113 protein-coding genes, 1 tRNA gene and 2 pseudogenes (1 of these 116 only partly in view) are annotated in these 107754 nt (G+C 67.6%); 48 read left to right on the plus strand and 68 right to left on the minus strand.

The features are described 5' to 3' along the window. Positions 1-44 precede the first annotated feature (44 nt). On the minus strand, positions 45-980 hold the full coding sequence (locus AC1Q87_RS16590; RefSeq protein ID WP_492610024.1) for a ribose-phosphate pyrophosphokinase: 936 nt from the start codon (positions 978-980) through the stop codon (positions 45-47). Positions 981-1139: 159 nt separating this feature from the next. Here AC1Q87_RS16590 and AC1Q87_RS16595 point away from each other — a divergent pair, with 159 nt between their 5' ends. Continuing rightward, entirely contained in the window at positions 1140-2216 is a 1077-nt protein-coding gene (locus AC1Q87_RS16595) for a calcium:cation antiporter (RefSeq protein ID WP_492610025.1), read from the plus strand. Between the two features lie 74 nt (positions 2217-2290). Beyond that, the gene (locus AC1Q87_RS16600) at positions 2291-3364 is read left to right on the plus strand and encodes a mechanosensitive ion channel family protein (RefSeq protein ID WP_492610026.1); all 1074 of its coding nucleotides are present in this window, start codon (positions 2291-2293) and stop codon (positions 3362-3364) included. Here the strand turns inward: AC1Q87_RS16600 and pgeF are convergent. Genes pgeF through lgt form a run of 3 tightly spaced genes read right to left on the minus strand, consistent with a single transcriptional unit; the run spans position 3361 to position 6037 of the window. Next, positions 3361-4134, minus strand: a complete 774-nt coding sequence (pgeF, locus tag AC1Q87_RS16605; RefSeq protein WP_492610027.1) for a peptidoglycan editing factor PgeF — start codon at positions 4132-4134, stop codon at positions 3361-3363. The genes AC1Q87_RS16600 and pgeF overlap by 4 nt on opposite strands. Next, positions 4131-5186, minus strand: a complete 1056-nt coding sequence (locus AC1Q87_RS16610) for a class I SAM-dependent methyltransferase (protein WP_492610028.1) — start codon at positions 5184-5186, stop codon at positions 4131-4133. Before AC1Q87_RS16610 ends, pgeF begins: the two co-directional genes overlap by 4 nt. Then, positions 5183-6037, minus strand: coding sequence for a prolipoprotein diacylglyceryl transferase (gene lgt, locus AC1Q87_RS16615; protein ID WP_492610029.1), 855 nt, complete (start codon positions 6035-6037; stop codon positions 5183-5185). Before lgt ends, AC1Q87_RS16610 begins: the two co-directional genes overlap by 4 nt. 83 nt (positions 6038-6120) lie before the next feature. Here lgt and AC1Q87_RS16620 point away from each other — a divergent pair, with 83 nt between their 5' ends. The 3 genes from AC1Q87_RS16620 to proC all read left to right on the plus strand — a co-directional run bounded on the left by AC1Q87_RS16620 (position 6121) and on the right by proC (position 7880). Continuing rightward, positions 6121-6366 (plus strand): accessory factor UbiK family protein, encoded by a 246-nt coding sequence (locus AC1Q87_RS16620; protein WP_267230659.1) that lies wholly within the window; start codon positions 6121-6123, stop codon positions 6364-6366. 142 nt (positions 6367-6508) lie between these two features. Then, on the plus strand, positions 6509-7012 hold the full coding sequence (locus AC1Q87_RS16625) for a type III secretion system chaperone family protein (RefSeq protein ID WP_492610030.1): 504 nt from the start codon (positions 6509-6511) through the stop codon (positions 7010-7012). A gap of 73 nt (positions 7013-7085) precedes the next feature. Then, a complete protein-coding gene (gene proC, locus AC1Q87_RS16630) occupies positions 7086-7880 on the plus strand; it encodes a pyrroline-5-carboxylate reductase (RefSeq protein ID WP_492610031.1) in 795 nt (264 codons plus the stop codon). Here the strand turns inward: proC and AC1Q87_RS16635 are convergent. The 4 genes from AC1Q87_RS16635 to AC1Q87_RS16650 all read right to left on the minus strand — a co-directional run bounded on the left by AC1Q87_RS16635 (position 7877) and on the right by AC1Q87_RS16650 (position 11044). After that, positions 7877-8299 carry a DUF2147 domain-containing protein gene (locus tag AC1Q87_RS16635; protein WP_492610032.1) on the minus strand — a complete coding sequence of 141 codons (423 nt, stop codon included), beginning with the start codon at positions 8297-8299 and terminating at the stop codon, positions 7877-7879. The genes proC and AC1Q87_RS16635 overlap by 4 nt on opposite strands. 54 nt (positions 8300-8353) lie before the next feature. Further along, positions 8354-9706, minus strand: coding sequence for an ATP-binding protein (locus AC1Q87_RS16640; protein ID WP_492610033.1), 1353 nt, complete (start codon positions 9704-9706; stop codon positions 8354-8356). A 154-nt stretch (positions 9707-9860) separates the two neighbouring features. Further along, a complete protein-coding gene (locus AC1Q87_RS16645) occupies positions 9861-10568 on the minus strand; it encodes a response regulator (protein WP_492610034.1) in 708 nt (235 codons plus the stop codon). After that, on the minus strand, positions 10568-11044 hold the full coding sequence (locus tag AC1Q87_RS16650; protein WP_492610035.1) for a MarR family winged helix-turn-helix transcriptional regulator: 477 nt from the start codon (positions 11042-11044) through the stop codon (positions 10568-10570). The genes AC1Q87_RS16645 and AC1Q87_RS16650 overlap by 1 nt, the downstream gene beginning before the upstream one ends. 81 nt (positions 11045-11125) lie before the next feature. On the opposite strand from AC1Q87_RS16650, the gene AC1Q87_RS16655 reads away from it, so the two are divergent. Then, positions 11126-12013: a branched-chain amino acid aminotransferase gene (locus tag AC1Q87_RS16655; protein WP_492610036.1), complete on the plus strand. Its 888-nt coding sequence runs from the start codon at positions 11126-11128 to the stop codon at positions 12011-12013. Between the two features lie 307 nt (positions 12014-12320). Here the strand turns inward: AC1Q87_RS16655 and AC1Q87_RS16660 are convergent, their stop codons facing one another. The 5 genes from AC1Q87_RS16660 to AC1Q87_RS16680 all read right to left on the minus strand — a co-directional run bounded on the left by AC1Q87_RS16660 (position 12321) and on the right by AC1Q87_RS16680 (position 14689). After that, on the minus strand, positions 12321-12719 hold the full coding sequence (locus tag AC1Q87_RS16660; RefSeq protein ID WP_492610037.1) for a DUF4870 family protein: 399 nt from the start codon (positions 12717-12719) through the stop codon (positions 12321-12323). A gap of 95 nt (positions 12720-12814) precedes the next feature. Then, entirely contained in the window at positions 12815-13291 is a 477-nt protein-coding gene (locus tag AC1Q87_RS16665) for a hypothetical protein (protein ID WP_492610038.1), read from the minus strand. Further along, positions 13291-13638: a dihydroneopterin aldolase gene (gene folB, locus AC1Q87_RS16670; protein WP_183772488.1), complete on the minus strand. Its 348-nt coding sequence runs from the start codon at positions 13636-13638 to the stop codon at positions 13291-13293. The genes AC1Q87_RS16665 and folB overlap by 1 nt, the downstream gene beginning before the upstream one ends. Positions 13639-13732: 94 nt before the next feature. Continuing rightward, positions 13733-14467 (minus strand): SDR family oxidoreductase, encoded by a 735-nt coding sequence (locus AC1Q87_RS16675; protein ID WP_492610039.1) that lies wholly within the window; start codon positions 14465-14467, stop codon positions 13733-13735. Between the two features lie 9 nt (positions 14468-14476). Further along, positions 14477-14689 (minus strand): hypothetical protein, encoded by a 213-nt coding sequence (locus AC1Q87_RS16680; protein ID WP_492610040.1) that lies wholly within the window; start codon positions 14687-14689, stop codon positions 14477-14479. A gap of 4 nt (positions 14690-14693) precedes the next feature. Here AC1Q87_RS16680 and AC1Q87_RS16685 point away from each other — a divergent pair, with 4 nt between their 5' ends. Further along, a complete protein-coding gene (locus AC1Q87_RS16685) occupies positions 14694-15002 on the plus strand; it encodes a hypothetical protein (protein WP_492610041.1) in 309 nt (102 codons plus the stop codon). A gap of 6 nt (positions 15003-15008) precedes the next feature. Here the strand turns inward: AC1Q87_RS16685 and AC1Q87_RS16690 are convergent, their stop codons facing one another. Further along, a complete protein-coding gene (locus AC1Q87_RS16690; RefSeq protein ID WP_492610042.1) occupies positions 15009-15560 on the minus strand; it encodes a hypothetical protein in 552 nt (183 codons plus the stop codon). A gap of 54 nt (positions 15561-15614) precedes the next feature. Next, entirely contained in the window at positions 15615-16148 is a 534-nt protein-coding gene (locus tag AC1Q87_RS16695) for an outer membrane beta-barrel protein (RefSeq protein WP_492610043.1), read from the minus strand. Positions 16149-16279: 131 nt separating this feature from the next. Between AC1Q87_RS16695 and AC1Q87_RS16700 the strand changes: the two genes are divergently transcribed. The 4 genes from AC1Q87_RS16700 (at position 16280) to AC1Q87_RS16715 (ending at position 21412) form a co-directional block, all read left to right on the plus strand. Continuing rightward, positions 16280-17230, plus strand: coding sequence for an SMP-30/gluconolactonase/LRE family protein (locus AC1Q87_RS16700; protein WP_492610044.1), 951 nt, complete (start codon positions 16280-16282; stop codon positions 17228-17230). Positions 17231-17353: 123 nt separating this feature from the next. Further along, a complete protein-coding gene (locus AC1Q87_RS16705; protein WP_492610045.1) occupies positions 17354-18793 on the plus strand; it encodes an aldehyde dehydrogenase family protein in 1440 nt (479 codons plus the stop codon). Positions 18794-18898: 105 nt separating this feature from the next. Further along, a complete protein-coding gene (locus AC1Q87_RS16710) occupies positions 18899-20458 on the plus strand; it encodes a long-chain-fatty-acid--CoA ligase (RefSeq protein WP_492610046.1) in 1560 nt (519 codons plus the stop codon). A gap of 21 nt (positions 20459-20479) precedes the next feature. After that, complete coding sequence (locus tag AC1Q87_RS16715; RefSeq protein ID WP_492610047.1) at positions 20480-21412, plus strand: alpha/beta hydrolase; 933 nt, start codon at positions 20480-20482, stop codon at positions 21410-21412. A gap of 51 nt (positions 21413-21463) precedes the next feature. Here AC1Q87_RS16715 and AC1Q87_RS16720 read toward each other — a convergent pair whose 3' ends face one another. Beyond that, positions 21464-22732 (minus strand): adenosylmethionine--8-amino-7-oxononanoate transaminase, encoded by a 1269-nt coding sequence (locus AC1Q87_RS16720; protein WP_492610048.1) that lies wholly within the window; start codon positions 22730-22732, stop codon positions 21464-21466. Between the two features lie 49 nt (positions 22733-22781). Between AC1Q87_RS16720 and bioF the strand changes: the two genes are divergently transcribed. Next, positions 22782-23930: an 8-amino-7-oxononanoate synthase gene (gene bioF, locus AC1Q87_RS16725; RefSeq protein ID WP_492610049.1), complete on the plus strand. Its 1149-nt coding sequence runs from the start codon at positions 22782-22784 to the stop codon at positions 23928-23930. Further along, positions 23930-24589: a dethiobiotin synthase gene (gene bioD / locus AC1Q87_RS16730; protein WP_492610050.1), complete on the plus strand. Its 660-nt coding sequence runs from the start codon at positions 23930-23932 to the stop codon at positions 24587-24589. The genes bioF and bioD overlap by 1 nt, the downstream gene beginning before the upstream one ends. Positions 24590-24681: 92 nt before the next feature. On the opposite strand, the gene nhaA is transcribed toward bioD, so the two are convergent. Further along, positions 24682-25869, minus strand: a complete 1188-nt coding sequence (gene nhaA, locus AC1Q87_RS16735) for a Na+/H+ antiporter NhaA (RefSeq protein WP_492610051.1) — start codon at positions 25867-25869, stop codon at positions 24682-24684. An 82-nt stretch (positions 25870-25951) separates the two neighbouring features. Between nhaA and AC1Q87_RS16740 the strand changes: the two genes are divergently transcribed. Both AC1Q87_RS16740 and AC1Q87_RS16745 read left to right on the plus strand, forming a co-directional pair. Next, on the plus strand, positions 25952-27367 hold the full coding sequence (locus AC1Q87_RS16740) for a protein adenylyltransferase SelO (protein WP_492610613.1): 1416 nt from the start codon (positions 25952-25954) through the stop codon (positions 27365-27367). 61 nt (positions 27368-27428) lie between these two features. Further along, on the plus strand, positions 27429-27749 hold the full coding sequence (locus AC1Q87_RS16745; protein ID WP_183772224.1) for a plasmid stabilization protein: 321 nt from the start codon (positions 27429-27431) through the stop codon (positions 27747-27749). Here the strand turns inward: AC1Q87_RS16745 and AC1Q87_RS16750 are convergent. From AC1Q87_RS16750 to AC1Q87_RS16760, 3 genes are read right to left on the minus strand one after another with little or no spacing between them, the layout of a single operon-like run. Continuing rightward, positions 27746-28636, minus strand: coding sequence for a DMT family transporter (locus tag AC1Q87_RS16750; protein ID WP_492610052.1), 891 nt, complete (start codon positions 28634-28636; stop codon positions 27746-27748). The two genes, AC1Q87_RS16745 and AC1Q87_RS16750, sit on opposite strands and share 4 nt — an antisense overlap. Then, complete coding sequence (gluQRS, locus tag AC1Q87_RS16755; protein WP_492610053.1) at positions 28629-29474, minus strand: tRNA glutamyl-Q(34) synthetase GluQRS; 846 nt, start codon at positions 29472-29474, stop codon at positions 28629-28631. Before gluQRS ends, AC1Q87_RS16750 begins: the two co-directional genes overlap by 8 nt. Positions 29475-29485: 11 nt before the next feature. Further along, positions 29486-30115, minus strand: coding sequence for a TetR/AcrR family transcriptional regulator (locus AC1Q87_RS16760; RefSeq protein ID WP_492610054.1), 630 nt, complete (start codon positions 30113-30115; stop codon positions 29486-29488). A gap of 352 nt (positions 30116-30467) precedes the next feature. Between AC1Q87_RS16760 and AC1Q87_RS16765 the strand changes: the two genes are divergently transcribed. Beyond that, on the plus strand, positions 30468-31487 hold the full coding sequence (locus AC1Q87_RS16765; protein WP_492610055.1) for a phosphotransferase: 1020 nt from the start codon (positions 30468-30470) through the stop codon (positions 31485-31487). Between the two features lie 477 nt (positions 31488-31964). Further along, on the plus strand, positions 31965-32525 hold the full coding sequence (locus AC1Q87_RS16770) for an HNH endonuclease (protein ID WP_492610056.1): 561 nt from the start codon (positions 31965-31967) through the stop codon (positions 32523-32525). A gap of 7 nt (positions 32526-32532) precedes the next feature. Here the strand turns inward: AC1Q87_RS16770 and AC1Q87_RS16775 are convergent, their stop codons facing one another. Genes AC1Q87_RS16775 through AC1Q87_RS16785 form a run of 3 tightly spaced genes read right to left on the minus strand, consistent with a single transcriptional unit; the run spans position 32533 to position 35130 of the window. Beyond that, positions 32533-33786, minus strand: a complete 1254-nt coding sequence (locus AC1Q87_RS16775; protein WP_492610057.1) for an acyl-CoA dehydrogenase family protein — start codon at positions 33784-33786, stop codon at positions 32533-32535. Position 33787: 1 nt separating this feature from the next. After that, positions 33788-34474: a VOC family protein gene (locus AC1Q87_RS16780; RefSeq protein WP_492610058.1), complete on the minus strand. Its 687-nt coding sequence runs from the start codon at positions 34472-34474 to the stop codon at positions 33788-33790. After that, on the minus strand, positions 34471-35130 hold the full coding sequence (locus AC1Q87_RS16785) for a TetR/AcrR family transcriptional regulator (protein ID WP_492610059.1): 660 nt from the start codon (positions 35128-35130) through the stop codon (positions 34471-34473). The genes AC1Q87_RS16780 and AC1Q87_RS16785 overlap by 4 nt, the downstream gene beginning before the upstream one ends. A gap of 83 nt (positions 35131-35213) precedes the next feature. Here AC1Q87_RS16785 and AC1Q87_RS16790 point away from each other — a divergent pair, with 83 nt between their 5' ends. The 3 genes from AC1Q87_RS16790 to AC1Q87_RS16800 all read left to right on the plus strand — a co-directional run bounded on the left by AC1Q87_RS16790 (position 35214) and on the right by AC1Q87_RS16800 (position 39015). Then, on the plus strand, positions 35214-36365 hold the full coding sequence (locus AC1Q87_RS16790; RefSeq protein ID WP_492610060.1) for an alpha/beta hydrolase family protein: 1152 nt from the start codon (positions 35214-35216) through the stop codon (positions 36363-36365). A 160-nt stretch (positions 36366-36525) separates the two neighbouring features. After that, positions 36526-38760, plus strand: a complete 2235-nt coding sequence (locus AC1Q87_RS16795) for a patatin-like phospholipase family protein (RefSeq protein ID WP_492610061.1) — start codon at positions 36526-36528, stop codon at positions 38758-38760. Between the two features lie 54 nt (positions 38761-38814). Further along, positions 38815-39015, plus strand: a complete 201-nt coding sequence (locus AC1Q87_RS16800; RefSeq protein ID WP_492610062.1) for a hypothetical protein — start codon at positions 38815-38817, stop codon at positions 39013-39015. Positions 39016-39018: 3 nt separating this feature from the next. On the opposite strand, the gene AC1Q87_RS16805 is transcribed toward AC1Q87_RS16800, so the two are convergent. From AC1Q87_RS16805 to AC1Q87_RS16835, 7 genes and pseudogenes are all read right to left on the minus strand, one after another. Continuing rightward, positions 39019-39840, minus strand: coding sequence for a hypothetical protein (locus AC1Q87_RS16805; RefSeq protein ID WP_492610063.1), 822 nt, complete (start codon positions 39838-39840; stop codon positions 39019-39021). Positions 39841-39851: 11 nt separating this feature from the next. Then, positions 39852-42407: pseudogene (locus AC1Q87_RS16810) on the minus strand (TonB-dependent receptor); the annotation flags it as partial. Between the two features lie 115 nt (positions 42408-42522). Next, entirely contained in the window at positions 42523-42801 is a 279-nt protein-coding gene (locus AC1Q87_RS16815) for a DUF1294 domain-containing protein (RefSeq protein ID WP_492610064.1), read from the minus strand. Further along, positions 42798-43442: a GNAT family N-acetyltransferase gene (locus AC1Q87_RS16820; RefSeq protein ID WP_492610065.1), complete on the minus strand. Its 645-nt coding sequence runs from the start codon at positions 43440-43442 to the stop codon at positions 42798-42800. Before AC1Q87_RS16820 ends, AC1Q87_RS16815 begins: the two co-directional genes overlap by 4 nt. Then, positions 43439-44002, minus strand: coding sequence for a demethoxyubiquinone hydroxylase family protein (locus AC1Q87_RS16825; RefSeq protein ID WP_492610066.1), 564 nt, complete (start codon positions 44000-44002; stop codon positions 43439-43441). The genes AC1Q87_RS16820 and AC1Q87_RS16825 overlap by 4 nt, the downstream gene beginning before the upstream one ends. Next, positions 43999-44517 (minus strand): disulfide bond formation protein B, encoded by a 519-nt coding sequence (locus AC1Q87_RS16830; protein WP_492610067.1) that lies wholly within the window; start codon positions 44515-44517, stop codon positions 43999-44001. The genes AC1Q87_RS16825 and AC1Q87_RS16830 overlap by 4 nt, the downstream gene beginning before the upstream one ends. 40 nt (positions 44518-44557) lie before the next feature. Continuing rightward, positions 44558-45136 (minus strand): YqaA family protein, encoded by a 579-nt coding sequence (locus tag AC1Q87_RS16835; RefSeq protein WP_492610068.1) that lies wholly within the window; start codon positions 45134-45136, stop codon positions 44558-44560. A gap of 135 nt (positions 45137-45271) precedes the next feature. On the opposite strand from AC1Q87_RS16835, the gene AC1Q87_RS16840 reads away from it, so the two are divergent. The 4 genes from AC1Q87_RS16840 to AC1Q87_RS16855 are packed head-to-tail and all read left to right on the plus strand — an operon-like array spanning position 45272 to position 48126. After that, positions 45272-46318, plus strand: a complete 1047-nt coding sequence (locus AC1Q87_RS16840) for an isoaspartyl peptidase/L-asparaginase family protein (RefSeq protein ID WP_492610069.1) — start codon at positions 45272-45274, stop codon at positions 46316-46318. A 9-nt stretch (positions 46319-46327) separates the two neighbouring features. Next, positions 46328-46603 carry a hypothetical protein gene (locus AC1Q87_RS16845; protein WP_183772256.1) on the plus strand — a complete coding sequence of 92 codons (276 nt, stop codon included), beginning with the start codon at positions 46328-46330 and terminating at the stop codon, positions 46601-46603. After that, on the plus strand, positions 46604-47611 hold the full coding sequence (locus AC1Q87_RS16850; protein ID WP_492610070.1) for a fumarylacetoacetate hydrolase family protein: 1008 nt from the start codon (positions 46604-46606) through the stop codon (positions 47609-47611). Next, positions 47608-48126, plus strand: a complete 519-nt coding sequence (locus tag AC1Q87_RS16855) for a MarR family winged helix-turn-helix transcriptional regulator (protein WP_492610071.1) — start codon at positions 47608-47610, stop codon at positions 48124-48126. The genes AC1Q87_RS16850 and AC1Q87_RS16855 overlap by 4 nt, the downstream gene beginning before the upstream one ends. Before the next feature lies 1 nt (position 48127). On the opposite strand, the gene AC1Q87_RS16860 is transcribed toward AC1Q87_RS16855, so the two are convergent. The 3 genes from AC1Q87_RS16860 to AC1Q87_RS16870 form a co-directional block, all read right to left on the minus strand. Then, positions 48128-48436 (minus strand): hypothetical protein, encoded by a 309-nt coding sequence (locus tag AC1Q87_RS16860; RefSeq protein WP_183772262.1) that lies wholly within the window; start codon positions 48434-48436, stop codon positions 48128-48130. Positions 48437-48528: 92 nt separating this feature from the next. Continuing rightward, a complete protein-coding gene (gene feoB / locus AC1Q87_RS16865; RefSeq protein ID WP_492610072.1) occupies positions 48529-50400 on the minus strand; it encodes a ferrous iron transporter B in 1872 nt (623 codons plus the stop codon). Then, a complete protein-coding gene (locus tag AC1Q87_RS16870; protein WP_492610073.1) occupies positions 50397-50723 on the minus strand; it encodes a FeoA family protein in 327 nt (108 codons plus the stop codon). The genes feoB and AC1Q87_RS16870 overlap by 4 nt, the downstream gene beginning before the upstream one ends. A gap of 531 nt (positions 50724-51254) precedes the next feature. Between AC1Q87_RS16870 and AC1Q87_RS16875 the strand changes: the two genes are divergently transcribed. After that, positions 51255-52586, plus strand: coding sequence for a tyrosine-type recombinase/integrase (locus AC1Q87_RS16875; RefSeq protein ID WP_221220936.1), 1332 nt, complete (start codon positions 51255-51257; stop codon positions 52584-52586). 90 nt (positions 52587-52676) lie between these two features. Here the strand turns inward: AC1Q87_RS16875 and AC1Q87_RS16880 are convergent, their stop codons facing one another. From AC1Q87_RS16880 to AC1Q87_RS16905, 6 genes are all read right to left on the minus strand, one after another. After that, entirely contained in the window at positions 52677-53750 is a 1074-nt protein-coding gene (locus AC1Q87_RS16880; RefSeq protein ID WP_492610074.1) for a topoisomerase II, read from the minus strand. Positions 53751-53948: 198 nt separating this feature from the next. Further along, on the minus strand, positions 53949-54434 hold the full coding sequence (locus AC1Q87_RS16885) for a hypothetical protein (protein ID WP_183772268.1): 486 nt from the start codon (positions 54432-54434) through the stop codon (positions 53949-53951). Further along, on the minus strand, positions 54434-55039 hold the full coding sequence (locus tag AC1Q87_RS16890; RefSeq protein WP_246370604.1) for a GIY-YIG nuclease family protein: 606 nt from the start codon (positions 55037-55039) through the stop codon (positions 54434-54436). Before AC1Q87_RS16890 ends, AC1Q87_RS16885 begins: the two co-directional genes overlap by 1 nt. Positions 55040-55163: 124 nt before the next feature. After that, a complete protein-coding gene (locus tag AC1Q87_RS16895) occupies positions 55164-56024 on the minus strand; it encodes a hypothetical protein (RefSeq protein ID WP_183772272.1) in 861 nt (286 codons plus the stop codon). Further along, complete coding sequence (locus AC1Q87_RS16900) at positions 56021-57166, minus strand: DNA cytosine methyltransferase (RefSeq protein WP_183772274.1); 1146 nt, start codon at positions 57164-57166, stop codon at positions 56021-56023. Before AC1Q87_RS16900 ends, AC1Q87_RS16895 begins: the two co-directional genes overlap by 4 nt. Beyond that, positions 57159-57419 (minus strand): hypothetical protein, encoded by a 261-nt coding sequence (locus tag AC1Q87_RS16905; RefSeq protein WP_246370606.1) that lies wholly within the window; start codon positions 57417-57419, stop codon positions 57159-57161. Before AC1Q87_RS16905 ends, AC1Q87_RS16900 begins: the two co-directional genes overlap by 8 nt. Positions 57420-57455: 36 nt before the next feature. Here AC1Q87_RS16905 and AC1Q87_RS16910 point away from each other — a divergent pair, with 36 nt between their 5' ends. Beyond that, a complete protein-coding gene (locus AC1Q87_RS16910; RefSeq protein WP_312165947.1) occupies positions 57456-58034 on the plus strand; it encodes a hypothetical protein in 579 nt (192 codons plus the stop codon). A 104-nt stretch (positions 58035-58138) separates the two neighbouring features. On the opposite strand, the gene AC1Q87_RS16915 is transcribed toward AC1Q87_RS16910, so the two are convergent. Further along, positions 58139-58417 carry an EF-Tu C-terminal domain-related protein gene (locus AC1Q87_RS16915; protein ID WP_183772504.1) on the minus strand — a complete coding sequence of 93 codons (279 nt, stop codon included), beginning with the start codon at positions 58415-58417 and terminating at the stop codon, positions 58139-58141. A 558-nt stretch (positions 58418-58975) separates the two neighbouring features. On the opposite strand from AC1Q87_RS16915, the gene AC1Q87_RS16920 reads away from it, so the two are divergent. Beyond that, positions 58976-59060 (plus strand) — tRNA-Leu (locus tag AC1Q87_RS16920). Between the two features lie 261 nt (positions 59061-59321). On the opposite strand, the gene AC1Q87_RS16925 is transcribed toward AC1Q87_RS16920, so the two are convergent. Continuing rightward, positions 59322-59765: a MerR family transcriptional regulator gene (locus AC1Q87_RS16925; RefSeq protein WP_183772278.1), complete on the minus strand. Its 444-nt coding sequence runs from the start codon at positions 59763-59765 to the stop codon at positions 59322-59324. An 82-nt stretch (positions 59766-59847) separates the two neighbouring features. On the opposite strand from AC1Q87_RS16925, the gene AC1Q87_RS16930 reads away from it, so the two are divergent. After that, positions 59848-60258: an MFS transporter permease gene (locus AC1Q87_RS16930; protein WP_183772280.1), complete on the plus strand. Its 411-nt coding sequence runs from the start codon at positions 59848-59850 to the stop codon at positions 60256-60258. Further along, entirely contained in the window at positions 60258-60482 is a 225-nt protein-coding gene (locus AC1Q87_RS16935; RefSeq protein WP_183772282.1) for a GDCCVxC domain-containing (seleno)protein, read from the plus strand. Before AC1Q87_RS16930 ends, AC1Q87_RS16935 begins: the two co-directional genes overlap by 1 nt. Positions 60483-60747: 265 nt before the next feature. Here AC1Q87_RS16935 and AC1Q87_RS16940 read toward each other — a convergent pair whose 3' ends face one another. Further along, positions 60748-61908: an IS110 family RNA-guided transposase gene (locus AC1Q87_RS16940; protein WP_267231309.1), complete on the minus strand. Its 1161-nt coding sequence runs from the start codon at positions 61906-61908 to the stop codon at positions 60748-60750. Positions 61909-62230: 322 nt separating this feature from the next. Here AC1Q87_RS16940 and AC1Q87_RS16945 point away from each other — a divergent pair, with 322 nt between their 5' ends. From AC1Q87_RS16945 to AC1Q87_RS16955, 3 genes are all read left to right on the plus strand, one after another. Further along, the gene (locus AC1Q87_RS16945) at positions 62231-64177 is read left to right on the plus strand and encodes a ParB/RepB/Spo0J family partition protein (protein ID WP_183772284.1); all 1947 of its coding nucleotides are present in this window, start codon (positions 62231-62233) and stop codon (positions 64175-64177) included. 493 nt (positions 64178-64670) lie between these two features. Further along, a complete protein-coding gene (locus tag AC1Q87_RS16950; protein WP_183772286.1) occupies positions 64671-64982 on the plus strand; it encodes a DUF736 domain-containing protein in 312 nt (103 codons plus the stop codon). Between the two features lie 64 nt (positions 64983-65046). Further along, positions 65047-65949: an ArdC family protein gene (locus tag AC1Q87_RS16955; protein WP_183772288.1), complete on the plus strand. Its 903-nt coding sequence runs from the start codon at positions 65047-65049 to the stop codon at positions 65947-65949. Between the two features lie 43 nt (positions 65950-65992). Here AC1Q87_RS16955 and AC1Q87_RS16960 read toward each other — a convergent pair whose 3' ends face one another. Continuing rightward, complete coding sequence (locus AC1Q87_RS16960) at positions 65993-66634, minus strand: hypothetical protein (protein ID WP_183772290.1); 642 nt, start codon at positions 66632-66634, stop codon at positions 65993-65995. A gap of 253 nt (positions 66635-66887) precedes the next feature. On the opposite strand from AC1Q87_RS16960, the gene AC1Q87_RS16965 reads away from it, so the two are divergent. Continuing rightward, entirely contained in the window at positions 66888-67406 is a 519-nt protein-coding gene (locus AC1Q87_RS16965; protein ID WP_183772292.1) for a plasmid mobilization protein, read from the plus strand. Then, positions 67403-68413, plus strand: a complete 1011-nt coding sequence (locus AC1Q87_RS16970) for a relaxase/mobilization nuclease domain-containing protein (RefSeq protein ID WP_312165950.1) — start codon at positions 67403-67405, stop codon at positions 68411-68413. Before AC1Q87_RS16965 ends, AC1Q87_RS16970 begins: the two co-directional genes overlap by 4 nt. Positions 68414-68691: 278 nt before the next feature. On the opposite strand, the gene AC1Q87_RS16975 is transcribed toward AC1Q87_RS16970, so the two are convergent. The 14 genes from AC1Q87_RS16975 to AC1Q87_RS17040 all read right to left on the minus strand — a co-directional run bounded on the left by AC1Q87_RS16975 (position 68692) and on the right by AC1Q87_RS17040 (position 81303). Further along, entirely contained in the window at positions 68692-69357 is a 666-nt protein-coding gene (locus AC1Q87_RS16975) for an LPD7 domain-containing protein (protein ID WP_183772294.1), read from the minus strand. Beyond that, positions 69350-71014 carry a type IV secretory system conjugative DNA transfer family protein gene (locus tag AC1Q87_RS16980; protein WP_312165952.1) on the minus strand — a complete coding sequence of 555 codons (1665 nt, stop codon included), beginning with the start codon at positions 71012-71014 and terminating at the stop codon, positions 69350-69352. The genes AC1Q87_RS16975 and AC1Q87_RS16980 overlap by 8 nt, the downstream gene beginning before the upstream one ends. 170 nt (positions 71015-71184) lie before the next feature. Beyond that, positions 71185-72183 carry a P-type DNA transfer ATPase VirB11 gene (gene virB11, locus AC1Q87_RS16985; RefSeq protein WP_492610075.1) on the minus strand — a complete coding sequence of 333 codons (999 nt, stop codon included), beginning with the start codon at positions 72181-72183 and terminating at the stop codon, positions 71185-71187. 2 nt (positions 72184-72185) lie between these two features. After that, positions 72186-73268: a TrbI/VirB10 family protein gene (locus tag AC1Q87_RS16990; RefSeq protein WP_312165954.1), complete on the minus strand. Its 1083-nt coding sequence runs from the start codon at positions 73266-73268 to the stop codon at positions 72186-72188. Beyond that, positions 73265-74095, minus strand: a complete 831-nt coding sequence (locus tag AC1Q87_RS16995) for a TrbG/VirB9 family P-type conjugative transfer protein (protein ID WP_312165955.1) — start codon at positions 74093-74095, stop codon at positions 73265-73267. Before AC1Q87_RS16995 ends, AC1Q87_RS16990 begins: the two co-directional genes overlap by 4 nt. Continuing rightward, positions 74092-74772: a VirB8 family type IV secretion system protein gene (locus tag AC1Q87_RS17000; RefSeq protein WP_312165956.1), complete on the minus strand. Its 681-nt coding sequence runs from the start codon at positions 74770-74772 to the stop codon at positions 74092-74094. The genes AC1Q87_RS16995 and AC1Q87_RS17000 overlap by 4 nt, the downstream gene beginning before the upstream one ends. A 169-nt stretch (positions 74773-74941) precedes the next feature. Further along, complete coding sequence (locus tag AC1Q87_RS17005; RefSeq protein WP_312165957.1) at positions 74942-75919, minus strand: TrbL/VirB6 family protein; 978 nt, start codon at positions 75917-75919, stop codon at positions 74942-74944. Positions 75920-76057: 138 nt separating this feature from the next. Next, positions 76058-76732, minus strand: coding sequence for a TrbJ/VirB5 family protein (locus AC1Q87_RS17010; protein ID WP_492610076.1), 675 nt, complete (start codon positions 76730-76732; stop codon positions 76058-76060). 29 nt (positions 76733-76761) lie between these two features. Continuing rightward, on the minus strand, positions 76762-79137 hold the full coding sequence (locus AC1Q87_RS17015) for a VirB4 family type IV secretion/conjugal transfer ATPase (protein ID WP_312165959.1): 2376 nt from the start codon (positions 79135-79137) through the stop codon (positions 76762-76764). Then, on the minus strand, positions 79130-79468 hold the full coding sequence (locus tag AC1Q87_RS17020; RefSeq protein WP_312165961.1) for a VirB3 family type IV secretion system protein: 339 nt from the start codon (positions 79466-79468) through the stop codon (positions 79130-79132). The genes AC1Q87_RS17015 and AC1Q87_RS17020 overlap by 8 nt, the downstream gene beginning before the upstream one ends. A gap of 1 nt (position 79469) precedes the next feature. Next, a complete protein-coding gene (locus AC1Q87_RS17025; RefSeq protein WP_312165962.1) occupies positions 79470-79766 on the minus strand; it encodes a TrbC/VirB2 family protein in 297 nt (98 codons plus the stop codon). Continuing rightward, the gene (locus AC1Q87_RS17030) at positions 79763-80359 is read right to left on the minus strand and encodes a lytic transglycosylase domain-containing protein (protein ID WP_312165964.1); all 597 of its coding nucleotides are present in this window, start codon (positions 80357-80359) and stop codon (positions 79763-79765) included. The genes AC1Q87_RS17025 and AC1Q87_RS17030 overlap by 4 nt, the downstream gene beginning before the upstream one ends. A gap of 123 nt (positions 80360-80482) precedes the next feature. Beyond that, positions 80483-80797, minus strand: coding sequence for a LuxR C-terminal-related transcriptional regulator (locus AC1Q87_RS17035; RefSeq protein WP_312165965.1), 315 nt, complete (start codon positions 80795-80797; stop codon positions 80483-80485). Between the two features lie 17 nt (positions 80798-80814). Further along, entirely contained in the window at positions 80815-81303 is a 489-nt protein-coding gene (locus AC1Q87_RS17040; protein WP_312165966.1) for a helix-turn-helix domain-containing protein, read from the minus strand. A gap of 346 nt (positions 81304-81649) precedes the next feature. On the opposite strand from AC1Q87_RS17040, the gene AC1Q87_RS17045 reads away from it, so the two are divergent. The 4 genes from AC1Q87_RS17045 to AC1Q87_RS17060 all read left to right on the plus strand — a co-directional run bounded on the left by AC1Q87_RS17045 (position 81650) and on the right by AC1Q87_RS17060 (position 84877). Next, entirely contained in the window at positions 81650-82249 is a 600-nt protein-coding gene (locus AC1Q87_RS17045) for a GntR family transcriptional regulator (protein WP_312165967.1), read from the plus strand. An 81-nt stretch (positions 82250-82330) separates the two neighbouring features. After that, positions 82331-82456, plus strand: a complete 126-nt coding sequence (locus AC1Q87_RS17050) for a hypothetical protein (protein ID WP_312165968.1) — start codon at positions 82331-82333, stop codon at positions 82454-82456. A 77-nt stretch (positions 82457-82533) separates the two neighbouring features. Further along, positions 82534-83184, plus strand: a complete 651-nt coding sequence (locus AC1Q87_RS17055) for a lasso peptide biosynthesis B2 protein (protein ID WP_492610077.1) — start codon at positions 82534-82536, stop codon at positions 83182-83184. Positions 83185-83188: 4 nt separating this feature from the next. After that, a complete protein-coding gene (locus AC1Q87_RS17060) occupies positions 83189-84877 on the plus strand; it encodes an asparagine synthase-related protein (RefSeq protein ID WP_492610078.1) in 1689 nt (562 codons plus the stop codon). On the opposite strand, the gene AC1Q87_RS17065 is transcribed toward AC1Q87_RS17060, so the two are convergent. The 6 genes from AC1Q87_RS17065 to AC1Q87_RS17090 all read right to left on the minus strand — a co-directional run bounded on the left by AC1Q87_RS17065 (position 84783) and on the right by AC1Q87_RS17090 (position 92832). Then, positions 84783-87293 (minus strand): alpha/beta hydrolase family protein, encoded by a 2511-nt coding sequence (locus AC1Q87_RS17065; RefSeq protein ID WP_312165971.1) that lies wholly within the window; start codon positions 87291-87293, stop codon positions 84783-84785. The genes AC1Q87_RS17060 and AC1Q87_RS17065 overlap by 95 nt on opposite strands. Before the next feature lie 44 nt (positions 87294-87337). After that, positions 87338-90379 carry a TonB-dependent receptor domain-containing protein gene (locus tag AC1Q87_RS17070; protein WP_312165972.1) on the minus strand — a complete coding sequence of 1014 codons (3042 nt, stop codon included), beginning with the start codon at positions 90377-90379 and terminating at the stop codon, positions 87338-87340. A 126-nt stretch (positions 90380-90505) separates the two neighbouring features. Beyond that, a complete protein-coding gene (locus tag AC1Q87_RS17075) occupies positions 90506-91465 on the minus strand; it encodes a FecR family protein (RefSeq protein WP_183772298.1) in 960 nt (319 codons plus the stop codon). Positions 91466-91470: 5 nt separating this feature from the next. Then, positions 91471-92001: an RNA polymerase sigma factor gene (locus AC1Q87_RS17080; protein ID WP_183772300.1), complete on the minus strand. Its 531-nt coding sequence runs from the start codon at positions 91999-92001 to the stop codon at positions 91471-91473. A 313-nt stretch (positions 92002-92314) separates the two neighbouring features. Further along, positions 92315-92620 carry a hypothetical protein gene (locus AC1Q87_RS17085; RefSeq protein ID WP_492610079.1) on the minus strand — a complete coding sequence of 102 codons (306 nt, stop codon included), beginning with the start codon at positions 92618-92620 and terminating at the stop codon, positions 92315-92317. Then, positions 92620-92832 carry a hypothetical protein gene (locus AC1Q87_RS17090; RefSeq protein ID WP_183772304.1) on the minus strand — a complete coding sequence of 71 codons (213 nt, stop codon included), beginning with the start codon at positions 92830-92832 and terminating at the stop codon, positions 92620-92622. Before AC1Q87_RS17090 ends, AC1Q87_RS17085 begins: the two co-directional genes overlap by 1 nt. Before the next feature lie 474 nt (positions 92833-93306). Here AC1Q87_RS17090 and AC1Q87_RS17095 point away from each other — a divergent pair. From AC1Q87_RS17095 to AC1Q87_RS17110, 4 genes and pseudogenes are all read left to right on the plus strand, one after another. After that, a pseudogene (locus AC1Q87_RS17095) lies at positions 93307-93492 on the plus strand (cold-shock protein); the annotation flags it as partial. 96 nt (positions 93493-93588) lie between these two features. Beyond that, positions 93589-93819: a cold-shock protein gene (locus AC1Q87_RS17100; RefSeq protein ID WP_409418342.1), complete on the plus strand. Its 231-nt coding sequence runs from the start codon at positions 93589-93591 to the stop codon at positions 93817-93819. Positions 93820-94071: 252 nt separating this feature from the next. Then, complete coding sequence (locus AC1Q87_RS17105) at positions 94072-95013, plus strand: hypothetical protein (protein WP_183772308.1); 942 nt, start codon at positions 94072-94074, stop codon at positions 95011-95013. Between the two features lie 149 nt (positions 95014-95162). Further along, on the plus strand, positions 95163-95720 hold the full coding sequence (locus tag AC1Q87_RS17110) for a hypothetical protein (protein ID WP_312165976.1): 558 nt from the start codon (positions 95163-95165) through the stop codon (positions 95718-95720). 75 nt (positions 95721-95795) lie between these two features. Here the strand turns inward: AC1Q87_RS17110 and AC1Q87_RS17115 are convergent, their stop codons facing one another. From AC1Q87_RS17115 to AC1Q87_RS17125, 3 genes are read right to left on the minus strand one after another with little or no spacing between them, the layout of a single operon-like run. Then, positions 95796-96788 carry a DUF2971 domain-containing protein gene (locus tag AC1Q87_RS17115; protein WP_183772314.1) on the minus strand — a complete coding sequence of 331 codons (993 nt, stop codon included), beginning with the start codon at positions 96786-96788 and terminating at the stop codon, positions 95796-95798. Positions 96789-96795: 7 nt separating this feature from the next. Beyond that, positions 96796-97209: a hypothetical protein gene (locus tag AC1Q87_RS17120; protein ID WP_183772316.1), complete on the minus strand. Its 414-nt coding sequence runs from the start codon at positions 97207-97209 to the stop codon at positions 96796-96798. 3 nt (positions 97210-97212) lie between these two features. Next, positions 97213-98076, minus strand: a complete 864-nt coding sequence (locus AC1Q87_RS17125) for a HEPN domain-containing protein (RefSeq protein ID WP_312165979.1) — start codon at positions 98074-98076, stop codon at positions 97213-97215. A 474-nt stretch (positions 98077-98550) separates the two neighbouring features. On the opposite strand from AC1Q87_RS17125, the gene AC1Q87_RS17130 reads away from it, so the two are divergent. The 3 genes from AC1Q87_RS17130 to AC1Q87_RS17140 all read left to right on the plus strand — a co-directional run bounded on the left by AC1Q87_RS17130 (position 98551) and on the right by AC1Q87_RS17140 (position 101326). Beyond that, entirely contained in the window at positions 98551-98892 is a 342-nt protein-coding gene (locus tag AC1Q87_RS17130; protein WP_183772320.1) for a DUF3703 domain-containing protein, read from the plus strand. A gap of 84 nt (positions 98893-98976) precedes the next feature. Further along, a complete protein-coding gene (locus AC1Q87_RS17135; protein ID WP_183772322.1) occupies positions 98977-99198 on the plus strand; it encodes a heavy-metal-associated domain-containing protein in 222 nt (73 codons plus the stop codon). Positions 99199-99208: 10 nt separating this feature from the next. Continuing rightward, positions 99209-101326, plus strand: a complete 2118-nt coding sequence (locus AC1Q87_RS17140; RefSeq protein WP_183772324.1) for a heavy metal translocating P-type ATPase — start codon at positions 99209-99211, stop codon at positions 101324-101326. A 10-nt stretch (positions 101327-101336) separates the two neighbouring features. Here AC1Q87_RS17140 and AC1Q87_RS17145 read toward each other — a convergent pair whose 3' ends face one another. After that, positions 101337-101804, minus strand: a complete 468-nt coding sequence (locus tag AC1Q87_RS17145; protein WP_183772325.1) for a transcriptional repressor — start codon at positions 101802-101804, stop codon at positions 101337-101339. Continuing rightward, positions 101801-102247 (minus strand): MerR family transcriptional regulator, encoded by a 447-nt coding sequence (locus AC1Q87_RS17150; protein ID WP_183772327.1) that lies wholly within the window; start codon positions 102245-102247, stop codon positions 101801-101803. Before AC1Q87_RS17150 ends, AC1Q87_RS17145 begins: the two co-directional genes overlap by 4 nt. Before the next feature lie 2386 nt (positions 102248-104633). Here AC1Q87_RS17150 and AC1Q87_RS17155 point away from each other — a divergent pair. The 3 genes in view from AC1Q87_RS17155 to AC1Q87_RS17165 are tightly spaced (at most 30 nt apart) and all read left to right on the plus strand, a layout consistent with a single transcriptional unit that may run on beyond the window. Beyond that, positions 104634-105890, plus strand: coding sequence for a TolC family protein (locus tag AC1Q87_RS17155; protein WP_183772329.1), 1257 nt, complete (start codon positions 104634-104636; stop codon positions 105888-105890). Beyond that, complete coding sequence (locus AC1Q87_RS17160; protein ID WP_183772331.1) at positions 105890-107062, plus strand: efflux RND transporter periplasmic adaptor subunit; 1173 nt, start codon at positions 105890-105892, stop codon at positions 107060-107062. The genes AC1Q87_RS17155 and AC1Q87_RS17160 overlap by 1 nt, the downstream gene beginning before the upstream one ends. A gap of 30 nt (positions 107063-107092) precedes the next feature. Beyond that, positions 107093-107754: the 5' portion of an efflux RND transporter permease subunit gene (locus AC1Q87_RS17165; RefSeq protein WP_183772333.1), read on the plus strand. 2581 nt of this gene lie beyond the right edge of the window; the window shows 662 of its 3243 coding nt (coding positions 1-662); its start codon is at positions 107093-107095; its stop codon lies beyond the right edge, outside the window.

The raw sequence follows: 107754 nt of genomic DNA on the forward strand, positions 1-107754 counted from the left end.
CGAAGTGGAAGCGGTAGAACATCTCGCCGCCGCAGGTCGGCGGGTCAATCGAAGAGCTTGGAGACCGACTCTTCGTTGGCGATGCGGCGGATGGCTTCGCCGAGCAGCTTGTCGCAGCTGACGTAGCGGATCTTGCCGGCGTCGGTGGCGCGTTCGGGGGCCGGGATGGAGTCGGTCATCACCAGCTCCTTGAGCACCGAGCCGTTGACGCGCTCGACCGCCGCGCCGGACATCACGCCGTGGGTGACGTAGGCCGAGACCTCGGTCGCGCCGGCGTCGATCAGCGCCTGGGCGGCGTTGCAGAGCGTGCCGCCGCCGTCGATCATGTCGTCGAACAGGATGCAGCGGCGGCCCGAGACGTCGCCGATGACGTTGGCGACTTCACTCTTGCCGGGGCCCGAGCGGCGCTTGTCGACGATGGCCAGCTCGGCGTTGAGGCGCGAGGCCACCGCCAGGGCGCGGACCACGCCGCCGACGTCGGGCGAGACGATCATGATCTCGGCCGGCTTCTCGTAGTTTTCCTTGATGTCGGTCGCCAGCAGCGGCGCGGAGATCAGGTTGTCGGTCGGAATGTCGAAGAAGCCTTGGATCTGGCCGGAGTGCAGATCCATTGTCAGCACGCGGTCGGCGCCGGCGCGCTCGATCAGGTTGGCGACCAGCTTGGCCGAGATCGGCGTGCGGCCGCCGGTCTTACGGTCCTGACGGGCGTAGCCGAAGTAGGGCATAACCGCGGTGATCCGCTTGGCCGAGGCGCGTTTCAGCGCATCGATGCAGACCAGCAGCTCCATCAGGTTGTCGTTGGCGGGATAGTTCGTCGACTGAAGGATGAAGACGTCCTCGCCGCGGACGTTCTCGTCGATGGTCACCCAGACCTCGTTGTCGGCGAAGCGCTTGACCTGCGCGCGGGTGAGGGGGAGGTCGAGGCGCGAGGCGACAGCCTCCGCCAGCGCACGGTTGGAGTTGCCAGCCAGCAGCTTCATCGGTCCCCCAGGGGCAGGTATCGGTAATTGCCGGGCTTTTAGCAGGCGAGGGCCGCGGAGCAAGGCCTCAGAACACCGCAGCACGACATCGCATAACAATATCGCGGGCGGGGCGGGTTCGGGTCGCGGCATGGCGGCGCTTGGTTTACGGTGTTCGCCATGCCCAAAATCGGACTCCCGGCCTGGACCTGGCTCTCACCCATCATCGGCTCGCTGCTGCTTTTCGGAGCGAAGCTCGGCGGGCCTTACGACATAGTTCTGGCGATCGGGCTGGTCGCCTGCGTCCTGGCCGCCGTGCACCACGCCGAAGTGGTGGCCCACAAGATCGGCGAACCCTATGGCACCTTGGTCCTGGCCGTCGCGGTGACGGTGATCGAGGTCTCGCTGATCGTCTCCCTGATGCTGTCCAGCGGCCCGTCAGGCGCGGGACTGGCGCGCGACACGGTGTTCGCGGCCATCATGATCATCCTCAACGGCCTCGTCGGCCTTTGCCTGCTGCTCGGCGGCGCGCGCCACCTGGAGCAGCGCTACGGCCAGGCCGGCGTCAGCGCGGCGCTGGCCACCCTGGCGGCGCTGGCGGTGCTGACCCTGGTGTTGCCCAACTACACGACCTCGGCCGCCGGCCCGGTCTATTCGAACAGCCAGCTGGCCTTCGTCGGCCTGGTCTCGCTGGTGCTCTACGGCACCTTCGTGCTGGTGCAGACCATGCGCCACCGCGACTACTTCCTGCCCAGCGGCTCGGCCGCGCACGACGAGGACGCGCACGCCGCGCCGCCGACGGCGCTGGCCGCCTGGCTCAGCCTCGGGCTGCTGGTCGTGGCGCTGGTCGTCGTGGTGCTGCTGGCCAAGTCGCTGGCGCCGACGATCGAAGCGGCGGTGGCCGGGGCCGGCGCGCCCAAGGCCGTGGTCGGGGTGATCATCGCCGGCCTGGTGCTGTTGCCGGAAAGCCTGGCGGCGGTGCGGGCGGCGCGGGCAGACCGCCTGCAGACCAGCCTGAACCTGGCGCTGGGCTCGGCGCTGGCTTCGATCGGCCTGACCATCCCCGTCGTGGCGGTGGTCTCGCTGGTGATGGGCTGGCCGTTGTCGCTCGGCCTCGACGCAAAGGCCATGGTGCTGCTGATGCTCACCCTGCTGGTCACCACCCTGTCGCTGGCGACCGGGCGGACCACGGTGCTGCAGGGCGTCGTGCACCTGGTGCTGTTCGCGGTCTACCTGTTCACGACAATCGTGCCTTGATCCATTCCTGAGCTGTCGCGTTTGTTGACGGACCCAGGCCGGCGCGGCCGGCGCAAGTTCGAGACAATCGCGACATGATGGAGTGGATGGAGGGCGTTGCGCCCTCGTGGCTGCCTGCGTGGCTGCTGAGTTTGGTGGTCCTGGCCGCCGGCGCCCTGTTGGCGTTGGCGGCCCACCAGGTGCTGGTGACGGTGGTTCGGCGACTGATCGCCTCGCGCGACGAGTTCTGGCGCGAACTGGTCAAACGCACCCGCCGGCCCAGCCGGCTGGCGGCGCTGATCCTGGGCCTGGGGGCCGCCGCGCCGCTGGCCCGTCTGCAGACCATCCAGCTGGACGTGCTGGCGCGCGTGCTGCTGATCGGCTTCATCGTGCTGTGCGGATGGGCGGCGCTGACCGCGCTCGACATCGTCACGCTGATCTATACGCGGCGTTTCCGGATCGATGTCGAAGACAACCTGCTCGCCCGCAAGCATGTGACGCAGACCCGGATCTTGCGGCGCACGGCGGCGGCGCTGATCGTGGTGCTGACGATCGCGTTCGCGCTGATGACCTTCAACGGCGTGCGACAGTACGGGGTCAGCCTGCTGGCCTCGGCCGGGGCGGCGGGGATCATCGCCGGCCTGGCGCTGCAGCCGTTCCTGACCAACCTGATCGCCGGCATCCAGATCGCCACCACCCAGCCGATCCGGCTGGACGACGCGGTGATCGTCGAGGGCGAGTGGGGCCGCATCGAGGAGATCGGCTCGACCTATGTGGTCGTGAAGCTGTGGGACTGGCGCCGGATGGTGCTGCCGCTGACCTACTTCATCCAGAAGCCGTTCCAGAACTGGACCCGTGAGAGCGCCTCGCTGATCGGGACGGCGATGGTCTATGTCGACTATTCCGCCCCGATCGAGGTGCTGCGCCGCAAGCTCGAGGAGATCGCCGCCGCCTCTCCGCTCTGGGACCGCAACGTGGTCAATCTGGCGGTGACCGAGCTCAGCGAGCGAACCATGCAGGTCCGCTGCCTAACCAGCGCGCGCAATGCGGGCGAGGCCTTCGACCTTCGCTGCGAGGTGCGCGAGAAGATGGTCGCCTTCCTGCAAGACGAGCTGCCGCACGCGCTGCCGCGCGAGCGCTTCGACCTGCGGGGGGCCGAACCGGCCTAGTCCAGCGCGATCGCCGACAGCAGGCGGCCGAAGTCCGGTTCGCCGCGCTTGAAGGCCCGGCGGTTGGAGAAGAACAGCGCCTCCTCGGCGCAGGTGTCGCGGCCGAGCCATTCGCAGGCCCCGACGCCGGCCCGACGCAGACGGTGCAGGACGTAGCCCGGCAGGTCGAACATCGCCTTGTCGGGCGCCTCGCCGGGAACGAAGAACTCGACGTTCTCGGCGGCCTGGGCGGTGAAGGCGTCGAGGAACTCCAGGCCGACCTCGTACGAAGCCTGGGCGATGCAGGGGCCGACGACGGCGACGATATCGGCCGGCCGCGCCCCGAGGGTCTGCATCTGCGCGACGGTGGCCTCGGCGATGCCGGCCAGCGCGCCTTTCCAGCCCGCGTGAGCGGCGGCGACGACGCGCGCCTTGGGATCGGCGAACAGGATCGGCGCGCAGTCGGCGGCCAGGGCGCTGCAGACAAGACCCGGCCGGTTGGCGACGACGCCGTCGGCCTGCGGCCGCTCGCCGTTCCAGGGGGCGTCGGCGACCAGGGCGGTGGCCGAGTGGATCTGGTAGCAGGTGTTGAGCGCGCCTTCGGGCTGACCGAAGTGGGCGGCCGCCCGGCGACGGTTCTCGATCACGTCGTCGGCGGCGTCCTTGGAGCCGCGGCCGACATTGAGGCTGGCGTAGAGGCCCGTCGAGACGCCGCCCAGCCGAGTGAAGAAGGCGTGGCGGATCCCCGCCAGATCGAGCAGCGGCGAAGTCAGGACAGGAAGGTCGGTCACGTAAGCGTCTCGAAGGCTGGCGGTTCGAAGCCGGCGGAATGGATGCAGGCGGCCTTGAAGAGATCGCCCATCTGGTCGGGCGACACCAGCCGTTCGAGTTGGCGCTCGATCACGTCGCCAAGGTCGGGGCGGGCGTTGGCGAGGGCTTCGGCGCGGGCGCCGATCCCGAGCCGCACGAGCAGTTCGCCCTGGGTCAGGATCTGCGGGGTCTGGGCGCCGTGCGCGGCGGCCGCGGCCATAACCGCCGGGAAGTCGGCATGGACGGTGAGATCGGCCTCGCCAGGACCGACCAGCGGGCCTTCCTTCTGATGGCGGCGCAGAGCCTGGAGCGTGTCGCCGAAGCCGGGCGCGGCGCGGCCGTAGTCGATGAGCAGCGCTGCGCCGCCGTCGGCCAGGATGCGCAGGGCCAGCGCCTCACCCAGGGCGGCTTGGGCGGGGGAGTGCTCGAGGATCGCGCCGATCGGGGCCAGCCGGTCGACGCCCGGGGCGCCGGCCAGGCCGAAGGCCAGGGCGCCGGCGTCGTCGAGGCCGACCATGCGCTCGGCCCAGCCCTTTTCCGTGCGCACGAACTGGCGGGCCGGCAGGCAGTCGAGCAACTCGTTGGCGACCAGGATCAGCGGCGCGCCGCCGGGCACCTCGTCGAGCGACGCGGCCCAGGACAGGTGGTCGCCGAGCGCTTGGCGCTGGCGGTCGCGCAAAGGCTGCGAGACCTCGACCAGCCAGACGTCGGCCGCTTCGGTGAACTCTCGCGACAGCCGGGCGGCGCGCAGCAGGTCGCTCATCAGCGTGCCGTCGCCGGGACCCATCTCGACCAGCCGGAACTGCGCCGGGCGGCCCAGGCGGCTCCAGGTCTCGACGGCCCAGAGGCCGATCAGCTCGCCGAACATCTGGCTGACCAGCGGGGCGGTGATGAAGTCGCCGGCTTCGCCGAGCGCCGGGCGGGTCGCGTAGTAGCCGTGGTCCGGGTCGTGGAGGCAGGCATGCATGTACTGGGCGACGCTCATCGGCCCGCTGGCCCGGATCTGGGCCGTCAGGCGGTCGCGCAGGCTCATGGCGTTTCTGTCTTGGCCTGCGCCGGAGGAGACGCGGCCTCGGTCGCCAGCGGTTCACGCATGCCGCGCCAGATCAGATAGAGGCCGCCGATCACCATCGGCGCCGACAGCATCATCCCCATGGTGAGGCCCAGCGGGAAGTGCTGGAGGTAGCGGTCAGGCTCGCGGAAGTTCTCCACGAAGGTGCGGAAGACGGCGTAGCCCAGCAGGAACATCCCGGCGACGACGCCGCGCCGCTGGAGCAGGCCCGCGCGATGGGTGGCCCAGCGCAGGATGAGGAAGAGAACGACGCCCTCCAGCGCCGCCTCGTAGAGCTGGCTGGGGTGGCGCGGGGTGACGCCGTCCGCCTGGGGGAAGATGAACGCCCACGGCACGTTTGAGGGCCGGCCCCAGAGCTCGCCGTTGATGAAGTTGGCCACGCGCCCGAAGAACAGGCCGATCGGCGCGCAGGCGGTGATTGCGTCGCCGACCCGCAAGACGTCGAGCTTGTTCTTCCAGCAGAAGCCGAACACCGCGATCAGCACGCCGAGCGCGCCGCCGTGGAAGCTCATGCCGCCTTCCCAGACCTTCACGATCTGCAGCGGGTCCTGGACGACGATCGAGGGCGTGTAGAAGAACACGTGGCCGAGCCGGCCGCCGAGGATGATGCCGAGCGTGATCCAAAGGATCAGGTCATCGACCTGGGTGGTCGTCGCCGGGGCGCCGCGCGGCCCCCACAGCGTCTGATTCTTCATCATCCCCGCGACATAGCGCCACCCCAGCAGGATGCCGGCCACATAGGCCAAGGCATACCAGCGAATTGCGAAAGGCCCGATCTGCACGAGGACTGGGTCGAAATCGGGGAATGGCAACGTGGGGATCTCCGAATGCTTCGCCGCCAAGGTTTAGACGAGAAGCCCTTCGCTTTCATCCCCCGGCGGGCCATATAGGGCCTATGCAGACTCAGAACCCCTTTCTGGACGAGTTCGCCAAGCTGACCAGCGCGGCGATGGGCCTGGCCCAGACGGCCGGAGACGAGGCGAAGGCCGCGTTCCGCGCCCAGGCTGATCGCTTCGTGGCCGACTTCGATCTCGTCCGTCGCGACGACCTCGACGCTCTCAAGGCCGAGATCGCGGCGCTGCGCGCCGAGGTGGCCGCGCTGAAGGAGCAGGCGCCCAAAAAAGCCGCGAAGAAAGACTAGGTCTTAATACACGCGAACGTGGCTCGCCCCGGAAAAGAAACCCGGTGACGCGGACGCCACGAAGCAGCTTACTTTCAATATCGCAGGCGATTCGATGGCCGGCCCGGCCGCGGACGCCCTCTGCGAAAGGACCTCTGGTCTAATGGACACCTCTCAGCCTGACGAAGACGTCCTGGTCACTCTCGACCCGCTAGACGTGGTCGAGCATGTGCTGACCGCCGAAAACCTGCAGTTCGATCGTACGGAAGACGGCGATCTGGCCTTTGCGCTGACCGGCGACTGGAAGGACTACGAACTCTGGTTCGCCTGGCGTCCCGAAGCGGACTGCCTGCAGCTTTGCCTCTCGGTCGACCTGAAGGCCTCGCCCGAGCAGAAGACCGCCGCCTATGAACTGATGGCGACCCTCAACCAGCGCGTCTGGCTGGGCCACTTCGAGGTCTGGGACGACGGCGAGATCATCTTCCGCCACTCGATGGCGCTGATGACCGGCGAACGTCCGAGCCTGGCCCAGGCCGCCGCGATGATCGACGTGGCGATGGAAGCGGCCGACCGCTTCTATCCGGCGTTCGACTTCCTGGTGCGCGGGTCGAAGTCGGCGGCCGACGCGGTGGCCGCCTGCATGTTCGAGACCGTCGGCGAGGCCTAGGCGCAGCCGGACTAAACCACTAGAGCGTGATGGCCGCCGAAAGCCGTTCGGCCATCACGCTCAAGGACTTCCGATGACGCCAATCCTGATGCTGGGCGCGGGCCGCATGGGCGGGGCGCTGATCGAGGGCTGGCGGACGGCCGGCGCGTTCCAGGCCAGCGACCTGATCATCCGCGAGCCGCACGCCAATCCCACGCTGGAGGCTGCCAAGGCCGCCGGCGCACAGATAAATCCCCCCGATGCAGAGCTGGCGCAGGCGCAGACCGTGCTGCTGGCGGTCAAGCCGCAGCTGTGGCGCGAGGCGGCGGCGCAGGTCGCCGAGCACCTGGCGCCCGACGCGGTGATCGTCTCCATCGCCGCCGGCGTGCGCAGCGCCGACATCTCCCACGCGTTCGGCGGCCGGGCGGTGGCGCGGATCATGCCGACCACCGCGGTCGCGGTCTGCCAGGGCACCGCCAGCATCTACGCCGCCGATCCTGAAGCCAAGGCGCGGGCCCATGCGCTGTTTGCGCCGGTCGGCACGGTGGTGGACGTCGCCGACGAGGAACTGATGCACGCGGCGACCGGGGTCTCCGGTTCGGCCCCGGCCTATCTCTACGCCTTCGTGGAGGCGCTGGAGGCGGCCGGCGCGGCGGCAGGGTTGCCGGCGGCGGATTCCGCGCGGCTCGCCCGTTCGACCATCGCCGGGGCCGCGGCGCTGATGGCCCGCAGCGGCGAGGAGCCGGCCGAGCTGCGCAAGCAGGTCACCTCGCCCGGCGGCACGACCCAGGCGGCGCTCGAGGTGCTGCTCGGCGACGGCGGCTTCCCCGAGCTGCTGCGCGAGGCGGTCGCCGCCGCGACGCGACGGTCCAAGGAGCTCGGCGGCTAGCTGGTCCGCTTCCAGGTCTGGGCCTGGCAGACGACGGCGACGCAGCCTTCGACCTTGAGAGTCCCGTCGGGATTGGCGGACATCTTCGAGCCGTAGGTCTTGCCCGAATTGGGATCGTAGATCTTACCGCCGGTCCACTTGCCCGGGCCGGCGGACTTGAAGTCGCGGATCATCAGCATGCCCAGGATCGGGCGGTTGCGCAGCGAGGCGTCGGGGTTGTTGGCGTCCTTGGCCCCGGCGGTCTTCAGCCAGGCGACCTGGCCGCACATCTTGGTCTTGTCGGCCGCGCACGGCGCGACCTTGACCTTGGCGGTCCCGGCCTGGACCAGCCAGAGCCCCTCGACCGGATCGGCGGCCAGGGCGGGCGAAGCGATCGCGGCGGCGAGGGCGGTCGCGGCGGCTAGGCGGGCTAGGGTCATCGAGGGTTCCTCATGGCGCAATCTCGGCGTGCGGCGGAGACTGGCCGAACCCGGTTATCCAGGCAACCTGACAATCGCCCTGAGGCCGCCCATAGGCGAGCGGTCGAGGGTGATGTCGCCGCCATGGCTGCGGGCGACGTCGCGGGCGATGGCCAGGCCCAGCCCGACGCCCTTCTCGTTCTGGTTCCGTGATTCATCGAGGCGGTTGAAGGCCTTAAAGGCGTCCTCGTAGCGGTCCTGCGGGATGCCCGGGCCGTCGTCGTCGACGATGATCTCGACCCCGCCCGAAGCGCGCGGCGCGGCGAGGACCTCGACCGTCTCGCCGTGCGCCGCGGCGTTCATCACCAGGTTGGACAGCGCCCGCTTCAGCGCATTGGGCCGCACGGACGCCAGCAGCTCCGGATCGGCGGCGACGCGCACCTGGGCGCCGGCGCGCACCGCGCCTTCGCTGACCTCGTCGATCAGCGACTTGAGGTGGACGGTCTCGACGGCCTCGCCGCCCTCGCCGCGGGCGAAGGCCAGGTACTCGTCGATCATGTGCTCCATCTCGGCCAAGTCGCGCTTCATCTCGCCGGTGCGTGGACCTGGATCGGCCAGGGCCAGTTCGAGCTTCAGCCGGGTCAGGGGCGTGCGCAGGTCGTGGCTGACGCTGGCCAGCAGGGCGGTGCGCTGGTCGATGTGGCGCTGGATGCGCGACTTCATCGCCAGGAAGGCCTGGGCGGCCTGGCGGACCTCGCGCGCGCCGCTGGGCTTGAAGGTCGGCGCGTCGACGCCCTTGCCGAAGGCGTCGGCGGCGCTGGCCAGCCGCTCGATGGTGCGGGTCTGATTGCGGATGAACAGGATGGCGATGGCGGTGAGCAGGATGGTCGCCATGGCCAGCCACAACACGAAGATATGGCCCTGGGTGGCGAAGGCGCGGTCGCGCGGAGCGAGGATGCGGATGACGCCCTGGTCGACCTTTACCCTGATGTCGACATAGGCCGGGTAGCGGGTGGTGTCGAACCAGTAGGGGGCGTCCAGCCGCTGGCTGAGGGCGCGGTCGATCGCCCGGTCGACGACGGCGAAGGCGTTGGTGCGCCGGCCCTGGGGCAGTTCGCGGCCGGGCTGCAGGGCGATGGAGAGGTTCAGCGACTTCTCGGCCCGCTCGGCGATCGTGGACATGGTCTGCGGGCTGGGATCGTCCTGATAGCTCTCGACGGCCCAGGCGACTTCGCCGGCCAGGCCGTCGGAGAGGCGGCTGGTCACCGTCTGCCAGTGAGCGTCGAAGAAGATCCAGGTCACGGCGATCTGCATCAGCGCGACCGGCAGGACGATGATCAGCAGCGAGCGGCCGAACAGCGAGGTCGGAAGGCTGCGCTTGATCAGCCGCTGCACAAGGCGCGGTTCGAGGCGGCGGGGGAGTTTCACTGGCTGGTTCCTCCCCTTTTGGGGGAGGCGGATCGACGCCAAGCGTCGAGACGGAGGGGGACTGCTCTCAAGCAGATTGAGTCAAAGTCCCCCTCAGTCAGCCGACCGGCTGACAGCTCCCCCAGCGGGGGAGCAATTGTGTCGCGCCGACACATCAGTCCGGCGCCAGCAGGTAGCCGACGCCGCGGACGGTCTGCAGGTAGCGCGGGGTCTTGGGGTCGTTCTCGATCTTGCGGCGCAGGCGGGTGACCTGGACGTCGACGGCGCGGCCGGAGGGATCGACCGTCTCGCGGGCCAGTTCCAGGCGATCGACCGGCTCGTGCGGGCTGCGGGCCAGGCGCTTGAGCAGGGCGACCTCGGCTTCGGTGAGCCGCACGGGCACGCCGCCGCGGCTGAGCTCGCCGCGCTCCAGGTCGAAGGCGCAGGCCCCGAGCGAGAGGCTGCCGTTCGCGGCGCCGGCCGGACGCTGGTCGGAGCGGCGGAGGATCGCCTCGATGCGCAGCAGCAGCTCCTCGGGCTCGAACGGCTTGCCCAGATAGTCGTCGGCCCCGAGCTTGAGGCCCTCGATGCGGTCTTCGGCCAGGCCGCGGGCGGTCAGCATCAGCACCGGCGTGCGGCCGGCCGCGCCCTTGCGCTCGCGCAGCCAGCGGACCAGCGAAAAGCCGTCCTCGCCCGGCATCATCACGTCGAAGACCGCGAGGTCGAAGTCGATGGTTTCGATCAGGTTGCGCGCCTGGGCGCCGCCGGGCGCCGAGGTGACGCGGAAGCCGTTGCGGGTCAGGTACTGCTTGAGCAGGTCGCGGATGCGGTCGTCGTCGTCGACGACCAGCAGGTGACGTTCGGCAGTCTCGACCGCGGCCATCAGGCGCCTCCGCTCTTCATCCGTCCGCCGGCCAGGGCCGACAGGATCTGCCTGGCGCCGGCGACGCCGTCCAGGCCGCCCACCCGATAGGACCGGGCGAGCTGGGCGCGCAAGCGTTCTGAGATGCGGTCCTCGAAGGCGGCCCCGGCGGCGGTGAGGCTGACGGCGCGGCGCCGGCCGTCGAGATCGCCGGCGATCTTCTCGGCCAGGCCCTTGGCCTCGAGGTCGGCGACGATGCGGCTGGCGGCCTGCTTGGAGAGGCTGGTCAGGTGGGCCAGTTCCTGCACCCCGACGCCCGGCCGGCGCTTGAGCAGAAAGGCCGCGCGCCAGTGCGAGCGGCCCAGGCCGAGGCCGGTTTCGGCCTCCAGGCCGGCGTCGACGCCGCCCCATAGCGCGGCCTCGGCGAGCAGCAGCATCTCGAGCCCGCCGTCCAGCTCCTCGTCTCGCAGAATGAGCCTTGGATCGGCTGCGACCATTACACTTTGAAACCCATTTTGTTTGACGCGGGGGGCGGGGGAGTCTGTAAGAGGGCCGTATTGAAAGGAGGACTTTCCCTCATGTCTCTAGTGCCCTTTGACGATCGCGACGGATGGATCTGGCTGGACGGCCAGTTCGTGCCCTGGCGCGAGGCGAAGGTGCACGTACTGACGCATGGCCTCCATTACGCCTCGGCGGTGTTCGAAGGCGAGCGGATGTATGGGGGAGAGATCTACAAGCTGCGTGAACATACCGAGCGTCTGTTCAAGTCGGCCGAGATGCTGGACTTCGAAATCCCCTTCACGGTGGAGGAGATCGACCAGGCCTGCAAGGACACCTGCGCCAAGAACGGCCTGACCGACGCCTATCTGCGTCCGATCGCCTGGCGCGGTTCGGAGATGATCGGGGTTTCGGCTCAGAACACCAAGATCCACGTCGCCATCGCGGTGTGGGACTGGCCGAGCTACTTCAGCCCCGAAGAACGCGCCAAGGGCATCCGCCTGACCTGGGCCAAGTACAAGCGCCCGTCGCCGGAGACCGAGCCGGTCCACGCCAAGGCCACCGGCCTCTACATGATCTGCACCATCTCCAAGCACGCCGCGGAGAAGGCCGGCTACACCGACGCGATGATGCTCGACTACCGCGGCTACATCGCCGAGAGCACCGGCTCGAACGTGTTCTTCGTCAAGGACGGCGCGCTGCACACCCCGACCCCGGACTGCTTCCTGAACGGGATCACCCGCCAGTCGGTGATCGCGCTGGCGAAGTCCAAGGGCATCGAGGTGATCGAGCGCCACATCAAGCCGGAGGAACTGGCCGGCTTCACCGAGTGCTTCGTGGTCGGCACCGCCGCCGAGGTGACCCCGGTCGGCGAGATCGGCGAATACCGGTTCACGCCCGGCGCGCTGTCGCTGGGTCTGGCCGACGACTATGCGCGCATGGTCCGCCGCGAGGCCGTGCCGGCGTAAGCCGCGCTGTGAGCGCCAAGACAAGTTCGCCGCCCGGAGCAGTCCGGGCGGCGTTTTTGTTTCGGGTTTCGAAGAATGGCGATGGGGGGATCCGCCCTCCAGCCGCCTCTGGACCGTCGCTCGCGCTCCCCCGCTGCAGCGCCAGAACCAGGTTGGCTACGAACCCCCCCGCGCCGTCGCCCCCCATGGCGTCGACGAGGGCCGATGCTGCCAAAGCGGGGGGAGGGGGTCTAGTGCCGGGGGGCCACAGGCCGTGCGCGACAAGAGCCGCGCCGCCCTTTCGAGCGGCGCGGCCCCCTGACTGCCGTCAAATCAGCCAAGTGTTCGGCCGCGGGTAGGGCTCGCCCTGCGAAAGGTAGAGCAGGCCGACGACGCTGCGGATCGTGAACCAGATGCCGACCATGCCCCAGAGGAACAGGAACAGGAACAGGAACGGCAGGCCGATCAAGAGCACCGACAGTACGGCGCTGATGCCGATCAGCAGGCCCAGCGACAGGAAGATCGCGACGCCGATCCAGAACGACCTGATCTGGAAGTCGTAGTGCGTCCGCATCCGCGGTCCGGCCTTGTCGAGGTTCATGTATGCGACGACCAGGCCGATCGGAATGGTGATGAATCCGACCCAGCCGAGCAGGTAGAGACCATAGACCACCGCCGGAATGGTGCGGTCTTCAGTCATCACGACGGGGGTTTCGGTTTGGCTCAATTCAGTCTCCCAAGCGAAGTATCTGAACGAGATGTGGCCCCGTTCAGCGCGAATGCCAGCTTAATTCGCGTTCATGTCGCTTGGATGCAGGGCGACTACCGATTTTTCGGCCGCAGCCACGGCAGGACCGCCGCGCCGAGGATCACCACGAACACCAGCCGCGCGGCCAGGGCGACGCCCAGCAGCCAAGCCCCGGCGACGCCGGCGGCCAGCAGCACGGCGAGCGCGCCGACCGCCATCAGACTCATGATCCAGAGCACGGCCTCGGTGTTCGGCGAGGGTCGGCGGATGGGGCGCTCGGGCGCGGCGTTCGACAAAGCCGAAAGAAACGCCTCGAAGCTCTCGCCCTGGTCCTGCGGGCGCAAAGCCCCGCCATAGCTAAGGGACGGGATGGTCAGACGGCGGCGCTGGAACTGAAGCACCGCGCCGCGGCCGGCGCGGGTGACGCCGCGCAGCTCGGCCAGCGGGAAATGGCGCTCGCGGCCGGTGCGGCGCTCGACGATGGCGGCCTTCTCGATCGTCCAGACGGTTTCGCCTTGCAGCGGCGAGAGGCGCGCGGCGTAGCTGGCCATCAACCCCGGACGACGGTGATCTCGACCCCGGCGGCGGCGGCGTGCGGCGCCAGCGCCTGCGGCTTTTCCACCCGAACGCGGGCGCGCATCACCCGCGGATCGGCGAGGCAGGCGCGGGCCAGGCGCTCGGCGAAGTCTTCGACCAGCTGGATGTGGCCGGCCGCGGCGATGGCGCGCGCCGATTCCCCGATGGTCTCGTAATTGACCGTGTCGGCCAGGCGGGTGGCACCGGCGGTCGGCACGTCGAGCTCGACATCGACGATCAGCGGCTGGGACATGCCCTTTTCGTGGGCGTAGACCCCGATCTCGGCGGCGACCTTGAGGCCGGTGACGAACACCTTGGTCATGACCACGCGCCCCTGCGGCTCGGGCGACGGAACCTCGGGCGAACTGTGCTGCAGCGATGGAAGAACCAAGGGGGCTCCGTTCCGGGGAAGCGGCTCAGGCCAGGTGCTGGCCCGCATCGACGGCGATCATCTGGCCCGTCACTGACCTTGCGTCAATGAGGTAGCGCAGCGCATGGCCGATCTCGGCCGGATCGACCGGGTGGCGCAGCAGCGTCGTGGCGACCTCGTCGTCGAAATCGCTGCCTTCCTGATGGACGGACGGCAGGGTGGGGCCAGGGCCGATGCCGTTGACCCTGATCCGCGGGGCCAGTTCCTGGGCCAGCATCTGGGTGGCGGCCCAGAGCGCGCTCTTGGACAGCGAATAGCTGAAGAAGTCGGGGCTCGGCGCGAACACCCGCTGGTCGAGGATGTTGACGATCTGGCCCGTGCGGCCGGCCGGCAGCCGGCGCGCGAAGGCCTGGGCCAGCACCAGCGGCGCGCGGAGATTGGTCTCCAGGTGCGCGTCCCAGGAGGCGCGGTTCATGCTGGCGAAGCCGTCGTTCTCGAACACCGAGGCGCAGTTGACCAGCAAGGTCACCGGGCCGAGCTCGCTCTCGGCGGCGCCGACCAGCGGGGCGGTGGAGCCCTCGTCGCGCAGGTCGCAGGCGTGCAGCGAGGCCTTGCGGCCGCGGGCGCGCACATCCGCGGCGGCGGCCTCGGCGTCGTCGTCTATGGTTCGGACGTGGATGGCGACATCGAAGCCCGCGTCGGCGGCGGCCTGGGTCAGGACCCGGCCGATCCTGCGCGAACCCCCAGTGATGAGGGCTGCGCCGCGAGCGGTGTCAGCCAAGGCGTCGCCTTAGTCGAGTCGGCCGAACTCGAAGTAGTTCAGGCCGCCGATGACGACGATGAAGGCAAGGATGGTCAGGATCGCGGTCATGGAAAGCTCCGGCGTTGCCCGTCCGGCTTTAGAGCGGGCGCGGCCGGATCGCAAGGGGCGGGAACCGGACGGCGCTTCGGGCTTTGCTTTACCGGGGCGTCGCCCTGCGGCTTCGCCCGACGGCAGGAGCAAATTGATGATTAAAGACCAGGAGTCCTTCGAGGCGGCCCTTCAGCGGGTGGCGGACCTTCTGGAGCACCCCCCTGCGGACGGCAGCCGCGAGGATCAGGAGTTCTTCCAGCTGCTGCACGACATCGAACTCTTCCATCCGACCGCGCTCAGCGCGCCGCCGGACAGCAACTTCGCCGAGCTTGGCCGCGACGCCCAGGCGCTGATGACGCGGGCCAACGACTTCCAGGCCAAGCGCGAGGCGCGCGAGAAGCGGGAAAAGTGGATGACTTTCCCCGAGGACGGCGAGGGCATCGGTCCGACGACCGGGGTTTAATTCCGATCAGACGAGAGCGGGGATCAGCAGCGTCGCGATCATCACGGCCATCACCAGGCAGAGCGCCGCCAGCAGCACGTCTCCCGCCCTCAAGGCCGGCAGTCTTAGCCGGCGGAGACTCGGCGGCGGTGTGGTCCTGGCTTTCGGTGTCTTGCGCCCGCGCAGACCGATGAAATCGACGAGCGCCGCGGCGCCCAAGCCGCCGACCGCACCAAGCATGCTGAAGGACAGCCAGGAGCCCAACTCGCCTGAACGCGACATGATCAGCGCCCAACCGCAACTGCTGAGCGCGCCGGCGATCGCGCAGGTCGGTAGGAATGCGGACCGCGGCCACCGGGCGATCGCCAGGTTGGCCGCAACGCCGGTCAACGCCGCTGGGACGACGCCGGCCGGATAGCCCAAAGCGAGAAGCCTAGGGAGCAAAGCGCCGTTGAGGGTCAAGAGCATGATCGTCGTCAGGGGCAACAGCAAGATCGCCGCACCGATCAACGGGCCGGCGACGACAAAGACACTTATCACCGCCAACGGCCTCTGCGGCGTGCGTATGATCTCATTCATAACGCAAAGGTTGCGTGGTGGGGATTTACACTCGCATAAGGTGGTTTGCTGGGCTCAAAACTTCCGCACATAGGCCGCCGCCCAGGAGTCGGCCGCGCGCTGGCCGAACTCGTGGCGGGTGTAGTCGATCCGCACGCCGTTGGCGCCGGCGAAGAAATACTGGGCGCCGACGCCGAAGCTGAAGGCGTCCTCGGTTCGGTCTACGTCCATGGATTGACCGAGGTAGCTGGCCTTGGTGTTGAGCTTGGCGTAGCCGAAGCCCAGCCGGGCGAAGATCTCGGCGTTCTCGGTGATCGGCAGGAAGCCCACCGCATAGAGGCCCGCCTGGTGCTTGAGTTCCTCGCTCCAGGCGTAGCCGACCACGGGCATGTCGACCTGGTCGTCATCGACGCCGAAGGCGAGCTCGCCTTCAATCCCCAGGTGCGGGGCCAGGCGGGCGCCTAGTCGGCCCTGGACCGCGCCCAGACTCGTGTCGAGCTGCTTGGTCTCGAACTGCGCATAGCCGAGCGAGCCGTAGAGATCTGCGGCCTGGACCGAACCGGCGATGGCCAACGCAGCCGCGATCAGCGGCAGCTGAGCGAATTTCATGAGCGCCCCCTAATGGCGAATATAGTTTTCAGCGCACCTTATGCGGGTGGTGCTGGGGCGGAAAGATGTCCGTCGCCTTGCTCAATCGCGCCCGGGCGGGTCAAGCTGGTGAAAACGCCAGAGGAAACGCCATGCCGCTATCGCCCATCGCGCCGGGCGACCTGACCAAGGTCGCCGTGGGAATCGACCGTCCCGAGGACGTGGTGGTCGGGCCGGACGGGCGGGTGTTCGCCTCCGACCACCAGTGCGCGGTCGCCGAGATCTTCCCTGACGGATCGTTCGAGCGGATGGGGCCCAAGGGCGGCGCGCCGAACGGGATCAACATGGATCGGCAGGGCCGGGTGCTGATCGCCAACTTCGGCATCTATGACCGCGAGGACGGGCCGCTGCAGCGGTTCGACCCGGCGAGCGGCGAACATGAGACGCTGTTGACCGAGGTGGCCGGCCGGCGGCTGACTAGCGCCAACTATCCGGTGATGGACCAGGCCGGGAACATCTGGTGCGCCAACTCCACCCACGCCGAGACGTGGCCGCAGGCGCTGGACGGACGCACCGACGGCTTCATCTTCGTGCTGCGGCCGGACGGATCGAGCCAGGTCGTGGCCGAGGGGCTGAAGTTCCCGAACGGCATGGCCCTGTCGGCGGACGAGCGCTACCTGTTCTGCGCCCAGACCAGCGGCGCCGACGTCATGCGCTTCCCGATCCACGACGGCGGGACATTGGGCGCTGGCGGTCGCTACGGTCCCGTGCTGGGCAAGCTGCAGGCGCCGGACGCGCCGGGCGTCGACCACAACGAGCTCGGATATACGGACGGCGTCGGCCTGGACGCTGAGGGCAACCTCTGGGTCTGCCTGCCGGCCGCCAACAAGGTGGTGGCGATCACGCCCGAGCTGGAGGTCGTCACCGTGATCCACGACCCGTCGGGCGAGGTCGTGAACCACCCGACCAACATCACCTGGGGCGGCGCCGACCTGAAGGACCTTTACATCGGCTCGATCCGGGCCGGTTATGTCCTGAAGGGCCGCAGCCCGGTTGCGGGACAGCCGCATGTGCACCAATTGGAGGGGCGGGTTTCGGCCTGAATCCCTCAGGTTTGAAGGTTGCCTCTTCCACAGTGATCATTGATCACTAAAATGCTTGTTTGAAGCCGTCGGGGGATCTCGTCGGCGCGCCAAAAATCCAACGAACGCCTCCGGGAGGACGTCATGCGCGAGTACCTGCAGTTCTATATCGACGGTCAGTGGGTCGATCCGGTCGAACCCAAGACGCTCGACGTCATCAACCCGGCGACCGAGCAGGTCGCGGGCAAGATCTCCCTCGGCTCCGCGGCCGACGTGGACAAGGCCGTGAAGGCCGCTCGCAAGGCGTTCGCGACCTGGTCGCAGACCAGCCGCGAAGAGCGCCTGGACGTCCTGAACCGCATCCTCGCCGAGTACCAGAAGCGCTTCGGCGACCTGGCCACCGCGGTCACCGAGGAAATGGGCGCCCCGTCGTCGCTGGCGCAACGCGCGCAGGTTCCGATCGGCATGGGCCACCTGGGCACCGCCGCCGCCGTTCTGAAGGACTTCAAGTTCGAAGAAGACCGCGGCCCGACGATGATCGTCAAAGAGCCGATCGGCGTCTGCGGCTTCATCACCCCGTGGAACTGGCCGCTGAACCAGATCGTCTGCAAGGTGGCCCCGGCCATCGCGACCGGCTGCACCATGGTGCTGAAGCCGTCGGAAGTGGCGCCGTTCACCGGTCACATCTTCGCTGAGATCATGCATGCCGCCGGCGTGCCGGCCGGCGTGTTCAACCTGGTGCAGGGCGATGGCATCGGCGTCGGCGTGCCGCTGTCGAGCCACCCGGACGTGGACCTGATCTCGTTCACCGGTTCGACCCGCGCCGGCATCGAGGTGGCCAAGAACGCCGCCCCGACCGTCAAGCGCGTGGCCCAGGAACTGGGCGGCAAGAGCCCGAACATCGTCCTCGACGACGACGCCTTCGCCAAGGGCGTGGGCCGCGGCGTGGCCACGGTGATGACCAACTCGGGTCAATCCTGCAACGCCCCGACCCGCATGCTGGTCCCGCAGCAGCGCATGGACGAAGCGATCGCCGTCGCCAAGGAAGCGGCCGCCCAGGTCACCGTCGGCGACCCGAACGGCAACAGCCTGCTGGGCCCGGTGGTCTCGGAAGTGCAGTTCAACAAGATCCAGAAGCTGATCCAGTCGGGCATCGACGAGGGCGCGACCCTGGTCGCCGGCGGCGTCGGCCGTCCGGACGGCCTGGACACCGGCTACTATGTGAAGCCGACCGTGTTCGCCAACGTGACCCCGGAGATGACCATCTCGAAGGAAGAGATCTTCGGCCCGGTGCTGTCGATCCTCGGCTACGAGAACGTCGATCAGGCCATCCAGATCGGCAACGACACCGAGTACGGCCTGGCCGCCTACGTCCAGGCCGCCGACCTCGCCAAGGCTCGCGAAGTGGCTTCCAAGCTGCGCGCCGGCCAGGTGTCGATCAACGGCGGCGGCGGCGACCTGATGGCGCCGTTCGGCGGCTACAAGATGAGCGGCAACGGGCGCGAGTGGGGCGACTTCGCCTTCAACGAGTTCCTCGAAGTGAAGGCCGTTCTGGGCTACGCGCCGAAGGAAGCCGCCGAGTAAGGCTTTCAAATCGCGAAGGCTTTTGCGGGCCGGCAGGACGATGGTCTTGCCGGCCCGCTTGCTAAGGGATCATCCTCTCCGAAAAGAAGAGAGGAGGGAGGAGCGATGTCCCAGGACATCCGATGCGTGGCCGACATCGCGCGCCATCATGCGCGCGTGCGCCCCGCCGAGACCGCGATCTGGTTCGAAGGCGCGGTCACCACTTACGGCGAGCTGGATCAGCTGGCCTCGCAGTGCGCCCAGGCGCTGATCGCGGCCGGCGTGACGCCGGGCGAGCGGGTCGGCGTGCTGACCAAGGGCAGCGACACGTTCTTCGTGCTCTGGCTGGGCTGCCTGAAGGCCGGCGCCTGCCTGACCCCCGTCAACTGGCGCCTCGCGCCGCCCGAGATCGCCTTCGTGCTGAAGGACGCCGGCTGCCGGCTGGTGGTGACGGGCGCCGACTTCGCGCCAGTGCTCGAGAAGATCGCCGCCGATCTGCCCGCCCTGGAGACGGTGGTGCAGATCGAGCCGGGCCATGCGCAATGGCCCGGATTCGCCGACTGGACCGGCAGGTATCCGGCGCAGGACCCGCAGCTTCCTGCCGCTGACGACGACGACGTCATCCAGCTCTACACCTCGGGGACCACCGGGCTGCCCAAGGGCGTGCAGCTGACCGAGCGGAACTACGCCACCGTGTTCGAGTCTGCGCTTCAGCAGTGGGCGCAGTTCGCGCCCGGCATGGCGGTGCTGGTGGCGATGCCGCTGTTCCATGTCGCCGGGGCCAATCTCGGCATCCTGGCGCTGCTGCAGGGGGCCAAGGCCATCGTGCTGCGCGAGCCCGATCCCGGGGTGATCCTTAAGGTCATCGAGCAGCATGCGATCGAGCACGCCTTCCTGGTGCCAGCGCTGATCAACATGATCCTTCAGCGGCCGGAGGTCGGCGACACCGACCTGTCGAGCGTGCGCAACATCTACTACGGCGCCTCGCCGATCTCGGAGGAGGTGCTGAAGCGGGCGCAGGCGACGTTCCCGGCCCAGTTCACCCAGCTCTACGGCCTGACCGAGACCATCGGCGGCGGCACCAACCTGCCGCCCGAGGCGCACGATCCGGCGCGCGGCAAGCTGCGCTCCTGCGGGATCCCGTCGGCGGGCTTCGAGGTGCGGGTGCGCATCGAAGACCGCGACGCCGCGCCGTTCGAGGTCGGCGAGATCGAGATCCGCTCGCCAGGGGTGATGAAGGGCTACTGGAACCGGGCCGAGGCGACCGCCCAGGCGATCTGCCCGGACGGCTGGTTCCGCAGCGGCGACGCCGGCTATTTCGACGACGACGGCTATCTGTTCATCCACGACCGGGTGAAGGACATGATCGTCTCCGGGGGCGAGAACATCTATCCGGCCGAGGTCGAGAACGCGCTGTTCTCGCATCCGGCCGTGGCTGACGCCGCCGTGGTCGGCGTGCCGGACGAGCGGTGGGGCGAGGCGGTGAAGGCCTTCGTCGTGCTGCGGCCGGGCGCGGACGCCGACGCGGGCGCGGTCATGGACCACTGCCGGGCGCTGATCGCCGGCTACAAGGTCCCCAAGAGCGTGGATTTCATTGCGGTCCTGCCGCGCAACCCGTCCGGCAAGGTGCTGCGGCGGGAGCTGCGCGCGCCCTACTGGGAAGGCCGCGGCCGCAATGTCGGCTGAGTTTCAAAGAGAGGAAGACTGATGCTGGACCCGCACTTCAAGGCGATGATCGACGCCGCAGCCGAGCAGGCCGCCAACGCCCCGCCGCTCGACGCCGTGCCGCCCGCCATGATCCGGATGGGCTACCAGATGCAGCGCAAGGCGACCGACCAGAACCCGCCGCAGGACGTGGTCGCCAAGGACCTGCAGGTCGAGGGCGGGGCCGGCTCCATTCCGGCGCGGCTGTACACGCCGGCGGGCGCCAAGACCCCGAGCGGCGGCCTGGTCTACTTCCACGGCGGCGGCTTCACGATCGGCGACCTGGAGACACATGACGGCCATTGCCGACGGCTGGCCTCGCTGGCCGGGGTGCGGGTGCTGGCGATCGACTACCGGCTGGCGCCCGAGCATCCGTTCCCGGCCGGCCACGACGACGCCCTGGCGGCGACCAAGTGGGCCTTCGACCACGCCGCCGAGATCGGCTTCGACCCGCAGCGCATCGCGGTCGGCGGCGACTCCGCCGGCGGCAACCTGGCGGCGTCGGTCTCGATCGACCTGAAGGACGATCCGGCCCGCAAGATCGCCTTCCAGCTGCTGCTCTATCCGGGCATCTGGCCGGAGGTGGAGACGGCCTCGCGCAAGGAACTGGACGGTCCGATCCTGACCAAGGCGGCGCTGGCATGGTTCGACAAGTCGCTGGCGGCGATCGGTCACGCGCAGTCGGGCCGGGCGTTCCTGGGCAAGGCCAAGCTCTCCGCCGGCCTGCCGCCGGCCCTGGTGGTCACCGCCGGCTTCGACCCGCTGAAGGACGAGGGCCGCGACTATGCCGCCGCCTTGAACGCGGCCGGCGCCAAGGCCGCGCATGTCGAGTATGCGGGGCTGATCCACGACTTCTACCTGATGTCGGACGTCTCGCCGGCCGTGGGCGAGGCGGCCAAGGAGACCGCCGCGGCGCTGAAGGCGGCGATCGGGTAACGCGACCCGTTTCCCTCTCCCCGGTCGAGGGAGAGGGAACTGCGTGCTCGACTAGGTCTTGAGCAGCACCGTGCGGATCGCGCCGGTGAGCTGGGCGAGTTCGGCGTCGGTGGTGACGTAGGGCGGGGTCAGGTAGACGACCTTGCCCATCGGGCGGATCCAGCAGCCGTGGTCGGCGAAGGCCATGCAGAGCGGGCCGGTCTCGACCGGATGGTCAAACTCGACGACGCCGATGGCGCCGTAGGTGCGCACGTCGACGACGCCGGCTGCGGCACGGCAGGGCTCCAGCCCCTCGGCGAGGGCCGCATTGATCCGGGCGACGTCGGCCTTCCACTGGCCGGTCTCGAAGAGGTCGAGGCTGGCGTTGGCCGCGGCGCAGGCCAGCGGGTTGGCCATGTAGGTCGGGCCGTGCATCAGGGCCGCGCCTGCGTCATCGGACCAGAAGGCCTCGAAGACCTTGCTGCGGGCGATGGCGGCCGAGAGCGGCAGGGTGCCGCCGGTCAGCGCCTTGGACAGGGTGACGATGTCGGGCGTGACGCCCGAGCCCGAGCAGGCGAAGAGGTCGCCGGTGCGGCCGAAGCCGACGAAGATCTCGTCGAAGATCAGCAGCAGGTCATGCTTGTCGGCCAGCCGCCGCAGGCTGCGCAGCACCTCGTCGGAGTGGAACAGCATGCCGCCGGCGCCCTGGATGCGCGGCTCGACGATGATGGCGGCGATCTCGCCGGCCTTCTCGCCCATGAGCTGGTCGAGCGCGGCTTCCGAAGCCGGATCGACGGGCAGGGCGGTGACGATCTGCGAGGGCATGACCCCGGCGAAGAGGCTGTGCATGCCCTCTTCCGGATCGCAGATGGTCATCGTGGCCAGGGTGTCGCCGTGATAGCCGCCCTGGAAGCTGAGGAAGCGGGTGCGGCCGGCGACGCCGCGGTTGATCCAGTACTGCAGCGCCATCTTCATGGCGATCTCGACCGAGACCGAGCCGCTCTCGGCGAAGAACACGTGGTCGAGGTCGCCGGGCAGCAGGTCGGCCAGGCGGCGGGCCAGGCGGTAAGCCGGCTCATGCGCCAGGCCGCCGAACATCACGTGCGGCGCACGCTCCAGCTGCGCCGTCACCGCCGCGCGGATATGCGGGTGATTGTAGCCGTGGCAGGCCGTCCACCAGGAGGCGATGCCGTCGACCAACTCGCGGCCGTCCTCGAGGACGATCCGCGCGCCCTCGGTGCGGGCGACCGCCAGGGGAGCCGGCGCGGTCTTCATCTGACAGTAGGGGCGCCAGACGTTGCGGGCGCCTTGGGTAAGCCAGTCCGGTGTCGGGAAAGTCATGGTCGCTGGCTTTAACCGAAGCTCCGCCTCGTGCATACCGCGGGCCGTGATGGACAGTCTGACCGCTTTCGCCCAGTCCAAGCTCGACGCGCTCGAGGCGCGCAGCTTGAAGCGCACATTGGTCCCGACCCGTCGGATGGACGGGCTGTGGGTCGAGCGCAGCGGGCGGCGGCTGCTGTCCTTCTCGTGCAACGACTATCTCAATCTCTCGCACCATCCGGCGGTGAAGGCCGCGGCGCTGGCGGCGGTGAAGACCCACGGCGTCGGCTCGGGCGCCTCGCGGCTGGTGACCGGCGACAATCCGATCTTCAGCGAGCTCGAGGCGCGGCTGGCGGCCTTGAAGGGCGCGCAGGCGGCCTGCGTGTTCGGCTCGGGCTACCTAGCCAATTCCGGGATCATCCCGACGTTCGTCGGCGAGGGCGACCTGATCCTGGTCGACGCGCTGGCCCATGCCTGCATCTGGTCGGGCGCGCAGCTGTCCGGCGCGCGGATCGTGCCGTTCGCGCATAACGACGTCGCCGACCTGGCCGCCAAGCTGGCCGCCTATCGCGGCGAGGCCGGTCGCGCGCTGATCGCCACCGACGGGGTGTTCTCGATGGACGGCGACGTGGCGCCGCTGGACGAGATTTCGGCCCTGGCCCAGGCGCACGACGCCTGGCTGCTGGTCGACGACGCCCACGGCCTGGGCGTGCTGGGCGAGGGGCGTGGCACGGCGGCGATGTTCCCGAGCGCCAAGGTCGACCTGGCGATGGGCACCTTCTCCAAGGCGCTGGGAGGCTACGGCGCCTATGTGTGCGCCAGCGCGCCGGTCATCGACTTCATCAAGACCCGCACCCGCACGGTGGTCTACACGACCGGCCTGCCGCCGGCGAACGCCGCCGCGGCGCTGGCGGCGCTGGACGTGATCGCCGCCGAGCCGGAGCGTGTGGCCGCGGTGCTGAGCAAGGCGCGGCGCTTCACGCGGGCGCTGAACCTGCCGCTGGCGACCAGCGCGGTGGTGCCGATCGTGCTGGGCGAAGCGGGCCGCACCCTGGCGGCGGCGCAGGCGCTGGAGGCGCAGGGCTTCCTGGTGGTGGCGATCCGGCCGCCGACCGTGCCGGCCGGCACCGCGCGGTTGCGGGTGGCGTTCACGGCCGGGCATCCGGACGACGAGATCGATCGACTGGCGGCGGCGGTCGCGCCGCTGATGGAGGCCTGATGCGCCAACTGTTCGTCACCGGCGCTCACACCGACGTCGGCAAGACTTATGTCGCTTGCGCCATGTTGCGCGCCGCCCGGGCCAAGGGGCTGAGCGTCGCGGCGTTGAAGCCGGCGGTCAGCGGCATCGATCCCGCGGACTGGAGCGACAGCGATCCGGGCCGGCTGCTGGCGGCGATGGACCGTCCGTTGACCGGGGCCGAGCTGGACGCCATCGCGCCGCTGCGGTTCGCCGCCCCGCTGTCGCCGCCGATGGCCGCGCGGCTGGAGGGCGTGGACCTGCGGATCGCGAGGCTGACGGACTTCTGCCGCGCCGGGCTGGCGGCGAGCGCCGCCGACCTGATGCTGGTCGAGGGCGCCGGCGGAGTGATGTCGCCGATGGCCGAGGACGGCACAGGCCTGGACCTGATGCTGGCGCTGGGCCTCCCGAGCGTGGTGGTCGGCGGATCCTATCTGGGTTCGATCAGCCATACCCTGACCGCGATCGAGACCCTGCGCTCGCGGGGGCTGCCGATCGCCGCGGTGGTGGTCAGCCAGAGCGGCGAGCCGGACGCGCCGGACTTCGCCCAGACGGTCGCGAGCGTGGCGGCGTTCGCCGGGGAGGTGAAGATCGTCGCCGCGCCGCGCGCCGCGGAGGCTTGGGCCAGCGAACTGGTCTGAGGCGCGTTTTCCGAGCGGCGGCGGGGCGGACGGTCCGCAGTCCCCTCGCCCTTACCCTCTCCCGCGGGAAGAGGGAACGTGAGCTGGACCCGCTAGCCCTCAGCTTCCGTGCGTTTGCGCTGGGCGTAGGCGAGGACGCCCATGCCGACCAGGGCCGAGAGGATCGAGCCGGCGATGACGCCCATGCGCACCTCGGTCTGGGCCAGGGTGTCGTTGGGATCGAAGGCCAGGCCGCCGATGAACAGGCTCATCGTGAAGCCGACCCCGCAGAGCAGCGAGACGCCGTAGAGCTCCAGCCACTTGGCCCCGGTCGGGCGGCGGGCCAGCTTCAGCCCGATCACCGCCGCCGAGAAGCCGAAGACGCCGATCTGCTTGCCGACGAACAGGCCCATGGCGATGCCGAGCGGCACCGGATTGGCCAGGGTGGCGAGCGACAGCCCCTGGAACGAGAAGCCGGCCGCCGCGAAGGCGAACAGCGGCAGGATCAGGTAGGCGACGTAGGGGTGCAGGCTCTCCATGAAGTGCTTGAGCGGGCCCTCGTGGCCCGGCTTGCGCGGGTCGATCGGCACGGTCATGGCGGCGGCGACGCCGGCCAGCGAGGTGTTGACCCCGCTCTTCAGGCAGAAGGCCCAGGCCAGCGCGAAGCAGGCTGCGTAGAACAGGTAAGGGGCCGACTTCCACTTCGACATCAGCGCCATCAGGGCGATGGACGCGGCCGCTCCGCCTAGCGCGTACATGTTGACGTCGGAGGTGAAGAGGATGGCGATCAGCGCCACCGCGCCCAGGTCGTCGGCGATGGCCAGCGTCAGCAGGAAGATCCGCAGCGACGAGGGCAGGCGCGGTCCGGCGACCGCCAGCGCGGCGAGCGCGAACGCGATGTCGGTGGCGGTCGGGGTCGGCCAGCCCTGCGGCGCGCCACCGTGGCCGAGATTGAGCAGCAGATAGACCCCGGCCGGCGCGGCCATGCCGCCCACCGCGGCCAGCACGGGCAGGGCCAGGCGGCGCGGATTGGACAGCTCGCCGCGCAGGATCTCGTGTTTGATCTCCAGGCCGACGACGAAGAAGAAGATCGCCATCAAGCCTTCCTTGATCCACCGATAGACCGGCTTGGCCTCGTGGAAGGCGCCGATCTGAATGGTGATCTCGTGCTTGATGAAAGCGAAGTAGTGGTCGGCCCAGGGGGAATTCGCCAGGGCGACCGCCAGCAGCGCCGCGGTGGTGAGGATCACCCCCGAAGCGGTCTCGGTCTTCAGGAAGTCCAGGGTCAGTCGTCTCGCCATGGCTCCGGTTACCATGCGGGCGCCGGGTGAAATACTTCAATCGGTCGTTGCTGGCGTCGATGTGATCGCGCATCTGATGGGCATGCCCGTCTCGCTCGCCTATCGACCCGACCCGCACGTCCAGGATCTCGGCCCAGCGTTCTTCGATCCGGTGACGGCGGCCGAATTCCCGATGACTTTCCTGCGCTTCCGCAATGACCGGGCGGCGGCGAGCGTCGGGCTGGACACCCTGACCGACGACGAATGGGCAGCGCACTTCGGGCGCTTCGAACCGCTGCCGGGCCAGCTGAGCTCGCCCTTGGCCATGCGCTATCACGGCCACCAGTTCCGGGTTTACAACCCCGACCTCGGCGACGGCCGCGGCTTCACCTTCGCCCAGCTGCGCGAGGCCGGAAGCGGCCGGCTGCTGGAGCTCGGCACCAAGGGTTCGGGCCAGACGCCCTGGTCGCGAACCGCCGATGGTCGCCTGACCCTGAAGGGCGGCGTGCGCGAGGTGCTGGCCACCGCGATGCTCGAGGCGCTGGGCGTGCCAACCTCGCGCTCGTTCTCGCTGATCGAGACCGGCGAGCAGCTGATGCGCGGCGACGAGCCGAGCCCGACGCGATCCTCGGTGCTGGTGCGGCTGTCGCACAGCCATATCCGGTTCGGCACCTTTCAGCGCCAGGCCTATCTGCAGGACGGCGCCGCGATCACGCGGCTCGTCGAGCACGTGGTCGAGCTCTACTACCCCGAGCTCGGCGATGCGCCGGACAAGGGCGCAGCGCTGCTGGAGGCGGTGACCCGGCGCGCGGCGCGGCTGACGGCGCGGTGGATGGCGGCCGGGTTCGTGCACGGGGTGCTGAACACCGACAACATGAACATCACCGGCGAGAGCTTCGACTACGGGCCCTATCGGTTCCTGCCGCACAACGATCCGAACTTCACGGCCGCCTATTTCGACACCGCCGGGCTCTACAGCTTCGGCCGCCAGCCGGAGACGGTGTTCTGGAACCTGCAGCAGCTGGCCGGCTGCCTGGCGCAGGTCGCCGACCAGGACGCGCTGATCGCGGCGCTGAACGGCTTTGGGCCGCTCTATCGCCAGGAGCTGGCCGGGGCGCTGCTGAACCGGCTGGGGCTGCAGCGCGACGAGGAGGCCAAGGAGGTGGCGTTCGCCAACGCGACGTTCCGGGCGATCGCCGAGGGCGGCGATCGGCTGCGCTGGGAGCCGTTCTTCTTCGACTGGTTCTGCGGCGACGAGGGGCGGGCGCTGGCGAGCGTGCGGGGCGACATCTATGCGGGCGAGGCGTTCGCCGACTTCCGGGCGCAGGTTAAGGGCTTCAGCCCCGAGCGGCCCGAGCGGCTGGCCGATCCCTATTTCGCGCAGCCGGAGCCGCAGGAGCTGCTGATCGACGAGATCGAGGCGATCTGGGGCGAGATCGCCGAACGCGACGACTGGAGCGCGTTCCACGCCAAGCTGGCGGCGATCGAGGCGGCGCGGACCGCCTGGGCGCTGAGCTAGGCGCTAGGAACCATCGGCGGAGCGTCGGGTTGGCCCTACCTCAGTAAGAGGAGAGCCAATCATGCCTCGCGGAGACAAGTCGAAGTACACCGACAAGCAGGAACGCAAGGCCGACCACATCGCCGAGGGCTACGAGGCCAAGGGTGTGTCCGAGAAGGAGGCTGAGCGCCGCGCCTGGGCGACGGTCAACAAGGACGATGGCGGCGGCAAGGCGCCGGGCGGCTCGGGCCGCGGCAAGGACACCGGACATCCCGCCGCGCACAAGGGCGGGCGGAAGGGCGGCGCGGCGTCGGCCAATCGGACGGCGGCGGAGCGCTCAGCCTCGGCCAAGAAGGCGGCGGCGACCCGCAAACGCAACGCCGAGCACCACGCGGGCCACTAGGCCTTCGCCCGCCGCGAGGCCGCTTGCGACAGGACCACGCCGAAGAGGGCGATGGCGCCGCCCAGCGCCTGCAGGGGGCCGAGCGCCTCGGCGAACAGCAGCCAGCCGAGCAGGGCGGCGACCACCGGCTGGATCAGCACCACGACCGAGGCCGTGGCGGCCGGCAGGCGGCCCAGCGCCCAGGCGATCGAGCCCTGGCCGGCGACATGCATGACGCCGAGGCCGATCACCGCGGCCCAGCCGCCGGCCGTGGCGGGGAACACGCGCTCGCCCATCGCCAGGGCCGCGACCAGCAGCAGCGGGGCGCTGGCGACGCTGGACCAGAACATGACCCGGGTGGCGCCGACGCTGCGGCGGGCGGCGCTGATGGCCAGGAAGTAGAGCGCGTACCAGACCGCGGTGGTGAGGGCCAAGCCGTCGCCGAGCGGCGGATTGGCGCCCGGCGCGTGGGCGCCGCGGCCTGCCGCCATCAGCCAGGCGCCGGCGACGGCCATGGCCACGGCGGCGACGAACAGCTTGGCCGGCCGCTGCTTGAGGAAGATCCAGGCCGCGGCGGTGACCACCACCGGCGTCAAGTTGGTCAGCACCGTGGCGTTGGCGACCGAGGTGAAGTGGATGCTGTAGTGCCAGAAGGCCAGGTCGCAGGCGAAGGCCAGGCCCGCGAGCAGGGCGAAGCGGTTGGGCGTCCCGACCCCGCCGTCGGTGCGCAGCGCCATCAGGCCCAGCAGCGGCATGGCGAAGGCCACGCGCCAGAACCCGACCGCCGCCGGGCCGGCGTCGGCCAGCCGCACCAGGATCGGCGCCAGGCCGATGATCGCCGCGCCGGCGACCAGCACGGCCAAGGCCTGGGCCTGGCCGCGGTCGCGCGAGGCCGTCGTCTCAGTCAAAACCCACCTCCGCACGCAGCTCGCCCGGCGTCACGCCGCGGGCGCGCAGGTCGCGCAGCGTCTCGGCGTGATCGCGCTTGGCGAAGCGCTTTCCATCCGGACCGGTCAGCAGCCGATGGTGGCGATAGATCGGCGCCGGCAGGTCGAGCAGGGTCTGCAGCAGCCGCTGGACGTGAGCGGCCTCGTAGAGGTCCTGGCCGCGGATCACGTGGCTGACACGCTGCAGCGCGTCGTCGACCACCACCGCCAGGTGATAGGCGACGCCGACGTCCTTGCGGGCCAGCACGACGTCGCCGCCCGACAAGGCCGGATCGACGGTGATCGTCCCGTGCTCGCCCTCGGGGCCTTGGCCTTCCTCGACAAAGCTCAGGGGGCGTCCAGCCAGGGCCTGGTCGGCGGCGTCGAGGGACAGGCGCCAGGCGAAGGGCGCGCCGGCGGCCAGGCGCTCGGCTTCCTCGGCGGTCGGCAGCGGCGCGCCGCGGAATGTCTCGGCGCGGCCATGCGGGGCGCTGGCCGCAGCCTGGGCCAACTCCTTGCGGGTCTTGAAGCAGCGATAGGTCAGGTGGTCGGCGGTGAGGGCGGCGAGGGCGGCCTGATAGTCGTCGAGATGGTCGGACTGCCGGCGGACCGGCGTCTCCCATTCGATCCCGAGCCAGGCGAGGTCCTCGTAGATCGCGTCCTCGAACTGCGGACGGCTGCGGGTGACGTCGATGTCTTCGATGCGCAGGATGAAGCGCCCGCCCGCCGCGCGCGCGGCTTCAAAGGCGCTCAGGGCCGAAAAGGCGTGGCCGCGATGCAGGTAGCCGGTCGGCGAGGGGGCGAAACGGGTGACGAACACCCGGTCAGCTTTTAGCCGTGGTGGGCCTTGCCGAAAATGCCCATGTGCTCGAACACGCCGCGCAGGAAGGCGTCGTCGCCGCCCAGCGCATCCTTCAGGTGGTCGAACTGCTTGAAGGCGAACATCTCGGCCAGGCCGTGGGCGGCGCACCACGCCGCGGTAGTGGCCAGTTCCAGTTCCTGTTCGTCCATCGGCGACGCGCCAGCCTCGACCAGGGTGTCGCGCACCTGGCAGTAGGCGCTGTCGTTCTCGGCGTGGACGTGGTCGGGCAGGCTCTCCTTGTCGCGCGAGCAGTCGTACATCACACGATAGAGCGCCGGGTTGTCGCGGGCGAAGCGGACATAGGCGACGCCCAGCGCGGTGAGCTTGTCGCGCACCGAGTCATGGCTGGCGCGGGCCTGCGTCATCAGCTCGTTGAGCAGGTCCCAGCCTTCGTGGGCGACGGCGTCGAGCAGTTCGCCCTTGTCCTTGAAGTGGTGATAGGGCGCCGCCGGGCTGACCCCGGCTTCACGCGCGACGGCCCGCAGCGACAGCGCCGTCGGGCCCTCGGTCTCCAGCAGCCGCTGGGCCGCGTCGATCAATGCGCGGCGCAGATCGCCATGGTGGTAGCGGCGCGTGTCGGCGGCTGCAGCTTCTCTCATGACGGTCACTCTAAAACTGAATCTGGACGCCGTAAAGATCATCTTGACGCCGTTCAGATCACTGTTATCTTAGCGGTGTTCAAATTACTAAACCCTCGCTCCCCCGAGGGTTCCAACTTGGAAGGTGTGTGTCATGTCTCTCGCTCGTTTCAATCGCTTCGAACGTCTCTTCGACCGCATCGTACCGGTCGTGCTGGTCGCCCTGAGCATCAGCCTCGCGGGCGCTACGCTCGTCGTCGGCGCGTAACAGCCGAACTTTCCAGTCTGTGTCGAAAGGGGGCCGGGTTCCGGCCCCCTTTTTGTTGCGCGAACGCGTCGGCGCGCGGCCATATCGAGCGCAGGGGAGGACCGCATGTCCCGAGACGTGTTCGATGCGCTGGCGGGCGACCGCCGCGAGGCCGCACGCGCGGCGATGTCCGCGGTCGTGGGGACGCGAGCGCCTCTGGAGCTCACGCCGGTCTCCGGCGGGGCGTCCGGCGCGTCGATCTTCCGGGCGGAGGCCGCAGGGCGTCGCTACCTTCTGCGGGTCGAGGGAGCCGAGATCCCCGGCCTGCCGCGCAACCCGCACCGTCACGCGTGCGCGCGTCTCGCGGCCGACGCTGGCGTGGCCCCGGCCATCCGGTATCTCGACGAGGCCGCCGGCGTCATGGTCACCGACTTCATCGAGACCAAGCCGTTGAGGACGTTTCCCGGCGGCGATCTGGAACTGGCGCGCGCGCTCGGCGTCCTGGCGAGCCGCGTGCAGTCAGGTCCGGCGTTGCCGCCGCTGGTCGACTATCTCGAGCTCATGGAGCGTCGGCTGAACGAACTGGCCGCGTCGGGGCGCTTCGTCGTCGGCGCGCTGGAGGCGCATCGCCAGCGGCTCGCCGCCGTCCGGGCGGCCTGGGCAGACGATCCGCCGGCGCCGGTCCCAAGCCACAATGACCCCAATCGCGGCAACATCCTCTTCGATGGCGAGCGGCTCTGGCTGATCGACTGGGAGTCGGCCTACCGAAACGACCCGTTCGTCGATGTGGCGATCATGCTCGACAGCCTGTCGCCCGGGGCCCAGTTCGAGGCCGCGCTGCTGCAGGCCTGGCTGGGCCGCGCGCCGCGGGAGGCGGACCAGCGGCGGCTGGAACTCGCGCGCTCGCTGACCCGGCTCTACATGGCCTGCTTCCTCCTCAATGTCGGCGCGCCGGGCCCGCCGCAGGCCGCCTTCGTCGCCACGTCGGCGATGGACGTGAGGCGCGCGCTCCTGGCGGGGGAGCTGGTTCCTGGGACGTCGGAGGCGGCCCAGGCGTTCGGCCGGATCTATCTCGACGGGTTCCTCGCCGGACGTCCGCTGCCCGGACTGGCGTCGGCGGTCGCCGCCGCGCTGGCCGAGGCCTGAGGACGTCTCAGACAGTTCCATGCATTTCTGAATAGCTTACATTGTAAAATGTATCTGTACATCGTTTAGATCTAGGCCTATCTAAACATCGTCCAGATGGACCTGGGAGCGGCGCCGCCGCACCGGAACAAGTCAAAGGGAATGCAAGCCATGACCATCCTCAGCCAAATCGGCCGCATCTTCGACGCCAGCGTCAGCGTCGTCTTCATCGCTCTCAGCCTGGGCCTGGCCGGCGCCACCGCCGTCGTCGGCGCCTGATGCTTGGGCAGCGCGCCCCGTCCCCCTGGACCTGCGCATCCGGACGGGGCCGCCGAGCTTCATTTCATGGAGCTGTCTCAAAAACCGGCCTATAATTCCCTGGCTACGGGAATTCCCCCAACGGGCGATTCGCCGAGCGCTCGGATCGCGAAAGGGGGCCTGTCTTCAGTCTCTACGCGTACGACATAGGGGGGACCGCCCCCGCCCGGAGGGCCGACCATGCAGGTGCTTAACCACCCGCCGTCCGGCTGGCCCTGCCTCGTGCTGAACGCGGACTTCCGTCCCCTCAGCTACTATCCGCTGTCCCTCTGGCCGTGGCAGGAGGTGATCAAGGCGGTGTTCCTCGATCGCGTCGACGTCGTCTCGACCTACGATCAGGAAGTCCATTCTCCATCCTTCGCGATGAAGCTGCCCAGCGTGGTGTCGCTCAAGAGCTACGTGCCGCAGGACCGGCCGCCGGCCTTCACCCGCTTCAACCTGTTCCTGCGGGACGCCTTCAGCTGTCAGTACTGTACGGCCGGCGAGGACCTGACCTTCGACCACGTGGTGCCGCGCTCTCGCGGCGGGCGCACGACCTGGGAAAACATCGTCACCGCCTGCGCGCGCTGCAACCTGATGAAGGGCGGGCGCACGCCGCACGAGGCGCACATGCACCCCTTCAACACGCCGCGCCGGCCGAGCGCCCACGAGTTGCAGGAGCGCGGCAGACGGTTCCCGCCGCATCACCTGCACAAGAGCTGGCTCGACTACCTCTATTGGGACATCGAGCTGGAGGCCTAGGGACGCCCTAGATCAGCATCGAGTTCGGCGGCAGGCCAATGAGGCTGCGGCCGTGCAGTTCGTTGGCGGTGTCGACGTCGAAGACCACGTGGCTGGACAGCACGTTGAGGTCGCGGACCGAGCGCTGGAACGGCTGGTCGAGCATCTGGGCGCTGGAACCGGCGGATTCGCCCAGCAACGCCACCGCCTCGCGGCAGATCGAGACAGCGTAGGCGACCTGGGCGCGGGTGCGTAGACGCTCGGCGACTTGTTCGGACCCTTCGAGCGCGCCGGCCGCGACGTTGTCTCGCCCGGCCTTGCGGATGACGGCCTCGGCCGTGTCGATCATGGTGGCGGCGCGTCCCAACCGCATCTGGGCGGCGGGCTTGTCGCCCTGGCTGGAGAGGCCGCCCATCCGCACGTGGCCGGCCAGTCGCTCGCGATAGGCGCTGAGCGCGCAGCGCGCCGCCCCCACCGCCGAGATCGCCGCGGTCATCGCCAGGAACGGCAGCATCGGCATGCTGTAGATCGGGTTCGCATAGCCTCGCGAGCCGGGGCCGCGGCCGGCGGCGATCAGGTCGAAGCGCGCGGCGCGGGCCTCGGGCACGAACAGATCCTGCACGACGATGTCGTTGCTACCGGTGCCGACCATGCCCGCCACCCGCCAGGTGTCGAGCACGCGGGCGTCCTGCGCCGGCAGCAGGCAGCTCAGCAGCCGCGGCGGGCCCTCGTCGCTCATCAGCAGGGCGCTGCCGACGATCCAGTCGGCGTGCATGACGCCGGTGCCCCACTTCCAGTGCGCCGTAATCTTGTATCCGCCGGCGACGCGCGTCGCCTGGCCGGGCGGGGCGCTGACCACCGGGGCGACGACATAGGGATAGTCGCCGCCGAACAGCGCCTGCTGGGTCTCCTGCGGGAAGTGGGCGAGGAACCAGTTGTGCTCGGCGCAGAACGAGGCGGCCCAACCGGTCGAGGGACAGGCCTCGGCGATGGGCAGGCTGATGTCGATGAACTGGTCGGTGGTGACCTCCAGCCCGCCGAACACCTTGGGCACGAACTGGTAGAAGTATCCGGCCGCGCGCAGGGCGTTCCAGATCTCGTCGACGGGCCGGCGCAGACGCTCGGCGTCGCCCGCTGCGGCGGCGATGGCCGGCGCCAGGTCCTTCATCCGCTGAACCAACAGCTCGGGCGTCAATTCGGCCAGGGCCTGGGACGAGAGAAAGTCGCCGCCCGCCGGGATCCGGCGATCGGCCAGCGGCGGATCGATGTTGTCGTAGCTCATCCTAGGCCTGCGCCACCGGCGGGGCGGTGTAGGAGGCCATCTGGGTCAGCACCTCGTCGGGGGTGGCCAGCAGGCGCTCATAGACCTCCTTCGGATAGACCATGTGCGGCATGGCCGGATCGTAGGGCGGCTGCGGCACCGGAGAGGGGCCGTCATAGGCGGCCGGGGCCTTGAAGCGGGCGGCCTCGTCGTCGGAGATGCCGGCCTTGGCCAACACCGCCGGGTCGATCCAGGCGGCCGGGTCGAGCGCCTTGTCCGAGGTCGCGACCTCCAGCGTCATCTGGTCGGGGCCGGCGAAGTAGATCGACTTGCACATGCCGTGGTCGATCGGGCCGATGACGTTGACGCCCTTGCTGCGCATGCGGTCGCGCATGGCGATGAGGTCGGCTTCCGTCTCCACCCCGAAGGCCAGGTGCTGCAGCGTGCCGGCCGCGCTGGGCAGGGCGCCGGAGCCGGCGTGCGTGCGGCCGAGCTCGATGGGGATGTCGGCCACCGCCGGCAATTGCACGATCGAGAAGTAGCAGTGGTCGTTCAGGCGCAGGAAGGCGTGCAGCCCGCCCGGCACGCCGTGCATGTCGAAGAGCGCCACCAGCGGACAGCCCATGACCTCCGAGAAGAAAGCGATGTGCTTCTTGATGTCGGCGGCCATGAACGCGAGGTGGTGAATGCCGTTGGGATGCTGGGTCACTGGGCTTCCTCCCGGGCTCTGCGGCCCTTTTCAGTCAGGAAGCCGCCGAGGACGGCTTCCAGGATCATCTGGTCGTGGACCTCGCGGCCGGCGGCGACGTCGCAGTCGAAGGTCGTGCGCATCATCGGCGCGAGGTTGATCACCCCGACCGCCGCGGTCTGCAGCGTCACCACGACCTGCTCGGGCGGGTAGGGCAGCAGGTCGCCGGCGGCGACGGCTTCGGCGGCGATGGCGGCCAGCCGGCGATTGCGCGGGCCGAGCAGATGGCGGTCCAACCACTCCAGCCGCTCGCCGCCGGCCATCCCTTCCAGCGCCACGATCCGCCCGAGGGCCGGGTGCTTCCAGCTGATCTGCAGGAAGAGGCGCATGGCCACCCGCAGCTGGGTCAGGGCCGGCGCGTCGGAGGCGGCCTCGATCAGCCGCTCCTCCTCCTGGATGACCGCGCGCAGGCCGAGCATGGCGCTGCGCCAGAGGTGGGCCTTGTCCTCGAAGTGATAGTGCAGCGCCGGCTGCGACACGCGCGCGGCCTTGGCGATGCCGCCCATCGTCACCCGCTCGAAACCCAGCTGCGAGAACTGGTCGAGCGCGACCGCGCGGATGCGTGCGGCGGTGGCTTCGCCCTTGGTCGTCGCGGCCCATTCACCGTCGTGCGGCATGACGATTGACTCTGTAATCAGCTTTTCTGATTTTGTAGTCAGAATTTGGAGGCGCCACAAGCCGCGCCCCAGGGGAGGGACAGATGGCGGTGGTTCGCGAGCCCTACGGCTTCGTTCACGCAGACAAGAGCCGGTTGAAGGAGGTCTATGGCGGACCGACCGGCCAGGTGTTCGTCGAGTGCATGCGGGTGCGGCCGAACGTCGGGGACGCCAAGACCGTCATTCTATTCAGCCATCCGGTCGGCGGCGGCTCGTTCCTGCCGCTGGTCTCGGCCCTGGCCCGCGCCGGGCGGCATGTCGTCTACTGCAATCCGCGCTACCGCGGGAACGACACCGCGCTGATCATGGAGAAATGCGTCCTCGACCTGGGGGCCTGCATCGCCGACCTGAAGACCCGCTTCGGCTACGAGAAAGTGGTGCTGGGCGGCTGGTCCGGGGGCGGCTCGCTGTCGCTGTTCTATCAGGACCAGGCCGAGACCCCGACCATCACCCACACGCCGGCGGGCGACGAGGTCGACATCGTAGGGGCCGGGCTACAGGCGGCGGACGGCGTCCTGCTGCTGGCCGCGCACATCAGCCGCTCGGTGACCATGACCGAGTGGCTCGACCCCTCGATCCTCGACGAGAGCCGACCGTTCGAGCGCGACCGCGGCCTCAATCTCTACGATCCGGCGTTCCCCGAGACCGCGCCGTATTCGCCCGAGTTCGTTCGGCGGTTCCGGCAGGCGCAGATCGACCGCAACCGGCGGATCACCGCCTGGGCCAAGGACCAGCTCGCCGCGCTGAAGGCGGCCGGCGACCCCGACGCCGAGCGCTGCTTCGTGGTGCAGGGGACAATGAGCGACGTACGCTGGACCGACCCGAGCCAGGACCCGTCGGATCGCCGGCCCTACACCTGCTACCTCGGCGATCCGAAGATCGTGAACGACGGGCCGGTGGGGCTGGGCCGGTTCACCACCCTGCGCTCGTGGCTGTCGCAGTGGAGCTATGACGAGAGCCGGGCCAACGGCGTGGTCAACGCCGGGCGGATCTCGTGCCCGGTGCTGGTCATCAACAACACCGCCGACCTGGCCTGCACGCCCAGCCATGCGCAGCGCCTGTTCGACGCCACCGCCTCGGCCGACAAGAGCCTCGTGCATATCGACGGCGCGGACCACTACTACGCCGAACGCCCCGACCTGCTGCCGCGGGCGACGGCGGCGATCGGCGAGTGGCTGGACGCGCGCAGCTTCTAGCACGCCCTGGGAGCGCGGCGGGCGTCTGCCTAGGGGTTTCGCCCGATGCCGTCGGCGACAACTCGGCCTGTAGCCTGAGCGTCCAAGGGCGTGCGCGGCCTGCCGTGGACGCCGTCAGTTCGCGATGGGCGCCATCGCTGTGCCGACAGGGTGAGCCCCGATGTCCGTCGCGGATGCACTTGCGCTCGTCAAACGCCTCATCATCCTGAGCTGCATGCTCGGCGTGATGTGGCTCGGGGTCGCGATCGCCCCGGCCTTCGGCCAGGAACGGCCCGCGCCGGCGCGGCCGAGGATCGGTCTGGTGCTGTCGGGCGGCGGGGCGATGGGCATGGCCCATGTCGGCGCCATCCAGACACTGGAGGAACTCGGCATCCGTCCGGACCTGGTGGTCGGGACCTCGATGGGGTCGATCGTCGGCGGGCTCTACGCCTCGGGCATGAGCGGCGCAGAGCTCGAGCACGCCATCGAGACCATGAACTGGGACCTGATCTTCGACACCTCGCCGCCGCGCGAGGGGCTGACCTATCGCGAAAAGCAGCTGCAGGCGGCGTTCCCTGTGAAGGGCAGCGTTGGGCTCGCCGGTACGCGGCTGCGCCGGCCCGACGCGTTGATCTCGGACGCCAACCTGCTGCTCGAACTGCGCCGGCTGGTGCGGGTGCGCGCCGCGGTCCCGACCTTCGACGATCTGCCGATCCCGTTCCGGGCGGTCGCCACCGACATCGAGACCGGCAAGAAGGTGGTTCTCGACCGCGGCGAACTGGCCGGGGCCATGCGCGCCTCGATGTCGGTGCCGGGCGTGTTCGCGCCCTACAGCCTGGACGGCAAGCTGCTGGTCGATGGCGGCATGTCCGACAACGTCCCGATCGACGTGGCGCGCGAGATGGGCGCCGACGTGGTCATCGTGGTGGCCACTCAGACGCCGTTGCTGCCGGCCGACGAGCTCCGCAGCCTCGGCGGCATTCTGGGACAGACCGTCACCCTGCTGATCCTGGCCAACGAGCGACAGCAGCTGGCGACGCTGAAGACCAGCGACGTCCTGATCAGCGTTGATACCGGCTCGCTGTCGTCCGCCGACTTCAAGCGTGGCGCCGAGTTCATCGCGCTCGGCAAGGCGGCGTCGGAGAAGCAGCTTGGCGGCCTGCAGCGGATCGCCGCGCTCGGCCCGTCGCAGCCGGCGATCAGCATCGCCAAGCCGCCGCCGCGGATCGACTACGTCAGGGTGGAGAACGACTCCCGGCTCTCGGACCAGATCCTGCTCCGCCGGATCGAGCCGTTCGTCGGCAAGCCGCTGGCGCCTGACGAGGTCGGGACGGTCATGCGCGACATCCACGCCATGGGCATGTTCTCGCGCGTCGACTATCGGATCGAGGAGGGCGCGGATGGGCGGACCGGCTTGGTGGTCAACGCCGTCCAGCGCCCGGGCGACGCCAACCGCCTGCGCCCCGGCGTGACCATCGCCGCCTCCAGCGAGAGCGGCACGGAGTTCGACTTCTCGGCCGAGCTGCGGCTGGTGCAGCTCGACAGCTATGGATCGGAGGCGCGCTTCGTCGGCGCGCTGGGCGAGCGGACCTTGTTCTCGGCCGAGTACTTCAAGGTGCTCGACAGCTACCAGCGCTGGTTCGTCGACGTGATGGGATCGGTGCAGAAGCGCCCGATCAAGGTCTACAACGACACCGGCTTCCGGCTGGGGGAGTATGACGCCTCCTACGGTCTGTTCTCGCTGGCGCTGGGCCGCCAGTTCGGGGCGATCGCCGAACTGCGGGCCGGCGTCGACCTCGGGAGCGGATCGGCCTCGTTGCAGGAGGGCGACCTCACGCCGCGCGATTTCGACCTCAAGTGGGGGCAACTGGCCTTCTCCGCCGGGGCCGACACCCTGGACAATCCGTACTTCCCAAGCCGCGGCATGAGCGGCCGGCTGCAGTGGAACGTCGGCATGGAAGCGCTGGGCAGCGAGACCAACTTCCAGACCCTGCGGCTGGACGGCCTTTACGCGGTGAGCCGCGGGCGACAGGCCCTCAATTTCAACATCTCGGGCGGGGACACGATTCAGGGCGATCTGCCGCTGGCCTCGCTGTTCACCCTGGGCGGGCCGTTCAGCTTCCCTGGCTATTCGGTCGAGGAACTGACGGGTGAGACGTTCGCGGTCGCGCGCGGCATGTACCGCTACAAGCTCACCGACAATTCCAAGAGCTTGTTGAAGGTGCCGCTCTATGTCGGCGCCACCCTGGCGGTCGGCAACGCCTGGGCGCGGCATGGCGATGCGGGCGACGATCTGCGGGTGGGCGCCAACGTGTTCCTGGCGGCCGACACCCTGATCGGCCCGGTGTTCATCACCGCGGGGGCGGCGGACGACGGGCGCACGGCGGTCTACTTCTTCGTCGGCAAGCCGTTCTAGGGCGGGAACTTCGCCGCGTGGCGGGCGGTTGCCCGTGCGGAGGCAGCGACCATCATGGCCCAGGCCAGGCATTCGCAGGACGGGAGCCAGACCCAAGAGCGGCCTCGCTCGCGGCTGGACGGTCATCGGGCGATCCTGTGGATCCTCGCCCTGGCCTTCGCGGTGTTCGTGGTGGTGTTCCTGACCAGCCCCAAGGAAGGCGCCGATCCCAGGACGGGCGCGCCGCCGGGCGAGGTCCCGGCAGCGCAGCCCTGAGGTCTATTTCGCGGGCAGCACCCGCTGGGCGACCATCTCGCGGCCGGTGCGGCTGATGCCGTAGAGCACGCCGCGCTCGCTCTCGTCCCAGTCGATGGCCTGGCCCTCGGTGGCCACGCCGATGGTGTCGAGGTGGTCGAGCACCGCGCCACCCTCTGTCGGCAGGGCAAGGACGTAGAGCTCGGGATGGTCGTGCCCGGTGATGTAGAGCTTGCCGTCCGGCCCCCAGCCGCCGCCTGACGAGCTCATCGGCTTGAAGCGGTCGAGCACCGACTGCGGGAAGCTCCAGCTCTGCGTCTGGCGCCAGTCGTCGTCGAAGCGGACGAGCACCGAGTGGCGATGGTCGCGCGGGGCCTCGCCGCCCTTGCCGTCATAATTGGCGAACGCCGCCCACCAGGCGCCGTCCTTGCGGTCGACCCAGGTGATGGAGCCGCGGCCGGGCCCGAGGGCGACGGTGCGCAGGTGCTTCATGCTGACGGGATCGAAGAACTCCACGGCGCTCCAGTGCGGCACAGCCGGGAAGTTCGAGCTGGCGCATACCAGCTCCTTGGCGATGACCGCGCACGAATTGATGTGCGGATAGCGGACCGGGTCGCCTTTCCACTCCGCGAGCTTGGCGCCAGTCTTCTTGTCGTACTTGGCGATGGTGGAGTTGGCGACGGCGTAGACGTGGGCGGCGTCGACCGCCACGCCTTGCCGGGCCTCGGGCGCCGGATAGCGACGCAGCACCTCGGCCGTGCGCGACGGCGCGGGGGCGGCGACCTCTTCGGCCATGGCGGGGGCCGAGGCGGCGAGCGCCCCGGCCAGGATCAGCGAACGGATCATCCCGCGGGCTCCTAGAAGTTCACCGCCGCGCCGACCCAGTAGGTGCGGCCGTAGTTCGCCCACTCCTGCAGGTACTTGCGGCCCGGGCCGGTCACTTCCTGACGGCCGGTGTTCGACAAGTTCTGGCCTTCGACGAACACCGTGAAGTGGTCGGTGAAGCGATAGGACAGGCTGGCGTCGAAGACGTGGCGGCCCTTCCAGTACTGGTCGGAGTTCGGGTTGGCGTCGTTGATCGTCTCCAGCTGGCCGCCGATGTAGTTGTGCGACACCCGGGCCTCGAACGGACCGCGCTGGTAGTAGATCGACTCGTTGGTGGTGATCTCCGGCTGCTGGAACAAGCCCGTGACCCGCGGACCGGTCGAGGTCAGGAAGGTGAACTCGGTGTCCAGCCAGGTGATGTTGCCGTTGAAGCCGAAGCCGTCGAACGGCGCGGGCAGGAAGGTGAAGGCCTGCTGCACGGCGAACTCGACGCCGCGGATCTTGGCGCTCTCGGCGTTGCGCGGGGTGGAGACCAGCACGGTCTCGGGGCCGCGGCCGACGTCGAGGGTCTCGGTCGAGGACAGGGTGAAGATCTCATTCTCGATGTCCTTGGAGAACACCGCCAGCGAGATCATGCCGTCGATCGGATAGTACTCGACCGACAGGTCGAGGCCGCGGCTCTCGCGGGCCTTCAGGCCAGGGTTGCCGCGCGACAGGGTCGGCTGGCTGCCGTCGAAGTTCAGGCCCTCGGTCGCGGCCAGCGAACCGTAGTCGGGACGACCGATGGTGTTGGTCCAGGCGGCGCGGACGATGACGTCCTCGCGCGGCTTCCACTCGACGTGCAGGCTGGGCATCCAGTTGCCGTAGGAGCCCGAGTTGCTGACCGGGGTCAGCACGCCGCCGGTGCTGCGCACGGCGTCGGATTCAACCTCGGTCTGCTCGAAGCGCACGCCGCCGAGCACGGTGAAGTCGCCCCACGAATAACTGGCCTGGGCGTAGGCGGCGTAGATGTCCTCCTGCACCTTGTAGTCGCCGGTCGGGGCGTTGGTGGTGGTGGTGAAGCGGCTGCGGTTGGCGTTGAAGAAGTCCATCGCCGCGCCGGCGTCGATGCGCGGCGAGAGCAGGTAGCGGCCGGCGATCAGCTCGCTCGGGCCCGGCTTGTCGACCTCGGCCAGGGTGTACACGAAGCCCGATCCGGCCCGGTAGTTGGTCTGGCTGGAGTTGAACTCGCGCTCGGTCGAGCGAAGCAGGCCGCCGAGCTTGGCCTTGAGGTTGCCGTGGGCATTGCCGTCGTCGAACGCCAGGTCGAAGCGGGCCTGGGCGGTGGTTTCGTCGGTCTTGGTCAGGGCGTCGCGGTGCTGCTGCAGCACGTAGTTGGCCGGGTTGCGGGCGGTCGCGTCGTTGACCGCGGTGAACACCGGGAACAGCGGGTTGGTGGTGTCGTAGTTGAACGCGTAGTTGGCGCCCTGGGCGTCGACGGTGCGGAACTCGACCGAGTGGTTCGGGACTTCCAGGCCGGCCTGCGAGTAGACGAGGTCGCCGCTGGCGGTCCACTGCGGGGCGAAGGTCCACTCGAAACCGCTGCGCAGCAGACCGATCTCACGCTTGGTGATCGGCTGGTTCAGCTGGATCACGCCGCGGCCGCGGGCGAAGTAGCCGCTGGTCGGGGTCTGGTTGGCGACGTTGCCGAGCGGCTCCAGCCGGTACTCGATGCGCTCCTCATCGTCCTCCATGCGCGAGAACAGGCCCGCGGCCTCCCAGCGGAAGGTGTCGGTCGGGCGGTACTCGATCTTGGCGTTCACGCCGCTGCGCTGCTTGGTGTTGTTGTACCAGAACAGCCGCTGGTAGGTCGGCACCTGGATGCCGTTGCCGGTCGGCGCGCCCGAGGCGACCGGGGCGCCGGCGGCGGTGTACTCGCGCACCGACGGGTCCTGGGATTCGACCTGCGGGATGTCGTAGTCGAGCTGCTCGTGAGAGGCGCCGACGACCACGCCCCACTGGTCGGCGTCGCCGAAGGTCGTGCCGGTGGCGAAGGCCAGGCGGTAGGACGGCTTGTCGTTACGCACGTCGCCGCTGCGCTCGTACATGCCGTACGAGGCCATGCCGTTGAAGAACGGGCGGCCCATGTCGAAGGCGCTGCGGGTGGTGACGTTGATCACCCCGCCGATGGCGTTGCCGTCGTTCTCCGGCGTCACCGTCTTGATGACTTCCAGGCGGCCGGCCATCACCGAGGGGACGATGTCCATCGGCACGGTGCGGCCGCTCTCGTCGACCGAGGCGACCAGGGCGCCGTCGATGGTGGTGCGGTTGTAGGTCGAGCGCAGGCCGCGGATGACCGGGAAGCGCGGCTCGCCCTGGTCTTCCATCACCGAGATGCCGGGAATGCGGCGCAGGGCGGCGGCGGTGTTGTGGTCGGGCAGTTTGCCGATGTCGTCGGCCGAAACGACGTCGGCGACGACGAAGGACTCGCGCTTCACCTCGATAGCGGCGCGCTGGGCCTCACGCTGGCCGGTGACGACGATCTCGTCGACCGCGGCCGCCTCGTCGTTGGCGAAGGCCGGCGTCGAGAGCGCCGTCCCGGCGAGAAGTAAAGCCAGGCAACCGGAAACACGCGGAACGAAATGCATCTGCACCCCCCAAACTGAAAACGGGCGGAGCAGTAGGGAGGCCGCACGACGGTGCGGTGACAGGCCGATGAACGGATTACGAAACCGGGACGGCCCCGCTCAGCAGGTATGCAGCCAGTGCGAGTTGGGTGATCAGGATCGCGTATAGGACGCCGGCGAAGGGCTGTTTGCGGGTCTTGTGGCGGAACATCTGCTGGGCGAACACCGCGCCGAGGCCGCCGCCCGCGGCGGCCAGAGCGAGCAAGGTGCGCTCGGGAATTCGCTCGCCGCCGCGCCGGGCGCTGGACTTGTCGAGGCCCATCGCGGCGAAGGCGAAGAGGTTGGCCAGCGCCAGATAGACGAGGCCGGGGATCACTCGGGCGCGCGCGGCTCGCGCCACATCGCCCACATCTCCGGCGCGTCGGGCCGGGCCTTCAGCACCTCGACCACTTCGAAGCCGTGGCGGCGGTAGAGCGGGACGTTGGCCGGGCTGGAGCTTTCCAGATAGGCGGGCAGGCCCTTGGCGTCGACGCGGGCCAGTCCGGCGGCCAGCATCCGCGAACCGACCCCCAGGCCCTGGGCCTCGGGCCGCACGCCGAGGAACCAGAGATAGGCGTGGGGCGGGGTCTTCGGATGGTGGGCGTCCATCATCCGCCGCATCGCCGACATCCGCGACAGCCGCGAGAAGCCGGTCGCGCCGACGATCCGCGGCAGGGCGCGCAGCTCCTGCAGGAACGGCGTCGGGCCAAGGCTCTCGGACGGCAGCCAGATCGAGGCCGCGCCGCCGCCGGGCGGGCGGAACACCTCGCCGTCGGTCACGCCCATGGCGATCAGCAGTTGGAACAGCTTCAGTCGCGCCGCGTCGTGCTTGGCGTCGGCGCGCAGGAACCAGTTGAAGACCGGGTCGGTGGAGAAGGCGGCGGAAAGATCCTGGGCGACGGCGCCGATGTCGGCCATGCTGGCCGCGACCGGGGCTTCGGCCCCCCTGCGCAGGTCCAGGATCTCCGCTTCGGTCATATCTTCTCGCTGATCTTGATGGCCGTGCGGCAGCCGGCGCGGATCACCGCCGCCAGCAGCGGATAGCCGGGCGCCTCGCGGGCGCCTTCCTCCAGGGCGTGGTCGCGATGGGCGATCTCCTCGTCGCGGAACTTGGTCAGCTCGGCGGCGAGTTCGGGCTCGCGATTTTCCAGCTCGGCGATCTGCGACGCATAGTGGCGCTCGATCACGTCCTCGACCGCCTCGGTGCAGGCATGAGCCGCCTTCTCGCCGAGCAGGGCGGTGCCCGCGCCCAGCGCGAAGCCGGCCACCCGCCAGAGCGGGGCCATGGCGGTGGGGCGGACCTTGTGCTCGTTCAGCAGCTTGTCGAAGCGCTGCAGGTGGTCGATCTCGTCCTTCTCCATCTCGGCGAGCTGGCCGGAGATGCGCTCGCGGCCCTTGCCGGCGCGCAGGACCGCGAGCTGGCCGCGATAGATGTGCACCGCGCCCAGTTCGCCGGCGTGATCGACGCGCAGGATCTCGGCCAGGCGGCCGCTCATGGCGCCGACGCCGGGACGCGGGGGGATCGGCTTGTCGCTCATGACAGCTTCCTTCTCTCGTGACGCACCGCCAGCAGGCTGAGCACGGTCAGGCCCAGCGAGGCCAGGGCGTTCCAGCCGGCCATCGACAGGCCCAGGAACACCCAGGCGGCCTTGTCGCAGGCGGGAGGGGCGATCTTGGCGCCGCCCAGCAGGTCGGCCATCTGGCCGGCGCTGACGCTTCCGCCGCCGCCCGAGCAGGCGGTCGGGCCCGGCCACCACTTCCACTCGGCGCCGGAATGATAGACCGCCAGGCAGACCCCGAAGGCGAACACGGCGGCCAGGGCGGCGTCGAACACCCAGCGCCAGCGCGCGCCGGCCTGCATCCGGGTGACGAGCATGCCGGCGAGGGCCAGGCCCGCGGCGACCCAATAGACCTCCCGCGCCCGCAGGCAGAGGGCGCAGGGCGCCAGGCCGCCGAAGGTCTCAAAGGCGTGGGCGGTGGCAAGCATGGCCAGCGAGGCGACCAGCGCGGTCAGCCGCCAACGATCGAGGAAGGGTTTAAGCAACGCGCTCATCGGCGGGATAAGACCTCAAAAGCTTCACCGCCCCAAGCGATCAGATGAGCACCTTGAGCACCACGATCAAGCCGACCAGCGCGATCAGGCCGAGGGTGCCGTAGAGGGCGATGCGCTTTTCGAACTCGGCCAGCATCGCCGGGCCGAAATACTTCAGGATCGCGGCGACCGCGAAGAACCGCACGCCGCGGGTCAGGATCGAAGCCCAGATGAAGGTGACCAGCGAAAACTGCGCCAGGCCCGCGGTGATGGTCACCAGCTTGTAGGGGATCGGGGTGGCGCCCTTGATCAGGATCACCCACAGGCCCCAGTCGGCGAACCACTTCTCGAACGCGGCCTTGCCGTCGGGGTGGCCCATCAGGCTGAGCAGCCACATGCCGACCGGCTCGAGATAGAAGCCGATCGCGTAGCCGAGCAGCCCGCCCAGCACCGAGGCGGCGGTGCAGATCCCGGCGTAGACGAAGGCGCGGTCGGGGCGCGCCAGCACCATCGGGGCCAGCATCACATCGGGCGGGATCGGGAAGAACGAGCTTTCGGCGAAGGACACGACCGCAAGACTTGCGGGGGCGTGGCGAGATCCGGCCAAGCCCATGACCCAGTCGTACAATTTGCGAAACATGCTGATCCGGCCCGACGTTCGCCGTCTAGCTAGCAGGCCGATGGACGCTTGTCTCGGCCCGCACGCTCGGGCAATTCCTCCCCCTGACATGGCTTTCGCCGCGAAATGTCTTTCCCGAACCGCCAAGGAGGGACCATGCGCGTCCTCACTCTCGCCGCCGCGATCGCAGCCCTGATGACCAGCCAGGCCCAGGCCGCGCCGCAGCCTGCGCCCAAGTGGGCCATCGTCGTGCATGGCGGGGCCGGCGTGATCGAGCGCAGCCAGCTGACGCCCGAGCAGGAGAAGGCCTATCGCGCCGCCATGACCAAGGTGACGCAGGTCGGCGCCAAGGTGCTGCAGGACGGCGGCAGCGCGATGGACGCCATCGAGGCGACCATCCACCTGCTGGAGGACGATCCGCTGTTCAACGCCGGCCGCGGGGCGGTGTTCACCGCCGAAGGCCGCAACGAACTCGACGCGGCGATGATGGACGGCCAGAATCTGAAGGCTGGCGCCGTCGCCGGCGTCACCCGCACCCGCCATCCGATTTCGCTGGCTCGCGCGGTGATGGAGCAGTCGCCGCACGTGATGATGATCGGCGCCGGCGCCGACGCCTTTTCCAAGGCGCAAGGCCTGGAGCAGGTCGACCCGAGCTACTTCTTCACCGAGCGCCGTTGGAAGAGCCTCGAGAGCTTCCTGAAGGCCAACAACCTGCCGATCCCGCCCAAGCCGACTGGCGGCGCGCCCGATCCGGCCCAGGGCCTGGCCCACGACGAGGGCAAGAAGGGCACCGTCGGGGTCGTGGCGCTCGACAGCCACGGCAACGTCGCGGCCGGCACCTCGACCGGCGGCACCACCGGCAAGCGCTGGGGCCGGGTCGGCGATGCGCCGATCATCGGGGCCGGCACCTACGCCTCGAACCAGTCGTGTGCGGTCTCGGCGACCGGGACCGGCGAGTACTTCATCCGCCTGACCGTCGCCCGTGAGGTGTGCGCGCTGGTCGAACTGAAGGGCATGAGCCTGCAGGCCGCGGCCGACGAGGTGGTCCAGAAGCAGCTCACCGCGCTGGGCGGCGACGGCGGCGTCATCGCTGTGGCGCCCGACGGCCAGATCGCCTGGAGCTACAACACCTCGGGCATGTACCGCGCCAGCGCCGCCGAAGGCCGCGCGCTGATGGTGGGCATCTACAAGGACGAGCCCTAAGTTAGGGCCATGGCCCATATCGATCCGCAACTCGACCTGACCGAAGCCGCCGAAGAGGAGATGGAGCGCGCCTGTTCGCTGGGCCGGCGCGACATGGCCGCCTGCACCCCATGGGGCGACACCTACGAGGGCTACACCCCGGCTGGTCGCGATGTGTGCTTCGAGCGCAATTATTTGTGGGTCGGCGAGCCGGGCGGAGACATCTGCGTCGAGGTCGTGGTCTACTTCCCCGAAGCCTACGAAAGCGGCGTGCGCGTGACACGTACGGTGGGCCGGGAGGAATGAATGAAGCTCGCCTCTCTGAAGGGGGGACGTGACGGCCGTCTGGTCGTCGTCTCGCATGACCTTGCCTGGTGTGCGGACGCGGGCGCCATCGCCCCGACCTTGCAGGCCGCCCTTGATGACTGGGAGACCGCCGAGCCGCTGCTGCGCGGCTTGGCCGAGGGCCTGGAGCACGGCTCGATCCCCAGGGAACGGTTCCATGAGCACGAGGCGGCCAGTCCGCTGCCGCGGGCGTATCAGTGGGCTGACGGCTCGGCCTATGTGAACCACGTGGCGCTGGTGCGAAAAGCCCGCGCCGCCGACATGCCTGACAGCTTCTGGACCGACCCCCTGATGTATCAGGGCGGTTCCGACGGCTTCCTGTCGCCCCGCGATCCGATCCCGCTGGCGGACGAAGCCTGGGGCTGCGACATGGAGGGCGAGATCGCCGTCGTCACCGGCGACGTGCCGCTGGGCGCCAGCCGCGAGCAGGCGCTGGCCGCCATCCGCCTGGTCATGCTCTGCAACGACGTTTCGCTGCGCAACCTGATCCCGGGCGAGATCGGCAAGAGCTTCGGGTTCTTCCAGTCCAAGCCGGCCTCGGCTTTTTCGCCGGTGGCGGTGACGCCCGACGCCCTGGGGGAGGCCTGGAAGGACGGCAAGCTGCACGGTGCGCTCGAGGTCGAACTGAACGGCGCGCCGCTGGGCTGCGCCGACGCCGGCGTCGACATGACCTTCGACTTCGGGACCCTGATCGCCCACGCGGCCAAGACCCGCGCCCTGGGCGCCGGGACGATCATCGGCTCCGGCACGGTGTCGAATCGCGGTCCGGACGGCGGTCCAGGGAAAACCGTCGCCGAGGGCGGAGTCGGCTATTCCTGCCTCGCCGAGTTGCGGACCGTGGAGACCCTCGCCCAGGGCGGCCCCAAGACGCCGTTCATGAAGGCCGGCGACGAGGTCCGCATTGAGATGCGCGACGGGCGGCGGCATTCCATTTTCGGAGCGATCGAACAGCGCGTGGCGGCGTCATGACCGGACCATCCAACATCGTCGAAGGCGAGGCGGCCACGTCCCTGCAATTGGACGCCTATCTGCCCTATCGGCTTTCGGTCGCGTCCAACGCGGTCAGCGGCCTGATCGCGCGGGCCTACGAGGATCGCTTCGCGCTGAGCGTGCCGCAGTGGCGGCTGATCTGCGTGCTGGCCGAGGACGGCGGCCTGACCCAGCGCGAGATCGTCGCCCGCACGGTGATGGACAAGGTGACCGTCAGCCGGGCCGCCCGCGGCCTGAGCGCGCGGCGCCTGATCGCGCGGTCGGAAAACGAGTCCGACGGGCGCTCGCACGTGCTGACCCTGACCGACGAGGGGCGGCGGCTGCATGCCGAGATCGCGCCGCTGGCGCTGGCCTACGAGGCGGCGCTGATCTGCGGCCTGGCGCCGGCCGAGGTCGCCCAGCTCAAACGGCTGCTGGCGCGGTTGCAGCATGCGGCCGGCACCCTGGCCGGCGGCGCGCCGCCGCTGGCCGATCCGGGGCTCGGCGCGCGCTGATCTAGTGCGCGGTGGCGGCCTTCAGGCCCCAGCGGTGCGACCCTTCGCCGAAGCGCAGGTGGAAGCCGTAGAGCGCGCGGCGGGCCTCGTCGCGCCAGATCTCCTCGAAGGAGACGATCACGGCGCTTTCGAAATCTTCCGGGATGTTCTTCACATCGACCCCGACCTCGCGCGCGACGTTGGCGATCACGTCGCGACGGTGGGCTTCGCCTCCGAAGTACAGAAGGGTCTCGCGGATGCGCTCGACGAGATGTTCGCTCGTCGGGCGCTTGGCGGCCTTGCGCCGCGGTTGCTTGAGAGTTTGGTCCATTCTAGTCCCCACCCAATGATGGAACGCTAGAACCGCCGGTTTATCGGAGGGTTAATCGGCGTGATTAATATCGCCTTCAGGTTGAGGGGGCGTCAGCCCCCTCCGAGCGCCACGGCCGTGTGATAGACGATGAACGAGGCGGTGTAGGCCAGCGTCACCATGTAGACGAACATCACCGTCGGCCAGACCCAGCTGTTGGTCTCGCGCTTCACGACCCCCAGCGTCGGGGCGCATTGCGGCGCAAAGATGTACCAGGCCAGGAACGACAGGCCGGTGGCCAGCGACCAGTGGTGCGAGAGAGTGGTGGCCAAGGCGCCGACATTGTTCTCGGCGTCGCCGACGGCGTAGACGGTGCCCAGGGTGGCGACGGCCACTTCGCGCGCGGCCATGCCGGGGATCAGGGCTATGGACATCTGCCAGTTGAACCCGATCGGGGCCAGCAGCGGCTGGATGAAGTTCCCGATGATGCCGGCGAAGCTGTAGTCGATGGCCGGCTGCGTCGCGCCTTCCGGCGGATAGGGGAAGGTCGACAGCACCCAGATCAGGATCATCATCGGCAGGATGATGCGGCCGGCGCGGTTGATGAAGATCTGGGCGCGGACCAGCAGGTTGCGCAGCACGCTCTTGGGCTCGGGCAGCTTGTAGGTCGGCAGCTCCATCAGGAACGGCTCGACCGTGCTGCGCCAGAAGAACCGGCGGGTGACGAACGAGACCAGCAGGGCGCTGACGATGCCGGTGGCGTAGAGGCCGAACATCACCAGCCCTTGCAGGCTGAACAGGCCCCAGACCTGGGTGTTGGGAATGAACGCCCCGATGATCAGGGTGTAGACCGGAATCCGCGCCGAGCAGGTCATCAGCGGGGCGACCAGGATGGTGGTGATCCGGTCCGGCTTGGAGTCGATCACCCGCGTCGACATGATCCCCGGGATCGCGCAGGCGAACGAGGACAGCAGCGGAATGAAGGCGCGCCCGTGCAGGCCCGCCCCGCCCATGATCTTGTCCATCAGGAACGCCGCCCGGGCCATGTAGCCCAGGTCTTCCAGCAGGATGATGAAGAAGAACAGGATCAGGATCTGCGGCAGGAAGACCAGCACGCTGCCGACCCCGGCGATCAGGCCGTCGGCCACCAGGCTCTGCAACAGCGGGTTGGGGATGTACTCGGCGACCGCCGCGCCCAGCCAGCCGAACAGCGCCTCGATGCCGTCCATGGCTGGTCCGGCCCAGGTGAACACGGCCTGGAACATCAGGAACAGCAGGCCGAACAGGATCGCCAGGCCGGCGACCGGGTGCAGCAGCACGGCGTCGATGCGGCCGGTCCAGGTGTCCGGATGCTCGGGCGGGCGGACATAGGTCCGCACGATGCGCTGGGCCTCGGCGTGGGCCTTGCGGATCTCGGCGGCGTTAGGCTCGCGCCAGACGTTCTCGCCGCCGAGATGGCCAGCGGCGACCAGGGCGTCGACTTCCTTCAGCAGGTCCTCGATGCCGCGCTTGCGGGTGGCGACGGTGGTGACGATCGGGGCGCCGATCTCGCGCGACAGACCTTCGAGGTCGATGCGCAGGCCCTGGCGCTGGGCGATGTCGTACATGTTGAGCGCCAGCACCATCGGACGCCCGACCTGCTTCAGCTCCATCGCCAGGCGCAGCACCAGGCGCAGATTGGTGGCGTCGGCGACGCAGACGACGATTTCGGGCGGGACTTCGCCGGCCAGGCGGCCGAGCACCGCATCGCGGGTCACGGCTTCGTCCGGGCTGCGCGCGCGCAGCGAGTAGGTGCCGGGCAGGTCCAGCACCATCAGCTGGCGGCCGGCGGGCGAGGTGACCACGCCTTCCTTCCGCTCGACGGTGACGCCAGCGTAGTTGGCGACCTTCTGGCGCGCGCCGGTCAGGGCGTTGAAGAGGGCGGTCTTGCCCGAGTTCGGATTACCCACCAGGGCGATGCGGGCCGGGGACAGGGTCTCGCTCATTGCGCGGGCTTGCCCAGCAGCACGTAGACGTCCTCGGCGTCGCGGCGACGCAGGGCCACGCGCATGTCGTCCAGGCGCACGGCGATCGGATCGCGGCCGATGGCGCCCTCGTGGATCACTTCGATGTGCGCGCCCTCGACGAAGCCGAACTCGAGCAGGCGACGCTGCAGTTCTTCGACGCCGACGCCATGCGCGGTCGAGCTGCTTTCGGCGCGGACTTCCAGAATGACACCCGCATCGCCGACGGACGCGTCGCTCAGGCGCACGACAGCGCCCTCCGTGGCGGCTCCAGCGGCCCCCGGCCGGGTCGAGATAGTGTTCATCCAGAAATCCCTACGCGCACTCTTGAGAATGATTATCATTTGGGCGCCGCCGCGTCGAGAGCTTAACCGAGACTGCGACGCCGTCGCATGACAAGCGCGGTCGCTGAGGCGACCTCTGGCGTTTGCGCGGGAGGCTTGATAAACGGATGCCCCTTCGCGGACACGCATGCGGGCGTGGTGAAACTGGTAGACGCGCCGGACTCAAAAGGCGATGTCTTCAGGAAAATGCTTTAAAATCAAACATTTATGCGGAATTTGGCATTTCACATGTCTTGCACATGTTGCCGCTTTTCGCGGCCTGATCGGCTCAAGGTCCGATAAGCGGGCGCAGAAGTCCGATAATCCGCCGCTGCGTCTCTCGTATCGGACTTTTCGACGCATAAGTGCTTGGCAGGAAACAGGCTGGCTTGAGCGAGCGCTTGCACAGTTTGTTGCACATGGCCGTTCGGCCGGGCGCCGAGCCGTAGGCTTACGCGCCCGGCCTCTCGATCGAGCCGCGGTAGACCTGTTCGTTCGTCGGAGGGCAGGTCGATGACGACGCGGACCCCATCGGCCGCGGCCGAGAGCCACACGATCATGGACGGGCGCGTGCACGTCTATCGGCGGCCCAACACCCGCTACTGGCAGTGCTCGGTGTTCCTGGGCGGCCGCAATCATCGCGTCACGACCCGGCAAGACAACATTGTGCTCGCGCTGGAGTTCGCACGGGACTGGTCGCTCGATCGGTTCGCTGAGGATCGCGTCCGACGGCGCGGCGGGCAGGTCGTGGAGGCTGCTGACGCGGCGCCTGCGCTTGCCGAACCCGATCGCCGGACCGCCCATGTGCGTCGGCGCGCTGGTGTTCGGACCTTCCGAGAGGCGGCCAGCGCCTTCGTTTCGGAATACGAGATCATGACGCTCGGCGAGCGGAACGCCGAGCACGTTGCCTCGAAGTCCAGGCACCTGGACCTCTACCTGCTTCCGTTCTTCGGCGATTGCGGCCTGGACGAGGTGACCGCCGGCCGCATCCAGGAATACAGGGTCCATCGCCTCAAGCCGCCAGCCGGCCCTGAGGGGCGCGCTCGCGCGCCCAAGGGCCGTAAGCGCGTCTTCAAGAGGCCGGCGCGCAGCACCCTGCACAAGGAACTGGTGACGCTTCGCCAGGTGCTGAAGAGCGCCAATCGAAAGGGCTGGATCTCGGCCCTGCCGGACATGTCGGCGCCCTACAAGGCCTCAGGCAAGGTCTCGCACCGCGCCTGGTTTTCGCCCGAGGAGTACAAACGTCTCTACGAGGCGACGCGCGAACGCGCCAGGAACCCGAAGAACGAGCGCTGGCGCGGCGAGTGCGAGCAATTCCACGACTACGTGCTTTTCATGGTCAACACCGGGCTGCGGCCCGATGAGGCCTGCCGCCTGGAGTTTCGCGACGTCCAGGTCGTGGTGGATGACAACACCGGCGAGCGCATCCTCGAGATCGAGGTGCGCGGCAAGCGCGGCGTCGGTTTCTGCAAGAGCATGCCGGGCGCGGTGCTGCCGTTCCAGCGGGTGAAGAAGCGCAAAGACGGCAAGCCGACCGACCTAGTGTTCGGGAAGGTGCAGCGCGAGCTACTGAACGCCGTCCTTCACGAGCTCGCCCTGAAGACCGATCGCGACGGCAATCCGCGCACGGCCTACAGTCTGCGCCACACCTACATCTGCCTGCGGCTGATGGAGGGCGCCGACATCTACCAGATCGCCAAGAACTGCCGGACGAGCGTGGAGATGATCGAGAAGTTCTACGCAACCCACATCAAGAACACCCTTGATGCAGCGGCGATCAATGTGCGGAAGAAACCCAAACCGCGGAAGGGACCTTCCGCGGCCAGGGCGCTGGCGAACGCCTAAGCGCCAGGATGCGAACGCGACGCTGACGATGTCTGACGTGTTTCGTCAGAGACGCCCAGAACGCCCGCGGGTGCTGACCAAGCTGGTGGGCTAGGCAAAAAAGCCATCCAGCAGGTGATGATCAAGCGGCGCGATCGCGTCGACGGGAGCGAGATACTGCTTCATGCCGTCGAAGACCCTGTCGAGATCCAGGAGGTCGGCATCGGTGTAGATCAGGGCGTAGACGCCGTGCTCTCGGAAGAAGGCCTTATGTTTCGCCATCTCGCGTTCAAAATTGCCTCGCGCGATATCGTTCACTTCTGCCTGTGTCAGGGCGGCGATGCCGGTGAGGCGTCCATGCGTCGACCATGGAGAGAGCTCAAACCCGACCTTGCGCATCGTGAACGGGTCTACGATGCAGAAGTCCAGGCGGTAGCGGTGCGCAGCTGCAGTGCCGCCATATCGGAACTCCGGGATCAAAAGCGGGACGCTCTCGGGCACGGCCGCCGCGCGAACGTATGCGACATAGCGCTCGGCAATCCCACGCTCGTGCGGCGAGCCCGAGGCGCGCACAAGGACGTTCTTGAAGAACGTGAGGTAGTCGTCGACTTGCCGAAACGTGATCCTATCCGGGTCGCCAGGCACGACCAGGCCGGTCCGCAGGACGTGGCCGATCGTCCAGTAGAGTTTCGGGAAGTGGCGGATCTCGCTTCGGTCGTTGCACCACTCCAACCGGTCTTCACGCCAAATCGGCGTGACCAACAGCCCGTAGTGGGCGCGGTTCTGACCGATCCAGACCTCCGATTCCTCAAGGGGCGGCCGCTTCCGGCTCAACTCAGCGAAATGCTTCAGATAGGAGCGCTTCAGGAACAACAGGAAGTAGGCTTGAGCCGCCTTCGAGGCCCGAAACTTCTCGAAGTTGCGGCGGTTCGCATCCGGGCGAGGCGCATCGACTGGCGACATCGCCCGCTTGAAGCCACGCATATAAAGCATGACGTACTGCTCGGGCGAAAGGATCACCTCGTGGTGGAGATCAATGAACTGAGCCGCCTTGCCACCGATTGTCGCGTTCAGGGAAGCCTGGGACGCGATCTCTGTCTCTTCGAGAACCTGAGGCAGCATCGCTGCCAGGTCAGCGTCCATCTTTCCGATCAGGTTTGCGCGCGCGCGAGTGGCAGCATCCATACCCAGCCGCCCCTTTGGTCAGGCCCCAAAGCCCTCAAGATTACCGCGATTCCCTTGGCGCTCACGGGCGGCCTGCTGCGCGAAGGTCGCCCCTGGTCCTCGTCGTTGAGGTCCGGGCCCGTAGCGCTCCGCCGTCGGCAGCCCAACCCTAAGGCCGAAGGTCGCCGTCAGATCGTAGGAGCGGACCGTGCCAGATGCTCATCGCGAATGCTGTCGAGGCCGCGCCGGCAGAATTGGCGTTAGGTGCGGCGCGATGGCGAGCCAGAGCGGGCCGCACTCGCGCGCCCACCAATCCTGCTGATGCCTGAGGCAGACCGGATGCCTGGCTCTTTGGACGCCCCGCCCATGATTCACGGGGTGGCGGGTGACGATCACCGGCGCCCAGCCGAACTGGTCACCGGTGATGTCGATGGTCAGCCCGTTCCACTCCAGCCAAGCGTGGGAGGCCTGCCATCCTCCGATGTCCTCGTTAGCGTCCTGGCTCACGTAGTCAGGCCTGATGCTAAGATGGTCGATTAGATAGCGTCCCAGGAGTTCAGTGGCGTGCCCACAGGCCCCGCGCGGAAAGGGGATGAATTTCTCCGCCCAGGGCTTTGGCCCTGCGGCGTCGATGGCGGCGCGAAAATTACGGACAGCTTGCTCAACCTCCGCGTCGGAAGGGACCTGCTGGGGAGCGGCGGCCATCAGCTCTCCGCGTCCTCGTCGCCCTCGGTTGCGACGGAGGCGGCGCCGCCGAGCGCCTGGTATCGCCGCTCCGAGAGCCACTGCATGCGTTTGGCCTGGGTCAGCAGCACACGCCGCAATCCCCCTTGGACCTCTCGCTCCGAGATCACCTGGGCCAGGCGCGAAATGATCAGGGCCCGGCGCGCCAGCCGAAAGTCGGGGTGCCGCCGAAGCTCGAAGACCCGATCGGACACCACGCGGGCGCGAAACGAGGGCGGCGCGGTCACCGTCACCGCGCCGACAGGCGGGTCCTTCTCGTTCAAGATCGCCTTGAAGCGTGAGCGTTCGACGGCCTCCTCGGTGATGAGCCGCTCGAGGGCGTTCAGCTTGGCCTTGGCCGCGGCGTCCTTCTTGTTCACGCCCTCGAGCTCGGGGAGCGGCCAGACCTCTATGTCAAGGACCTCGAAGGGATCCAAGACCGACATCGCCACCGCGTCGGTGCGCTGATTGGTCAGGTGCCGGCGGATGCGCACACGAACCCGCTCCCGGGTCTGGCCGACGTAGATCGGCTCCCCATCGTAGTCAAAGAAGGCGTAAACGCCCCACTGGTAGTCGCCAACCTTCATGGAACCTCCGCTCGGATCGGCGAAGGGCGAGTCGAGAAAGCGGGCTAGCTGGGTGCGAAGGTCGTCGGTTTCGAACGGCGGGACATTGGTCGCATCCGGATCCCGGGGAAAGAGCTCGCGGGGGTCAGACACGGCGCATCGCGGTCATGTCGGACGCGTGCTGCACGACGCCTGCGCGACGGATGGTCGTGCGGCGGAAGCGCTCTTCGTCAGAGCCGGATAGCTCGAAGTCGACGTAATGGACCTCCTCGTCGAGGCCGCCGAACGCGGCATGAAACGCCGCGAGCAGTTCGACGCCGTCGAGCGATTGGGCCGTCGCGAGGGGCTTCTCGTGCGTCGGGATGTCAGCGGGGAGAACGTAGAGACAGGGCGGCGGGGTCTCGAAGGGGCCAAGGCGCGTCAGTCGTGTGGCTTCCGGAAGGCTTTTGAGCTTCGGACAGGGGCGGCCGATCGTACCGCAAATCATGTCCCAGATGACGAGACCATCGACGCGCTGGTTGCGGGCGATCATCTCGGCGCCCAGACGCGTGTGCAGGCCCGACCAGGCGTTCCGCCGCGGATCTGCGCCGACATTGGTGCAGAGGCTCCAAGTGATGAACTCGTCGGCTTCGGGCGGTCGCTCGAAAATGGTCGTGTTGGCGCCGTCCAGGCAGCCCTTGAGGTCGATCACCGCGGTGCGTCCGCTCTTCAGTCGCACATAGTAGTCGTTGCGGGCGCCAGCCTTGGTCCGATCCCAGCCCTGGATATGGCCGCCGTCCTCCATGTGGTTGAGGACGTGCTGAACAAACTCCCGCTTCCCCCTCATGGTCGCCGAGAATTCGCCGCGCACCTTCTCGATGGCGCCGCGAAAAATGGGCGAGCGATAGAAGTCCTTCTCCCCCAGGCCATGGTCGCCCAGCAGGTGAGCCTGTGTCTTGAGGACCTCGGCGAACCGTTCGATCTCGGCTCGGAGCTGAGGGTCCTGCTCGCAGGGGATGACGTTCACGCTGCCCGCCGCGCCGTCTCGCCGAGCCCGAGCAAGGGCTCAAAAATGTGCTCGGCCAGGTGCCGCACAACATCGACCGCCACGCCGTCGCCTGTCAGATGATAGGCCTCGTTGTAGTTGCGCGGCAGTTTGTACTCGTCGGGCAACCCCATCAGCCGGGCGGTTTCACGTGCGGAGATCAGGCGGGTCCGAACCTTGGGGCCGTCGACGACGATGATGACCTGACGGCTGGAGCCGCCGGCCGGCGTACGGAGGCAGCCGGCGACGTCATCGAACCGGACCTCGGTGCGCTGCACCTTGGCACCCGCCTCATCCTGGCGCGTCCGGCGATAGATGCCGCCCACCATCCGGCGGCCGGCGCGCTTGGCGGCTTCGACCTTCGCCAGGTTGATCGGCGACATCATGCCCAGCACCTGCCGAGTTTCGGCCGGCGAGTGCCACTCGACGCTGGTCGGCGCCTCCTCGATGACGTCGGCGAAGGTGGAATTGCGCCGGGGAGGTGAGGGGATGTTCCACCACACCATCCTGCGTCGCGCCGTCTTGCTGACCCCCTCGATCGCCCGGCAGAGGCCTGGTGTATGGAAGGGCGCGATCGGCCCCGGCGACAGCAGCGCGTCGTCTACGACCACGTCCTCATGCACGCCGATGATGAAGAGCCGCGGGCGCGACTGTGGAACGAAGAGCGCGGCGTTGATGACCAGGGCGCCATAACGGTAGCCGGCGTCGGCGAATGTCTTGCAGATCGCTTCAAAGTCCCGGCCGCCATGCGACGTCAGCGTGCCACAGACATTCTCGAGCGCGATGATCTTCGGCGCGCGGCCATCCGCCATCAGCGACTTCATCACGTCCCAGAACGGGTAGAAGGTTCCCGAGCGCTCTCCCTTGAGGCCGGCGCCGCCGCCTGCCAGGGACAGGTCCTGGCAAGGGAAGGATCCCCAGGCGAGGTCGGCAACGCCGGGGAGATCGTCCAGAGCGACCTCCCGGACGTCGCCGATCTTAAGCTCGCCTGTACAGTCCCAATTGGCTTGGTAGGTCAGGCCTTTCTTGTGGTCGAAGTCGTTGGCGAACAGGCAGGTCCAACCTTGGCCAAGCCCCGCGCGCGCCATGCCGCCGCCGGCGAAGAACTCGTAGAACTTAGGCATGTGACCTAAGGCCCTCCGCGGCGTTGTCTTCCGCCGGCATCCTCGCCAGCTTTTCTTCGATGGCTTCGGTTATCCAGGTGTTGCGCGAGATCGCGCCAGGCCGCGCAGCGCGGGCGGCGTCGATCGCCTCGAAGGTATCAGCGCTGAGCCGCAGATTGATGCGATCGAGTGAGCGGACATTGGTGGGTTTCGAATCGGGAAGCATGGCGCCAGGGTGGCGCCACAACGGCGCCCCGTCGAGAAGAGTTTCCATTTTGTTCTTGGGGCCTAATCTTCAAACTGGGAGCCAATGGCGAGCCGCGCAATCAGCATTACGATCAAGCGTGAACTGAGCCTCGATGACCTTGCCGCGCCGCCTGACGCCGCGGAGATCGAGGCCGCGCATGAGGATCGCTACCTCGACGGCAACCAGGCCTTCGTAGACCTGGGCGGCATGAGCTGGGCCAACCTCTCCGAGACGCTTGAGATCGAACGCCGGATTCTAGACCGTCTGGAGCGCGCTCCGGATCTCGATGAGGAGGAAGAAGCGGTCATCGAGGAGCTGGATGCGGAGTTTGGGGCCGACGCGCTTTGGGGTCTCGACCCGGGCGTGGCTTCGGCCACGATCGCCCTGTCGGCGCTTGGGGCCACCCCAGTTGCAAGCTGCAATGGCGGGGTCCTGGGCGGCCAGCACAAGGAAGCCTATCCGCTTGTGGCCTTTTACATGCCCACCGGGATCGCGGCCCGCGTTCATGAGTTAGCGACGGCGGCGCAAGCCGGCCTGATCGTCGATGACTCGGGCAGGGCCCAAATCTACGGCGGATCCTATCGCGAACTGCTGCGATTTGCTGAACTGACGTTGGAAGTGGGCGGCCTCGAAGCCGTGTAGGCGCAGACCTTCTGGCCGCGATCCTATCGCGCATCCCAGCTCTTGCGCGATGACTTTCCCGATCCCCGACGGGGCGGTGATCGGGACAGCACCAGCCTACGGTTTCAGCCGACCTCGGTGACGAGGCCCGCGCCGACCGTCCGGCCCCCTTCGCGGATGGCGAAGCGGACGCCGGCTTCGATGCCCACGGGCTTCATCAGCTCGAAGGCGATCTCGGCGCGGTCGCCCGGCTGGACGCTCGCGTCGCCGGCGATCTGAATGACGCCGGTCACGTCGCTCACGCCGAAGAACAGCTGCGGGCTGACGAAACCGCCGGCGAGTCTCGTCGCTATGCGCGCTACCTGCCGTTTTGGGCGTAGCGCCTTTAAAGCGCTAAGCCGAATTCGCGAACGAAATTACGCCGAACCGTTGTTGCGTAAGGGATCGCCATTTAATCGCAAATCGAATTGCCCACCGAATTCGGCATAAAAGCGCTAACCGAATTCGGTTCGTGCGGCTCTTAAAACGCTCACCAAAACAGCCACATCGCATTTAATCCCAAAATGGCATCGGACTATGTCTCGCTGCCATGAACCTCGGTGCTTGGCGTCGCCTAGGCGATATTCCGGTTCATTTCTCCGATCGTTGCTGGGACGGGTCTCGACGAGCCGAGCCGACCAGCGAAGCTATCTAAGCTGTGGCGAACGTCCCGTGCCTGGACGTTGACGCACCAGGCGACGCTCGCCACATAGGCGTCGTCGCGCACGATCGACCGGCGCTTGTCTCGCCTGATCAACGGACCCGTCGGCGACACTCTGTGCGACCGCCCAGAACGTGCGGCAGCGGCCTCGGAAACCGCCAGGTCCCTTCCTGGGATGTCGCCGTTCTGGCTTTCCCCTGTCATGGGCGCTTCGCCCTCTGGCGTTCGGGGGGGAGGCTTGATAAATGGGTCGCCCTCACCCGCGGGCGTGGTGAAACTGGTAGACGCGCTGGATTCAAAATCCAGTTCCGCAAGGAGTGTCGGTTCGAGCCCGACCGCCCGCACCACCTTCTCATAAGCATTCAGAGCATCGTGATGCTCTATTGGTTAGGGGAAGGCCTTCCCCTGCGCCCGAGCCAAAGATGTCTCGGCCTGCCCCTTCGAGCGGGGGAGTCCCGCAACGCCCCAGAGAAGTTCGGAGAGCGGCCGGCGGTCGCGCTCGGTCCCGCAGCTACGCTGCTCCTACGGGCGCGCCGTTTCGCGCGGCTTTGGCCGCCGCGGGCCGCTCGACGGCGCGTCCCGCCGCGCATGCGCGGCTCCTTGCAGCCTCACATGGGGATTTTAGTGTCAAGGCAGTCCCGCGACGGCCCATGTTCCGCATAGAGGGATTGGATCAGCGGACAGCCGGGGTCCTGCCCAGCGTCGCAGGCCCGCACGGAGTCAGCCAGGACCCGCTCCATACGCCTAAGGTCGGCGATCCGCGCTCGGACATCCGTCAGGTGCGATGCGGCGAGGGTTCTCACCTCGGCGCAGGAGGCTTGCCCACCACCGGCCAAGCCCAGCAGGGCGCGAACCTCATCCAGCGTAAAGCCTAGCTCACGGGCTCGCCGGACGAAGCCCAGCCGGCCAACGTGTTCACCGTCATAGCTGCGGTAGCGGCCGCGTCGCGGTGGGGGCGGCATCAGGCCGATCCGCTCGTAGTAGCGGATCGTCTCGATGTTGCAGCCCGTGCGGCGTGAGAGTTCGCCGATCTGAATCGCCTGTTCAGCCATGGAGCGCAGCTTTCGATTAGGGCTTGAGTCTGTAGTCACTACAGATGGCATGATGGTTCCTGTTGGACCAGGAGACGATCCCATGACGGCGAGCAGCGGGATTCAAGCCCGACGAGATGGACAGGGTCGGACGCCCGCCGAGACGGCTCTGAGCTGGACGGCGGTCGCCGCCGGGGCCGGCGCAGTCTTCGCCTGGGCTGCATGTTGCGTCCTGCCGATGTCGCTCGCGCTGGCGGGGCTAGGCCTGGGGGGCATGAGCCTGATCGCGGAGCAGCGCAGTTGGATCACCTTCGCCGCGTTGGCGGTGATCGGCGTGGGCTGGACCCTTACCTGGCGGCGGGCTCGGCGGTGCCGGGTCGACAGCGCCTGCGCTGCGCCGTCGCGGCTCGGGATCGGCCTGCTCGGCGCGGCCACCGTGCTGGTGCTCCTCGCCTTGATCTGGCAGCCAATCATCGAGCCCTGGGCTCTGACGCTGATCAGGAGCGCCCGGTGATGGACGCCGTGCAGATCCTGGCGCGCTCCACGCTCACCTGTCCGCACTGCGGCCATAAGGCGACAGAGACCATGCCGACCGATGCCTGCCAATATTTCTACGACTGCCAGGGCTGCGGCGCCGTCCTCAAGCCCAAGGCAGGCGACTGCTGCGTCTACTGTTCCTACGGCGACGTGCCATGTCCGCCGATCCAGGAGGACGGCGGCAAGGCATGCTGTGGCTGACAGGCGCCGCGGCGCTAGTTTGGCATCGACATTTGGAATCCAAGTCCAAGCCCGGTCCACGACCTGGCCGCTACCGCGCCAGATCAACCTCACATTCGGTCGCCACGTCACCGCGGCTGCACCCATATCCCGCATTCGCAGGTGTCGGGCTCAGAGGACGAGACCATTCTTCATTCCGGCTGATTAGGCCATGGCTGCAATCGGTTCGTCCGCCTGGATCCGTCAGGGTCGACTAGCCCTGCGGATTTCGTCGAGAGCGTCGTCTCTAGGCCTGTTGCACGACAGCTCCCTCGATGACGACGCCCTGCGTCACGTACTTCCAGAACGCCACCAGAAGCTTGCGCGCCAGCGCCACGATCGCGGACTTGCGCATGCGCCCGCCGTTGCGCTGAACGCGGTCTAGGAACCAGACGCTTAGCGCCGAGCCTGGCTGGTGCCGCGGCCACAGCCAGGCGACCTGGATCATCGTGGTCCGCAGTCGGGGATTGCCCGCTTTCGATACACCCTGTTCGTGGTCGATCGACCCGCTCTTCCAAGGGGTTGGGGCTAGCCCTGCGTAAGCTGCGAGCTGCCTTCTGTTGTCGAAGCGCCGATACAGCGCCTCCGACCAGAGTACGGCGGCGAACTCCGGCCCGATGCCCTTCAACCGGGCAAGCATTGTCGCCGGCGTCGGCGCCTCTGAACTCGCTGGCTCGACGAGCGCGTCGCGCTCCGCCTCCACCGCCTTCAGCTGGGCCAGCAAGATCTCGAGCCGGTCGAGTTCGCGTCTGATCTGGGTTTTAAGGCGGGCCGGCATCGGTCGGCCATCGCCGGTCGTCAGTTCCTCCAGCCGGGTCCGGCGGTTCCGGCGCAGGGGATCGTAGTCGAAGATTCCCTGGGCGCAGAGCAGGCCCTTGATCCGATTGGTGTGCTCGATCCGCTCGATCACCAACGTCTTGCGCTCGCGGCAGAGACGGCGGCGGTCTTCTTCTTCTGGCGTCGGCGCCCGCACCATTGAGCAGACGCGCGGCTCGCCACGCTTGTAGGCCATCAGCGTTCGGACCAACGTCTCGCCGTCGATCCGGTCGGTCTTGGCCCGCCGCCGCCGGCGGGAGGTCAGGATCGAGGCGGCATCGACCACGTGGCTCTCGATCCCTTCGTCCTCCAGCACGCGGTGGATCCAGAAGCCGTCCAGCCCGGCCTCCTGGATGGCGATGATCGGAAAGCTGCGGCCCAGCCGCGCGCTGGCCTTCTCGTTGAGCTGGGCGAACCGCCCCAGCAGTCCCGCGAGGTCGCCGGCCGGCACGACGTGCTTGGACAGCTTCTCCCCAGCGCCCGGCGACAGGGACGTGATCAGCCAGGTCGATCGGCTGAGTTCGAGAGATACGAAGATCGCGCCGAGATCGGTGCGGATGGCGCTGTGCTCGGGCGGGGAGTGATCGTGCATGGGTCGGGCTCCAAAGGGGTGAGGGTTCGGCGACCTCACTCTGCTGGAGCCAGAGCGGAGCGCACTACCCGCCCCATGGGATCTTCCTTGTTCGCGGCGAGCCAGCTCGCCGCCGTGCTTAGGGCTCCGCCCTCGGCGCGCTGCGGGGCGCCTTCCGCCCAGCTTCGGTTCGCGCTGGCCAAGACCGGCGGCTGCATCGGCATGCCCCTGCAGCCGGGTCCCCGCGAAGGCGCCCGCTCCGCTTGCACACCCGGTCTCGCCGACGGGCAGGGCTGCGAGGCGCGCCCTGCGCCTCGCAGCCCAACCCCAAAAGGAGGTCGTCATGACCACGAACGGCGAGATCGTCACTGGGACCGAGATCGAAATCCCCCTCAACAAGCTCAAGAAGTCGCCGCGCAACGCGCGCAAGGTTCCGCACAGCGACGCAGCCATCGAAGCGCTGGCGGCGAGCATCGGCGCCAAGAAGCTCCTTCAGAAGCCGGTGGTGGAGCCCGAACGCGACGACGCCGGTGGCCTCACCGGGTTCTGGCTCGTGACCATCGGGGAGGGGCGGCGGCTGGCGCTGCGGATGCTGGCCGCGCGGGGTCAAATCAAGAAGGCGCATTTGGTCCCGTGCGTGATCGATACGGAGTTCGATCCGCAAGAGATCAGCCTAGACGAAAACGTCACACGCTCGGCCATGCATCCAGCCGACCAGTTCGACGCGTTCCGCGATCTAAACGAACGGCTCGGCTGGGGCGCCGAGGAGATCGGGGGGCGGTTCGGGGTGTCGGCCCACGTTGTTCGCCAACGCCTGCGGCTCGCCACAGTCAGTCCCAGGCTGATGGGCGTCTATCGCGAAGGCGGCCTGACCCTCGATCAGCTCATGGCGTTCGCCGTGAGCGAAGATCACGAGCGCCAGGAACAGGTCTATGAGGCTCTATCCTACAACCGTTCGGCCAGCTTCATCCGGCAGGCGATGACGGAAGCCAAGGTGCGGGCCGAGGACCGGCGCGCGGTCTTTGTCGGCGTCGAGGCCTATGCCGAGGCAGGCGGCATGGTGCTCCGCGACCTCTTCACCGAGGACGGCGGCGGCTGGCTGGAGGACGTGGCGCTGCTCGACCGGCTGGTGGCCGAGAAGCTGGCCGCGCAGGCCCAGGCGCTACGGGATGCGGAAGGTTGGAAATGGGCCGAGGCGCATCTCGACTACCCTTCCGGCCACGGCCTCGCGCGTGTCTATCCGGTTCAGATCGAGCGCGGCGCCGACGATACCGAGAAGATCGCCGCGATTAGCGCTGAGTACGACGCGCTCACCGAGCAGTGGGCGGCGGTGGAGGACCTGCCGCAGGAGGTCGAGGCGCGGCTCGCCGAGATCGACGCCGAGCTGGACGCCTTCGGTGATGGCTATGCCTACCTCCCGGGCGACGTGGCGCGCGGCGGGGTGTTCGTCGTACTGGCCTGGGATGGATCGGTCCGGATCGAGCGCGGCTTCATCCGTCCCGAGGACATGGCCCCCGAGCCCGAAGTCGAGGCTGGGGAGGACGCCGTGTCGCCAGAGCGCGAGGGCGACGGCGGCGCCCAGGCGGAGGACGATGAGGACGGCGGCGCTCCGCTCTCCGACCGGCTGGTCGCCGAGCTGACGGCCTATCGGAGCGCCAGCCTGCGCGACGCCTTGGCCGAAAGCCCCGAGACGGCCTTGCTCTGCGTGGTGCACGCCCTGGTGCTGCACACCTTCTGCGGCGCAGGTACGGCCAGCTGCCTCGACATCCGAAGTGCGTCCCGCGCGCTGGCCAGCGAGGTGCAGGGCGTCGAGGACAGCCCCGCCGGACGCCGTATCAGCGAGCGGCATGACGCCTGGGCGCGGCAGGTTCCCGATCAGCCAGCCCTCGTCTGGGCCTTCGTGACCGACCTCGACACCGACAGCCGCATGGCGCTCCTGGCCCACTGCGTGGGCCTCTCCCTCGACGCCGTGCAGGGTTGGCAGCGCCGTAGCTTGGCGCTGGCCCATGCGGATGCTCTGGCGGGACGGCTGGCGCTCGACATGCGCGGCGACTGGCAGGCCGACGCCCGCAGCTATCTCGGGCGCGTGACCAAGGCGCGGATACTCGACGCCGTGGCAGAGGCCGTGGGCGCCGAAGCCGCTGAGCGCCTTGCGGGCCTCAAGAAGGCGCAGATGGTGGAGGCGGCCGAAGGCTTGCTGGCAGGGACCGGTTGGCTGCCTCGCCACTTGCGCACCGAGGACGCCGCCGCCCACGACGGGCCAGACCAGGAGGCTGCGATAGCGGCCTAGAGTCCGGATCGTCTTGCTTGGGCCGCGCATTCCCCGCCGCTGCGCGGCCCTCCTTCTTCCAGGCGGCGCCGGACTGTCGCTCAGGAGCGGGCGTTCGCGCCTTGCCGGTTTTCCCGCCGATCCGCGCCGCATGTCGATGGGGTGAGGCTCAACGCGCTGCAACCAAGCCGCCGTGAGCCGGGCCAGGGCCTCGGTGCTCAAGGGCTATCTCCACGTTCCCCTCCGCGCGCGCCCAGCGCGGCCTGCGATGGCCCGATCTGGCCGGAGGAAATGCGGCTGCGCCGCCGGCCGTCCTGGCGCAACGGCGCTGGCGAGTTTTCTTCCCCTGCCGGCTTCGCCGCCATTCCTCGCGAGACAAGAAAATCTCGCCAGCGCCGTCCTCCGCTCGCGCTGCGGGCCCTGCGGGCTGCGCGGCCGTCCGCCTCCGGACCTGCCGATCGCCATCGAGGTCGCGATGGGCGCGGCCCGAGAGAAGCAGACAGGAGACTTCCCCATGGCCACCATCGGCACCTTCACCCAGCACGAAGACGGCTCGATCAGCGGCGCCATCAAGACCCTCACCCTCAACGTCAAGGCGGCGCAGTTCCGACCGGCGGAGAAGGAAAACGACAAGGCCCCCGACTTCCGCATCTTCGCAGGCCAGACCGAGTTCGGCGCCGCCTGGAAGAAGGTTTCCCGCGAGAACCGCGAGTACCTCTCGGTCAAGTTGGACGATCCGAGCTTCGCCGCCCCGATCTACGCCAGTCTGGTCGACGCCGACGAGGGCTACAGCCTGATCTGGTCGCGCAGCCGCGCCGCCGACTGACCCCGCCAGCGCCCCGCTTCGGCGGGGCGCCGCTCCCCAACAAGACAATCTTGAGGAGGCCGCCATGGCGCGCCCCAACGAGACCGCTCGCCCGGACCTCTACGCCCGGGTCACAGCCAAGATCATCGCTGACCTCGAACACGGGGTCCGACCCTGGACCAAGCCCTGGTCCGCCGAACATCTCGCCGGCAAGATCAGCCGCCCGCTGCGCCACAACGGCCAGCCTTATAGCGGCATCAACGTCCTGCTGCTCTGGGCCGAGGCGACGGCCAGCGGCTTTTCGGCTCCGATCTGGATGACGTTTCGCCAGGCCCTAGAATTGGGCGCCCACGTCCGCAAAGGCGAGAGCGGCGCAACGGTGGTCTACGCCAACCGCATCACCCGCACCGAAGCTGGCGATGGCGGCGAGGACGTCGAACGTCAATTCCCGTTCCTGAAGGCCTACACCGTCTTCAACGTCGAACAGATCGAGGGACTGCCCGCGCACTACCGTGCTCTGGCTGCGCCGGTTCTGGACCCTGCCCAGCGGATCGCTCACGCCGACGCCTTCTTTGCAGCGACTGGCGCCGTCGTTCGTCACGGTGGCGACCAAGCCTACTACGCGATGGGACCAGACCATGTGCAGGTCCCGCCGTTCGAGTGCTTCGAAGACCCGGAGAGCTACTATGCGACCCTGGCGCACGAGTGCACCCACTGGACGCGGCATCCGACCCGGCTCGACCGCGACTTCGGGCGCAAGCGCTGGGGCGATGACGGCTATGCCCGCGAAGAGCTCGTCGCCGAACTCGGCGCGGCGTTCCTCTGCGCCGACCTTGGCCTCGAGCTTTCAGCTCGCGAGGACCATGCCGCCTATCTCGCCAGCTGGCTGGACGTGCTGAAGGGCGACAAGCGCTTCATCTTCACCGCCGCCGCCCATGCCCAGAAGGCCTGCGACTTCCTGCACGGGCTGCAGCCGCGAGCAGACTAGCGACGGTCGGAGCGTGCGGACCCCTCCGCACGCTCCGCACCGCCTAACCGCGTGCGGCCGTCTCGGCCGCCGCTTGCGCCCTGGCCTCGGCGAGCAGGCGTTCGCGGTCGGTCATGGCGAGGTCGCAGGCCGCGCCAAGATCGGAGGTCTTCGCGCAGTACCAGGCGCGCAGCTGGGCCAGGTCGTCATCCCAGGCGAGGGTCTCCAGGAACCCAACGGCGCTCTGGTGCAATCGGCCGACGTTTCGGTCGTTGGCGGCCAGGATGCGATCCTCATGCGGCGTCAGCTTGGTCAACAGATGGCCTTGCGGGTACTGGCTGCGGCTGGCCGCGAGGTAGAGCTGGAAGAGCGCGCCCTTGATCGAGGTCGCGCGGCGATGGCCGGCGGTCTCTTCCAGGCCCCGCTGCCGCTCGATCAAGGCTTGATGCAGCTCGTCCGCCGACGGGCCAGCTTCGAGCGCGTCGAGAGCCGCCACGAGTTCGACGTCGCAATCTGCGCCTTCGTGCAGCCAGCGACGGGTCCGGAGAATTTGAGCCGCCTCGACCGCCATCTGCTCGACCTCGCACGCGACGGCGAGCGCTTGGCGTTGGGCTGGCTTGCCAGGCGCCGGACGACGCCAGCGCTGGCGGACGGCGGGCGTCGTGGGCGCTGAGTGAGCTGCGTGATGATCGACGGCGATGGTCATGGTGGGAGTCCTCTCCTGAAGAGCCGCGTGCGGTTGCGGCGTTCGGGCGGCTTGCTCCGCCTGTCGCGAAGACTCCGTGAATTGGGGCGAACCCTCTGCACCCGGCTGGGGCGCCCGGTTGGGCGGGCGGGGGGGGGGGAGGTGCGATGCGTAGGCTTACGCGTCGCGCCTGCCGAGGGGAGGGGGCAGGGTAAGAGCCGTGGTCGAGGGCAGGATAGCCTTGCCGGCGGCGGTGTCTTACGCGAGGCGCAACGTGGCGATCTTCAACGTCCGACTGCCAGACGATCTCGCTGATCGGTTCGACGAGGCGGCCGCCTCGCACGGCGGTCGCTCGGTGGTGCTGCGCCGCCTGATCCATGAGGCCGCCGGGGCTTCGCAGGCCGGGGTCCAATTGCTCGAACGCGGTCGTCCGGCCAAGCTGACGGTGCGCCTGGCCGATCCCGACCTGGCGGCGCTTACCGCCGCAGCGGCGGAACTTGGCCTTACGCCGAATGCCTGGGCCGCCGCCCTGATCCGCCGGCGGCTCTCGAATCGTCCAGCTTTCAGCCGAGAGGGCGAGCGCGGGCTGATGGCCATCCAGACCGAGCTGCGCCGGATCGGCGTGAACCTCAACCAGATGGCCAGAGCCCTGAACACCGAGGTGATGGAGGGGCGGGTGCTGGACCTGCAACTCACCGAGGTCAGAGCTTTCCGCGACGAGCTGCGGGGGCGGCTTTCCGACCTCCGCGCCGCGCTGGCCGGCAACCTCGATTACTGGGAGGCGGCGTGGTGAGCGATTTTCGGACGGTCGAGGGGTTTGAAGACGTATGGCGGCCGGTGGCCCAGCCCCGACGGACCCCCGCTCGGGTGCTGCGGCCAGGTCGCGACGATGCGCGCGCGCGGCTGTCGCGCATCGCGCGACGCGCGCCCGAAGTCATGGTCAAGGTCACCGGCCGAACCCGAAGCGGTCCGCACCTTAAGGCGCACCTGGACTACATCTCGCGCAACGGAATGCTGGACCTGGAGGACGACCAGGGAGCGCGGCTTCAGGGGCGCGATGACGTCGCCGATCTCGCGCGGGATTGGGCCGCTCAGGCCGAACTGGATCGGACCCGCCGGTCCAACTCTCCGATGAGCCATTCGATCATCCTCTCGATGCCGGCCGGCACTGACCCTCAAGCCTTGCGTCTGGCGGCGCGAGCTTTCGCCAGGGAGATTTTTGAGGACCGCTTCGAGTATGTCTTCGCGCTCCACACGGACGCCGATCATCCGCACGTGCACCTGAGCGTCCGCAGCTCCGGTGTGCACGGCGAGCGGCTCAATCCGAAGAAGCCCGACCTGGAGCTCTGGCGCCAGGTCTTCGCCGAGGTGCTGCGCGAGCGTGGCGTCGAAGCCGAGGCGACACCGCGCCGCGCGCGCGGCGTGACGCGGCGGGCTGAACGCCAGGCGTTGCGACAGATGGCAGATCGTTCGCGCGCCGCGGCCGCTGGCCCGAGCCGCGCGCACCGCGAGGCGATGAAGGAGGCCGCCGCCGCCGCGTTCGGCGCTGACGCCGCCTTGCGCCCCTGGGAGAAGATGATCGGGCGCCAGCAGGCTCGTGTGCGTAGCCTCTATCTCCAGCAGGCCGCCTTGCTCGATCGCTCGCCGGACGCCGGTGATCGCGAGCTCGCCGCGCTCGTGCGGGCGTTCGTGAAGGAGATGCCGGCGCCCGATAGCCGGCGGTTGGCTCTGGCGCGTGCGTTAAGGGATCTCAGCGGTCGCTTGGAGCCGCAGCCTCAGGAGAAGGGGCGCGACCGGTAGCTAGGCTGCTACGCGGCTCTCCGGCTGAAGCTCTGGCGGACGCTCTGCCCCCAAGGACGCGTCGCGTGGGGTCTTGGTCGCCTTGGCCTTGAGGGCGGGGCGTCTGGCCGCACTAAGCGGATGGAGATTCTGGCGGTCTCGTGGGAAGGGTGATGATGTCGTCGAACTCGCGCCGACGATTGTGCTCCGCCATCGTGCCCCTCCCGCAGGGAGGATAGTGCGCGCGCCCGCTCGGCCACAATCGCCTTGCGGATCGGTGGGGCGTTGCAGGTCATCCGTTAGCGGTTTCGACTGCGCTCCTTGCCGACTGGGCGCTCGCCCTGATCGCGTCCAACCTTGGTCGGCGCCGGCTGGAACCGGGCGCCGCGTTCGAGCCAATAGGCGATCCGAGCCTTGGCCGCGTCGAGCGCGCGCTTCTGGACTAGCGGGTCGGCGACCCGGCTGCGAACGACCGTCTCGATCATCGCCAGGCGCAAGCGGCCGTCGGGATCCGCCTGCTGCGCGGGAGCCTTGAACTTTTCCTTGTCCTTGGTCGCCGTCGCACGGCCCGCCTTGGCTTCCAGCCGGCGTTCGAGAGCCTGGATCTCCCGTGCGCTCGGACGGTAGCCCTTCGCCTCCAGGCCGGCGGTCCGCATCGCCAGCCACGCCTCGCGCCGAAAGGAGGGATCACCTGAAATGACGACAGTCTCCCAGCCGCGGTGCTGCGCGATCTCCGCCATATGGCGCAGGGCGGCCGGATCGGCGCGAGCGGCGATGAGGCGGCCGCCTCGGTCCCTGAACGCGGGCTGTTTGACGAGACGGTCGACGTAGAAGGCGATCCCGCCCCGTTCCGGTTCGGTCAGGTAGCGGCGACGGAGAGCGTCGGGAACATCGCCTGCGGTTCGAGAGCCGCCCCGACTAACTGGTCGCAGAACGACGTCCGGGGAGGGTTGGTCATCAGCCATTTTTCGGGCTCCTGGACCGTTCCACGCGCTCTGCAGGGATGACGCCGGCGTCGATCACCATCTCCACCCAAGCGACAAGTTCTTCTTCACTCGCCTCGGCCCTGAGGGGGGGCATGCCGATAGTCAGGGGATCGGGCGCGGCGACAGAAGGGACAACTGGGTCGTCCGGCGATCGCTGGGCGGGCTCGACGAGAACGCTGTCGCGGGCCGACAACGAGACGACGGTTGGCGGCGGACTGACCCGCCGACGGAAGGCGCTTTCACGGAAGTATCGGAGCTTGTGCCCGCTGATCGGCGCCATGCCGGCGCGAAACACGAGGAGGCGATCACGCGGCATTTGCAGGAGTTCCTGAGGCAGCATCAGGGGGCGCGGCTGATCCGTCACGGTCATGGAGCGAGCGCCGGGCGAAAGCCCGACGGGACGGCTGCGGGCCCGCCCCTCGAAGGTGTAGGTCCCCAGCCGTTGCGACAGCTCACGGGCCACCTTGAGCTCCTTGGGTGCGAAGACGATCTCGGCGCCGCAATTGGCCATGATGTCTTCGGCGAGCTCGGCGCCATAGACGAACCTCAGTTGGGCAGGGCTTTGCAGGACCGGGAGGAGGCGAAGGCCGTAGCCGGCGACGTACGAAAAGGCGTGAGCGAGGACGCTGGCCTGACCCAGGCGCGCGAATTCGTCGAGCAGGACCAGGACCGGAACCTGATGGCGGCCGCTGGAAGGTAGCGATCGGGTGTTGAGGTCGATCAGCTGCTGAAAGAGCAGCCCGTAGAGCGGGGCGACGCGATCGAGGTTGTCGGGCGAGGTGCAGAGGTAGACGGCCATCTGTCGGTCGCGGATTTGCCTCAGGTCGAAATCGCTGGTTTCGGTGGCCGCCACGACCCGGGGATTGAGCCAGAGGTTCAACCGCGCGGTGATGGTTTGTTTGATCCCCGCGAAGGTGTTTTCGGACGCCGAGCAGAAATCGGTCAGCGCCGCGGCGGCGCCGATTGATAGGCCGGGCGTTTCGGCGCGACGCCGCCTCAGGCATTCCGAGAGGCGGTTGCGAAGGTCGGCCGCCGTCATGAGGCGATAGATTTCCCCGAACGTGAAGGGTGTGGCCGGGGTGGCCGCTATCAGCGCGCCGACGCCGATGAAGCCTGTGCGCGCGGCCTCCGCCCAGAACGGGTCTGTGCGGTCGGGGGAGGGGAAGAGCATCACCGCGATACGCTGCAGCTCGTCGAGCACCGCGATCGGATCGTCCCTGTCGATGTGGCCAAGCGGATTGTAGCGGGCGGTCCGGCCTTCCGGATCCAGCGGATCGAAGCAGGTGACCTGCTGGCCGTGGGCCGCACGGAATCCTGCCGACGCCGCCCAGTTTTCCCGCTTGATGTCGAGGACGACGAGGCTGCCGGACCAGCTCAGCAGGTTCGGTATCACGACGCCGACGCCCTTGCCCGACCGTGTCGGGGCGTAGAGCAGCACGTGTTCAGGTCCCCCGAAAACCAGCAGGCGTCCGTTCTTCTTCCCCACGATCACGCCATAGGTGTTCCTGAAGCCTTCGCGCCGGATATCGGCTTCCGTCGCAAGGCGGGCTGAGCCGTGCAACGGCGGCCGCGGTCGCTTCAACATGGCGCCTGCCAGGACGAACGCCGCGCCAGCGCCGCTTGCCGCGCCGATCATCAACCAAGCCCGCACCTGCGGGGCGCTCCGGTTGTCCCAGATCCATAGCCCCGAGGCCCACACGTCGGTCGAGCTGCTGAGGCCGCCCAGGCCCGCGAGGGTGACGAGGCACCCTAGCCAAACGCCGATCAGGCTTGATGCGCTCGCCAGCGCGACAAGCTGGAGCGGCCCTAGCCGGCGCATCGGCGATCGGGCTCGAACCAGACTTCGACAACCTGAAAGCGCCCCCCGACGCGCCTGACCTGGACGACTATGTCGACGAGCCGACGAAGGAGGTCGTGAATGTCGCCGCGGGGCAGGTCGCGGCCGCCCTGGCTCTCCTTCACGAGCAGGGTCAGCTGTTCGAAGGCTAGCCGGGCGGAGTTGGCGTGGATGGTCGTGATTGAGCCCGGATGTCCGGAATTGACGTTGCGGAGGTAGAAGTACGCGGCTTCATCGCGGAGCTCCTGGAGGAGGATGCGGTCAGGTCGCATCCTCAACGCGCTCTCCAGCAGGGCCTTCGGGCCGATCTGCGCCAGGCCCTGTCCATCCTTTGCATAGAGCAAATGGACGGCGTTCCGATGCGGCGTCTGCAGCTCGCGGGCGTCCTCGATCGTGATCAGTCGCTCGGCCTGCGGAATGAGTCGTATCAATCCTTTGGCCAGGGTCGTCTTGCCGGCGCCGGTCGCTCCGGAAATGAGAATGTTGCGGCGGCTTTCCACCGCCAGCGTGAAGAACGCGCGCCACTCACGGGCGCGATGCAGGTCCAGCAGGTGCTGGTCGAGCGTGTCGGCGGAATTGGACCCGGCGGAGACTTCGTCGAACAGTCCCTCGCCGATCATCTCTTCAAGATCGGCGGCGCGGCGAGAAGGTCTGCGAAAGGTCAGCGAGATGGAGTCCGCAGCCGGCGGCAGGACGATCTGGCAGCGCTCGCCGGTTGGCAGCACGGTGGTGCAGATCGGATGCTGATCCTGGACATCTTGCGCCGTGGCGGCCGCCGCCGCGATGGCGAGCGGACCCAGCCAATCTGGCGACAATTGGGGGGCCTCGATCCAGGTCCAGCGTCCTTCGCGCTCGACTGCGAACTCGCCGGGCTTGTTCACGACGATCTCAGTCACCCGCTCGTCGTCCAGGTGAGCGCGGAACGGATGTAGATAGTGCTCGAGCACGGTGGTGTCGCCGGCGGGCACCCTTATCGGGCCTTCAGGCGGTAGACGGGGCCGAAGTCGAGATCCACCGCGGTAAAGATCGCGACTTCCTCTCCGTGGCGTTTGCGCAGGGAGGGCGGGATATCGATCGACTTTTCGACTGCGACGGCTGCTGCCGCGGACGGCTCGCGGACAAGGTACCCGTACTCGTTGCTTCCGACCTCGGCGACGCCCAGGTCGAGAATGGACAGGACGACCGCCCCGCCAAAGCGGTCCCAGAAGTGGGTGTCCAGATCGCCGTCGAAGCCGGCGCGACCAAGCGGGTCGCTCGCGGGCGACGAGAGCTGAACTGCGACGCCGCTGGGCGTCAGCGCTCGGGTCCAGAGCACGAACAGCCGTCGCTGCCCCTGGCGCATGCCCGCGCGATACTCCCCGAGCACGCGAGATCCCTTCTCCAGCACCACGACCACACCGGTCGCCGAGTAGACATCACGTGTGATGAGACAGCTGACATACCCGGGCGTGGAGCTGTCCAGGGCTGTTTCCAGAACGCAAGGAATGAGGGTTCCTGCGACCAGCATCAGATCGCGTTGGGCAAGGCGGCTGGCCTTGACGCTGGCGATGTCAGAGCCGCGCCGAAGCTGGTCGAGCTCCGTCTCGGGCGTCGGCGTGGCGGTGCTCGCCGGGCGTATGACGGGGTCGATTCTGGAAGAAGGCTGCGAGTAGGCGAGCATCGACGAAGGCGCCGGCGGCGTGTCTGGTCCAGGCGCGGGGATGGACGAGCCGGATGGCCGCTGGCGCCCCGGTGACGCGGGTTCGGTTGGCGTCGCGGTCGATGGATCAGCGAGGGGACGGGGGCTGTCGGCCGTCGCCTCCGCGCGCACCGCTTCGAAGGGGACAATCTGCTGTACGGGCCGTTTCGGCGGTGGCCGCGGCGCGCGTGGGTGTTCCTGACGCCAGGTCACGGCCGCGAACACCGCACAACCCAGGACGAGACCAGCCAAGGCGATGGCCTTGCCGCGGGCCCCGTCGGCGCGTCCAGAGACAGGCGTGATCGTGCGATTGAGATCGGCGCGAGCGTCAGGAGAGGTGCTCGCGGCGGCGACGTCGGAGACATCCTCGTTCATGGCTTGGGAGCCAGGCTGCGTTCGACTTCCGGCGAGGCCGTCAGCGTCCCCGTGGCGGCGCCCGCGGGGCCAGGCGCACGATTGCGGATGCAGAGGACCTGGCGACCCCGGCGAAGCCGGAACAGGGCCGCCCTCTCGTGGATCACTACGAACTCACCGCGGACATCAAACTGCGCGAGCCGTTCGCCGCCGTCTTCATCCACGACGTAGATCGCTGCGAGCGCCTGAGACGCCGGAAACCGCATCACCGTGAAGCGGCCGTTGTCGGAGACCTCCGAAGGCGCGAGAGAGAAGGCCCCCTGGAGCTCGTAGTCGAGGTTTCTTGGCCCTTCGATCGCGCCCCGCTCGAGTTTCAGCTGAAGGATCTTCTGCTCCAGTGCGAGGGCCTCGGCAGTCAGCGTCTTGCTCAGTCGGTCGGCTTCCTCAGACGGGTATCGAAACCGCAGGACGAAGACGGCGCGCTCAGCCGGCTTGGTCGAGAGCGGTGCAAGTTCGAAGGCGTAATGGCGACCTCGGCCCGCGCCCGTGTTGGTCGACACCAAAAGGTTCGACGTTGCTGGCGTACCCCGCGGTTTGATGAACAGGACCGGGCCTTCGGCGGCGACCTCCCATGCGGTTGGCTGGCCGAGCGCGACGTGTTGGATGGCCTCGCCGTCGCCGAAGATGACCTGAAGGGCGGCCCGCGGCGAAGCGGCCAGGCGCACGACCCGGTTCGCATCGTAGTCCACGATCCTGATCCTTGGGTCTGGCGCGGACGCCGGGTCCGCCGCTGCGACTGGGAGCGGAAGTCCGGCGAGCAGTAGGAAGATCAACGCTCGACGTTTCATGGCGCCACCTCAGCGTCCGCCCGATAGCTCGAAACCTGAAAGCCCAGGGGGTTGGCGAGCCGGTCGGCTTCGCGCATCGGCGCCTTGGCGTAGCTGAAGGCCACGGTTGCGATCCAATCGCTTTCCTCGACCTGCGCGCCGCGACGATTGATCCGATGAAATCTGACGTTCGCGACGTCGGGGGCGATGAAGCTGATCGCCCTGATCTCGATGAGCGCTTCCGCCGCCTCGCCCAGCACCACCTGCGGACTGGCCGGGTTGCTGGGCCGGAACGCCGCGGCCCAACGCTGTTGCTCTTGCGGCGTGGACATCAGCGACACCTGCCGGAAATTGGCTTCGGCGGCGCTCGGCAGCCAGCCTTCCCGGGCTCGGACATAGGTCGCGAGAAACGACTTGGTGACGGCCTCGTCATAGGCACGCTGCTGCACGTCTTTGAGCGCTGTCATGACCTCCACGGCGCCTGTCGCACGGTCGACGCGCACGACATATGGCTCGACCGACTTCAGCGGAGTGAGGGCTGCGAGCGCCACGACCGCCGCCGTTGCGAGCAGGCCGGCCAGGCCGGCCACCCCCCAGGCCAGTTGCGCGGACCGGCGGGCGGCGGCCAATCGGTCGGCGTCCCAGCTCGTGGCTTCCGCGAAGTAGGCGCGGAGGTCGGCGGCGGGCACGCCGTTCATCGGCCGCCTCCACAGGCGGCAGCAGCAGATTCTGTCGGCGCTGGGCCGTGGTTCAACACCGAGCCGTAAGGGTTTGCCGGGCGCCGTTGCCCTTGGCAGGCGCCCGAGGCCGCGCCCTGGCAGGCGGCCATGAGCAGAACGGCCACAATGCAGATCAGCGTGCGCCTGATCATGTGCTCCTCGCTGGGCGAATGGACCCGCCGCCGGTCGGCGGGCGGGTCGTGAAGGGCGCGGAATGCAATGCGGCGGCCGGGGAGCGGAAGGCGCTGGCGCCGGCGGTCGCGAAGTCGGCGATTCCCGCGCTGGCGCCGCCCGCGATGCCGGCGGCGATGGCGGGGGTTTGCAGGAAGAAGATGGCGGCCAGGAAACACAGCGCGACGAACAGGAGGCCCCCCACCATGGGATCGTGTCCGTCGATCGCAGACCATTGATCGCCGACCAGCGAGAGCACCAGCTGGAAGACGCTGATGATCAGGGCGAAGAGCACAAGGTAGTTCACCGCCTGGCTCAACCAGCCGAAGAAGTAGCGCCTTGTTCCGTCGAAGAGGGCGCAGGCGACGAAGATGGGCCCGAGCGCGATCAGGAGGGCCAGCGCGATCTTGGCGATCATGACGATGCCAAACCCCAGCGCCGCCGCGGCGGCGCCGATCAGGAAGACCGCGGCGGCCATCAGCCACGGTGCGATGTCGATCGCGCTCCCGGTGTCGGCGATCTTCTGGCCGAGATAGGCGCCGCGGGCGAAGAACTGGTCGAAGGCCGCGCCGGGCTCCTGCGCCGCGCCGCCGCTGATGGCTTGCGCCAGGGCCTCCGGAAGCGTCCGAAAGAGCGGCTCTGCGACCCAGTCGCCATACGCGACGCTGGTCGCGAGCATATAGATGACGGCGAGCTTCAGGGAGCGGACGGCGAAGTCCATGAAGGGCTCGGCGATAGCGCCGCGCAGGATCGCAAACCCGTAGAGCAGCACATACAGGACCAAGGCGAGCCGCATGGGGCCAGCCAATTCAGCCACCATCCCAGAAGCGCCCTGGGTCAGAAACTGCTCGAGCCGATCATCAATGAAGGCGTAGGCTGGACCGAAGACGGCGAATGGCATGGCGTCCTCAGAGTGCTTCTTTGTAGAGGGTGCGCCGAGCGGCGGCGCGTGCATCGCGCTCTCCCGCAAGCGCCCGCTCGCAAACTTCGCCGGATCGCTCGCCGGACCTGCAGGCCTTGAGAAGCTCGGCTCGGGCCTCGTGGCCCTGGGGCGAACACCCGGCCAGGGCCGCCCCGAGGATCAGCACCCGGATCATTGGAAGGCCTCTCGATAGAGCGCCAAGCGCGCGTCGGCCGCTGTCCGGCTGCGCTCGTGATCGCGTTGCGTTTGCAGCCGCTCCTCGGCCGCCTGCGCCATGGCCAGGCCTTGCAAGCGCATTTGATCATTCGCGATCATCGCCTGCTCAGCGGCCAGGCGCGCTTGAATGTCCATGACCGCTCTGGCGTTGGTCGCGGTGTCGAGCGCACTCGCGATTTCGGCCAGGCCGTCCAAGCGCTCGGACCCCACATCGGCCGCTTGGCGGCCAAGTGCGAGATCGCGAGCTGCGCGGTCGCCGATGCGCTCGAGCTCCTGCCCAAGCACGTCGCCAGGCTTGGCCGAGAAGAGCCGGTGCGTCTGGCGAATGAGGTCGGCCGTCTCGCCGAGTTCCCCCAGTCCTGAGAAGTCGCCATTCGACGCGGCGACGTAGGTTTCGATCTGCGGGACGAATGCGCGAAGCGCTGGCGTGGACAGGGCGGCGGCCAGGCTGTTCACGTCCGAGATCTGATTGAATCCGTCGTAGAGGCGCTTGGCCTCGATGACCTGGGACTTCAGCTCGTTCAACTGGTTGAGGGCCGTCTGCGCCTGCTGGAGCAGGTTCGCATAGGCCGTCGGGTCGTGGACGATGACCTGCGCCGACACGGGCTGAGGTTGGGTGGCGAGCCACACGCTCGCGATCGAAGCTAGTAGCGCGCGTTTCATAGGAGGTTTCTCCGAGCATTCTGGAAAGGCAGACGCCAACGATCGGGATCGTCGCCGTGCAGGCCGCGAATGCGATCGAGCAGCTCAACGGTTTGGGTCCGGCCCGACAGCACGGCCAATTCGTCGTCGAGGCCGGTCAGGTCCAGGTCGACGACGATGGAGTTGTGACCCTGTTTCACCAGGAAGTGCCGCCGCTCCGGCGACATCTCATCACGAACCAGCGCGAACTCGCGTTCGCTCAGGCCAAAGCCTTCCCTGTAGTCGCGCTCGGTAGCGCTGGAATTGGGCAGGAAGATCTTGGTCGCGCATTGCTCGACGATGGTGTGGGCGATCGGCGAGCGAAGGACATCCGCAGGCGACTGGGTGCCAAACACCATGAAGGCGTTCTGCTTGCGAAAGGTCTTCAGGCCGTCCTGCGCCAGGCCCTGGAAGGCTTCATCGCCCAAGGCCTTCCAGAACTCGTCGATGTCGAGGACGAGGCGCTGGCCATCGACGAGCACCTGCAGTCGATGCAGGAGGTACATCATTACCGGCGTACGGATTTCCGGGACGTCGAGGATGTGGGTGATGTCGAAGCCCAGAAAGCGGTTGCTCAGGTCGAGTGCGTCGGCCTCGCCGTCGAAGACCCAGCCAAGGGGATTGCCGCGTCGCCAACGCTCCAGCCGGGCGCCGATACCGTCGGCGTCGCGTTGGCCGAGCAGCGCTCGAAGCGCTGAGATGGATCTCTGCCTCGGTGGAAGGGGGCTGAGGGCCGCGAGCGCCGCATCTATCGCACGCGCCTCCCGCGGCGTGATCTGCCCGTCGGGCGCCGCCAGCTGCTGGATCAGGCGGCTGAGGAACGTCCGGTCGGCAGGCGTGTCGCCAAGCGCCTTCAGGGGCGCAAAGCCTGTCGGCTCCCCAGGCCGTAGCGCCAGATAGGTTCCGCCACAGGCGCGGACGAAAATCTCCGCCCCGCGATCCTTGTCGATGAAGACTTGGCGGGCGCCGAACTTTTCCAGTTGGGCGAGCAGGAAGTTCTGCACGACCGTCTTGCCCGCTCCCGTCGGGCCGCAGACGAAGGTGTGTCCGACGTCTCCGACATGAAAGCTGAAATGGAACGGGGATGCAGCCGAGCTGCGCAGCAGGGCGACGGCCGGTCCCCAATGATTGCCCTCCAGCCGACCGCTGGGATGGGTGTGCAGGGGGGCGAAGCTCGCGAAATTGCGGCTGGTGATCGCGGCGGGCCGGAGTCGGAAGCGGAATGCGCCAGGGAATTGGGCCCAGAAGGCCGCTTCAAGGCCGAGGTCCTCGCGCGCGACGACCAGGCCGCTGTCGGCCATCAGGGCGCGGGCCTTGGCCAGACGGTTCGCCAGCTCCCCCGGCGCGGCGCCATAGACAAGGACCGAGGCTTGATGGTCGCCGAGAACGAACCTGTTGGAAACGAGATCGTCGAGGGCCTCTTCGAGGCCCGACACCTGGGAAGCGGCGCGGTCGCGGGCCGAAACCATCTGGTTCTGCTTGCGCGCGAGGAGAGCGCGAGCCGCCGGCTTGGAGAGGAAGCTGAAGGATTGGGCCACGACGAGCGGGAAGGGCGCTGCGAGCAGGTCGTTCCAGAGCCCGGGACGGGTCGAGGCGGGGTACTCCTTGACGCCGAGGACCCCAGCAAAGGTCTCTCGCGAGGCCTCGCGAATTTCCAGCGCCTCGCGCCCAAAGATCAAGCGGGCCGAATAGATCGACGCGCCCAGGTGGCCCCGCACGAGCGGAACCGGTTCGCTGCGCCCGGTGAGGATGAGGCGCATGAGCTCCATGGGTTCTGAGAAGACCAGATCATTGCGCGTTCGCAGGCCAAGCGGCGTCGGGCCGTACCGACCGAGGTGCTGAGTCAGATTGCGCCCAGCGTCTTCGATGCGGCGTATCGCGTTGCTCTCTGCGGCCTGGTCAGCGGAACGATCGAGGCGTCCGAACAGGGCCTGCAGGCGGCTTGGGAGGGCGCGCCCGGCGTGAAGCACAAGCGTCAGGTAGAGTTCGTTGATGAAAAGCCGTTCGCATTGGAGACGGTCGCGGTAGGCGTGGTCGAGTTCGGCGGCGAAACGTGAGCGAAAGCGACCGTTGGGGTAGTCCTCGGAAGCCCTTCGGACGACGTGGTGCCAGATCGCCAACTGGTCGTCGGCGAGATTACGCCAGGTGTTGTTGAGCTTGGCGTGGAGGTCGTTGAGGTCGCGTGGATCCGCTGTTTCGAAACTCGTCCCTTCCAGCCGAAAGCTCAGCATCAAGGCGCCTGTGTCGAGGAGGACTACCTGGTCGTTAAGGTGACGGGCGAATGGAAGAGCCGCGTCAGGCTCTTGCTCGCGCTTGCGCAGCTTGGCTGAGATCGGGCGGACGGATTTAGGCACGACGCCGCCTCAGAGCCGCGTGGCGCGTGAGCGGCAACGGGGTCGCCGAGCTGCCGCCCCACGCCTGGGTGTTGCGGGCCCGACCTCTCGTCTCAAGGTGAAGATAGAGAACCCGGAAGGCGTTGGGATCGCTTCGGCAGACCGCCTGAAAGACGAGGTGCAGACCCGGTGCGATGAGAAGGTAGAGCATCGAGTCCGCGGCGAGGAAGGCCACCGCAGAGACAAGCAGGTTGACGCCCACCGCCTCCATTGGAACGCCGAGCACGGTCGCTGGCCTTGTACAGGCCAGAAAGAGAATGTCCTCGGTCAGGCGTTCTGGGACCGAGCTCATGTCAGCCCCCCGTGATCATGTCGACGATGGTGGCCGCGCCGAAGATGACGATGATCCCGACGATGACCGTGCCGGCGCGGCGCAGGTCCAGGTGGCCGAACATCCAGGCGATGCCGGTGGCGATGACGGCCAGGATGGCCAGTCCGCGAACGATGCCGCTGCTCAGCAGGTCGATGATGTTCTGGATGAAGGCGCCGATATCGCCGCCCACGCCGCTGGCCTGCGCAAAAGCCGGCGTTGCGGCGGCGCTCGCGACCGCGGCCAGCAGCAGGACATAGGTGTTGCGGGAACGATTCATTGGGCGGGTTCCGGTTGAGGGGAGAAGACGAAGCTGGTGCGCCATTTGACTTCGCGTGCGACGGCGAAGGCGTCCCAGCTCGGCGCCGGGGGCTCGGCCTCTTCGGGCGCGGGGTCCTGCTGGCCGAAGCGTTCGGCCGCAGCCACGACCTTGGCGACGTAGCCGTTTCGAATGCCGCGTTCGGGATGTCCGGTGTTGTAGTGGGATAGCGCTGTTCTCAATGCCGTCTGAGGAGCCTGGTCGGCGGCCCGGGCGCGGTCGAAGCCCTCGCGAAGGACAGCGGCCGACGCCGCCAGGTTCTCGCATGGGTCGAATGCGGCCTCTATCGAGAGGTTCAATCGATCGAGGTTGCGGCTGTTGATCTGAGCGAGTCCGAGATCGATGCTCGCGCCGCTTTCAATCAGCCGCTTCGCCGCGGCGATCGCGTCGGGGGCGTTGGTGGACCGCACCTGGCGATGTGGTGGGCCGTTGACGCCAATCGCCAGCGGATCAAAGCCACTCTCCACCTCGGCGATGCCGAGCAGCGTCGCGTGGGCGACGTTTGGCGCGCAGCGCTCGATGAGCGCTCGCATCTCCGCAAGCTCAAGCATCATGGCTCGCAAGCCCGGCCGACGATGGACGAAGGAAGGTGGGTCATCAGCGCCTCCTGACTTGACCTTGGCAGGGAGGCGGTGACGGAGGAGAGCCGTAAGGCTACTCGCTATGGGCAGGTAGCCTTACGGCCTTCGAGCGAGCAGACCGAGGTCGAGCGCTTTGAGGACCGCCTGGAAGCGTGTTCTGACATTCAGGTGCGCACACACCTTGGACAGATGCCCCTCTACCGTCCGGCTGGAAATCCCGAGAATGCCGCCAATATCGCTGGCGCTCTTACCTTCCTGAACCCACGCTAGGCATTGAAGCTGCCGATCAGTGATCGCACGCAACTCGATAGCGGAGAGGTCCGCCGTCAGTGTCGCCTCACGGGATCGGGGACCGGAAGCGCTCCTCGCCTCGATCAAAGCGCCTTGAGAATCCACAGCGTCTATCGTCATCTGATGTTCGCCTTGCTCTAGGGGAGGTCCTCGTCTTCAGCGGGGCGGCTGGGCGCTGATTCAGCGCTCAGCCATGTCTCTGCTGCAGCTCGCCGGTCGCCCAGCGAGGATGCGAGCTTCTCGAAAGTCACCGTGAATGCGCCGATCAGCGTCACGACGTCGAGCTGGCCGAGATCCTCTCCGACCTGGCCGTGAAATCGCTTCAACGCCATTGCGTGAATGAGCGTCAGCTTGTGGTCTGCGCAGCGCACCGCGAGATTGGGGTCGGCCAGATAGAGCCCCGCGACGATCGCTAGGGGATCGCTGTCCGTGAGGTTCGCAAAGCGAAAAAGACGCTCGAGACGGATTTCGCCGTCGCCGGCCTCGAAGCGCTCGTAGGAGCGCATGGACATCGCCATCGCGCGAGCAGCCTGCCGTACGCTCCATCCGCGACGTCGGCGGATGGAGCGAAGCATGGACGCCAGGAGATCGCTCTGCGTCGCCCGGTCGGGAGGTCGGGGGAACATTCAGCCGCCGCCGTCGATAATTTAAACCCATGCGGGAAACAGCGCCTGCGACGCGTCCTACGGTAGGGATGATTGCGCACGGTATCGGCTGTAATCAATAGGTAAAAGTGGAGGTATACTGACGTTATTCGAGAGAATATGCCGTCATTTTTTGTCGGAAAGCCCGTCAATCCAATAGCTTAAATGATCGCAGAATGTCGCGTTCGGACACATTCTTGCATCGTATTGATTGTGGGATGATCGGGCCTTGGTTTGGCTTGGCCCGGGCTTGTATTTCCGATGTTCCTACAGCGCGCGACTGCCCTGGGGGCTCGTTTTGCCTCGAACGCGTGATCCATTCGGTAGCGTGTTGCGTGCGCTGCGAAGCCGGCTAGCCGATGGCGTCTATGCGCCTGGTGAAGCCTTGGCGATCGTTGAACTGGCCCAGGAGTTCGAGTTCAGCACGACGCCCATTCGAGAGGCTCTTGGCTGGCTCGCGGGAGAGCAAGTCATTGAGGAGCGGCGTGGGGCCGGCTTCAGTTGCTGGCGGGTTGAGTACGATCTTCTGCTGTCGCTCTACGATCTACATGAGGCCTATGTGAGGCTGGCGCTGCAGAGCCTCGGCGCTCGTCGGGACTTGGGCGTGCTGATCGAGAGTGGCGAAGCGCCAGCAGGCGCTGAGCCAATACGCCAGGCCGCACGGACCTTCCGAAGTCTGGTCGCCGCGTCCGGCAATATGCCGCTGTTCCAGGCCCATGGCGCCCTGACGGTGAGGCTGGGAAACATCCGGCGCGCCGAAAACGCAGTCTTGCTCGATCAGCACGGCGAGCTTGCGGCGTTCGAGGCAGTCGATTGGAACTGCGAGGCGTTGAGCGCCTGGACGACGCGATATCACAGAGTGCGGCGTGATCACGCGGCGGAAACACTGAAGCATATGGCGTCAGGGCAAATATATTATCGTATCTAGGGAATATATCTTGAATGCAATTCTCACGGCGGGCCTGCTCTATTCGCCACAATGAGTGGTGTTAAGCAAGCGGAGGGCGAAATGCTCTACTTCCGTAACTTCCTTCGCCATGGACTCACCTGCTTTGGCGACGCCAAAAGGCTGACCAAGGGCTATCCCGACGGTGAGTTCATCGAGCTGGCTGGCGACCGCTACGACGAGGTCTGAGACCTCGCCGTGACCAACCCGGCGCCGGCTCGCCGGCGCCGGGCGTTCGCGACGTCAGAGGAGCGCCCTTCGCCGCCATGCACCTTTCCCCAGACTGCCATCTAGCCGTCGTTGCGGACGACCTCGTGTTTCTGGATGCACGCCGAGGCGTCTACCTTTGCCTTCCGGGCTCCGCCGGCAGCGTCGTTCGTGGCCGCGACGGTGAGATGGCGGTTTACGAGCCATCGCTTCAGGAGCGGCTCAGCAACGCCGGAATGCTCTCGTCGCCCCATCCGGGCAGCAACGACCGCTCGCTCGCGGCGCCGCCGGATCGGCCGGAACGCGATCTGCCCGACGGGAGGCCCGCGCGGTTCACCATCCCGGCGATCGCCGATCTACTCATTGTCTACTTCAGCGCAACGTGGCGCTTTCGGGTCCGATCATTTGGGGCTGTCGTCGAATGGGCGCGGCGCAGTGGCTGCACAAGGCAAGTCAGGGCCGGCGACCTGTTCGAAGATGTCCGCCTCTTTCAGGTCTGCTTGCCTTGGCTGCCATTCCAAGGACGCTGTCTGCTCCGCTCGTTTCTTCTACTGGAATTCTTGCGTCGACGAGGCCACGCCGAGATCCGCTGGGTGTTCGGTGTCGCGACCTGGCCGTTTTCCGCGCACTGCTGGCTGCAGATCGGCAGCGCGGCGCTTGATGATCAGGTGGGCCGCCTGACCCGCTATACGCCGATCATGGCGGTGTAGGCCTATGCCGGACTACGTCGCACTCCATTGGAATGTCGATTGCGAAGTCTCCCATCGGATCGGCTGGGTCCAGCGGGCGATATCGCAGGACGAGACTTGGCGGCTCGCCATCGACGAACCGGGGCGGCTTGTCGCCGTATCGGCGCCCGCCGCTCTGAATGTCCGCCGGATGTCGGACGGTGCAGTTGTCATCGGCGACGTCTTTGCGCGTGACGGAGGCGACCCTAGCTGGCCGCCGGGGGGCGCCGCGGGCTTCCCCGCGGTCTGCCGAACGCTCGTCGAAGAAGCTTGGGGGAGATACGTTGCTCTTGGACCGCCGGAGGCCGGTCGAGCCGCGGTCCTTCGGGACCCAATGGGTGGTTTGGAGTGCATCACCTTCGACGCCGCCGGGGCGCAGGTGGTCGCCTCGACTCTGCCAGACTGGCTGATTGTAGGGCTCTCGCCGAAGCTGTCGATCGACTGGAGCTTCCTGCATCGCCAGTTCGGCCGCAGAGGCATAGCTGGCGGAGCAGCGCTTTGGGGCGCTCAAGCGCTCGCGCCTGGCGAGTACCTGGACACGGTGGGCAAGGGGAAAATGCTCTGGCTCCCCGCAGATATCGCGCGGCGTGGGCCGACGGCAGATGAGACGCTCGTCGGCCTTGTCGATATGTGCATCAAGGCGCTGACGAGCGGCCGTCGCGTTCTCACTGAGGTGTCCGGAGGCTTCGACTCCGCCGTCGTGGCCAGCGCCCTTGGCGCGATCCCTTCTTCCAGAGAAGGCCCCGATCTCATCAACTACCATACCGAGGAGATCGAGGGCGACGAGCGCGCCTATGCCCGGCTCGTCGCTGACAGGACCGGGCTGAACCTGATCGAGCGCCGGAAGCCGGAGTTTGCGTTCGATGAGGCGTCCCTCAGGGAGTTTTCGGGTGCAGTAGGCCCGGCGATATGGGGCGTAGACGCTCGCTATGATCGAGATGTCGCCGATCAGTGCAGGGCTCTCGGCGCGGACGCCATTCTGAGTGGGAAAGGTGGTGACAGCGTCTTCTTTCAGATGCCGACACCGATGGTGTTCGCCGATCGCCTGAGGTCCCGCGGCCTGGCGAGCCTGACTGAGCCTATCCTTCCGAGCGTGGCGCGCTGGACGCGGCGGTCGGTCTGGTCTGTGCTTGGCTCGGCTCTCTTCTGCGATGTCACGGGCCGCCGCGTCAGCGATCATCCCTGGCTGAGCGAAATCTCCGATCTTCCGCCAGGAAAGCGTCTGCATCTGCGGAGCTTGACCCAATGCTTGAGCTTCGCTGGGCCCTCGCGTCGGGCCAGCGCGGCTCATTTCATCCACCCGCTGTTGGCGCAGCCAGTCGTCGAACACTGCCTTTCGCGCCCAAGTTTCGAACTCACCCAAGGCCGTCGCGATCGGGCATATGCGAGGACCTGCTTCGAGGCGCGGTTGCCGCCGGAGATCGCCTGGCGGCATGGAAAAGGGGACGCGACTGCCCATTTCGGCCGAGCTGTCGCAGCACATCTCCAGTTTCTACGCAGCTATCTGCTTGAGGGCCTGTTAGCGACCCAGGGCGTTCTCGATCGGCGCCGCCTGGAGCGCAGTTTGTCCCTCGACCGCCTCATCTGGAGCGGCGGCGCCGGCGACGTGCTGCAGGCCGCGGCGATGGAGGGATGGGCGCGCGGCTGGGAGCGGCGGCTACGGACTTCGGCCTAGAGCCAGATGCGTCGAGTCCTGGAGCTCCGATCGTCGCGGAGAGCCAGGAGAACACGCGATCGTACATGTCGCGAACGTTGCCGGGGCTCGATATGACGTGGCCCTCGCCCCAATAGGTAGCCAGGGCAGCCGGCTTGCCCTGGCGATAGAGCGCCGAATACACGCTCTGGGCTTGCCCGAGGGCGATCGAGTCCTGATCGCCCTGGATCAGCAGGACCGGTGCAGAGATCCGATCGACCTGGCTGAAGGGGCTGTTTCGAGCGTAGCGCTCCGGATCGGTCCAGGGGGGCCCCCCCATGCCGGCAGCCTTCTCGACCCACCCCTGTCCCCAGTTGGTCGAAGGGCCGAGGTCGGCGCTGACAGCGAAGTCTGGCGGTATCGCACCCCAATGAGCGGATAGATCGGAGATGCCCGCCGAGACGATGATCGCGCCGAACCTCTCCGAGCGCGTCGCGGCGACCAGAGCTGCGTATCCGCCGTAGCTGTGTCCCCAGATGGCGATTCGTCGGGGATCAACAAAGCCGCTGGACACCGCCGTCTCGACCGCGGCGCTGATCTGTTCGGTGAGACCCGACGCCGGCTCGGATGTGCCGACTGGCTCGGTCAGGCTGGGAACAAGGACCGCATAGCCGCGCGCGGCCAGTAGCTGGGGATTGGTGTAGAGCGTCAGGGCTCCTGGCGCGTATTTCGACGGCGGGGCCGGATAGATCGCACCCGGATAGGGGACTACGATCAAAGGCAGCCGCGCACCTTCCTGGCGGCCGGGGGGCAGATACAGCCAGTGGGCGCCACGGGCGCTGGGATTGGCGCGCAGGGCTCGGACATCAGCGAACTCGAGCTCGGCGAACCCCGAGTTGATTGTGCGCGCCACGAATGGCTTTAGCCCCCGCCGGTGCACCGAGAGACGCGATACCCCGTGCCGATCCGTGGTGGTCACGACCATCGTGCTGGCGCTCATCGCAACGACCCGCGCGCCAGAGGGAAGATCCTGAACGCTGAACTGACCGGCTCTCGCAACACGTACGACGGCGGCTCCTCGCGGGGATTCTTGAAGCGCTGGTAGCCATGACTGGCGTGACGGAGCATTGATGGCGAGCCGCAAGGGCGCGCCGACCGCGATCTTGGAAAGCGAGGCAGCACCGCTCATCAGAGATGGGCGACCTTGGCGATCGACCGACCATGCCCTCTCATCGGCGATTAACAACAGGCCTTGGTCATCTTGGGCCGCCAGGGTCGCTGGCGCGTTCGCGAAGTCAGCCGTCAGGTTCGTGGCGCCGACCCGGCCCAATGCATACCAGTCGGACCGACGCGATTGGCTTTGCCGTCCGTGCAAGACGGGCGCGTCGGCCAACCAGGCTGCCTGGACGGTGACAGTCCCGTCCCGGCCGACGTCGACTGTCGGGACCACGCCGTGGCGCGCGATCGAGGCAAGCGCGCCTGAGTTCGCGGCAATGACGTAGAGTTCGCCATCGGTCCAGGCGCTCGCCCTGGCGCGTGCGAACACCAGCAGCTTGTTCGCCGTCGGGGCCCAGGCCAGCAGCCCCGGCAGTACGTCGCAATCGGAGCAGGGCGACCTGGTGAGACCGTTTTCCAGGTCCACAAGGAGCACGTTGTGTCGTTGGAGCGTATCGCCGTCTCGCAACGTTCGGACCGAGGCCGGACTCAGCTGCTCACCCACGGCGAGGACGGCGGCATAGCGGCCATCGCTTGAGAGTTCGAGATCGGCGAAGGCGCCGGCGGCGATGGTCCTCAGTTCACCGGTTTCGGCGTCGAATTGCACGAGCTGCTGCTTGGCCGGACCTTGACGCAGCCCGCTGAAGGGCCCGCTTCCGATGACCGTGACCGAAGGTTGGCCGCGATCGGCCCTGGCCCAAAGCTCAGGCAATTTCGCCATCGCATCCCAGCCAAGGCGCAGGCGGTCGGGTAGGCCGCCGCCGGGTCGGACGATGAACACCAGCTGCCGGTTGGAGCGCCACTGGGCCAGCCGGCCGAGTATGCCGTACTCGGGCGTCACCGGGAGCCAACGCACCTCGCCGCGACCAACCTGGGCGATGCCGGCTCGCCAGCTTTCGCCTTCGAAACGATAGACGAGGACGGCCTTTCCGTCTGGCGATATCGGGCCGGCCACGTATCCTCCCGCGTCGTCCTGCGGGAAAAGGGGTGTGGCTGGGCCTGGGTGATCGAGATCCGCTAGAAAGAGCCGGCTCGTCGCCAAGTGTGCATAGTAGTCGCCTTGGAAACTGGGCGCAGCGGCGTATGGGCCGCGCTTCTCGAAGATGAGCCAGCGGTCGTCAGGGGTGATGGAGGCATCTCCCCACTGCTCAGACATGAGCAGGTCGTCAACCGTCGGTGCACGCGCCGAAGCCTCGGCCGTGATGGCGAGCATGCATGCAGCCGCGAGCGCAAAGACGCGCATGAAGTCCTCACTGCAAAATTGCGGGGGATCGCGCTGAGCGCGGCCTACCAGGTCTTGCTCAACTGAAGTGACACGACCCGGCCCATGGGGCTGGCGTTGGCGGCGTCGAAGCCGACGCCCTGGAAGGCGTCATAGAACGGCGGAGCTTCGTCGAGGAGGTTACGCACCCCCAAGCTCAAGCTCAGCCCCCGCCAGGGAGACCGCATCATCTCCGACGTGCGCCAACGCCCCTGGACGTCCACCGTCGTCCAGGATGCGACCGAGCCGCCCATGCCGTCGCTGTATCCATCGACGTAGTTGGCGCTAACCGTGGCCCCCCAGGCTCCACGGTTCCAATCCAAGCTTGCCCGGCCGCGCAGGTCTGCGGGCTCGCCTGGCGTGTCTAGCGTCTCGATCGGAGGCGATGTCGGCGTGAGCGTCTGTTCAAAGCGCCCGAGCCAGGTCGCGCTGAGCGAAACCTCGAAGCGATGTTCGTCTCGCTCGAAGCTGTAGCTCCCTGAGACGTCCAGGCCGCTGACGCGTGTCGACGCGGTGTTCACGTAGCGCGCATCGACAATCGCGCCGTAGGCTTCAGGAGGGAAGGCGCCAGGAAACGCGAACGTGGCGTCGTTGATCAGGGCTGTGACGAGGGCCAGGTCCGTGGGGTTGCGCGGATCGACGAAGCGAACAAAGGGGGCGTAGGTCGGGTCGCTCAGCGCGGTGTTGACGTGATCGAGCGCAGGCCGGGCGATCCGGTCTTCAAAGGTCGTGTCGAACCAGGTGGCGCTGACATGAAGTCCCGCCAGTGCGGCCGGCGCGTAGTCGAAGCCGGCGGACCAGGAGGTCGCGGACTCGGGCTTGAGCGACGGGTTGCCGCCGTATCGGATCACCGACAGCGTCCGGCCTGGGCCCTGAGGCAGGAAGCTAGCGCCGATGCTGCCTGCCTCGAAGACCTCGACGAGGGTCGGGGCGCGAAAGCTCGTCCCGTAGCTGGCTCGCAGATTGAGATCCTCGTTTGGCTTCCAGATGAGACCAAGCTTCGGATCGGCGGTCGAGCCGACATCGTCATAGTCTTCGATGCGGCCGGCCAAAGAGAGGTCAAGGCGGTGCAGGCCAGCGCGCGAATTGGCGTCGCCGATCAGCGGAATGCGCAGTTCGGCGAATGCGGCGCTGACACGTCGTTCCGACCCCGGCCGCTTTGCGCCACGCGGCGTCGCGGTCGAGGTGAAGATCAAGTTCTTCTGGTCGAAGGACTCATTGCGCAGTTGGAGGCCAACGGCGAGCCGGGCCGGCCCGCCAGGCGCCCTAAACAGGGTTCCATCGGCCTGAAGAGCCAGGGTTTCGACGCGGCTGCGGCTGGTTTGCTCGGAGAAGCCGGAGCCGATGAAGTCGAGAACGGCGCGTCCATTCGCGCCGCCTGCGCCGTAGGGATTGAAATAGCCGTCGCGCGCGGCGCTGTAGCTGGTCGCGGGATCGTCGGGGATCGCTCCCAGCGCCTCACTGAGGAGGCGCGTATTGACGGTGTTGCTGAAACGCCGGGTGCCGACCTCCTGCGCGAATGCCAGGTAGGCCTCCGAGCGCCAATCGCCCCAGAGGTCAGCCTTGAGCGCCAGCGTGGCGCCGAGGCTCTCGGCGAGGCCTGAGCTCCTGACGGGCCCGAGGTCGTCGCCATAGCCATAGGCGATCTGCTGGGATGTCAGGCCGGGCAACGCCACATAGTAGGGATTGGTCGCCCGCACGGTGATGACTCCGGTCGAGGCGAGAGTGCGGAAGTCAAAGCGACGGCGAGTGTAGCGGGCGTCGGCCTCTACCTCGAGCCACGGCGTGAGCGACTGGCCGACGAACGCGTAGAGGCTGTCGCGCCGATCGTCGGGAAGGAGGTCGAGGCCCTGACGCTGGTTTTCCAGGTTGACCTGTCCGGGGACGAAGTCGGACGGCGAGGTCGCGGCGCCGTTCGCGCCCGGTCGGATGGCGTAGATCGGCGTGTAGTTCGAGGTCGCGGGGTCGAGCTGCACGACATTGCCTGGAGCGCTGTAAATCACGCGGTGGTCGGTTCCGCCGAATGGGCGCAGGTCCGATGAGGCAGCGTAATCGCGCGCGGCGGATGGCAGATTCTGCCGGTGGTATCTCTCATAGGCGATGAGGCCGTGGCCCCCGGCCCAGGTTTTGCCGAAGACCTGCGAAAACTGGGTTTCCTCAGCTTCGCCGCCGGAGGCGACGCCGTACCGAAGCCGGGTTTCTGCGCCGTCCAGGTCGCGGCGCAGCCGGATGTTGACGACCCCGCCTACGGCGTCAGAACCGTAGAGGGCCGATGCGCCGTCCACCAGCACCTCGACGCGTTGCACAGCCACCACGGGGATGGCGGAAAGGTCGGCGAAGTCGCCCTTCGAGCCTGTGCCGGCCATCCGCCTGCCGTTCACGAGCACCAATGTAGCGTCGGTTCCGAGGCCGCGGAGGTTCACGCCGGTGGAGGCGAAGCTATTGGTGCCGAGAGGATCTGCGCCGGTCAGCAAGGTGGTCGGTGAGCCGCCACCGCCGCCGAAATTCTGCGGAAGGCTGGTGACCGTTTCGTCGAGGGTGGCGAATCCGCGCTTGGCGATGGCCTCGCTGTCGAGCACCACGACTTGCGAGGGGCCATCTTTGACGCCACGCAGGTGGCTACCAGTAACGACGACCTCGGCGATTTCCTCGGAAGCGCGGTGCGCGGGGATGATGGCCTCCGCTGACTGGACCGCCCCTTGTGGCTCGACCGACGACAGTGGCGTCAGCCGGCCGGCGGGGTAGGGAGCCGCCTTTGCGCGCAAGACGATGGAGCCGCGCGTGGTTCGATCGATCACGAGGTCGCTTCCGGCGATCAGGCGCTTGAGGGCCTCATCGGCCGTCAGCCGCCCCTTTACCGCTGGCGCATTTCGGCCGCTGACCAGCGACGCCGAATAGAGAAGCTGGCGTCCGCTCTGGTGCGAATAGCTGACCAGGGCTTGGTCGAGCGGTCCGGCGCCGATATCGAAGGTAATTTGGGCCGGCGCGGCGAGCGCAGCCGCGGGGGCTGCACTGGCGCACAACGCGAGCAGAAACGCCTGGGGGGCGTACGACTTACTGAACGACATTCATTCCCTCACCACTTGTGCAGCGCGTTGTCAGACGGCGAGCCGGCCTGATCGCGATGCGTTGTGAGGGATAGACACGCGGGCCCCAGGCAAACCCTGACGACCACCGCAAAGAAAACTATGGCTTCACTCCATTCGGGCGCGAAGCAGCAGATCACCGTCCTGCTCGGTGCTGAGGTCCAGCGCATAGAGGTGCGCGACGGCCTCGGCCAGGGCGTCGATATCTCCCGTGTGGAAGACGCCGTTCACATGGGCAGCGGCGATGTCGTTCGACGCGGCGAGCCGGATCTTGCGACGGCTGTAGCGGTTGGCTTCCTCGACGGCCGCCGAGAGCGGCAGGTCCCGAAAGACAAGGCGGCCGCTCGTCCAGCTAGTGACGGCGCTGGTGTCGGCCAGCACGCGCGGCCCGTCCTGGCCGGTGGTGATCTGCTCTCCTGGCCTCAACGTCCAGGCTCGGGACGAGCTGTCGTTCACGCGAACCTTGCCCTCGAGCAAGGTCACCCGGACCTTGTCCGCGTCGCGTCGAACGTCGAACTGTGTGCCGAGGGCTCGAACTTCGACCTTGTCGACCGACACGACGAACGGACGCTTCGCATCGCGAGCAACCGCGAACATCGCTTGGCCGCGAGCGAGCTCGACCCGCCGTTCGTCGCCTCTCATCCTCACGATCGCTCTGCTGTTGGTGTCGAGCGTCAAGGTCGAACCGTCGGCAAGGCGGACGGCGCGCTGCTCTCCGATCTCGGTTTGATAGACTGGGGCGTGCAGCAACCATCCGGCGGTCAGGGCGCCTGAGAGCGCGAGGACGGTCGCCGCGGCGAGCGCGAAGAGGCGGCGTGATGGTTCAGGCCGCCGAGTCGTCGTCCGATTGAGCGCCTCGTTAGCGGCGGCCCGGATGTCCGGATCTGAGTGCAGGGCGTCGCCACTGCGCCACAACGCCTCGACCTCAATGTAGGCCGCTTCGTTTGCGGGGTCGCTGCGCCATGCGAAGAAGGCGTCGAGGGTTTCGGCGCTGACGGAATGGGTGCGCAGCCTGGAGAACCAGGTCGCGGCGTCTTCCAGCACCTGTTCGTGTGAGTTGGCGGCCATGACGATTAGTCCGCGAGCTGTTGGGCGCAGAGAACCAGCGCCTTGGCGAGGCGCCACTCGACAGTCTTGATCGAGAGACCCAGGCGCTCGGCGATCTCGGCGTTGGTCATTCCGGTGAAGCGGCTGAGGATCATCACATCCCTGAAGATGACGGGGAGGGATAGAACGGCCTGCTTGAAGACAAGGGATTCAAGCTGACTGGGCGCATCGACGCCATCCACCGTCTCCCGTTCGAGCGTCTCGGCCAGCCGCCTGCGGGTCGCCTCGGCGCGGATCTGATTGCGGGCGAGATTGGTGGCCACCCGCAACAGCAACGCCTGAGGATGGCGTACTTCCTGGGCGGCATGAAAGGGGGCCACGCGAATATATGTCTCTTGGACAACGTCTTCGCCATCGATGCCGTAGCGTCGGCGAAGCATCGCCTTCAGCCAGCCTGAATAGCGTCGATAGAGGACCGACAGGCTCTCGACGTTGCGTTGGTCGGTGTCCACGCCGTTTGGCGTCAGGACTTCGCCCGAGGTGGGTTGGTGGGCCATGGCCTCGCCTTGATGCTGCGAGGCGCACGCCCGGATGTCCGGGTGTTGAGAACATGCTTGACCATGCGCCGACGCCTTTAGCCGCCGCTGGCGACCTGGACATGCGCGTCGGCCACGCCGGACAGAGGGCGTCGTGGACTTCTCAAGCGAGGTTCTCACGCCTCGGCGCCGCGGCCGCGGCGCAACCCTGAGTCTAAGTCGCGAGGTTCACCGAACGCAAGAATCTAAAACGTCCGAGGCGCCCCGTCCTGCTGCGACGCATTCGGTGCGGAGCCGCATTCTAAGGCTCAGCTTCGCGGGGCGCGAGGGGGGCCTAATTCCTGAGGCGGTTGCGCAGTCTTCGGAGCTCGCGCTCGTCAAGGTCGTCCGGATAGGCGAGGCGGGTGCTCCACTGATGCTCGCAGCACTTCGGACAGGCGTGCTTCACCTGGCTCGCGACGCGGGCGACAGGCGTCGTGAAGCCACCGTCGCCGCGCGCGTATAGCCGATCGATGACCCGCGCCACGTCATAGCCTTTGGACCAGCCGCACCGACCGCAGGCCAGCATCAGCCGGCAGCCGGGATACTTCTGCGCCTCCTCCAGCCGGGCGTCGCGAGCATGGGCGATCGGCAAAAGCATCAGCCGTGCGGCTTTCCAGAATAGAAGGCCGTGTCTCGCGTGAAATGGTAGGCGGCGGTTTCAAGCGCCTTCTGTGCCGCGGCCAGGATGAGGTAGTCGGTCCCGAACGGTCGGCACTTAGTCTGCAGGGCGATCAATGCGCGATGATATGGGCGCAAGGTCTCGAAGGCGGCCTTCGGATCGGTGACGCCGAGATATCGGATCTTGGTCAAAATGGGCTCCTAGCGAAAAATGAAGAGGGCAGGGCTTGAGGCGGCCTTCGCCGGTCCTGCCCGGATTTCTAGCCGTGCGGCTCTGGAGCCGCAGATGCACCGAACGCGGGATGCGAGGGCTGTCAGCGGGAGCTGCTCCAGGTGCTGGTGCAGCCAAGGGCTCGGGTCGCAAACGGCGCTACGCCGGCACGGCGGCGACAAGCACAAAGCGACGATGTGTCGATCTCGCGCCAGCGCATCGCCGAGAGCCTGGCTGGCCGCCAGCTTCGTGCGTTCTTCTTGAAGAGTTGATCCGTCTGCCATGTCTGCGCTCCCGCGCGAACAAAAGCAGAACATTTGGCGCTTGGCGACTCCGTTCCGGCTGTGGCGGCGGCGCCCCACTCCCGCTCAGCGCGAGAACATCTGGCTGCAATCCCGTAGCCAGGCGGCGCGCAGCCGGGCTAAATCCGTGGCTTCACAACGGAAGGGGCCGCCATGTCGCAAGGCGTCGTCAAATTCTTCAATGCCGCGAAGGGCTTTGGTTTCATCAGTCCGTCTGACGGGACGCCTGATATTTTCGTGCATATCTCCGCCCTGCACGACAGCGGCATCGAAGGCTTGAACGAAGGCGACGAAGTGAGCTTCGAGGTCGAGCGTGATCGGCGCTCTGGCAAGTCATCGGCCGTGGCGCTCTCAGTTCTGGCCTATGCGCCGGCGGGAGGTGGTCGTGGCCGCGGCGGCGGTTCCGGCCGCTCTGCGTCGCCGCCGCCGCGGGGGGTGAGCCGCGAGACCCTCGGTTCGGGCGCTGGTGTCGTGAAGTGGTTCAACCCGGCGAAGGGCTTTGGCTTCATTCAGCCGAACGACGGCGGCACCGACATCTTTGTGCACATCTCCGCCGTCGAGCGTGCAGGCCTGCGTGGCCTTGATGATGGTCAGCAGGTCAGCTTCGACCTGGAGCAGGACCGGCGTAGCGGTAAGCTGGCGGCGACGAACCTGAGGGTGGAGTAGGGCGCTGCCTCAGCAAGGCATCACGGTGGCGGCCCCTTGCAAGGCAGGGCCCTCACCATGAGCACTCCAGTGGCCCCACCTCGGCCGTCCCTCCGCATTATCCATCTCTCGGGGGGGCTTCGCGCGTTCGACATTGGCGATGCCGACGTTCGGGTTGGGCCCGACTACGGCTTGCATCTCCTGCAGTTCCCGACACAGCCCTATGCGCGGACCTACGCTGTCCTACAGGACATTGGGCTTGAGATACTCGGGGTGGACTTCATCAGTCATAGAAGTGCGCTGGTCGCTGGCGAACCTCCAGACTTCCAGGTCTTTTGGCCCCAGGCCGGTTTCGCGGAAATGGCGTGCGAGCGAGCGTGGTCGCAGGTGCGCCACGTGCCAGAGCAACGAGGGCCGGAGATCGTCGACATAGCGGGGCGATTTGCGACCTATCTTCGCCTGCTCAACCTACGGGTCCGCGAACTCAGCGATGCCTATCGAAATTGCCTCCGGTCGAAGCTCATTGACTTGGATGGTTCATACAAACGACCGCAAGACCGAACGCTCTTCGCGAATGGCTACCTCGTCCACATGGAGGCGGCGATCCATGCATTTCTCGCCGATGCCGCAGGGCTGCGCGATCTGATCGCGGAAGCCATTTGGCGTCTCGTGCTAAAGGAGGCCTCGCAAGACGTCACGACACTGGCTTCATTGCTCCGTCGAACCCGTTCGCGCTCAAATGCGGCTCCGCTGCTGACTGAAATCCATGCCGCGGGCGCCGACGGCGGCTGGCTCAGGGCCCTGACGGACCTTCGCAACGCCATTACCCATGTCGCGCCGCTCGCAAATTCGCACGAGCTACACTCGACGCAAGTACGGTTGCGGCCGCTACGAGGCGGCTCGGCGCCAATCGTCCACTATCCTCTGACAACAGCCGAGGGCGGACTGAGGCCACGCCCGTCGCCGGTTGATTTTGAGCAAGAAGCGATCCTCAAGGAGCGGCTCGAGGAGTATCGCGGCTTCGTCGACACAAGCGGCGACGCCTTGACCTATGCGCACGGTACTCTCCACGCCCTAGTCGCGCTCGCAAACAAAGTGCGCGAGACGGCCGGTCTCAAGCATCAAATGCTTACGATCACCGATGCGGACATCATTGGTCCGGTCCGTTTCTATGGCCGAGGTCACGATAGCTCGCCGGGCGATCCTCCAGAATAGGGTCGCGGACGTCCGCACGCATCTGCGCAACCCCTCGTGGCAGTAATCCCTTGCTACGCAAGGCAGTCCTTCAAATTTGCGCTGCGAACTTCCGGGTGGTGCTTGCCCTAGTTGCTTCGCCCAGCCCAGCTTGTTTAGCTTCGGCCGCGATGATTTTCGACAGCGTCCCTTGGAAAGCTCAACTCGCGAAAGACGCCGCAGAGATCGATGCGTCCGCAGCTAAGCGCCCCTCGGCCAAGCGTTCGCTCCTCATTGAGCGGAATGTCTTTGTCGGGGCCTATGCCATTCGGAAGCTCGATGAGTCTTTCAGACTGTCGTCAGCGTTCCTCGATGAGCCAATCACTGTGAAGCACTATCCGGTGATCCGGAGTGGCTACTCACCGATCCGCCATCCGGACTTTGAGCGCTTCTTTGCAATGGAGCAGCCGCAAGCGCGATCGCTGACGCGTCGTCGCTTGCTGAACGTGTTGATCCACAGTGCAGTGTTCGTCGAAGTCCTCGGACCCCGCGGGCGTTGTCAGGGAGTCTTGGTCGCATCGGACCGTACCGTGAGGCACGGACTCTACGAAGTTGAGCTGCCGGACCTCACCAACCTGATGCGCCTTGTCGCGGCAGAGTTTCCGACTGTGATGACGATCAGAACCGCTGAGGATGGAACCTGGACAGTGTGGACGGGGCATGATCCGCCCACCTTACAGGACGATTAAGCGCTGGGCACTTTTGGCTAACGACATCCGCGCTGGCCTCGCGAATTGGCCTTTGCGAAGTCCGGTTAGGTAGCCCTAGAAGCCCGGGCCGCGATACGGGATCGTAGACAAATCGACCGGGATATCCGTGTATCCGTGGTGGTCGAGAAAGGTTCGGACGGAGCTGGCGATCAGCTCTTGGTGTGGCGATGGGCCGACCATCACGTTCTCAATGCTGACCGCGTTCTCCAGGCGATCTCCCGTGCATAGGTAGGGTACCAAGCCCAGCGGACTGGGGCGGAACTTCAACCCTCCAAAGTCGTCTGCTTCGGCGTGCGAGAGAACGACCCTGACTTCTGCTTCATGGCCGAAGGCCAGATTCTTAAAGCCGACGATGGCTCCGGACAGCGTGGAGGTAAGGCGCTCGACATAGTGCTGGTCATGATCGTCGGGCCAATGACCGCGCATCGCCTCCATGTCCGTGCGGTACTCGATTTCGAAGCGGCGTAGGAGCGACAGCACGAGCGCCTGCTTGGCTCGGGCGGAATAGAAGACACGATGCGGCAGCATCGATGATCCGTAGAACATCGGAGCTCGTTGTTTCTGGTGGTTCACGCCAACGCCGATGCACACGCCGCCACTGCCGCCGTAGCCGCGCCACTGTTCCAGGCTGTCGCGCAAAGTGGAAAAGCACGCAATCAGGTGTCCGACCTTCGGGGGGCGCAGAATGTTGTCGCGAACCGCCTTGGCGATGGGGCGGAAGGCGGGCACGCGAGAGCGACGAACAATCTGTGACAGCACCTCGGCCGCGAGTTCGGCGCCATGACGCATCTCGTGCGCATCGTTCAGGAAGCGGCTATCGCTCGCCCAAAATCCCCTGGATTCGATGATGCCCTTGAAGCCGCTGAGGCTGGTGTAGTGGTAGAGCGGCGGTCCCCACACGAGGATGTTCTCGCGGCGAGCCACGCGTTTCATCGCAGCTTCGTCATGCCGTTCCACTGGCCAGAATTGGGCCCGTAGGAACCCGGTGCGATAGGGGCGATTGCCAATGTACTGGACGTCGCCCAATCGAATCGTGCGCTCGGTCAACGCAGGCCTACAGCGCCAGGAGCCATCGACCGAACATGTCGCCATACCCGTTAAGGAGTGTGCCGCAGACGATCATCACGACGCCAGCCACGCGTTCGGCTATCACGGAGCGTCGAACTTCGGGGCGCCGTGCTTCCGCGCGTTTAAGGCGATCGGCCAGATCGGACATCGGAAAGAAGGCATGCACACGAGGCATTTGGCGCTGCACCGTGCTGGCGACGCCGTCGGTCAAGATGGGCCGCGCGGTGACAGCGATGCCCCATACCGTCAGCCATGACCCAGCTCGCTGCAGGACAACGACGTCCCGGGTCGCTTCAAACCACCATGCATGAGTAACCAATCCGACCCCGCCGACTATCAGCAGCAACAGATAGGCAAGGCGTCTGATTGGTTTCGTTGAGGCCTCGGTCAAACTGGTCATTGACTAGGCTCCAGCCTCTCTCTTGAGCGCCTCAAGCCGCTCCTGCGAAACCTCCTCCACGATCTCGCGCAGGCGGGTGGCTTGGGCGGCGAGCGCTTGCAGATCCTCCGCAGTGATATCGTAGCTGGTGGAGTAGCGGGCCTCGACGTAGGCGCGCTTGAGGGTTTCGAAGCGGCTGCGGTCGGCGCGATGTTCGCGCGGCCAGACGGCGATCAGGCGCGGCTCGTTCTGTTCGGCGAGGGACCGGAGGAACTTGATGTTGTGGGAGCGCGGGAAGTAGAGCGTCCGCACTAGCAGGAAGCAGGCGTAGGCGGTTTCGACGGCCTGGTGGAGATTGAACGCTGCCTTGTTAGGCCAATCGCCGACTTGGCCTTTTGAGCGGGCGTGCTCCGCCAACTCGAGCCACGACGCGATCGAGGTCTGCTGCCTCTCAAAGTACCCCTTCGCCAGGTCGTAGGCGTCCCGCGGCGTCGGCGGAGCAGGCATGGCGAGCGGGTGGCCGGGCAGCTCGTAGAGGACGACGCCGTCGCGGGCGATGTCTGTGAAGAAGTACTGACCTTTGGAGAGGGCGTCGTTCACCTCCTGCCGAGTGTGGACGATGATGTTGACCGTGCGGCCGACCTCCGGGTCGCGCAGGATCTTGTCTTCGGCGACGTACCAGTAGTCGGCGATGTCGGTCAGCTTCTCGTGGCTGACGATGACCAGCAGATCGTAGTCAGACTGGTAGCCGTTCTCCGGTTCGTCGACCCAGTCGTTGCGGGCGTAGCTGCCGAACAGGATGATCTTCAGCACCTTGCCCTGCTTGCGGAACGGCTGCGTGCCGCCCGCCACTGCTGCGTCGAACTCGGTGAGCAGTGTCTGGGCCACGCGCTCAAGTTCGCGCTGTTGCAGAGCGGGGAGGTGATCGGGGTCAGTTCTCATTCCGTTCGAGTCTCGCCAAAGCGGGGCAGTGTTGGCAAGCCCTATTGCAGGTAGAATAGCGCTGTCGGGTGGTTCGACCGCGAGGGAGACGGCAGACAGCGGGCGCTTCGTGTTCTCCCGGGCAGGCCGGTTTTTGGAGAGCCGGGTGTTGAGAACGTGCTTGAGACACGCGCCGACGCCTTTGGCCTTTCGGCTTGGACATCCGCGCCGGCCACCCGGCCGATCTCAGCCATAGCACGCCATCGGCGGCGAGCTACCCGGCGCCCACCGCGCGGTGGGCGTCCCTCGGCCGGCGTCTGCTCGGGCCTTCAGGCCCTGCGGATCACCGTGCTCGTGGAGACGCTTCTCAAGTTACCCGGCCGATCCTATGTGCATTCAAGCGGAGGTCGCTGACGCGGCGCCACGAATGGGGCAGGTTTGATGAAAACTCAGATGCGTCGCCAGGCTTTCGAACGCGAGGCTGCGGCCGCAAAGCGCGCCTTGGCCGTCGGCGACCTCGATGAAGCGTTTCGCCTGCTTGAGAGGGCCCACATCTTGGGTCAGCCCTGGGCAGGGCCCCATAGCTGGGCGCATTTTGAGATGCTCAAAATCGGATGGCGCAGGAGGGATGCTCGCGAGGTGAGCGGTCAACTGGTTCGCTTGGCGGCTGGCGGACTGTTGTCCTGGATGGGGCGGCTGCCCGCAGGCAACACGGGTGGCGCGAATGTGCCTGCCGAACAGCCGATGCCGCTGCCCGATGATCTCGCTGATCTCTGCCGCTGACTGCGGGGCCTAACAGCGGATTTATCGCTTGATCCTCGATTGGCTGGAGGAAGTACGCTGCTTCTCAGAATAGAGGAGCCGCACATGGACGAAGCACTGAAGGCCACCACGCTCACGGTTACGGGCATGACCTGTTCGGGCTGTGCGAGCAAAGTCGACACCGCTCTGCGCGGTCTCGAAGGCGTGCAAGACGTTTCGCTTCATTATCCCGATACGACGGTGGGCGTCCTCCATGGCGCTGCGGTCACGCCGGAGATCCTCCGGGATGCCGTGACCTCGCTGGGCTTCGAAGTCGCGGCGGCCTAGGGCGCGAGCGATGGGCGAAGGCGTTACGCAGGCGCGCTACCGCGTCACGGGCATGGATTGCGGCGCATGCGCTGCGAAGATCGACACTGCACTTCGACGAGTGCCGGGTGTCTCCGAGGTCGTGGTCAGCTTCCAATCTGGCGTGCTCTCGATCGCGCACGATGATCGAGTCGATGACGCCGCCGTCGCCAAAACACTGAGCAAACTCGGGTTCGGAGCTACTGCGCTGGCGTCAGGCGCCGGGCAGGAGGCGCGCTCGGCGCAGGCATCGTGGTGGCGATCAGCCAAGACGAGAGCGACGCTCCTGTGCGGCCTGGCGCTTGCGATCGCCTATGGTGTCGGACGGTTGGCTCCCGAAGCCGAGCGCTACGCCTTCATTGCGGCTCTGCTGGTCGGCCTTGTCCCAGTGGCGCGGCGGGCCTTCGCTGCGGCCCGCATGGGCAGTCCATTCTCCATCGAAATGCTGATGACGGTGGCCGCGGTCGGCGCCGTCATCATCGGCGCCACGGAAGAGGCCGCTGCCGTCGTTCTCTTCTTCTTGGTCGGCGAAATGCTCGAAGGGCTGGCGGCCAGCCGCGCGCGTCGGAGCATTTCCGATCTGGCCGACCTCGTTCCCAAGACCGCTTTGGTCGAGGAGGCCGGAGACACGCGGGTCGTCCAGGCTGAGCTCTTAGAAGTCGGCGAGATCCTTCTCGTCAGGCCCGGAGAACGGATCGCCGCCGACGGTGAAATTGTCGAAGGTTCGGGCGACATTGATGAAGCGCCGGTCACCGGTGAAAGCGTTCCGAAGCTGAAGGCCGCCGGCGATGGGGTATTCGCTGGGACGATCAACACGACCGGCGTACTGCGGGTTCGCGTGACAGCGGCGGCGGCCGACAACACCATCGCCCGTGTCGTGCGTCTTGTGGAGGAAGCACAAGAGAGTAAGGCGCCGACTGAGCGGTTCATCGATCGGTTCTCGAAAGCCTACACGCCGTTCGTCGTCCTGATCGCGATACTCGTCGCTATCGTCCCGCCGCTCGTGGGCGGCGCGGATTGGCAGATGTGGATCTATCGTGGTCTTGCCGTTCTGCTGATTGGCTGCCCCTGCGCTCTGGTGATCTCGACCCCCGCAGCGATCGCCGCCAGCCTGTCGGCCGGCGCGAGGCGCGGCCTGCTGCTGAAGGGGGGCGCGGTGCTCGAAGGGCTACGTCATGTGACGGCTGTCGCCTTCGACAAGACCGGAACCCTGACACAAGGCAGGCCCGTGGTGACGGATGTCGTGGCCTTCGAGCGTGGCGAAGAGACCGTGTTGGCGATGACGGCGGCCCTAGAGCGCGGTTCGAGCCATCCGCTTGCCATGGCCATTCTCGACCGGGCGAAGGCGCAGGGCGTTTCGATCCCCCCAGCGTTTATGGCGCAGGCGATTGCCGGCGAGGGCATATCCGGCAATGTCGCCGGGGAACCGGCGTTTTTCGGCTCGCCGAAGGCAGCGGTCGAACGGGCGCCCATCGATCGTCTCCATGCCGCGCGTATTGAGGCTCTAAACGCCGAAGGCAAGACCGTGTCGGTCCTGGTGGTGAATGGCCAGGCCATCGGACTGATCGCCCTACGTGACGAGCCGCGTGCTGACGCGCGCAGAGCTCTCGCGACCCTCGCCGAGCGAGGCATCCGGACGGTGATGCTGACCGGAGACAATGCTCGGACCGCCGCAGCAGTTGGCGGCGAACTGGGAGTGGAAGCGCGCGCTGAGTTGATGCCCCAGGACAAGCTCGCCATCGTCCGAGCGCTCCAGGCTGAAGGTCTGACGGTGGCGAAGGTCGGCGACGGGATCAATGACGCCCCGGCCCTTGCGGCTGCGGATATCGGCATCGCCATGGGCGGCGGTACGGATGTGGCGCTCGAGACGGCGGATGCAGCCGCGCTGCATGCACGTGTTTCGGACGTCGCCGACATGATCGCGCTCTCGAAGGCGACCATGCGCAACATCTATCAGAACATCACCGTCGCGCTGGGTCTGAAGGTGGTGTTCCTGGTGACGACTGTGATCGGCGTGACCGGTCTATGGCCCGCCATCCTTGCCGATACCGGCGCCACCGTGCTCGTCACGTTGAATGCGATCCGGCTGCTCCGTTGGCGCCCTGCCTAGACAGGCGCTCTCAATGGCAGCGAGGGCACAGGCCGCTGGCTTCGAGCATGACCCGCTCGACGAGAAAGCCGGCCGGCGCAGCGCAGGTCGCAGCTAGGCTTGGATCGGGCAAGCGTTCGACGGCGCCGCAGCAGGTGCAGACCAGCAAGCCCGCTGCACTCGTCCCGGAACTGTCGGGACACGCCATATAGGCGCCGAGGGTGATGACCTTCTGAACCAGGCCAATAGCCATGAGTAGGTCGAGGCTCCGATACACTGTCGGCGGCTTGGTCGGGCACCCGCCTTCACCAAATCGCTGGATCAGGTCGTAGGCCTTCACGGGCTGTCCCGCGCCCACCAGTAGTTCGTATGTCCGGCGGCGCGGCTCGGTCCAACTCTCGCCAGCAGCTTCACATCTCGCGCGGGCTTCGACCAGCGCCTGTTCCAGGAGCGCCGGGTCGGTAGGAGCGCGGTGGCTGTGAGGGCAGGGCGGGCTCACGCGACGGTGGCGGCCTCAGGTTCGGAGTGATCGCTTTCGCAAAGCTCGTGGTTGCTGAGCACTTCGATGACCCGGCAGTCGGAAACATGCCCATGGCAGGCGGCGGCGACGACCCGCTGCAACTCCCCACGCAGCGCTTCCAGCCGGGCGAGCTTGCTCTCCACGGCCGCAAGCTGCTCTGCGGCCAAGGCGTTGGCTTGGTCGCAAGGCTGTTCGGGGTCGTCGGCGAGCTTCAACAGCGTGCGGATGGCGTCGACGGAGAACCCCAGCTGGCGAGCGTGCTTGATAAAAGCGAGCCTCTGCAGCGTCTGGTCATCGTACACGCGCCGATCGTTTGGCGCGCGAACAGGCTCGGGCAGCAGGCCAATCTGCTCGTAGAACCGAATGGTTGTGACCTTGACGTCCGTGGCCTTGGCCAGCGCGCCGATGGACAGATGCGACATTGGAAGTTCGCTCCCGAGTATCTGACGAACATAGTGTGGCGATCCTCTAGAGCCTAGAGCTCACGCCGCGTGTTCGGGGCGGGGACCATCGGATGGCGAGAGTGTATTTTGTAACGCGTTCCCCAACCTGAGGACGGCGGCTATAGCGGTCGGGATGTTTAGGGCATGGCCAGGCTGGCGCGGACTCGGGATTGCGTTGCTTTCCGGCTTCCTGTTGCTCTTCACCCTTGGTCCGGGTCTCCAGAACCTAGTCTGCTCGGATGGCGCCGCTTCGGCCAGCGCCGCCCATCAGTTTAGCGATACGTCCACTGATCAGACGCCGACCGGGGACATCGACCCTGGCGCCGCTGTCCATGCGCATTGCGACCACGGCGGAGTTTCCAACCTAGCCTTAGCCTCGGTCTCCGTCGCACTGATCCCGGCGGGGGATAGACGCGCCTTGGATCGAAGCCGCGTGGCTTCCACAAACCGCCAGTTCGGCCTGGAACGCCCTCCCCGGGCCTGACGGTTAGCCGCCCGCCAATAGCGCCCAAACGCCCGAGTGTAGGGCGTTCGCTGCGCGACACGGCCTGAAGGCGGACCCGGTAGCGCGTCGCTCGATCAGGCGCGCTCGTCATCCCACGTTCGGCTTATCGGCGTGTCGACCAGACGCGTCAGCGCCTTGGCGTGGCCTCTCTAGTTCTGCTCGAATTCGAGGAACCGCTGCATGCGGACTTTCCAAAGGCGCCACCGACGGCGCCGTTCTCGCCGCGCCACGATGTGGCGCTTGGTGCATCTGGCTCTTGCGCTGGTGCTAGGCCTGATCTTGCTGTTCCTGATCGCTGGCCCAAGATCACCCGTCCCTGGCGTCGTCGCCAAGCGGGCGGTCGGGCCCGACGCGCCCACGACGAACGCTCAGGACGCCGACCGCGGCGCATGGCGGTGGGCGCCATGAGGCAGGGACGTCCGCCGACCAATCTTCAGCAGCAGTGTCTGACAGTCCCGCTGAACCGTCTGAAGCCGGCGCCTCGGGCGTTGAGCACGCCTAAGGTGGATGAGCGTACACTCGCTCGTCTGAGCTCGGAGATTGTCGGAACACGGTGCTATCCGCGGCTAGGGGTTTCGCCGGAGCGCGACGCGGAAGGCCACGGTACGGGGTTTTGGTGGGTTGAGGAGGGGGAGGAGATCCGCCTTGCCCTTCGACGCCTAGCGTTCCATGGGCGGATCAAAACGTCCCATCCCGTCCATTGTCAGTTGGAGACGCCCGACGACACGGGCCGCGTTGGCGAGCCTGGTGTCCTAGCGAGCTTGGAGGTCCGCGCTCAGGAGCCGTCGGTCGCGGCCGGGCTCGCCGCATCGCCCTCGGCCATGCTTCAGGCGGTGTTCGCGCAGGATCCGGAGACTGCCTTAGTCGCCACGCTCCACGCCTTCGTGGTCACGGTGTTCTTCGACGGGGATCGGCCCGAGGCGGCTCGCCCCTCGAGCGAAGTCGATCGGCGGCATGCGATCTGGCGACGGCGACTGCCAGCCGCCTCCGACGACCTTTTGCCTTACCTGATAGCGCTGCCGCCCCGGGCGCGCGCGCGACTGTTCAATCTCTGCCTCGACAGAGTGACGCTCTCGGGGGGGCGTCGCAATCGATCAGGCGATCATCCCGGCGTTACAGCGATGGTGCGAGCCCATCGAGCGGAGAGCGGGTAAGGGGCAGACGGTGTGTGAGAAGTGCAAAAAACATCTTGCTCCTCCACTGGCTGGAGCATGTAGCCTCGCTACATGATCCGCCTCCGCAATTCGCTCTTCGGAGCAAAGCAACTGCAAGGCCGCCTCGGCGTCCAGGCGGTCGCGCGTGCCGCGGCGGCGAGCCGGAATCGTGATTTTGTAACGTGTTCCCAAGGCTTCCGGGGGCACGTATAGGTCGCTCATGACTGGGATGGGGACATTCCCTCAGCACGCAAAGAAGCGCGTCGCGAACAAGGCGATACGCGCACGCGTGGGTGTCTCTAGCGGGGCGCACCTGGTCGTCAGTTTGATGGTGGCGTTGGCCGTTCTGCTCGGCGCGATGTTTTCGACATCCGCTGCGCACCTCAGTTTCGACAACGACGCGCCTGCTCTTCAGTGTGCAACTGAAGTTGCGGCGAAGTCGCCGGACACACCTGATGCCCCGGTCAAGAGTCGGGTTCTCGGGCTCTGCACGGGCCACTGCACGGCCCATATCCTGACCTTGCCGGCGAGTTCGCCGGCGGTGTTCGTCCTCTATTTCCTGCGCGCGAGTTGGTGGGCGACCAACGACTTGGTCGCTCAGGTCACGCGACCCGCCCTGCTGGAGCGACCACCCCGAGTTTGATGCGTCAGCGGCGCCGGCGATCGGCGCGCAGGACTGCATAGAAACTCAGGGATACCCAATTCCATGTCACTCTCCATGCGTGGCGGGCTGCGTTTTGCGGCCGCCAGCACCGTGGCGATCCTTACCGCCTTGGCCTCCGGGTCCAGCGCGGCCGCCGATCCCGCGCCTTCTTTTCGCGAGCTACTGACTCAGGCCCAAACTGCGGCGCCCCAACTGGCAGAGGCGGCAGGCGAGGTTCGTCAGGCCGAAGGTCTTGCCCAGCAAGCCCGCGCCCGCCCCAATCCGACCCTTGGGTTGGATGTGGAGAACTTCAGCGGCAGCGGCCCCTATAAGGGCAGCTCCGAGGCCGAGAGCACGCTCTCGTTCGGACAGGCGCTGGAACTCGGCGGCAAGCGTAGCGCCAGGGTGGCCGCCGGTCGCGCGGGCCTCGAGGCGGCGCGCGCGCAATTCAGTCTGGCGCGAGCCGACTACGCCTTCGCTCTTGCGGAAGCCTATGCCGAGGCCGAGGCGGCCGAGCGGCAAGTCACTCTCGCCCAAGAGGGCCTTTCCCTCACCGAGGAGGTGCTTCGGATTTCCCAAGCGCTGGTGGACGCCGGCCGGGAGGCGGAGCTCCGCAGCCTGCAGGCGCGCAGCGCCGTCACCGGCGCCCGCGCGGCCCTGGAGGCGGCTCAGGCGGCGCGGGCCGGCGCCTTCGCCCGGCTTACCGCCCTTGCCGGATCTCCGGCGCCCTTCACGAGCCTGGGTGAGAGCTTGCTCACCAAGGCTGCGGCTGCGGCGCGCAATGTCGATCTTCTGACCACGCCCGCAGTGATCGCCGCGGAAGCTGAACGGGAGGCCGCCGCTCGCCGCGTGCGGGTCGAACGCACGCGGGCGGTGCCCGACGTGACCTTGTCGGCCGGTGTCCGCCGGTTCAGCGCGGATGACTCGACAGCCGTCGTCGCCGGGATATCCGTGCCCATCCCTGTGTTCGACCAGAACCGCGGCAACATCACCGCGGCGCAAGGCGAACTGCTCTCCGCCGAGGCTAGGCTTGCCCGTGCGCGCCTGGACGCCCAGGCCGAATTGCGCACGGCGCTGTTTCAGGTCGATGCGGCCCAGACTCGGGTCAGCGCCGCGGTTGAGACCGAACAGACCGCCCAAGAGGCCTACCAGCTCACACGGGTCGCCTACGAGGCCGGAAAGGCGCCCCTCCTTGAGCTCATCAATGCGCGCAGGTCCCTGGCCGAAGCGCGCACCCAGACCATCGAAGCCCAGCTGGCGCGTCTGCGCGCCGAAGCTGGCCTGGCGCGCCTGCAAGGCCGACCCCTCGGAGACCTCTGATGCCCCGCACCTCTTCCTCCAATTCCCAGCGGCAATGGCTGCTCGGCGGCGCTGCCCTCGTCGTCGCAACAGGCGTTGGCTTCGGCATAGCTAAGCTGACCACGCCCAAGCCCACGCCGACCGAGGCCGCCGCCGAGGCGCCGGCGGCGGCTCACGACGCCGATACACTGACGATGGGGCCTGAGCGCATCCAGGCCTCTGGCGTCGGTTTGGAGACCGTGGTGGCGGGCGGCTTGGCGTCGGAAGTGGTCGCCCAGGCCACGGTGGAAGCCGAGCCGACCGGCCAGGCGGTCCTGACCGCGCGCGCTGCAGGTGCGGTCGCTCAGATCACCAAGCGCCTTGGGGATCCCGTACGGGCGGGGGAAACCCTGGCCCTGGTGTCGAGCCGCGAGGCCGCGCAGATTTCGGCCGACCGCAGTGTCGCTAGCGCGAAGGTCGATCTTGCTCGCCGCATGATGGCCCGGGAGAAGCGGCTCTACGAACAGAAGGTCAGTCCGCGACAGGACTACGAAGCGGCGATGGCGGAGCTGGCGACCGCCGAGGCCGAGGCGCGCCGGGCGTCTACCGCCGCCGGCGCCGCGGCCGTGTCGAACGATGGGCGCTACGTGGCGGTAACCAGTCCGATCAACGGCCGCGTCACCGCGATGGCGGCCAGCCTCGGCGCCTATGTCCAACCTGAGACCGAACTCTTCCGGGTCTCCGACCCGGCCCGCATCCAGGTGGATGCGGCGGTGACGGCCAACGACGCGCGCCGGATCGCGCCTGGCGATCGGGCCATCGTCGAAACCAGCGGCGGTGAAACCCGGGCCGCTGTCGTTCGGGCGGTGACGCCTGGGGTAAGCGAGGAGACGCGGTCGGCGACTGTTGTCCTGACCCTCACAGATGGCCCGGGCGCCTTGCAGCTGGGTCAGCTGGTGCGGGCGCGGATTACGTCGCGGCAGTCGACCTCGGCGGGGATCGTGGTGCCTGAAGACGCTGTCCAGGTCATCGAGGGCCGCGATGCGGTGTTCGTGCGGACCACGACCGGTTTCCGTGTGCAGCCAGTAAGCGTCAGCCAGCGCAGCGGCGGGCGCGCGGTCATCCTTCAGGGGCTGAAAGGCGGGGAGACGCTCGCCGTCAAGAACGCCTTCCTCCTCAAGGCCGAGCTCGGAAAGAGCGCGGAAGAAGACTGACCCCAAAGCCGCATCTGGAGACACGCCGAAATGATCGGTCGAATTCTATCCATGTCGGTGAGGGGGCGTTGGTACGTGCTCTTCCTGACTCTCATCATCGCCATCTACGGCGGTTGGCAGCTCACCAAGCTGCCCATCGACGCCGTGCCCGACATCACGAACAAGCAGGTTCAAATCAATACGGTCGCCGGTGCGCTCTCGCCGGTAGAAATCGAAAAGCGCGTCACCTTCCCCGTTGAAACGGCGCTCGCGGGCATCCCGGGTCTGGAGACCACTCGCTCCATCTCCCGCAACGGCTTCAGCCAAGTCACGGCGATCTTCTCGGAGAGCACGGACCTCTATTTCGCCCGCCAGCAAGTCGCCGAGCGTTTGACCCAGGCTCGCGACACCCTGCCGGCGTCCGTGCAGCCGCAGATCGGGCCGGTCACGACCGGGCTCGGCGAGGTCTTCATGTATTCCGTGGAGTTCGCCAATCCTGACGGGAAGGGCGCCAAGGTTCGCGACGGCAGCCCAGGCTGGCAAAGCGACGGCTCCTACCTGACCGCCGAAGGCGAGCGGCTGACCGACAGCGTCGCGCGAGCCGCCTATCTTCGGACCGTGCAGGACTGGGTGATCAGACCGCAGCTGCGCAGCGTCAAGGGCGTCGCCGGTATCGACTCCATCGGTGGGTTCGAGAAGCAGTACGTGGTCGA

Source organism: Phenylobacterium sp. GW823-FHT02A09 (assembly GCF_058797775.1).

What these genes read in the sequence shown, in the direction of transcription:
- AC1Q87_RS16590 (WP_492610024.1), bottom strand. Translation starts at nt 980, where the DNA reads ATGAAGCTGCTGGCTGGCAACTCCAACCGTGCGCTGGCGGAGGCTGTC.
- AC1Q87_RS16595 (WP_492610025.1), top strand. Translation starts at nt 1,140, where the DNA reads ATGCCCAAAATCGGACTCCCGGCCTGGACCTGGCTCTCACCCATCATC.
- AC1Q87_RS16600 (WP_492610026.1), top strand. Translation starts at nt 2,291, where the DNA reads ATGATGGAGTGGATGGAGGGCGTTGCGCCCTCGTGGCTGCCTGCGTGG.
- AC1Q87_RS16610 (WP_492610028.1), bottom strand. Translation starts at nt 5,186, where the DNA reads ATGAGCCTGCGCGACCGCCTGACGGCCCAGATCCGGGCCAGCGGGCCG.
- AC1Q87_RS16620 (WP_267230659.1), top strand. Translation starts at nt 6,121, where the DNA reads ATGCAGACTCAGAACCCCTTTCTGGACGAGTTCGCCAAGCTGACCAGC.
- AC1Q87_RS16625 (WP_492610030.1), top strand. Translation starts at nt 6,509, where the DNA reads ATGGACACCTCTCAGCCTGACGAAGACGTCCTGGTCACTCTCGACCCG.
- proC (WP_492610031.1), top strand. Translation starts at nt 7,086, where the DNA reads ATGACGCCAATCCTGATGCTGGGCGCGGGCCGCATGGGCGGGGCGCTG.
- AC1Q87_RS16635 (WP_492610032.1), bottom strand. Translation starts at nt 8,299, where the DNA reads ATGACCCTAGCCCGCCTAGCCGCCGCGACCGCCCTCGCCGCCGCGATC.
- AC1Q87_RS16645 (WP_492610034.1), bottom strand. Translation starts at nt 10,568, where the DNA reads ATGGCCGCGGTCGAGACTGCCGAACGTCACCTGCTGGTCGTCGACGAC.
- AC1Q87_RS16650 (WP_492610035.1), bottom strand. Translation starts at nt 11,044, where the DNA reads ATGGTCGCAGCCGATCCAAGGCTCATTCTGCGAGACGAGGAGCTGGAC.
- AC1Q87_RS16655 (WP_492610036.1), top strand. Translation starts at nt 11,126, where the DNA reads ATGTCTCTAGTGCCCTTTGACGATCGCGACGGATGGATCTGGCTGGAC.
- AC1Q87_RS16665 (WP_492610038.1), bottom strand. Translation starts at nt 13,291, where the DNA reads ATGGCCAGCTACGCCGCGCGCCTCTCGCCGCTGCAAGGCGAAACCGTC.
- folB (WP_183772488.1), bottom strand. Translation starts at nt 13,638, where the DNA reads ATGACCAAGGTGTTCGTCACCGGCCTCAAGGTCGCCGCCGAGATCGGG.
- AC1Q87_RS16685 (WP_492610041.1), top strand. Translation starts at nt 14,694, where the DNA reads ATGATTAAAGACCAGGAGTCCTTCGAGGCGGCCCTTCAGCGGGTGGCG.
- AC1Q87_RS16690 (WP_492610042.1), bottom strand. Translation starts at nt 15,560, where the DNA reads ATGAATGAGATCATACGCACGCCGCAGAGGCCGTTGGCGGTGATAAGT.
- AC1Q87_RS16695 (WP_492610043.1), bottom strand. Translation starts at nt 16,148, where the DNA reads ATGAAATTCGCTCAGCTGCCGCTGATCGCGGCTGCGTTGGCCATCGCC.
- AC1Q87_RS16700 (WP_492610044.1), top strand. Translation starts at nt 16,280, where the DNA reads ATGCCGCTATCGCCCATCGCGCCGGGCGACCTGACCAAGGTCGCCGTG.
- AC1Q87_RS16705 (WP_492610045.1), top strand. Translation starts at nt 17,354, where the DNA reads ATGCGCGAGTACCTGCAGTTCTATATCGACGGTCAGTGGGTCGATCCG.
- AC1Q87_RS16710 (WP_492610046.1), top strand. Translation starts at nt 18,899, where the DNA reads ATGTCCCAGGACATCCGATGCGTGGCCGACATCGCGCGCCATCATGCG.
- AC1Q87_RS16715 (WP_492610047.1), top strand. Translation starts at nt 20,480, where the DNA reads ATGCTGGACCCGCACTTCAAGGCGATGATCGACGCCGCAGCCGAGCAG.
- AC1Q87_RS16720 (WP_492610048.1), bottom strand. Translation starts at nt 22,732, where the DNA reads ATGACTTTCCCGACACCGGACTGGCTTACCCAAGGCGCCCGCAACGTC.
- bioF (WP_492610049.1), top strand. Translation starts at nt 22,782, where the DNA reads ATGGACAGTCTGACCGCTTTCGCCCAGTCCAAGCTCGACGCGCTCGAG.
- bioD (WP_492610050.1), top strand. Translation starts at nt 23,930, where the DNA reads ATGCGCCAACTGTTCGTCACCGGCGCTCACACCGACGTCGGCAAGACT.
- nhaA (WP_492610051.1), bottom strand. Translation starts at nt 25,869, where the DNA reads ATGGCGAGACGACTGACCCTGGACTTCCTGAAGACCGAGACCGCTTCG.
- AC1Q87_RS16740 (WP_492610613.1), top strand. Translation starts at nt 25,952, where the DNA reads ATGCCCGTCTCGCTCGCCTATCGACCCGACCCGCACGTCCAGGATCTC.
- AC1Q87_RS16745 (WP_183772224.1), top strand. Translation starts at nt 27,429, where the DNA reads ATGCCTCGCGGAGACAAGTCGAAGTACACCGACAAGCAGGAACGCAAG.
- AC1Q87_RS16760 (WP_492610054.1), bottom strand. Translation starts at nt 30,115, where the DNA reads ATGAGAGAAGCTGCAGCCGCCGACACGCGCCGCTACCACCATGGCGAT.
- AC1Q87_RS16765 (WP_492610055.1), top strand. Translation starts at nt 30,468, where the DNA reads ATGTCCCGAGACGTGTTCGATGCGCTGGCGGGCGACCGCCGCGAGGCC.
- AC1Q87_RS16770 (WP_492610056.1), top strand. Translation starts at nt 31,965, where the DNA reads ATGCAGGTGCTTAACCACCCGCCGTCCGGCTGGCCCTGCCTCGTGCTG.
- AC1Q87_RS16775 (WP_492610057.1), bottom strand. Translation starts at nt 33,786, where the DNA reads ATGAGCTACGACAACATCGATCCGCCGCTGGCCGATCGCCGGATCCCG.
- AC1Q87_RS16785 (WP_492610059.1), bottom strand. Translation starts at nt 35,130, where the DNA reads ATGCCGCACGACGGTGAATGGGCCGCGACGACCAAGGGCGAAGCCACC.
- AC1Q87_RS16790 (WP_492610060.1), top strand. Translation starts at nt 35,214, where the DNA reads ATGGCGGTGGTTCGCGAGCCCTACGGCTTCGTTCACGCAGACAAGAGC.
- AC1Q87_RS16795 (WP_492610061.1), top strand. Translation starts at nt 36,526, where the DNA reads ATGTCCGTCGCGGATGCACTTGCGCTCGTCAAACGCCTCATCATCCTG.
- AC1Q87_RS16800 (WP_492610062.1), top strand. Translation starts at nt 38,815, where the DNA reads ATGGCCCAGGCCAGGCATTCGCAGGACGGGAGCCAGACCCAAGAGCGG.
- AC1Q87_RS16805 (WP_492610063.1), bottom strand. Translation starts at nt 39,840, where the DNA reads ATGATCCGTTCGCTGATCCTGGCCGGGGCGCTCGCCGCCTCGGCCCCC.
- AC1Q87_RS16820 (WP_492610065.1), bottom strand. Translation starts at nt 43,442, where the DNA reads ATGACCGAAGCGGAGATCCTGGACCTGCGCAGGGGGGCCGAAGCCCCG.
- AC1Q87_RS16825 (WP_492610066.1), bottom strand. Translation starts at nt 44,002, where the DNA reads ATGAGCGACAAGCCGATCCCCCCGCGTCCCGGCGTCGGCGCCATGAGC.
- AC1Q87_RS16830 (WP_492610067.1), bottom strand. Translation starts at nt 44,517, where the DNA reads ATGAGCGCGTTGCTTAAACCCTTCCTCGATCGTTGGCGGCTGACCGCG.
- AC1Q87_RS16835 (WP_492610068.1), bottom strand. Translation starts at nt 45,136, where the DNA reads ATGTTTCGCAAATTGTACGACTGGGTCATGGGCTTGGCCGGATCTCGC.
- AC1Q87_RS16840 (WP_492610069.1), top strand. Translation starts at nt 45,272, where the DNA reads ATGCGCGTCCTCACTCTCGCCGCCGCGATCGCAGCCCTGATGACCAGC.
- AC1Q87_RS16845 (WP_183772256.1), top strand. Translation starts at nt 46,328, where the DNA reads ATGGCCCATATCGATCCGCAACTCGACCTGACCGAAGCCGCCGAAGAG.
- AC1Q87_RS16850 (WP_492610070.1), top strand. Translation starts at nt 46,604, where the DNA reads ATGAAGCTCGCCTCTCTGAAGGGGGGACGTGACGGCCGTCTGGTCGTC.
- AC1Q87_RS16855 (WP_492610071.1), top strand. Translation starts at nt 47,608, where the DNA reads ATGACCGGACCATCCAACATCGTCGAAGGCGAGGCGGCCACGTCCCTG.
- AC1Q87_RS16860 (WP_183772262.1), bottom strand. Translation starts at nt 48,436, where the DNA reads ATGGACCAAACTCTCAAGCAACCGCGGCGCAAGGCCGCCAAGCGCCCG.
- feoB (WP_492610072.1), bottom strand. Translation starts at nt 50,400, where the DNA reads ATGAGCGAGACCCTGTCCCCGGCCCGCATCGCCCTGGTGGGTAATCCG.
- AC1Q87_RS16870 (WP_492610073.1), bottom strand. Translation starts at nt 50,723, where the DNA reads ATGAACACTATCTCGACCCGGCCGGGGGCCGCTGGAGCCGCCACGGAG.
- AC1Q87_RS16875 (WP_221220936.1), top strand. Translation starts at nt 51,255, where the DNA reads ATGACGACGCGGACCCCATCGGCCGCGGCCGAGAGCCACACGATCATG.
- AC1Q87_RS16880 (WP_492610074.1), bottom strand. Translation starts at nt 53,750, where the DNA reads ATGGATGCTGCCACTCGCGCGCGCGCAAACCTGATCGGAAAGATGGAC.
- AC1Q87_RS16885 (WP_183772268.1), bottom strand. Translation starts at nt 54,434, where the DNA reads ATGGCCGCCGCTCCCCAGCAGGTCCCTTCCGACGCGGAGGTTGAGCAA.
- AC1Q87_RS16890 (WP_246370604.1), bottom strand. Translation starts at nt 55,039, where the DNA reads ATGAAGGTTGGCGACTACCAGTGGGGCGTTTACGCCTTCTTTGACTAC.
- AC1Q87_RS16900 (WP_183772274.1), bottom strand. Translation starts at nt 57,166, where the DNA reads ATGCCTAAGTTCTACGAGTTCTTCGCCGGCGGCGGCATGGCGCGCGCG.
- AC1Q87_RS16905 (WP_246370606.1), bottom strand. Translation starts at nt 57,419, where the DNA reads ATGGAAACTCTTCTCGACGGGGCGCCGTTGTGGCGCCACCCTGGCGCC.
- AC1Q87_RS16910 (WP_312165947.1), top strand. Translation starts at nt 57,456, where the DNA reads ATGGCGAGCCGCGCAATCAGCATTACGATCAAGCGTGAACTGAGCCTC.
- AC1Q87_RS16925 (WP_183772278.1), bottom strand. Translation starts at nt 59,765, where the DNA reads ATGGCTGAACAGGCGATTCAGATCGGCGAACTCTCACGCCGCACGGGC.
- AC1Q87_RS16930 (WP_183772280.1), top strand. Translation starts at nt 59,848, where the DNA reads ATGACGGCGAGCAGCGGGATTCAAGCCCGACGAGATGGACAGGGTCGG.
- AC1Q87_RS16935 (WP_183772282.1), top strand. Translation starts at nt 60,258, where the DNA reads ATGGACGCCGTGCAGATCCTGGCGCGCTCCACGCTCACCTGTCCGCAC.
- AC1Q87_RS16940 (WP_267231309.1), bottom strand. Translation starts at nt 61,908, where the DNA reads ATGCACGATCACTCCCCGCCCGAGCACAGCGCCATCCGCACCGATCTC.
- AC1Q87_RS16945 (WP_183772284.1), top strand. Translation starts at nt 62,231, where the DNA reads ATGACCACGAACGGCGAGATCGTCACTGGGACCGAGATCGAAATCCCC.
- AC1Q87_RS16950 (WP_183772286.1), top strand. Translation starts at nt 64,671, where the DNA reads ATGGCCACCATCGGCACCTTCACCCAGCACGAAGACGGCTCGATCAGC.
- AC1Q87_RS16955 (WP_183772288.1), top strand. Translation starts at nt 65,047, where the DNA reads ATGGCGCGCCCCAACGAGACCGCTCGCCCGGACCTCTACGCCCGGGTC.
- AC1Q87_RS16960 (WP_183772290.1), bottom strand. Translation starts at nt 66,634, where the DNA reads ATGACCATCGCCGTCGATCATCACGCAGCTCACTCAGCGCCCACGACG.
- AC1Q87_RS16975 (WP_183772294.1), bottom strand. Translation starts at nt 69,357, where the DNA reads ATGGCTGATGACCAACCCTCCCCGGACGTCGTTCTGCGACCAGTTAGT.
- AC1Q87_RS16980 (WP_312165952.1), bottom strand. Translation starts at nt 71,014, where the DNA reads ATGATCGGCGCGGCAAGCGGCGCTGGCGCGGCGTTCGTCCTGGCAGGC.
- AC1Q87_RS16990 (WP_312165954.1), bottom strand. Translation starts at nt 73,268, where the DNA reads ATGAACGAGGATGTCTCCGACGTCGCCGCCGCGAGCACCTCTCCTGAC.
- AC1Q87_RS16995 (WP_312165955.1), bottom strand. Translation starts at nt 74,095, where the DNA reads ATGAAACGTCGAGCGTTGATCTTCCTACTGCTCGCCGGACTTCCGCTC.
- AC1Q87_RS17000 (WP_312165956.1), bottom strand. Translation starts at nt 74,772, where the DNA reads ATGAACGGCGTGCCCGCCGCCGACCTCCGCGCCTACTTCGCGGAAGCC.
- AC1Q87_RS17005 (WP_312165957.1), bottom strand. Translation starts at nt 75,919, where the DNA reads ATGCACGCGCCGCCGCTCGGCGCACCCTCTACAAAGAAGCACTCTGAG.
- AC1Q87_RS17020 (WP_312165961.1), bottom strand. Translation starts at nt 79,468, where the DNA reads ATGAGCTCGGTCCCAGAACGCCTGACCGAGGACATTCTCTTTCTGGCC.
- AC1Q87_RS17025 (WP_312165962.1), bottom strand. Translation starts at nt 79,766, where the DNA reads ATGAATCGTTCCCGCAACACCTATGTCCTGCTGCTGGCCGCGGTCGCG.
- AC1Q87_RS17030 (WP_312165964.1), bottom strand. Translation starts at nt 80,359, where the DNA reads ATGATGCTTGAGCTTGCGGAGATGCGAGCGCTCATCGAGCGCTGCGCG.
- AC1Q87_RS17035 (WP_312165965.1), bottom strand. Translation starts at nt 80,797, where the DNA reads ATGACGATAGACGCTGTGGATTCTCAAGGCGCTTTGATCGAGGCGAGG.
- AC1Q87_RS17040 (WP_312165966.1), bottom strand. Translation starts at nt 81,303, where the DNA reads ATGTTCCCCCGACCTCCCGACCGGGCGACGCAGAGCGATCTCCTGGCG.
- AC1Q87_RS17050 (WP_312165968.1), top strand. Translation starts at nt 82,331, where the DNA reads ATGCTCTACTTCCGTAACTTCCTTCGCCATGGACTCACCTGCTTTGGC.
- AC1Q87_RS17055 (WP_492610077.1), top strand. Translation starts at nt 82,534, where the DNA reads ATGCACCTTTCCCCAGACTGCCATCTAGCCGTCGTTGCGGACGACCTC.
- AC1Q87_RS17060 (WP_492610078.1), top strand. Translation starts at nt 83,189, where the DNA reads ATGCCGGACTACGTCGCACTCCATTGGAATGTCGATTGCGAAGTCTCC.
- AC1Q87_RS17065 (WP_312165971.1), bottom strand. Translation starts at nt 87,293, where the DNA reads ATGCGCGTCTTTGCGCTCGCGGCTGCATGCATGCTCGCCATCACGGCC.
- AC1Q87_RS17070 (WP_312165972.1), bottom strand. Translation starts at nt 90,379, where the DNA reads ATGTCGTTCAGTAAGTCGTACGCCCCCCAGGCGTTTCTGCTCGCGTTG.
- AC1Q87_RS17075 (WP_183772298.1), bottom strand. Translation starts at nt 91,465, where the DNA reads ATGGCCGCCAACTCACACGAACAGGTGCTGGAAGACGCCGCGACCTGG.
- AC1Q87_RS17080 (WP_183772300.1), bottom strand. Translation starts at nt 92,001, where the DNA reads ATGGCCCACCAACCCACCTCGGGCGAAGTCCTGACGCCAAACGGCGTG.
- AC1Q87_RS17085 (WP_492610079.1), bottom strand. Translation starts at nt 92,620, where the DNA reads ATGCTTTTGCCGATCGCCCATGCTCGCGACGCCCGGCTGGAGGAGGCG.
- AC1Q87_RS17110 (WP_312165976.1), top strand. Translation starts at nt 95,163, where the DNA reads ATGATTTTCGACAGCGTCCCTTGGAAAGCTCAACTCGCGAAAGACGCC.
- AC1Q87_RS17120 (WP_183772316.1), bottom strand. Translation starts at nt 97,209, where the DNA reads ATGACCAGTTTGACCGAGGCCTCAACGAAACCAATCAGACGCCTTGCC.
- AC1Q87_RS17130 (WP_183772320.1), top strand. Translation starts at nt 98,551, where the DNA reads ATGAAAACTCAGATGCGTCGCCAGGCTTTCGAACGCGAGGCTGCGGCC.
- AC1Q87_RS17135 (WP_183772322.1), top strand. Translation starts at nt 98,977, where the DNA reads ATGGACGAAGCACTGAAGGCCACCACGCTCACGGTTACGGGCATGACC.
- AC1Q87_RS17140 (WP_183772324.1), top strand. Translation starts at nt 99,209, where the DNA reads ATGGGCGAAGGCGTTACGCAGGCGCGCTACCGCGTCACGGGCATGGAT.
- AC1Q87_RS17150 (WP_183772327.1), bottom strand. Translation starts at nt 102,247, where the DNA reads ATGTCGCATCTGTCCATCGGCGCGCTGGCCAAGGCCACGGACGTCAAG.
- AC1Q87_RS17155 (WP_183772329.1), top strand. Translation starts at nt 104,634, where the DNA reads ATGTCACTCTCCATGCGTGGCGGGCTGCGTTTTGCGGCCGCCAGCACC.
- AC1Q87_RS17160 (WP_183772331.1), top strand. Translation starts at nt 105,890, where the DNA reads ATGCCCCGCACCTCTTCCTCCAATTCCCAGCGGCAATGGCTGCTCGGC.